Genomic DNA, 112,494 nt, shown 5'->3' with positions numbered 1-112,494 from the left:
CACGCCGTGTGGCAAGGGCGCCGAGCATAGGCGCGCGTCCCTGACCGAAGCTGAATGGCCCTGTGGCGCGGGTCCGGTGGATGCGGTTGCGCAAGCGCGCACCGGCGCACCGGCGCGTCGGGGCGTCGGGGCGTCGGGGCGTCGGGGCGTCGGGGCGTCGGGGGGTCGACGTCGCCCATGGCGCCGGTGGCGCTCACACCGGCAGCCGCGCGCCGGCCTCGCGCCGGTTGACCTCATGGAACAGCCCGCGCAGCCAGCGGTTGGCCGGGTCGTTCTGCATGCGCCGGTGCCAGAACTGCTGCACCTGCAGCGGCGGCGGCTTGAAGGGCAGGGCCAGGGTGCGCAGCGGGATGTGCCGGCCCACGGCGGTGGCGATGTCCTGCGGCACGGTGGCCACCAGCTCGGTGCCGGGCAGAAGGGCCAGCAGGCTCATGAAGTGCGACAGCTCCAGCGTCACCTGCCGCTGCCAGCCCTTGGCGTCGAGGAAGCGCTCCAGCAGGTGCTCGCGGCCGTCGGGCCGCACCACCACATGCCGGACTGCCAGGTACTGCTTGAGCGTGAGCCGTTCGCCCAGCGCCGTGTTGGCGGCGCTGGTGATGCATTCGTAGGTGGTGGTGAACAGCGACTGCTGGAAGTAGCCCGCCTTCTGCAGGTCCGGAAAGAAGCCGATCGCCAGGTCGGCCTCGCCTTTTTCCAGCGCATCGGCCGCCGCGGCCCGCGCACGCGAGACCGCATGCAGCCGCACGCCCGGCGCCTCGTGCTGCAGCCGCCGCAGCACGCCTGGCAGGAAGGCCACCTCGCCGATGTCGGGCGTGAGGACGGTGAAGCTGCGCTGCGCTTGCGCGGGCTCGAAGTGGGGCGACTGAAGGATCTCCTGCTGGATGGTCTGCACCACCCGCCGCACCACCGGGGCCAGCTGCTGGGCGCGCGGCGTGGGCTCCATCTGCGCCGCGGTGCGCACGAACAGCGCGTCGTCGAACACGCCGCGCAGCCGTGCCAGCGCACCACTGGTGGCGGACTGGCTCAGCCCCATGGCCTCGGCCGCGCGGTTGACGCTGCGCGTCTGCATGAGGGTGTCGAACAGCACGAGCAGGTTGAGGTCGACCGAACGGATATCCATGAAATCGATTTTAGGAATCGGCCAGATCGTCTGTACAGGATGGGGGCGGCTTCCTACGATCCGCCGCAACAGCAACGACGCCGACCGGCTCCCGCACCCGGGGCGGCCGCGCGAAGGAGACAAGACGATGAGTTCCCCCTGGATCGAGGGCCTGCGCAGCGTGGCCCTGTTCGTGCCCGACCTCGCCCGTGCCGAGGCCTTCTATACCCAGACCTGGCATCTGGCCGTGGCCCACCGCGGCGACGACGTGCTCTACCTGCGCGGCACCGGCGACGACGACTACCTGCTGGCCCTGCACCAGGGCGGCGACGCGCCCCAGGTGCGACAGGTGACGCTGCGCGCCCGCAGCCGCGAGGCGCTGGACGCCCTGTGCGAGAGCGCGGTGGCCGCCGGCGGCACGCTGCTGGCCGCGCCGCATGCGCTGACCCGCGATCCGGCCGGCGGCATCGGCATGAAGTTCAAGGACCCGCATGGCCGTGTCTTCCAGGTGGTGCATGGCGATGCGCGCCGTGAGGCCGATGCGCCCATGGCCGACATGCCCATCCGCCTCACGCACGCCGTGCTCAACAGCCATGCGGTGGACGACACCAAGGCCTTCTTCGAACGGGCCATGGGCTTCCGGCTGGCGGACCGCACCGGGATCATGGCCTTCATGAATTGCAACCGGGACCACCACACCCTGGCCATCGGCATCACCGACAACGATGCGCTCAACCACATCGCCTTCCTGATGCCGGACTTCGAGTCGGTCATGCGCGGCGGTGGCCGCATGAAGGACGCGGGCCATCCCATCCAGTGGGGCCCTGGCCGGCATGGCCCGGGCAACAACCTCTTCAACTACTTCATCGACCCCTTCGGCGTGGTCATCGAATACACGGCCGAAGTGGAGCAGGTGGACGACAGCTATGTCTCGCGCGGCCCCGAGCACTGGAAGTGGCCGCCGGGCCGCATCGACCAATGGGGCATCGCACCCATGCCCGGCCCCGAGCTCAAGGCGGCGCAGCGGCAGGTGCTGTTCGCGCCGGCCTGAGCGGCACCCGCGCCTTCTTCTCTTTCCCTATCCCTCTTCCTTCTGCACGGCGTTCCATGAAGTTCACCACCTACCTGCGCGATGGCGCACCCCGCCTGGCCCTTGTCGAGGGCGACATGCTCATCGACCTGAACGATGCCGACGGCCACATTCCGGCCGATCTGCGCGCCGCCCTGGCCGCCGGCATCGACCTGCGGGCCCTGGCCGCCGCCTGCGCCGAGGCCGACGCCGCCCGCGTCCCGATGGCCGGCGCTCGCCTCGCGCCGCTGGTGCCCGAGCCGGGAAAGACGGTCTGCCTGGGCCTCAACTACTTCGACCATGCCAAGGAAGGCGGGCGCGAGAAGCCCGACTACCCCTGGTTCTTCTTCCGCGGCGCCAGCTCGCTGATCGCCCATGGCGATGCCGGCGTGGTACCGCGCGTGTCGCCCCGCTTCGACTATGAAGCCGAGCTGGCCGTCGTCATCGGCCAGCGCGTGCCGCGGCATGTGAAGGAGGCGGATGCGCTGCAGTACGTCTTCGGCTACAGCTGCTTCAACGACATGAGCGTGCGCGACTACCAGAAGCGCACGCCGCAGTGGACCATCGGCAAGAACTTCGACGCCACCGGCGGCTTCGGCCCGGTGCTGGTCACGGCCGACGAACTGCCGCCCGGCGCCACCGGCCTGCGCATCCAGGGCCGCCTCAACGGCGAGGTCATGCAGGACGCCAACACGACCGACATGATCTTCGGCGTCGCCGAGACCATCGCGCTGCTGGCCGAGGTGCTCACGCTGGAGCCGGGCGACGTGATCGTGATGGGCACGCCCGCCGGCGTGGGCCAGGCGCGCACGCCGCCGGTGTGGATGAAGGCCGGCGACACCTACGAGGTGGAGATCGAGCGCGTCGGTCTGCTTTCCAACCCCATCGTCGCGGAAGCGCAGGCATGACGGCCGCGCCTGTCTACGACGTTGCCATCGTGGGCTACGGGCCGGTGGGCCAGGTGGCCGCCGGGCTGCTGGGCCAGCGGGGCTTCAAGGTCCATGTGTGCGACCGGCTGACGGAGGTCTACCAGATCCCCCGCGCCATCGCGCTGGACCACGAGATCATGCGCGTCTTCCAGCAGCTGGGCGTGGTGGATGCCATCGCACCCTTCACCGAGCCCTTCTCCAACTCGGAGTACTTCGGCGTGGATGGGCAGCTGATCCGGCGCATGACCATGCTGCCGCCGCCCTATCCACAGGGCTACACGCCCTCGCTGGTGTTCACCCAGCCGCCGGTGGAGCAGGCGCTGCGCGAGCGCGTGGCGCGCCTGCCCAACGTGACGGCGGAACTGGGCGTGGAGATGACCGGCCTCGCGCAGGACGCCGAGGGCGTGCAGCTCACCCTGCAGCGCCAGGGCGGCACCCACACCGTGCAGGCCCGCTATGCCATCGCCTGCGACGGCGGCAGCAGCGGCGTGCGCACGCAGCTGGGCCTGCCGCTGGAGGACCTGGACTTCGACGAGCCTTGGCTGGTGGTGGACGTGCTGCTCAACGCCGCCGGCATGGCCCGCCTGCCCGCCGTGAGCGTGCAGTACTGCGAGCCCGAGCGGCCATGCACGCTGGTGCTGGGCCCTGGCAACCACCGCCGATGGGAGATCTCGCTCAAGGCCGGTGAGGACCCGCGCGAGATGGCGACGCCCGAGGCCACCTGGCGGCTGCTGTCGCGCTGGATCGGCCCCGAGCACGGCGAGCTGTGGCGGCAGGCCAGCTACCGCTTCCATGCGCTGGTGGCGGCCGACTGGCGGCGCGGCCGCGTCTTCCTGGCGGGCGATGCGGCCCACATGCAGCCACCCTTCCTGGGCCAGGGCATGTGCCAGGGCATCCGCGACGCGGCCAACCTGGCCTGGAAGCTGGGCGCCGTGCTGGCCCGCGAGGTGCAGGGCGAGGCGGCCGACGCGCTGCTGGACAGCTACGGCCACGAGCGCCGCGCCCATGTGCGCGAACTCACCAGCCGCATCAAGCAGGTGGGCGCCGTGATCTGCGAGCGCGACACCGATCGTGCCCGCGAGCGCGACCGTCGCCTGCTGGCCGAGGCCGGCGGCGAGGTGCGCGATACGCCCAGGCAGGACATCCTGCCCGGGCTTGAGACCGGCCTGTTGGCCGGGCGATCCGCCGGCGGCCGGGGCAGCCTGTTTCCCCAACCCTGGCTGCGCACGGTACAGGGGCCGCGCCGCATGGACGCGCTGCTGGACCCTGGCTGGCGCCTGGTGATGGCCGCCGGGGTGCCTCTGCCCGAAGGGGGCTTCGACGGTCTGCGCATCCTCAGCCTGGGCGAGCAGCCCGAGACCGAGGGCGTGGTGCGCGACTGGTTCGCCCGGCATGCCGCGGTGGCCGCGCTGGTGCGGCCCGACCACTATGTGTTCGGCACCGCGGCGCGGGCCGGGGACATTGGCGCCCTGCTGGACGAGGCCGCGACGCGCCTCGGCCTGGCCACGGCCTGCGCCGCCTGAACGGCGCCCGCCGCCACCCCGGCGGCGAGGCAGACCACGCTTTCGACGACGACAACAACCACAGACGGAGACAACGCACCATGAACCGACGCCAATTCCAGCAGGCCCTGGCCGCCCTGGCCCTGCCCCTTGCCGCCCCCGCGGCGCGCGCCCAGTCCTGGCCCGACAAGCCCGTTCGCTTCGTGCTCTCGCAGCCCGCGGGCTCGGGGCCGGACATCCTGGCCCGCCAGATCGGCGACCAGCTTTCGCGCCTGTGGCAGCAGGCCGTGATCATCGACAACCGCCCCGGCGGCCAGAACGTGATCGGCGCCCAGGTGGCGGCCCGTGCCGCACCCGACGGCTACACGCTCTACTACGCCACCACCGCGGCCATGGTGACCAACGTGTTCACCTTCAAGTCGCTGCCCTACGACCCGGCGCGCGACTTCGTGCCGGTGCGGCTGGTCGGGCGCAGCCCCTTCGTGCTGGCTGCCGCGGCCAGCTTCCCGGCCAAGGACCTGCCCGACCTCATCGCGCGTGCCAAGGCCCAGCCCGGGATGCTGGCCGCCGGTACCGAGGGGCCCAAGACCTTCTCGGGCATGGTGCTCGACAGCATGGCCGCCACCGCCGGCATCAAGCTCAACCAGGTGCCCTACACCAAGGCGCCCGAGGCGCTGCAGGACCTGCTGGGCGGCCGGCTGCAGCTGGTGTGCCTGCCCGAGGCGGCCCTCACCGCCTACATCCAGGGGGGTCAGGTGCGTGCGCTGGCCGTGAGCACCGGCAAGCGGCTGCCGCAGTGGCCGCAGGTGGCCACCGTCGCCGAGACCCTGCCGGGCTTCGAGTTCACCGGCTGGAACGGCATCTTCGCGCCGGCCGGCACGCCCGCTGCGGTGGTGGCCCGCATCAATGCCGACCTGGACAAGGTCATGGCCCAGCCCGAGACCGCGCAGCGGCTGGCCGCGCTGGGCACGATGGCCGAAGGCCCCATGAGCCCGGCCGAATTCGGCAGCTTCATGAAGGCCGAGCGCGAGCGCTGGGCGGTGGCGGTCAAGACCATCGGCCTGCAGCCCGAATGAGCGCCGTGCACGGACAGGCTGTGTCGAGATGGAGACCTCTTTCACCATGACTGCCACCCTCACCCTCACCCTCGACCAGGCCCAGCGCCTGCTGGCCGCCGCCCTGGCGCGATCGCGTGAACGCGGCTTCAAACCCATGGCGGTGGCCGTGCTCGACGGCGCCGGCCACCTCAAGGCCTTTGCCAGCGAGGACGGCGCCAGCATGTTCCGCTTCGACGTCGCACGGGCCAAGGCCTGGGGCGCGGTGGGCATGGGCGTGGCCAGCCGCGCGCTGGCCGAGCGGGCCCGCGACAACCCCAACTTCTTCGTCTCGCTGTCGGCGACGGCGCAGGGCCGCTTCCTGCCGCAGACCGGGGCCGTGGTCATCAAGGACGCGTCTGGCACGGTGATCGGCGCCGTGGGCGCCAGCGGTGGCACCGGCGACGAGGACGAGCTGATCTGCATCGCGGGCGTGGAGGCCGTCGGGCTGCAGTGGGGCTGAGCGAGGCCCTGGGTGCCGGCCGCCCTCGGCCGCGACGCTGGCCCGATAGCGCCGTCGGATTCGGCGCGTGCGGCAAACCTCAGTTCTGCGCTTCGGCGCTTTCCAGCGCGGCCACCGTCTCGCGCAGCCAGCCGCCGATCTGCGCCAGCCGGCGCGCATCGGCCGCCTGGTCGCGCAGCACGCCGCAGTTCATCACGTAGCGCAGCCCCTCGACAGGTCGGCTGAAGGGCACGGCCACCGCAACGATCTCGGGGCGGAAGTCCGCCGAGCTGCACCACCCCTGGCGCCGGCAGTCCGCCATGGCCGAACTGGCCGCCGGCCATAGCCGCGCGAAGGCCTCGGGCTGGACCAGGCGCAGGCGGTGCAGCAGGGCCTCGCGCATCGCGTGGTCCACGCTCGCCAGCCAGGCCCGGCCCATGGCGGTCTGCAGCATCGGCATCGGGGCGCCAGTGTCGGGCGGCAGCAGGCGCGCGTCGGTCTGCCAGGCGGTTTCGACATAGATCATGCTGGTCTCGTGCGGCAGGCCCAGTGACACCGCGCCACCGGTGCGGGCCGCCAGGGCCAGCATGGCCGGCCGCGCACGCCGCCGCAGCGGCAGCCCCGACAGCATGGGATAGGCCGCGGCCAGCACCGCGGGCGCCAGGCGGTAGCCGGCCGTGGCGTCGTCGCGCCGCAGATAGCCGCGCGCCACCAGCGTGTGCACCAGCCGCTGCACGGTGTTGGGTGCCAGGGCCAGCCGGCGCGCCAGTGCGCGGATGCCCAGCACCGGCTCGCCCGGCGCGAAGCTGCGCAGCAGGTCGATGCCGTGCGCGAGCGTGCGTGCGAAGCCGCCGTCGCGCGGGTCCATATCCCTTGCTGTGGCCGGGCCATGGCCCACCAGCCAGGCGGGCGCGGGTGGCACGGCCGGTGGCTGGCCCGCGCCGTCGCGCAGCAGGGCGCGCCGCCAGTCGGCCTCGATGGTGCGTGCCAGCTGCACGAGACATGGGCCGATCTCCCGCTGCAACGCGCGCGGTGCCAGCCGCCGCGCGGGCAGGCCGGCGTTGAGCAGCAGGTGCCCGCCCTGCAGCGTGATGCGCAGCGGCACGGCCACCGCGTGCACGTCGGGCAGCCAGTCGCCTTCGGAATGGCAGAAGCCTTGCGCGGCCCACTGCCGCTGGGCTTCGCGCAGCACGCCGTCGAAACGGTGCGCCTGCGCGCCTTCCACGTCGCTCAGGGCTGCGCGTGCGGCCTCGCGCTCGGCCGGCGTGGCGGTGGCCAGCCACGCGCGACCCATGGCCGTGTCCAGCAGGGGCAGCGGCGCCCCGAGGTCGGGCTGGAAGGTGAGCGGGTCGTTGTTGCGCCAGGTCTCCACATAGACCATGCGGTGCCGGTCGCGCATGCCCAGCGACACCGAGGCGCCCAGCGCATCGGCCAGCTGCTTCATCGGCAGCCGGGCGATGCGTCGCAGGCCCAGCTGCGCGAGCAGCGGATAGCCCAGCGTCAGCGCGCCGCTGCCCAGCCGGTGGCCACGCCCTTCGCCGGCGGGGACGACGAGGCCGCGGCTGGCCAGCGTGGTGGTGAGGCGTGTGATGGTGGCGCGGGCGAGGCCGGTGCGCTGCGCGAGCGCCGCATTGGTCAGCACGGCGGGCGCGCCGGCAAAGGCTTCCAGCACGTCCAGGCCATGGGCCAGCGTGGCGGCGAAGCGTGGGTCGGCGGTCGGCATGAAGCAAAGGGGCAGGTGAGAGGTGCAATACGACAGGCGAGGCTTGTCCAATATAGCGAAACAGCGGTTGGCGGCAGGATTGCGTCTGCCTAGTCTTCGGGCCACATCGCGCCAACGAGCGCATGCTTCCTCGGAGACAACCATGTTCAAGCAACTGATGGCCGCCACGCTGGCGGCCGGCCTCGCACTGGCCGCGCCGCTCGCCTCGGCGCAGGCCGCCTATCCCACCAAGCCGATCCGCCTGGTCGTGCCCTTTGCGCCCGGCGGCTCCGCCGACGTGGTGGGCCGGCTCATCGCCGAGGAACTGCGCGCCGGGCTCGGCCAGCCCGTGGTGGTGGACAACCGACCCGGCGCCGGCGGCAACATCGCAGGCGACATGGTGGCCAAGTCGCCGGCCGACGGCTACACCCTGCTGCTGGCGGCGGCCGGCCCCATCGCCATCAACCCCAGCCTGTATGGCCGCATGCCCTACAACCCGGCCACCGACCTGGCGCCGGTGGCCCTGCTGGCGCGCGACCATCAGCTCATGGCCGTCACGCCCTCGGTGCCGGCGCGCGATGTGCGCGAGTTCATCGCCTATGCCAAGGTCAATCCGGGCAAGGTCTCCTTCGGCTCGCCGGGCAACGGCACGCCGGCGCACCTGGGCGGCGAGTTGTTCAACCAGATGGCGGGCACGCAGATGGTCCATGTGCCCTACAAGGGCAGCGCGCCGGCCATGAACGACCTGATCTCGGGCCAGATCACGGTGATGATCGACAACATGCCGGCGCTGCTGCCCCAGGTGCAGTCCGGCCGCCTGCGGGCCCTGGGCGTGGCCAGCCCGTCGCGTGCCAGCGGTGCACCGGACATTCCCACCGTGGCCGAGTCCGGCCTGCCCGGCTTCAACGTCACGGCCTGGAAGGGCCTGATGGCGCCGGCCGGCACGCCCAGACCCATCGTCGCGAAGCTGAACGAAGTGGCGGTGGCGGCCGTGGCCAAGCCGGAGATCCGCAAGCGCCTGGTGGACCTGGGCGCCGAGCCCGGCGGCGGCAGCCCCGAGGACTTCGGCGCCCTCATCGCCAAGGACAGCCGCAGCTGGGCGGCGCTGGTCAAGTCCACCGGCGCGCGGGTGGACTGAGGCATGGCCGACGCTTTCGATCCCGCGCAAGGGCCGCTGCACGGTCTGCGCATCCTGGACATGGCCACTGTCGTGGCCGCGCCCTTCGCGGCCACGCTGTGCGCCGACCTGGGCGCGCAGGTGACCAAGCTGGAGCTGCCCGATGGCAGCGACGCCCTGCGCTCGCTGGCGCCGGTCGAGCCTGGCCATGCGCTGTACTGGAAGGTGCTCAACCGCGGCAAGCGCGGCATCACGCTCGACGTGCGCACCGACGCCGGCCGCGCCCTGTTCCTGCGCCTGCTGGCCGGCATGGACGTGCTGGTGGAGAACTTCCGCCCCGGCACGCTCGACCGCTGGGGCCTGGACCTGGCGACGCTGCACCGGGCCAATCCGCGCCTCATCGTGCTGCGGCTCACCGGCTTCGGCCAGACCGGGCCCTACGCCGGCCGGCCCGGCTTTGCGCGCATCTTCGAGGCCATGGGTGGCCTGGCCCATCTGACCGGCGAGGCGGCCGGCCCGCCGCAGCATGTGAACTTTCCGCTGGGCGATTCGATGGCCGGTCTGTTCGGCGCCTTCGCCATCGCCGCAGCGGCCGCCGAGCGGGCGCGTTGCCCCGATGCGCCCGGCCGCGAGATCGACCTGTCGGCCACCGAGGCGCTGCTGCGCGTGCTGGAGCCGCTGGCCGTGGAGCGCGAGCGCACCGGCCATGCGCGCCAGCGCAGCGGCGCCCGCGCCACCTACACCGCGCCGTCCAACATCTACCGCACGAAGGACGGCGACTGGATCACGCTGGTGGGCTCGTCCGACGCCATCTTCCGGCGTCTCTGCGCCGCCATGCAGGCGCCCGACATGGCCGCCGATCCGCGCTTCGCCACCAACCCGCTACGGGTGCGCCATCTGGACGCGCTGGACGGCTGCGTGGCCGCCTGGTGCGCCGCGCACAGCCATGACGAGCTGCGGGCCGCGCTCGATGCGCACTCGGTGCCTTTCTGCAAGGTCTACGACATCGACGACGTGCTGGCCGATCCGCACTTCGCCGCGCGCGGCGCCATCGTGCGGCTGCCCGATGCCGAGCTGGGCTCGGTGCCCGCACCCGCCGCGGTGCCGCGCTTCGGCGGCCATGCGCCGCAGCCCCCGCGCACCGGCCCGGCGGTGGGCGAGCACAACGCCGAAGTGTTCGGCGCGCTGGGCCTCACGGCCGAAGACCTGCGCGGGCTGCGGGCGGCCGGTGCGCTGTGAGGTGCCCGCCACGCCGCGAAGCCGCTCTGCCCATCCTGCCTCACGGCCCAATGCGGGCCAGTCGGCCCAACGCCGTTCGGGCTGAGCCTGTCGAAGCCTGGGCACCCGCTCAGGGCATCACTGAGTGACCTTGGTCCACCGTCCGTCTTTCCTCACTTCATCCCTCATCCCCCATGATCCGCGACCCCGCCGCCTTCGACGAAACCCTGCAATCCCTGCGCCGCTATGTGCGCGAGCGCCTGATCCCGCGCGAGGCCGAGGTCGAGGCCCGCGACGAGGTGCCCAGCGACCTGGTGGAGGACATGGCGCGCCTTGGCTTCTTCGGCTGGTCCATCCCCGAGACCTGGGGCGGCATGGGCATGACGACCGAAGAGCTGGTGCTGGCGGCGATGGAACTGTCTCAGGCCTCGGTGGCCTTCCGTGCGCGTGTGGGCACCAACACCGGCATCGGCTCCGAGGCGCTGGTGGCCGATGGCACGCCCGCACAGAAGGACCGCTATCTGCCACTGCTCGCCAGCGGTCAGTTGACGGGCGCCTTCGCGCTGACCGAGCCCGAGGCCGGTTCCGACGCTACGGCGCTCAAGACGACGGCGGTGCGCGAAGGCGATCACTATGTGCTCAATGGCACCAAGTGCTTCATCACCAACGCGCCCATCGCCGGCCTGTTCACGGTGATGGCGCGCACCGATCCGCAGGACGCGAGCGCGCGGGGCATCAGCGCCTTTCTGGTGGAGCGGGACATGCCAGGGCTGTCCACGGCCGCGGCCTACCGCAAGATGGGCCAGGCCGGCTCGCCGGTGTCCGAGGTGCACCTGCAGGATTGCCGCGTGCCGGCCAGCCATCTCATCGGCGGGACGGAGGGCACGGGTTTCAAGACGGCGATGAAGGTGCTGAACAAGCAGCGCATCCATCTGGCGGCGCTGTGCACGGGCCCCGCGATCCGCATGCTGGAAGAGGCCATTGCCTGGACGGCGCAGCGCCGGCAGTTCGGGCAGCCGGTGGCTGCCTTCCAGCTGGTGCAGGCGTTGATCGCCGACTGCCAGACCGAGATCCAGGCGGCGCGCGCGCTGATCCTGCAGACGGCGCGCGAGCGCGATGCGGGGCAGGACGTGACGCTGCAGGCGTCGATCTGCAAGTACTTCGCCTCCGAGATGTGTGGCCGCGTAGCCGACCGGTGCGTGCAGATGCTGGGCGGCACGGGCTTCATCCAGGGTCACCCGATCGAGCGCTTCTACCGTGATGTGCGGCTGTTCCGGCTGTACGAGGGCACGAGTCAGATCCACCAGCTGAACATCGCCAAGCGGACGATTGCGGCGGCGGGGTATCGACTGGGGGACTGAGGGGGTCGGTCTGGTCGTCGATTGCTCGGTGCTCAGTGCTCGGCGGCGTCTGTGGGGCGCACGGAGGGTCGAGGTGCAAGTGCCGCGAGGCTAAGCCGGCAGAGGGCACCGGCATGCGCGCTCCCGGTGCACGCTCGCGCTGACCGGCTTGCCTCGCCGGACGGGTGCTCGCTTTCCACCGACGTGCTCGGGGCACTGCACGGCGCCGCGAATGGCACCTCCGCACGCACACCGGCACCCTCCGCCTGGACGCTGCGCGCGAACGGCTGGGTTCGGCCGCCCGGGTCCTCACTCCGTTCGCCCTGAGCTTGTCGAAGGGCAGATCGGCGCGCGGCGCAAATGCCCAGCGCTGCTTGAGCCGCTTGCTTGCTGCCCATAGGGACGGGGCTCCACAGGCTCAGCCCGAACGGTCTGGGGTTGACTGGGCGGCCTTGTCTCGAAACGCCAGGACCCTATGAACCAGGACCAGGACCAGGACCAGGACCAGGACCAGGACCAGGACCGGGGCCGGGGCCGGGGCCGGGGCCGGGGCCGGGGACCCCGGACTCAAGGACTCAAGGACTCAAGGACTCCACGACCCTGATGGTCTCAAGGCTCCGCGACCTGAAAAGCGGAGGGCTCGCGCGCAACGTCGAGGCGGAGGATGACGGTGTGCGTGCGGAGGTGCCATTCGCGGCGCCGTGCAGTGCGCAAGGCGCGTCGGTGGAGAGCGAGCACCCATCTGGTGAGGCAAGCCGGTCAGCGCGAGCGTGCACCGGGAGCGCGCATGCCGGCGTCCTCTGCCGGGTCAGTGGCCCCGCCGCCGGTGCGCCGAAGACCGGAACCGATGAGCGATCCCGCGCTACCGGATCACCTGCCGCGCCCGCAGACCTTCCAGGTCGCTGCCCTGCAACCCCAGCAGCTCGCCCAGCACCTCGACCGTGTGCTCGCCCAAATGCGGCGGCGACTGGTGGACGGGCGCGCGCTGGCCGTCGAACACATAGGGTGGCGCATGCACGCCTTGCGTGCCGGCTTCGCTGTCCTCGAAGCTGTGCCACAGGCCCACCTCGCGGGTGCGGGCCGAACCGAGCGCCTCGTACAGCCCCAATACCTCGCCGCAGGGGATGCCCGCGGCATCCATGCGCTCGATCAGCAGCGCCCGCGGATGCTTCGCGATCTCGGCCAGCAGGATGGGCAGCAGCACGGCGCGGTGCTTCGAGCGCTCGGTGTTCTGCGCGAAGCGTGCGTCCTGCGGCAGGTCGGGCCGTTCGATCACGGCCTCGCAGAACTTGCGGAACTGGCCGTTGTTGCCCACCGCGATCACCACCGGCCCGTCGGCCGCGTCGAACACACCGTACGGCACGATCGACGGATGCGAGTTGCCGAACTTGGGCGGATCGGCCTGCTGCATCCAGGCCGTGAGGCCGTAGTACGAGGTGATCATCATCCCGCCGTCGTACAGCGACATCTGGATGTGCCGCCCACGGCCCGTGCGGTGGCGCTCGTGCAGCACGGCCAGGATGGCCTGCCCCGCATACATGCCCGTGAACATGTCGACCGCCGCGATGCCGAACTTGAGCGGGCCCTGCCCCTCCTCGCCGTTCATCGCCATCAGGCCCGTCTCGCCCTGGATCACCAGGTCGTAGCCCGGACGCGCACGCTCGGGGCCCAGCGCCGAGTAGCCGGCGATGGAGCAGTAGATGAGCCCGGGGTTCAGCGCCTTCAGGTCCTCGTAGCCCAGGCCCATCTTCTCGGCGCCGCCGTGCTTGAAGTTCTGGATCAGCACGTCGCTCTTCGCCGCCAGCTGCCGCGCCATGTCGCGGCCCTCGGGCGTCTGCAGGTCGATGGCCACCGATCGCTTGTTGCGGTTGCAGCTGTTGAAGTAGGTGGTGTTGTGCCGGCCGATGCGCAGCCCCCAGTCGCGCGTGTCGTCGCCGCGGTCCGGATGCTCGACCTTGATCACCTCCGCGCCCAGGTCCGCCAGCGCCTGGGCGCACAGCGGGCCCGCCATCACGCGGGACAGGTCCAGCACGCGCAGGCCGGCGAGCGGGGCGGGAGAGAAGGACGTCATGACCGGTGGGGCCTCAAGTGCCTTGCTTGGGGATGTTCAGGCTCTGCAGAAGCGGCAGCCAGCGGTCCGACTCCGTCTTGACGAAACGGTCCAGCTCTTCCGGCGTACTGCCACGCGGCTCCATGCCGATGGCGCGGGCGCGGGTCACGAACTCGGGGTCGGCGATCACCTGGTTGACGGCCTTGTTGAGCTTGTCGATGGCCGCGCGCGGCGTGCCGGACGGCACCGAGAACGAATACCAGAGCGTGGCCACCATGTCGTAGCCCATCTCCTTGAAGGTGGGGGCGTCGGGCACCTGCGGCAGGCGCTGGTCGTCCATCACGCCCAGCACGCGCAGCTTGCCGGCCTTGATGTAGGGCAGCGAGCCGGTGATGGAGGTGCCGTGGATGTCGATCTGCCCACCCAGCAGCGCCTGCAGCGCCGGCGCGTCGCCGTTGAAGGGAATGTGCGTGGTGCTGAAGCCCTGGGCACGCTCGAAGGCGATGGGCGCCAGGTTGGTCAGGATGGAGGCGCCCGGTGAGCCGCGGTTGATCTTGCCGGGGTTGGCCTTGGCATAGGCCACCATCTCCTTGATGTTCTTGTAGGGCAGGTCGGTGCGGCCCACGATCACCGAGGGCTGGTAGGCGATCTGCGTGACCGAGGCGAAGTCCTTGGCCGGGTCGTAGGGCAGCTTGTCGTAGAGCGCGATGTTGTTGGCCAGCGTGCCCAGCGACGAGACCAGCACCGTCTGGCCGTCCGGCTTGGAGCGGGCCACGTAGTCGGCCGCCAGGATGCCGCTGGCGCCCGGCTTGTTCTCGATGATGACGTTCATGCCGTGCTTGTTCAGCTCCTGGGCCAGGATGCGGCAGTACTGGTCGGTGCCGCCTCCGGCGGCGAAGGGCACCACGATGCGGGTGACGTTCTGCTGGGCGAGGGCCGGGCTCAGCGCGCAGGCGCCGAGCAGCAGGCCAGCCAGGAATTGGCGGCGATGGCTCATGGTGTGTCTCCGGGTCTTGGGCCCTGTCTCGGGCGTGGCGGCCAGTCTAGGGGGGCGTCCACGGACCTTGATCTCGATCAATGAAAAGATGCTTTCCGACTCCTGCACATCGGGGCGCGGATCGGCTGCGGACACTGCGCGGCATGCCGCACCTCGACATCCACCGCCTGGGCATCACGCGCGACCAGCTGGGCGAAAGCCCCTGCTGGGACGCCGAGGCGCAGGCCCTGTGCTGGATCGACGCGCTGGCCGGCACGGTCCACCGCCTGCTGCCGGCCACCGGCGCACTGGCATCGCATGCACTGCCTGCGCCACTGGGCGCCATCGCGCCGGCGCAGGGCGATGCGGTGGTGGTGGCGCTGCGCCATGGCTTCGGCCGCTACGACTTCGGCACCCGCCAGCTGACGATGCTGGGCGACATCGGCCTCGCGGACGAAGACGTGCGGCTCAACGACGGCAAGTGCGACGCGGCCGGCAACTTCGTCGCCGGCACCATGCACATGAACCGGGCGGAGGGGGCGCCGGTGCGCGGCGGGCTCTACCGCCTGCGGCCGGATGGCAGCGTGGAGCGGCTGGCCGACGACATCGGCTTTGCCAACGGCCCCTGTTTCAGCCCCGACGGCCGCACGCTCTACCTGGCCGACAGCCTGGCGCGCGTGATCTGGGCCTACGACTATGACCCGCAGGGTCCGCTGGCCCACAAGCGCCGCTTCGTGGAGACGCACGCCTTCGAATCCGGCCCCGATGGCGCCACGGTCGATGCCGAGGGTTTCGTCTGGAGCGTGCTGGTGCGCGCGGCGCAACTGGCCCGCTTCTCGCCCGACGGCGATCTGGAGCGCTGCGTGCCGCTGCCGCTCACGTACCCGACCAGCCTGTGCTTCGGCGGGCCGGGCTTGACGCAGCTGTATGTGACCAGCATCTCGCGCAGCGCCCGACTGGAAGGCCGGCTGCCGCAGGACGGCGGCCTGTTCGTCGTCGACGGGCTGCCGGTGGTGGGCTTGCCCACGCAGCGCTTTGGCGGATAGCGGCGAGCACCGCCCTCGGCCGCAGCGGCTTAGCCGGCCGCGAGCTTCAGCAACTGCACCAGCTTGGCCGCCTGCGCCGGGCTCAGGCGCGACAACGTGGCGTCGCTGACGCCGGCAGCGGCATCGGCGAGCCGGTCGTAAAGCGCCAGGCCCTCCGGCGTCAGCGAGACCAGGACCCGCCGCCGGTGCGCCGGGTCGTCCTGGAACTGCACCAGGCCGCGTGCCGCCAAGCGGTCCGCCACGCCCTTGATCGTGGCTGCATCCATGGCGGTCATGCGCCCCAACAGGTTCTGCGAGCACTCCTGCACCTGGGCCAGCATCGAGATCACCGCCCATTGGGTGGGTGTCAGTCCGTCCAGGGCCTGGGTCAGCAGTTCCGCATTGCGCTGATAGAGAACCCGCAGCAGGAAGCCGACCTGTTCATCCAGTCGATAGCTCATGAAGCGATTGTGCTTTTCTGCGCCGAGCCGGTGCGTCGGCCCTGGCTCGGATTCTGCTAAGTGCCACCGTCCGATTGTTTGCATGCAAACAATCAAAGCGGCGTGGCGAGGCTGCGGACGGTGCTCGCGCCTGTGCAATCTGATTCCAACTCAATCATCGCGAGGGATTCCATGATGAAGTTACAAGGATGGTGTGTGACCGGCGTGGCTGCGGCCGCCGCGCTGCTGTTGACCGCATGCGGAGGAAGTGGTGGGAGCACCAGCTTTGCGCCCACGGCCGCAGCGCCTGCGCCCGCGCCAGGCGGCACCCCGACGAGCGCGCCGGCCCCGGCGCCTGCGGCCAGCTTCCAGGCCCAGTGCAGTGCGCTGGCCGGGCTGCCGCTGGCCAACGGCAAGCTGGTCAGCGCGGTCTACACGGCGGGCGTGACCAACACGGCGAGCCCCGCATCCTCCACGCCCGACCACTGTCTGGTGCGCGGTGAGCTCAACAAGCGCACCGGCGTCGACGGCCAACCCTACGCCATCCTTTTCGAACTGCGGCTGCCCAAGGACTGGAACCAGCGCTTCTTCTACCAGGGCGGCAGCGGCGTGGACGGCAGCGTGCCGGCCGCGCTCGGCGCCTATCCAGGGGGCGGCGCGACGCGCAACGCGCTGCTGGACGGCTATGCGGTCGTGACCACTGATTCGGGGCACGAGGCGCCCTTCGACATGAGCTCGAACGTCACCTTCCTGTTCGCGGTGGATCCGCAGGCGCGTGACGAATACGGCGACAAGCAGCTGCCGCTGGTGGCCGGTTCGTCGCAGGCGGTGATGAAGCAGCTCTATGGCGTGCAGCCCAGCCGCTCCTATTTCGTCGGCTGCTCCAACGGTGGGCGGCAGGCCATGGTCGCGGCCCAGCGCTACCCGCAGCTGTTCGACGGCATCGTGGCGGGTGCGCCCGGCTTTCGGCTGACGGCGGCAGCGCTCGAAGGCTCGATCTTCCGTGCCCAGGCCGCGGCCAGCGTCGCGCCGCTGGGCACCGATGGCAAGCCCGACATCTTCAATGCGCTCACGAGTGCAGAGAAGGACACGGTGCGCAGCCGCATCCTCGCCAGCTGCGACGCGGCCGACGGCGTCATCGACGGCATGGTCAGCAAGCCCAGCGCCTGCAACCCCGATCCGTCCCAGTGGGTCTGCACCGGCGGCGCCACCAGCAACTGCCTCAGCGCCGACAAGGCCGCCTATGTGAAGAAGTTCTTCGAGGGTGCGAAGACGTCCACCGGCCGCCAGATCTACGGACCCTGGCCCTATGACCCCGGCATGATCGACACGGTCGGCACGCCCGCCCAGCTGTACTACGCCATCTTCGCGGGCGAGGCCTCGCACGTGTACACCACGCCGCCTACGGTCACCACCGACCTGCTCGGCTACGCCCGCACGGCCGACCTGGATGCCGAGTACGCCAAGATCTTCGACGTGGCCGGCATCTACACGCGCTCCGGCCACGAGTTCACGGACGCGGACTCGGCCGACATGGACGCCTTCCGCGCGCGTGGGGGCAAGATCCTCTCGTTCAACGGCACGGCCGACTGGGCCTTCTCCTTCACCGATCTGTCCCGGTACCAGGACCGCGTGATCGCACGCTACGGCCGCACCGAGGCCGACAAGTTCGCCCGTGCCTTCGCGGTGCCCGGCATGGACCACTGCAGCGGCGGCAAGTACGGCACCGACCAGTTCGATGCCTTCGGTGCGGTGGTCAACTGGGTGGAGAAGGGCCAGGCGCCCGATGTGATGGTCGCCACCGCACGCGCCGCCGCCGGCGTGGCCTGGCCGGGCCGCACCCGCCCGCTGTGCCCCTACCCGAAGGAGGCGGTCTACAACGGCTCGGGCAGCATCGAGTCGGCCAGCAGCTTCAGCTGCCGCTGACGGGCCTGCCGGGACCGGTAGGGCCCCGGCGTGGTGGGTCCTGGCCCGCCCGCCCCGCTCACTTGCAGCTGAAGTTCTCTGCCTTCTCGCTGTCGCCGCTGCCGTTGTAGCGGGCCACCAGCGGATAAGGGCACAGCGGACGCGTACGGTCGGCAGCCCAGTCGCTGGGTAGCTCGCTGTTCACGCCACCGGCGTTGCCCGTGCCGCGCGCGGTGGCCACGATGCGGTCCGGCACCACGCCTTGCTCGACCCACTTGACGAGGGCGTCCAGCGCGTCGTATTGGTCGGTGGAGACGCCTCCGCTGCTGTGGTTCATGCCTGGCACGCGGAAGAAGCGGACGAAGCGCGCCGCCTTGCCCTTGTTCTCGGCGTTGAGCTCGTCATACCAGCGCTTGGTGTCGTCGATCGAGAACACGCCATCCGACACGCCCTGCACCACGATCATCTTGGCGCCCCGGTCGCGCAGCGTATCGAGCTTGGTCGGGTTGGGTGGCGTCATGAACGACCAGGCGTTCTCCGTGTACAGCGTGCTGGTGGCGAAGAGCTTGGGAAAGTCCAGGTCGAAGTTGTAGTTGAACGCGAAGGCCCGGGAGTTGTTGACGATGCTCGCGTCCGGTGGTACCTGGAAGATGATGCCCACGGCCACCGGGTCGCGCGCCGCACCCACCGAGCTGGTGAACTTCCAGCTGGCCCAGCTGCTGCCGACCAGGCCCGGGTCGTAGGGCTGGGTCGCGTAGAGCTGCTCGCCGCGGCTGTTGACCGGGCCGTAGTACATCGCGTCGATGGCGCTTTTCTGCGCGCCGGTCAGGCAGGTGCCGTCACGCGCGCCGACGCAGGTCGGCACATCGCGAAACAGATTGAAGGCGGCGCGGCACGCCTCCACGTCCTGCACGAGGCCGTCCTTGACGCCGTCCAGCGCATCGCAGCGGTCGTTGATCTTTTGCGCCACCAGCTTGCGTTCCGTCAGCGTGAAGCCTGTCGACAGGTCGGTCTCGTCGGTGGCCACCTTGCGGAACTGCTGGGCGCTGTAGAGCTGTGCGGCCGCGGCCTTGGGCAGGCTGAAGCCGGGCGAGTTGGCGAGCACGCCGTCGTACTCGGCCGGCAGGCGGGAGGCCGTGACCATGGCATGGCGCCCACCGTTGGACGAGCCGCCGACGTAGGAGCGGTCCGGGCCCTTGCCGTAGGCGGCCTTGATCAGCGCCTTGGCCATGGGCGTGAGCTTGCGCACCGCGCCGTAGCCGTAGTCGATGCGCGCCTCTGGGTCGAGGCCGAAGAGCGGGTTTTGCGCACTGCTGTGCCCGGCGTCCGAGGAGATCACGGCGAAGCCGTTGTAGAGCGCGTTGGTCAGCGGACCGCCGCTGCCGACGGCACCGGTGGCGTTGGAGACCACGCCGTCCGTACCACCGTTGCCCTGGTACAGGTAGCGGCCGTTCCAGGCCAGGGGCAAGCGCATCTGGAAGCCGACCGAATAGGTCTGTCCATCGACGGGGCTCACCCGCTCGAACATCTTGCCGGTGACGACGCAATGGGCAGGGATGTCCTTGCCAGCCACCTTGAGCGTGCCGGCGGCGGCGGTAGTCACGCTGGTGATGGTGGTGTTGGCGAAGCTGAAGCTCGACAGCGACGTGCAGTCGCCCTGCAACGCGGCGCCTACGGCAGCAGTCAGTTGCGGCAGGGCGGGATCGGATGGCGTCGCCGGTCCCGCCGCAGGGGGCGTGGCAGGTGCCGGCGCGGGGGCCGCGGTGCTGGGCACAAAGGCCAGCGAAGACGAACCGCCACCACCGCAAGCTGCTGCCAGTGCAGCGGCAGCGAGCGGCAAGGTCAGCCTTCCAAGGGTTGCCAGGGACATGTCTCTTTCTCCTCCAAATAGTTCAGTTGAATAACTAATATAGAGGCGATGCGGAGGTGCGGAATCGCGTGGAAACCCTTGCGGGAGTCACGTTTCGGAAAGGTGGCGTGTCTTTCCCGTCATGGGCATGTGCTGCCCTGGGGCAGCAATGCCGCGATCTGCTGCACGTCGCTCACGCCGATCACGCCATCGCCGTCGGCATCCAGTCGGGCCTTGTAGATGCTGTCGCCCACGCGCGATCCGCTCGCCTGCCGGGCCTGGGCCAGGTCGCGGCACAGCGAAGACTTGAGATCCTCGAAAGGTGCCGTGGCCTCGCTGCCAAGATCGACCGTCTGCTCGGTGCTCGTGCCTTCGAAGCGCGCGACCAGTTGCTCGGCGCCGACAGACAGCGCGGGTGTGGGCGTGGCGCAGCTTGCGACGCCTTTGGCATCGGTGGTGGCCTGGCACACGGCCTCCCCACTGGCCGTGGAGAAGCTCACCGTCTTGCCGGCCACCGGGCCCCAGCCGTTGACGAGGCGGGCCGCGATGCGGTTGGGACTCGGGCTGCCAGCGACGAAGTCGATCGCGCTCACGCGCCACACCGGCACTGCCGTGTCAGGGGACTTCTTGGCGAGCCAGGCGGCGGTGCACGAATAGCCGATGGCCATGGCTCGCAGCAGCTTCTCGTTGCCGATCACGAACTGGCTGGGGGACTTCAGGCCCTGCTCGCGGATCTTGTAGATCAGCGCGCGGGAGCCGTCCCAGTAGATGTGGGGGTTGGAGGCCGTGTCGACCTTCAGCGTCTTGATGAGCGCATAAGTGCGCTCCATCGAGTGCAGGTAGGCCTGGATCAGCGCCACGTTGTCCGTGACCAGGGAGGAACCACCCGAGACGAAGAGCTTCACGTCCTTGCCGCCATCCTTGGCGCGCACCACGTAGCCGGTCGTGCCCGCCGTGTGGCCCGGCGTGGAAAGCACGGTGATCGTGCGGCCGCCCACCACGATGTCGTAGGGGTCCTGCACCATCGAGTCCAGTTTGGCGGGGTCGTAGGCCTTGTTGATCGCATCGGCTGAGCCCAAGTAGATGGGTGCGCCGGTGGCGGCCTTCAGCTCCAGGGCGCCGCCGTCGTGGTCGAAGTGCCCGTGGGTGACCAGCACGCCGTTCAGCGGCAGCGTGGACGACAGGCCGAGCTGGCGCAGGGCGGGCAGGTCGTAGTCGCGCATCTCCTGGGCGTTGTTGCCGGCGTCGATCATGACGAAGCCGTTGGCATCGCGCAGGATGTACTGGCCGACGTACTCGGTGCCGATGTACCAGACGTCGTCGAAGAGCTGCGTCAGCGGCACCCGGATGCTGTTCTTGGCACGTTCGGCGAGCACGATGGCGTTGTTGTCGTCGGACAGGTTGCAGTAGAAGGCGCGCCAGGGATAGGCCATCTGCGGATCGCCGCCGGTGTTCAGGCGCGAGGCCTCCATCTGCCGTTCGAACTCGGTCTGCTGCACGGCGGGAAGGCCGGGGTCGGCGGGGGGCGCCGCCGGTGCGGGCGCGGGGACTGGCGCTGGTGCGGTTCCCACCGCTAGCAGTGCGGGGTTGAAGCCGCTGCCGCCACCGCCGCCGCCGCAGGCCGCGATGGCCAGTCCGCCGACGAGTGCGGCGACGGCCGCGCCGCGCACGGCTCTCTTCTTGCTGTTCTTGTCCATGATGTCTCCTCTTGGTGCTGGGGGCGCACGCAGGCCGTCCTCGCCGCGTGGGTCGGCGAACGGCGGGTGCAAGGTGAAGGGCGGCACGCAGGTGCCGCGGGTGGCCGGCGCTGCCGGCCTCTGGCACTCAGTCGACGGACACCTTGGCGTCCTTGACGAGCTGGGCGTACTTGGCGGTGTCGCCACGGATCTGCGCGGCCATCTGCTCGGGCGTGTTGCCCACGGGCTCGGCACCGATCTCTTCCATGCGCTTGCGGAAGTCGGGCGACTGGATGATCTTCACCATCTCGGCATTGAGCCTGACCACGATGTCGCGTGGCGTGCCCTTGGGTGCCAGCACGCCGAACCAGGTGCCCTGGTCGAAGTCCTTCAGGCCGGACTCCGCCAGCGTGGGCACATCGGGCAACGTGCTGGAGCGTTTGGCAGTGGTCACGGCCAGGGGCCGCAGCTTGCCGGCACGGATGTGCTGGATGACCGGGGTGATGGTGTCGAAGGACATGTCGACCTGGCCGCCCAGCAGGTCGGTGGTGAGCGGCGCGCTGCCCTTGTACGGCACATGGAGCAGCTCGACGCCGGTCTGGCTCGCGAACTGCGTGCCGATCAGATGCTGCACGGTGCCGTTGCCATTGGAGCCATAGGACAGGCGCCCCGGCGCGGCCTTGGCCTGGGCCACCAGGCTCTTGACGTCGGTGGCGCTGTTCTTGACGTTGACGACCAGCACGTTGGGCACCAGCGCGATGGTCGTCACGGGCTCGAAGCTCTTCTCGAAGTCGTAGGGCAGCTTCTTGTAGACGCTCGTTGCGATGGTGTGGTGGACCGCCCCCATCAGCAGCGTGTAGCCGTCGGGCTTGGCCTTGGCCACGAAGTCGGCGCCCACCGTGGCCCCTGCGCCGGGCCGACTTTCCACCAGCACCGGCTGTCCCAGGGTCTGGGACAGCTTGTCGGTGAGCGAACGTGCCAGCACGTCCGAACTGCCACCGGGCGGGAAGGGCACGATCAGGCTGATGGGCCGCGAGGGCCAGTTCTGTGCACCGGCCAGCGTTGTGGCCAGGGTCAGCGCCGTGGCGATTCCCGCCTGTCGAAAGATGCGGCTCTTGCTCATGTTGTCTCCGTTTCGGTTGTGGACTCAAGGGTAGGCAGGCCGTCCCATCACGGCATGCCTGTGCAGTGAAGGCTTTCTTAACCGCTGTTCAACAGTCGCGTGCTCACAGCGGTGCCACCCGTAGCAGGTTGGTGGTGCCCGGCGTGGCGAAGGGCATGCCGGCGGCGATCACGAGAAACTGTCCCGACGTGCCGAAGCCGCCGCGCAGGGCGGTGTCCACCGCCACCTCGGTCATCTCCGACACGCTCTGGACTTCGTGGCAAAGCACGGCATGGACGCCCCAGGCCAGGGCCAGCCGGCGCGCGGTGGCGGTGCGGGGCGTCATGCCGATGATGGGCGCGTCGGGCCGCTCCCGTGCCATGCGCAGTGCCGAGTGGCCGGAGCTGGTGTAGGCGACGGCCGCTGCCGCCCGCAGCAGCTCGGTCACATTGCGCAGGGCCGCGCCGATCGCATCGGCCACGCGGGCCTGGGGCGGGGCGCGCGAGGCGTCGATGCCTGGGCGGTACGCGGCATCGCGTTCGGTGTGGTGGACGATGCGATCCATCATCCGCACGGCCTCCACCGGATGGTTGCCGCTGGCCGATTCGGCCGACAGCATCACCGCATCGGCGCCTTCGTAGATGGCGGTGGCCACGTCCGACGCCTCGGCGCGCGTGGGCACGGGGGCGGCCACCATCGATTCGAGCATCTGCGTGGCCACGATCACCGGCTTGCCGGCGTCGCGGCAGGCCCGCACGATGCGCTTCTGCAGGGCCGGCACCTGTTCGGCCGGCAGTTCCACGCCGAGGTCGCCGCGCGCCACCATCACGGCATCGGCCTCGGCCACGATGGCCTCCAGGCTGGCGATGGCTGCGGGCTTCTCCAGCTTGGCCACGATGCCAGCGTGCTCGCCCACCAGGGCGCGCAGTTCCGCGATGTCCTCGGGCCGTTGCACGAAGGACAGGGCGATCCAGTCCACGCCAAGCTGCAGCCCGACCGCCAGGTCGGCGCGGTCCTTGGCCGTGAGCGCGGACAGCGGCAGCACCACGCCGGGCACGTTCACGCCCTTGCGGTCGGACAGGCGCCCGCCCGTCACGACCCGCGTGTGTGCGAAGCCAGGCCCGCAGGCTTCCACGCGCAGCTGGATGCGCCCGTCGTCGAGCAGCAGTTCGGTGCCGGCACTGAGCGCCTCGAAGATCTCCGGATGGGGCAGGGCGACCTGCGTGGCATCGCCGGCGGTGTCGGCGTCCAGCACCAGGCTGAAGCGCGCGCCATCGGCCAGCGTCACCGGGCCGGCGGCGAAGGTACCGATGCGCAGCTTGGGGCCCTGCAGGTCCATCAGCACGCCGATGGGGCGCCCGGTCTGGCGCTCGATCTCGCGGATGGCCGCCAGGCGCCACTGGTGGTCCTGCGCCGTGCCATGGCTGAAGTTCAGGCGGAACACGTCCGCACCCGCGTCGAAGAGCGCGCGGATGCGCTCGGGATGGTCGCTGGCGGGGCCCAGCGTGGCCACGATCTTGGCCTGTCGGTGTCGTCTCATGGGCGGGCGTGCGGACGGGCCGCGTCGTTGGACTCGCCGTGCGGCGGCAGCACCAGCACGGCCCGGAAGTCATTCACGTTGGTGCGGGTCGGGCCCGTGACCACGGCATCGCCCAGCGCCTCGAAGAAGGTGTGGGCGTCGTTGTCGTCGAGGCGCTCGCGCGGGCGCAGGCCGGCCGCATGGGCGCGGGCCAGCGTCTGCGGACCGATCACGGCGCCGGCGATCTCCTCGATGCCATCCACGCCGTCGGTGTCGGCCGCCAGCGCATGGACGCGCGGATGCCCCTGCAGCGCCAGGGCCAGCGCGAGCAGGAACTCCACGTTGCGCCCGCCCCGCCCGTGGCCGCGCAGGCTCACCGTGGTCTCGCCGCCCGAGAGCAGCACGCAGGGCGCCACGAAGGGCTGGTCGCGGCGTGCCACCTGCAGCGCCATGGCGGCCATGACCTGGGCCACGTCGCGCGACTCGCCCTCGATGGCATCGCCGAGGATGTGCACGGCGATGCCGGCCCGCTCGGCCACCTGCGCCGCGGCTTCGAGCGCCCGCTGCGGCGTGACCGCCATGCGGTTCTCGATGGAGGGCAGGCGGGGATCGTGCGGCTTCGGCGTCTCGGCCTCGCCGGTGCGCAGCAGCGCCAGGGCGGCCTCGGGCACGGCGATGCGGTGCCGGTGGAGGATCTCCAGGGCCTGCGCGCAGTCGCTCGGATCGGGCACCGTGGGGCCGGAGGCGATGTCCGCCGGGTCGTCGCCCGGCACGTCGGACAGCAGCAGGTTGACCACCCGCGCAGGCCGGCAGGCGAGCGCCAGACGGCCGCCCTTGATGCCGGACAGGTGCCGCCGCACGCAGTTCATCTCGGCGATGGAGGCACCGCTGGCCAGCAACTGCCGGGCGATGGCCTGTTCGTCGGCGAGGGTCAGCCCCGGCAGCGGCCAGGGCAGCAGCGCCGAGCCGCCGCCGGAGACCAGGCACAGCACCAGGTCCTCGGGCCCCAGGCCCTGCACGGCCGCCAGCAGGGCCGCGCTGGCGGCCAGGCCGGCGTCGTCGGGCACGGGATGGGCGGCCTCCATCACGCGGATGCGGCCGCTGGGTGCGCCATGGCCATAGCGTGTGACGACCACGCCCGAGAGTTCGCCGACCCAGTGGCCATCGACCACCTGTGCCATGGCTGCCGCGGCCTTGCCGAAGCCGATCACCACGGTCCTGCCCGCGGGCGGCGACGGCAGCAGCGCCGGCAGGCACAGGGCAGGCTGGGCGGCGGCGACGGCGGCGTCGAACATGCCGCGCAGCAGGCGCGGCGGATCCTGCAGCGCAGGCTGCATGGCATCTCCTTGGCGAAGGGAAGGGGAAGGGCCCGCCGCGCTGCCGTGTGGCGGCGGCAGTGGCGGGCCTCAGGCGCCGCGGCGCCGCGCGGTGCGCAGTGCCGCGGACGGCGGCGTGCTCAGGCCGCCTTGCGCGCGGGCGAGCCGGCCAGCTGGCGGCAGATGGCCTCGGTCACCTGTGCCGTGGTGGCGCTGCCGCCCAGGTCGCGGGTGTGCAGACGCACGTCCGCCGTGACCTGCTCGACAGCCTGCATGACGCGGGCGGCGGCCTCGTGCTCGCCCAGGTGCTCCAGCAGCATCACCACCGACCAGAAAGTGCCCACCGGGTTGGCCAGGCCTTTGCCCATGATGTCGAACGCCGAGCCGTGGATGGGCTCGAACATCGAGGGATAGCGGCGCTCCGGGTCGATGTTGCCGGTGGGCGCGATGCCCAGGCTGCCGGCCAGCGCGGCGGCCAGGTCGCTCAGGATGTCGGCGTGCAGGTTGGTGGCGACGATGGTGTCGAGCGTGGCCGGCTTGTTGACCATGCGCGCCGTCATGGCGTCCACCAGTTCCTTGTCCCAGGTGACGTCGGGAAACTCGGCGGCCACTTCCGCGGCGATCTGGTCCCACATCACCATGGCATGGCGCTGGGCGTTGCTCTTGGTGACCACCGTCAGCAGCTTGCGCGGCCGCGACTGGGCCAGGCGGAAGGCGAAGCGCAGGATCCGCTCCACGCCCACGCGGGTCATGATGGACACGTCGGTGGCCGCCTCGATGGGATGCCCCTGGTGCACCCGGCCGCCCACGCCCGAGTATTCGCCCTCGGAGTTTTCGCGCACGATCACCCAATTCAGATCTTGTGGTCCGCAGCGCTTGAGCGGCGCGTCGATGCCCGGGAGGATGCGCGTGGGACGCACGTTGGCGTACTGGTCGAAGCCCTGGCAGATCTTGAGGCGCAGGCCCCAGAGCGTCACATGGTCGGGGATGTGCGGATCGCCGGCCGAGCCGAAGAGGATGGCGTCCTTGTCCTTGAGGGCTGCGAGGCCATCCTCCGGCATCATCACGCCGTGCTCGCGGAAGTAGTCGCCGCCCCAGCCGAAGTCCTCGAACTCGAAACGGAAGGCCGTGCTGCCCTCGGCCAGCGCCTCCAGCACCTGCCGGCCCGCGGGCACGACCTCCTTGCCGATGCCGTCGCCGGGAATGGTTGCGATCTTGTAGACCTTCATGCTGTCTCCGCTGCAGTGATGGATTGCGATGCGGCCACTGTAGGCACTGCACGGCCCGGCGAACGCCGCTACAGTCAACCCGCTTTTAACCTGAGGTCAAGGATGGGGACATGAGCGGCAGGATTCTTCCGGGCGACATCGGCTTCTTCTCCGCGCTGGCGCGTGCGGGCAGCCTGAGCGCGGCGGCCCGGGAACTCGGCATCACCACGCCCGCGGTCAGCAAGCATCTGGCGCAGATGGAAGCGCGCCTGCAGGTCGCGCTGGTCAACCGCACCACCCGCCGCATGAGCCTCACGCCCGAAGGCGAGACGCTGCTGGCCGGCGCCCGCCGGGTGCTGGCCGAGATCGACTCGCTGGACGAGCTGCTGTCGGGCACGCAGGCCCAGCCACAGGGGCTGCTGCGGGTCAATGCGACGCTGGGCTTCGGCCGCAGCCATGTGGCGCCCGTCATCTCCCGCTTCGTCCGCCAGTACCCCGACGTGGAGGTGCAGCTGCAGCTGTCCGTCAATCCACCGCCGCTGACCGACGACGCCTACGACGTCTGCGTGCGCTTCGGCGCGCCGCCCGAGGCCCGGGTGATCGCCCGGCATGTGGCGGCCAACCGGCGGTTGTTGTGCGCGTCGCCGGCCTACCTGGCGCGTCACGGCCCGCCGCGCAACCCTGCCGACCTGGTGCGGCACAACTGCATCGGCATCCGGCAGGGCGAAGAAGCCTATGGTGTCTGGCGGCTCGCCAGCCATCGCACGCGGGGCAAGGCCGCCGAGTCCGTCAAGATCCGCGGCAACCTCACAACCAACGACGGCGAGATTGCCGTGGCCTGGGCACTGGCGGGCCATGGCATCCTGATGCGGGCCGAATGGGACATCCGCCGCTATCTGGACAGCGGCCGACTGGTGCAGGTGCTGCCGCAGTTCGACACGCCCGATGCCGACATCTATGCCGTCTATCCACAACGGCACCAGCACTCGGCACGGGTGCGCGCCTTCGTCGACAGCCTGGCGCTGCAGCTCAACGGCAGCGCCAGCGCGTAGGCACCCGCCTCAGACATCGGCCGGCGCGTCGTCCTGCAGCGCCTCGGCCACGAAGTCCACGAAGGCCCGCACCTTCAGCGGCAGGGCGCGGTTCTGGCGGAACACCGCGAAGATGCCGTTGGAGAAGGCGCGCACCGCGAAGCGGTACTCGGGCAGCAGGCGCACCAGCGTGCCGTCCTGCAGGTTGCTGCGCACCGTGGGCTCGGACAGCAGCGCCACGCCCATGCCGCCCAGTGCAGCCAGGCGCAGCATCTCGCCGTTGTTGGCGCTCAGCACGCCCTGGATCGCCAGCTCCTGCTGCACGCCCTGTTCGTCCACGTACTTCCAGGTCGTGGCCTCGTGCTCGCGCCGGTAGGTGAGGCACCGCGCCTGCGGCAGGTCGCTCGGGTGCTTGATGCGCGCGTTGGTCTTGAGATACGCGGGGCTGGCCACCAGCACCTCGTCGCTGGAGAGCAGCCGCTTGATGACGAAGCCCGAGTCGTTGGATTCGCCGGTGCGGATGTCCACGTCGAAATCGTGCTCGACCAGGTTGACCGGGTGCTCCGACAGCTCGATCTGCACCTGGATGTCGGGATAGCGCTGCGCGAAGCGCGGCAGCAGCGGCGCCACCACGCGCAGGCCGATGTGGGTGCGCGAATGCACGCGCAGCCGGCCCTCGGGCCGCTGGCGGGCGCTGCGTGCGGCCTGCTCGGCATCGGCCATGGCTTCCAGCACGCCCTCCGCGCGCGAGAGGAAGGCCTGGCCGGCCTCGGTCATCTTGAGGTTGCGGCTGGTGCGGTCCACCAGCTGCACGCCCAGCTCTTCCTCCAGCGCGCTGATGCGCCGCGAGATGGTGGCCGGCGACAGGCTCAGGCTGCGCGCCGCGGCCGACAGGCTGCCCTTGCGCTGGGTGGTGACGAAGATGCGCAGCGAGTCGAGGGCCTTCATTTCGAAAGACGCAAAGAAGGTGTGCGCATGACGATGCGCTGGCAGGCCGGGCCGTTCCTAGCATTGATCCACGTCACGAACCAACGATCAGGAGCAACGGCCATGGACTTCGGAATCTTCATTCTGATGCAGCAGCGGAACAAACATAAGACCTCGCACGAGATCCTGCGGGACGCGGTCGAACAGACGCGTCTGGCGGACGAACTGGGCTTCGGCGCGGCATGGTATGCCGAGCACCACTTCAGCAACTACGGCATGTGCTCGTCGCCGCTGACGATGATCGCGCATTGCGCGGCCGCCACGCACCGCATCCGTCTGGGCACGGGCATCGTGGTGGCGCCGCTGTACACGCCGGCCCGCCTGATCGCCGATGTGGCGATGGTGGATCAGCTCTCCAACGGGCGGCTCAACCTGGGCATCGGCTCGGGCTACCAGCACTTCGAGTTCGAACGCTTCGGCGTTGCGCTGGAGACGGCCAAGGCCCGCACCTTCGAGATGCTCGACATGCTGGAGCTGGGCCTCAAGCAGCCCAAGTTCAGCTACGACGGCCAGTATTACCAGCAGCCGATGAGCGCCATCAGCCAGCGCGCGGTGCAGCAGCCCGGCCCGCCGATGTGGATCACCAGCGTGGACCCGAGCTTCGTCGCCCGCGCGGTGCGCGGCAACCACCATGTGTTCGTCTCCGGCGGCGACGGCGGCCTGGAGAAGCTGGCCGGCACCCGCGCGCTGATCGACAAGGTGGCGCTCGCCGAAGGCAAGGACCCGGCGGCCGTGCCCGTGGGCCTGCTGCGCGCCGCCTATGCGAGCAACGACAAGAACGAGGTCGAGAAGTACCTGGACTGCGCCCGCTACCAGCGCCGTATCGCCGTCAGCCTCAAGCGCCGCACGGCGCAGATCGCCGACGACTACCAGGTGGAAGAGGGCATCGTCGAGGGCGAGCCCACGCTCGATGAGATGCGCGCCCTACTGCCCGTGGGCAGCATCGACACGGTGATCGAACGCGTGGTCAACGAGATCCGCACGCTCAAGCCGGTGCACTACTGCTTCCAGACCCAGATGGGCGACTTCGACCATCCGACCATGCTGCGCCAGCTGCGCACCTGGGCCGAGGTCATCATCCCCACCGTGCAGCAGGAGATCGCCAACGACCCGCCGCACCGCGCCGCCGCCGCCCAGCCCGAACTGGCCGCGGCCTGAGCCGCACGCCAAGGCCTGCCATGACTGCGCTTGCCACCGCCGAACGCACCCGGCCCGCCATCGAGCCCACGCTGCTGCGCCAGCACCTGGGCTGCTTTCCGACGGGCGTGGCCATCGTCACCACGCGCACGGCCGACGGCCAGCCCGCGGGACTGACCTGCAACAGCTTCAGCTCGGTCTCGCTGGAGCCGCCGCTGGTGCTGTTCAGCCTGCGCAAGGCCAGTCGCCTGCTGGGCACGTTCCAGCAGGCCGAGGGCTTCGCGATCCACATCCTGGGCGAGCACCAGGACGCGCTGTCCGGCCGCTTCGCCTCCAGCAAGGTCGAGCACAAGTTCGAGGGCGTGGCCTGGCGCGAGGGTGAGCTGGGCATGCCGCTGCTGGACGATTGCCTGGCCAGCTTCGAGTGCCGCCTGTTCGCCGCCCATGACGCGGGCGACCATGTCATCTTCATTGGCGAGGTGCACCACCTGGGCGCCGGCACGGGCGAGCAGGCGCTGGTGTTCTACAAGGGCGCGTACATGCGCCTGGCCGAGTCGCTGCGCCACCGCGTGGTGCAGGGCGGCATGGGCGACGCCGACGTGGACGAGGCCTACCGCACGCTCTACGGCCGGCTGCTGCGCCTGGCCTGCGAACGCGCCAGCGAGGCCGAGATCGACGCCATCGAGGCCGCCGCCGCGCTGATCGAGGACCACCCGGAGGACGCGCCGCTCAAGGCCCGCATCGAGTCGGCCAGCGCCTTCTTCGGCGCCATCGCCGCCGCCGGCCACAACGACGCGCTGATGCTCATGGCCCAGACCATGACCAACGTGCTGCGCGAGCGCATGACCCATGTGCTGTCGGTGCGCGCGCGGCCCGACCTGTACCCGCTGCGGCGCGCCGTGGTGCGTCACCTGCGCGAGCGCGACGCCGAAGGCGCCGCCGCCGCCCTCGATGCGCTGATCGACCAGCTGCGTCGCGGCTGAGCGACCACACCGACGCGCCGCGGCCCGAGTGCGCGGCGCCATTCCCGATTGAGTGAGAGACGAGGAGACACGATGTCCATCGACTACGCCGCGTTCCGGCGTGAACTGGAGGCCTTCGCTCGCCAGGCCTGCCCGCCGGAGATCCGGGCCGTGGTGGCCGCCGGCCAGAAGATCACCAAGCGCGAATACCAGGCCTGGCAGCAGATCCTGAACGACCGCGGCTGGGGCGCACCCAGCTGGCCGGTGGAAGTCGGTGGCACCGGCTGGGACATCCGCCAGCGCCTGATCTTCGAAGAGGTGATGGCCGAGAACGACTGCCCGCCGCTGTACCACCACGGCCTGGGCCACATCGGCCCGGTCATCATCCGCTTCGGCACGCCCGAGCAGAAGGCGCGCTTCCTGCCGCGCATCCTCGATGGCTCGGACTGGTGGTGCCAGGGCTATTCGGAGCCGGGTTCGGGCTCCGACCTGGCCTCGCTGCAGACCAGCGCCCGCCGCGACGGCGAGCACTGGGTGGTCAACGGCCAGAAGATCTGGACCTCCCACGCGCACGAGGCCAGCATGATCTACATGCTGGTGCGCACCTCGAAGGAGGCGAAGAAGCAGGAAGGCATCTCGCTGCTGCTGGTGCCCATGGACACGCCCGGCATCACCGTGCGGCCCATCCGCACCATCGACGGCTGGCACCACCTCAACGAGGTCTTCTTCGACGAGGTGCGCGTGCGCGCCGACAACCTCATCGGCGAGGAAGGCAAGGGCTGGACCTGCGCCAAGTTCCTGCTGGAGCGCGAGCGCCTGCCCCCGGCCAACGTGGCCCGGCTGGCGCTGATGCACCGCCAGGTCTCGGCATTGCTGCAAAAGGCCGCGCAGGCTGCTGGCGCCAGGCGCGACTTCGGCGTGCTGCAGCACAAGCTGCTTCTTTGCGAGGCCGAACTGCAGGGCGCCCGCGTGATGATGGCCCAGGCCACCGACGACCTGATCCACCAGCGGCCGCTGGGCGTGCAGCCCTCCGCCATCAAGATGACCTGCGCCGACGTGGCGCAGCGCCTGACCACCATCGCCCTCGATGCCGTCGGGCCCGAGGCCGCGCATCGCTTCCTGGCCGAGGAGGGCGGCGAGGAGCTGCCTGCCGCCACCTGGATCCAGAACTACATGTTCACGCGTGCCCGCACCATCGCCGGTGGCACCTCCGAAGTGCAGCGCAACGTGATCGCCAACGCGCTGCTGGGAGCCTGAGCCCATGTCGAACCACTTCCCCCCGCTCTTCCCCGGCATGCTCTTCGACGCGGCCGACCGCTTTGCGCAGGACCATGTGCACAGCGCCATCCTGCCCGGCGACCCGGTGCGCGAACTGGGCTGGACTGCCACGCTGGTGCCCGAAGCCGACGGCGGCGTCGGCGGCACGCTGGCCGACCTGGCCAGCGTGGTCGAGGGCCTGGCCGCCCAGGGGCTGCAGCTGCCCGTGATCGAGACCTGCGCGGTGGTGCCGCTGCTGCTGCGCGCCGCGCCGGCCGAGGTCGCCGGGCCCTGGCTGCAGGCCGTGGCCGAGTCCGAGGTGCAGATCGCGCCGCTGGCCGCGCTTTCGGCCCTGCCCGGAGACGGCACCCTGCGTGCGGTGCGCAGCGACAGCGGCTTCGTGCTCGATGGCCGCGTGGACGGCGTGGATGCCACGCTGCCCGCCAGCCACTGGCTGGCCGTCGCCGAGTTGGACGGCGCGCCCGCGCTCTTCCTCGTCGATGCTGAGCGCATCGGCGCACCCGCCGCCCGCTACCGCACCATGGAAGGCCGGCAGGGCGCGGACTTCCGGCTGGACGGTGTGTCGGTCCCCGCGACGGCCCTGCTGGCGCAAGGCGAGCGCCTGTGCGCCGCGCTGGCCGCCGCGGGCAATGCGGCCCTGCTGCTCACGCTGGTCGACACCGTGGCCGCACAGGCCGCGCTGATCCGCCACACCCTCACGCACCTGCAGGAGCGCCGGCAGTTCGGCGTGGCGCTGGCCACCTTCCAGGTGCTGCGCCATCGCGTGGCGGACATGTACGTCAAGGCGCAATGCGCCCAGGGCCTGGTGGTGCATGCCTTCCAGACGCTGGATTCGGCCGCGCCCGATCTGCGCCGCACGCTGCAGCTGGCCAAGCTGTCCATCGCCGAGACGGCCCGGGCGGCGGCCGAGGCGGCCATCCAGATGCATGGCGGCATGGGACTGAGCGAAGAGGTGCTGGCCACCCGCCTGGCCCAGCGGCTGATCGCGTCGGAGTTCCGCTATGGCGATCGCCTGACCCAGCTCTCGCAACTGCTGCATGCGGGCGGCGCATCCGCCGCCAACCCCTCTTCCTCTTCTTCTTCCAACACCCCTTCCGGGAGCGCGCGATGAGCATCCACCTCGAAGTCTCCGAATACATCGCCGTCGTGCGGCTGGACAAGCCGCCCGTCAATGCCCTCGACCGCGCATCGCGCCGCGACCTCATCGCCGTCTTCGACGAGATCTCCGAACGCAGCGACGTGCGCGTGGCCATCCTCACCGGCACCGGCAAGGCCTTCTGCGCCGGTGCCGACCTCAAGGACCGGCCGAACGCCGACAAGGCCGGCGACTTCCTCGACCACAACCGCTGGACGCGCGAGACGGGCAATGCGATCCGCGAATGCGCCAAGCCGGTGATCGCGGCCATCAACGGTCCGGCGCTGGGCGCGGGCTTCGGCCTGATGGCGGCCTGCGACATCTTCCTGGCCAGCGAGGACGCCACCTTCGCCATGCCCGAGATCAACGTCGGCCTGGCCGGCGGCGTCTCGATGCTGCGCACGCTGGTGGGCCGCTCCTTCACGCGGCGCATGTTCTTCACCGGCATGAAGGTCTCGGCGGCCGAGCTGTACCGCCGCGGTGTGCTCGACGAGGTGGTGCCGGCCGAGCAGCTGATGCCCCTGGCCATGGAGATCGCGCAGGACATCGCCTCCAAGGCACCGCTGGCCGTGGCCTATGCCAAGCAGGCGGCCAACATGATGGACCTGATGCCCCAGCGCGACGGCTACCGCGTGGAGCAGAACTTCACCATGGCGCTGTCGCGCACCGAGGACGCCAAGGAGGCGCGCCAGGCCTTCCTCGAAAAGCGCCCGCCCGTCTACAAAGGCCGCTGAACATGCGCGACGACATCGACGTCGGTCACGGACTGGAGGCGCTGTTTGCGCCGCGCTCCATCGCCATCGTCGGCGCGTCCGACGACGTGACCAAGATCGGCGGCCGGCCGCTGCAGTTTCTGCGCAAGTACGGCTTCGCCGGCGCGATCTATCCGGTCAACCGCAAGGCGGCCGAGGTGCAGTCGCTGCGCGCGTTTCCCGACGTGGCCGCGCTGCCCGAGGCGCCCGAGCTGGCCGTCATCGCCGTGCCGCCCGAGGGCGTGCCGCAGGCGGTGCGCGACTGCGCGGCGCGCGGCGTGAAGGCGGCCGTGGTGCTCTCCGCAGGCTTCTCCGAGATGGGCGAGGCCGGGGCCCGGCTGCAGGCGGAGATCGGCCGCATCGCCCGCGACACCGGCCTGCGCGTGGTGGGCCCCAACTGCCTGGGCGCCATCGGCGTGCCCGCGAAGAGCATCGCCACCTTCTCGGTCGCGCTGGAATCCGCCTTTCCGGCGCCGGGGCCCGTGGGCATCGTCTCGCAAAGCGGCAACCTGGGCAGCTACACGCTGCGCCTGGCCTCCGAACGCGGCCTGGGCATCAGCCGCATGCTGACCACCGGCAACGAATGCGACGTGGACATCGCCGATGCCATCGCCTCGGCCGCGACCGATCCGGGCACGCGCGTCATCCTCTGCTGCATGGAGACCTGCCGCGACGGCGCCAAGCTGCGCCGCGCCATGGCCCTGGCCCGCGCCGCGGGCAAGCCCCTGGTGGTCCTGAAGGTGGGCGTCTCCGAAGCGGGCAGTGCCGCCGCGGCCTCGCACACCGGCGCGCTGGCCGGCTCCGACGCGGTGTTCGACGCCGTGCTGCGCGAGGGCGGCGCCCTGCGCGTGCCCAGCATCGAGCAACTGCTGGACGTGGGCCACGCGCTGGCCGTGCTGGGCGAAGGCCGCCTGCCCGCGGGCCGGCGCATCGCGGTGCTCACGGCCTCGGGCGGCTTCGGCGTGCTGCTGGCCGATGCGGCCAGTGCCCATGGCCTGACGCTGCCGCGCCTCGCCGAGGCCACCCAGCAGCGCATTCTGCAGGCCGTGGCCTTCGCGGCGCCGGCCAATCCGGTGGACATGACGGCCCAGGTCTCCAGCCGGCCCGAGCTGCTGGCCCAGGTGCTGGACGCCGTGGCCGCCGATCCGGCCTGCGACACGCTGTTGCTGCAATCGGCCAATGCCTTCCATGTGCCGCGGCTGCGCGACGTCTTCCTGGCCGCGCTCACGCAGATGCGCGAGCGGCATCCGCAGCGGCTCATCGTGCTGTGCGCGCGGGCGCCGGCCGACGTACGGCGGCAACTGGATGCGCTGGGCATTCCGGCCATCGAGGGCATCGACGCGGCCTGTGCCACCGTGGCGGCCCTGGCCACGCTGGGCATGCAGTCCGCACAACCATCCACCGTCGAAGCAACACCCCGCACGCCGCTGGCGGCCGAGGCCTTCGCCACTGAGGCCAGCGCCAAGGCGGCCCTGGCTGCGGCCGGCCTGCCGGTGCTGCGCGAGGTGGTCGCCACCACGCGTGACGAGGCGGTGGCCGCCGCAAGCGCCATCGGCTTTCCGGTGGTGCTCAAGATCGTGTCGCCCGACATCGCCCACAAGACCGAGGTGGGCGGCGTGGCGGTGGGTGTGCGCAGCGAGGGCCAGCTCATCGATGCGCATGACACGATGCTCGCCCGCGTGGCCGAGAAGGCGCCGGGGGCCCGCATCGACGGCGTGCTGGTGGCGCAGATGGCGCCAGCCGGCTGCGAGCTGATCCTGGGCACCAAGACCGACCCGGTCTTCGGGCCCATGGTCATGGTGGGCCTGGGTGGCATCCATGCCGAGATCTGGAAGGACGTGGCCCTGCGGCCCGCGCCGGTGGATGCTGCGGCGGCCGACGCCATGCTGCGCTCCCTGAAGTCTTTCGCGCTGCTCGACGGCGCGCGCGGCCGGCCCAAGGCCGACGTGGCGGCCGCGGCCCAGGCCATCGCCGCGCTGTCGCGCTTTGCCGCGCGGCATGCCGACGACGTGGCCGAGATCGACATCAACCCGCTGGTGGTGCTGGACGCCGGCCAGGGTGCCTTTGCGCTCGATGCGCTGCTGGTGCCCACCTCGACGAACAAGAAGGACGTTCATCCATGACCGCGACCCTTTCCTCTCTCGCCGGCCGCACGGCCTTCATCAGCGGCGCCGGCCACGGCATCGGCCGCGCCACGGCGCTGGCCCTGGCGGCGCGTGGCGCCGTCGTCGGCATCAACGACCTCAAGCCCGAGTTCGTCGAAGACGCCGTGGCTGCGGTGCGCGCCGCGGGCGGCCAGGCCATCGGCCTGCCCTGCAACGTCGCCACCCGCGACGGCATGCGCGAGGCGGTGCAGCGCTTCGCGGCCGATGCCGGTCGCCTCGACGTGATGGTCAACAACGCCGCCTGGGTCCGCTATCAGTCGCTGCCCGAGATCACGCCCGAGGTCATGGACCGCATGGTGGAGATCGGCTTCAAGTCGGTGATCTGGGGCATCCAGGCCGCGGCCGAGGCCATGGATGCCGAGCGGGGCGGGGCCATCGTCAACGTGGCGTCCATCGCGGCCTTCAAGTCGCCGATGCGCTCGGTGGTCTACAGCGGCATCAAGGCCGGCGTGCTGGGCATCACCCGTGCCGCCGCGGCCGACCTGGGCGCACGCCGCATCCGCGTCAATGCGGTGGCGCCGGGCGCCGTGCCCACCGAGGGCACGGTGCGCAACCGCAATGCCGAGCTGGACGCCAAGCGCATCGCGCGCACGCCCCTGGGCCGGCTGGGCACGGTGCAGGACATCGCGGACGCCATCGTCTTTCTGGCCAGCGACGAGGCGCGCTTCCTCAATGCGGAGGTGCTGCGGCTGGACGGCGGCGCTTCGGAGACCTCGCTGTGAGTGCCCCGGCCAAGGCCTTCGCGCCCACGCGGCTGCAGAACGTCTACCTGGTGGCCGAGCAGCCTGCCGCGCTGCATGCCTTCTACAGCGAGGCCCTGGGCCTGTCGCTCAAGTTCGCCGATGGCGAGCGCTGGTACCAGTACGGCGTGGGCGGCGGCAATGTCTCGCTCGCCTGCCGCGAGGAGGCAGCGCCGGCCACCGCGGGCGCGGTGATGGTGTTCGAGGTGGCGGACTTCGATGGCGCTTCGGAACGCATCGACGCGGCCGGCGGTGAGGTGCTGGGTCTGCGCGACATGGGCGCCCATGGCGCCGTGCTGTCGCTGCGCGACCCGGAGGGTCATGTGGTGCAGCTCTTCCGGCGGGCGCTGCCTGCGAATGCGGAAGATGCGCCCCGGCTTCGACAAGCTCAGCCCGAACGGCTGAATACAGAGTAGCCACCGGTGAACGCCCCTTTCGACGACGCCACCGCGGCGCTGCAGGCCCTGCTGGACCGCGAGGCCATCCGCGACTGCCTGTACCGCTACTGCCGTGGCATCGACCGCTGCGACGAGGCGGCCTTGCGCTCAGCCTACTGGCCCGATGCCACGGACTGCCACGGCGCCTGGAAGGGCAGCGCCACCGGCTTCATCGACCAGGCGCTGGCCAGGCTGCGCCAGGGCGGCCGGCGGGTGCACCAGATCAGCAACATCCTGATCGAACTCGCCGGCGACACGGCGGCGGTCGAGAGCAGCTTTCTCGCGCTGCAGTCGACGGCGGCCCAACCCGGGCGCGAGACCTTTCTCTGTGGCCGCTACGTCGACCGCTTCGAGCGCCGCCAGGGCGAATGGCGCGTGGCCGACCGCACCGTGGTGTACGACTGGATCGAGGAGCGCATGCGGCCCGAGCTGGCGCAGGACGATGCGCAGCTCTTCGGCGTGCGGCAGCCGACGGCGGCGATGGCGCCGGCCGATCCGGTCTATGCGCTCCTCGCGGCCCTGCACGAGCCGGCCCGGCGATGACGAGGGGTAGGCACCCGGCAGCGCCGGACCGCGTGCCCGGCCCAGGCGAGGTCGCAAGCGGCTTCGCCCCTGCGGCCACCGGGCCCTTGGGCGGCGCGGCGTCGCGCCACGTGCTCATCACCGGCGCGGCCGCGGGCATCGGCCGCGCCACCGCGCTGCGGCTCGCGCGCGATGGCTGGCACTGCGTGCTTGTCGATGCCGACGCCGCGCGCCTCGCGCAACTGGCCGCCGATTGGCCGGCTGAAGCGCCCGCGCCGCAGGTCCGCGCCGTCGATCTGTGCGACGCCGCGCAGATCGCCGCGCTGGGGGCCGACCTGCCGCCGCTCGATGCACTGATCAACAACGCCGGCATGTCGGCCGGCGGACGCGATGCGCTCGACGCCGAAGGCCAACGCCTGCTGGCCCTCAACCTCGAAGCGCCCGCGCGGCTGGTGCAGGCCTACACCCCAAGGCTGCGTCCCGGCGCGCGCATCGTCAACGTGGCCTCCGGTGCGGGCCTGCGCGCCATTCCCTGGCGCGGCCTCTACAGCCCCAGCAAGGCTGCTCTGATCGCCCAGACCCGCGCCCTGGCACAGGCGCGCCCGGACTGGACGGTCACCGCGCTGGCGCCGGGCTTCGTGCGGACCGAGCTGGTGCAGCAGCTGATCGACAGCGGCCGTCTGGTGCCCGCGCAGGCCACGGCCAAGATCCCGCTGGGCCATATGGCCGAGCCGGAGGACATGGCCGAGGCGCTGTACTTTCTGGCGGGCGAGGGCGCCAGGCCGCTGTCCGGCCAGTTGCTGGTGCTGGACGGCGGATCGTCGGTGTGCGGGGGCAGCCAGCCGCTGCCACCGGCCCAGGCGCCGCTGCCGCCGCTGGACATGGCCTGCACCCCGCACGACGCCGGCACGACCACGGGCACGGCCACGGCCACGGCCACGGGCGACTATCCGGCCATGCTCGATGCGAGCCTGATGACGGCCGCTCCGGGGCAGTGGCTGGCCACCTTGCAGGCCGCCGCACGGCGCTTCCGGCACGCGCACACGGCCCAGGCCAGCCTGACATTGCTGGTGCCGGCCGCGGTGCCCGCGCTGCCCTGGGCCCAGGCCGGCGACCCCGCCGCCGCCCGCATGCTGCTGCACACGCTGGCCGCCGAATGGGGCAGCCAGGGCCTGCGCATCAATGCCGTGGCCATCGACGGGCCCGGCGTGGATGCCGCCACGCAGGCATTGCTGGCCTTCGTGGCCGGCCCGCGTTCGCGCTTCCTCACCGGCCAATGGCTGCGGGCCGCCGCGGCGACGACAACGATCCCAAACCCGGAGACATGACCATGAACGAGCCGATCTGCAATCGCCGGCACCTGCTCACCGCCGCCGCGCTGCTGGGCCTGCATCCCGCGATGGCCCATGCCCAGTCCGACGCCTGGCCGCAACGGCCGCTCAAGCTGGTGGTGCCCGGCCCGCCCGGTGCCGGCTCCGACATCTTCGCCCGCCTGCTGGCCGTGAACCTGCAGGAAGCCCTGGGCCAGCCGGTGGTGGTCGACAACCGGGCCGGCGCCAACGGGCTGATCGGCAATGAGGCCGTGGCGCGCGCCGCGGCGGACGGCTATACGCTGCTGCTGTCGCCCTCGTCGGCCATCGCCATCAATCCGGTGATCCAGCCACGCATGCCCTACGACGCCCGCAAGGACCTGCAACCGGTGGCGCAGGTGGGATCGGCCGGCGTGCTGCTGGTGGCGAATCCGGCCACCGGTCTGCGCTCGTTGGCCGACCTGGTGCGCGCCGCGCGGGCGCAGCCGGACCGCATCGCCTATGGCTCCTGGGGCAGCGGCTCCACCGGTCACCTGGTGATGGAAGGCATCAAGTCGGAATACGGGCTGGTCATGCCCCATGTGCCGTACAAGGGCGTCTCGCCGCTGGTGGCCGATTTGCTGGCCAACACCATCGGCGTGGGCTTCGTCGACATCGCCTCGCCGGTGCCGCACATCCGCGCCGGCAAGCTGCTGGCCCTGGGCTGCACCGGCTCCGCCCGTGGTCCGGCCCTGCCGGAGGTGCCCACGCTCACCGAGCAGGGCTACCGCTTCGACGTCGATGGCTGGTATGGCGTCTTCGTGCCGGCCGGCACGCCACCGGCGGTGGTGCAGCGGCTCAACCGCGAGATCAACCGCATCCTGGCGACGCCGGAGGTGGTGCAGAAGTTCGCGGCGCAGAACATGCCGCGCCCCCCGCTGAAGTCGGCCGAGGAATTCAGCGCGACGGTCTGGCGCGACATGGACAGCTGGCAGGCGCTGGCGAGGACGGCGCGGCTGCGGGTGGAGTGAGGGGCGGCGTCGCTGCTGCGCTGGATGTCGAGGAGCTGTTCGAGGCAGGCGCCCTCAAAGCCGGCGCAGCTTGGCCACCCATGCAGCGAAGTGCAGGCATTCGGCCTCCATCCGAGCCAGCCCGATGCGCTCGGCGGCAATGGGTCCGTGACGGAGCTTTCGATAGGACGGGCTGCGCAGCAAGGCCTCCAGTCGAGCGGACGGTTTGGTCTTGTGGCCATCGTTGAGTTCTTCGGGCGTCGTCACCGCCGACCGGGCCTTGACGAGATCCGGCAGCGCCGCCGACCAGCCTTCCTCGACGGAAGCCAGGCTGGCGACATCGCTGAATAGGAGCGCTTCGAATTCGTGTGGCTGGATGTGGGCGATGAATCGATTCGGGTGGCATCCACAGTGAGCCACCACGTCGGCATGCAGTTCGCTCTCCAAGGTCTGAAGGCGAGCGGCCAAGCTGGAGTGAGGCTGTACCGTGGCATAGCCCGGAAACTGGGAATCCAGCTTGTAAAGATCGATCAACGTCGTGACGGCCACGACGCGATTGCTCGCCAACGCATTGCGCAATGCCGGGCGCAAGCGGGCATAGCTCATCGCCCCACCCTTGTGACCTGGCGACGTCTCGACAGTGATGCCTTGAAGGTGAATGCCATCCGCTGCGAACGCCGGGAACAGCACCCGAGAGATGAAGGCTTCTTCGGTCTGGCCTTCACACACCACTACCACGCGACGCATCACAGACTGGGCCTCCCACCAATCACATTGCGCTTCCATAGCTCGCCCAGGCTCTGGTAGTCATCGAGCCAACCTCGGAGTTCCTCGGCATCCAGGCGCTCGAGGGTCGTGGCCCCGTCCACGCGCTGCGCCACCACCACATCCTTCGGCTCCATGGCATTCAGCAGTTCGACCGACTGAGTGGAGACGATCAACTGCTTGGTTTGGGCCAACTCTTTCATCATGTCCGCCAGCAGATTGATGGCGAATGGGTGCAACCCCAGCTCCGGCTCGTCGATCAGGATGGTGTCTGGCAACAAATGCGATGGTTGCAACAGCAGCGTCGTCAGACAGATGAAGCGCAGCGTGCCGTCCGAAAGCGTGTGGGCCCGGTACGGCGTCTCGGGATCGCTCTGCTCGAACCATTCCAGTTCAACCGTATTGGGCATCGGCGCCCGATCCACGAAACCACCGAAAAACGGTGCTGCGAGCTTGACCGTGTCGACGATGCGCTGATAGGCGGCCTGATGCGACCGCAGCGCGCGAAGGCGGTAAAGGTAGGCCGCGAGATTGTCCGCTTGGGGCTTCAGCCGAAGGTTGTCATTGCTCGGGTGGGGCAGCTTGACGGCAGCGCCTTCGCTCGTGTCGTGGAAATGGAACTGCTGCCAGCTCTTCATCCATCGCGCCACGTATTGGCTTACCTGGCGTGTATCTGCCAACAGCCGCGCCTCTTCATGGGCGCTGCCTAGTTGATAGCGTGTGATTCCGAAGTCACCGTCGATCCAAGGCACTTCGCGGACGAATTGGAAGCGGTTGTCTGCTGTTGGCGCGAGCGTGATGTCGTATCCATTGACGACCGAGCCATTAGGCCGGAACCTCAAGGCGATGCTGAGTTGGGGCGTCCTTTTGCGTCCGCCATGCAGCAGCACGTCGGGGCCGCCCTGCGATTTGACGTAGGTTTGCAAGTTGCCTTGCGAGGCAGCCGTCAGCAGACGGAAGAGCGACAGGAAGTTGCTCTTGCCCGCCCCGTTCGCGCCAATCAGCACGTTCAGGTTGCCCAGAGCGAACTGATCGACTTTGGCAAAGGACTTGTAGCCCTCGACGCTGATGGTGTCGATCTTCATGGGGTGCCTTTCGAATGCATTGTGATCAAAGCCTCATACAAGCTCAGCGCCGCTCCTGCGCGTTGGCGCCCGGCCACAGGCGGGCGAAGTCGAATGAAAGCTGGCGGTGGTGCCGGATGGACAGCAGATAGACCGTCGCACTGGCGTCCAAGACGGTGTAGAGCATCAGGTAGTCGCCATGCAGGTACTCGCGCAGAGCACTGGCTGTGCCGGCTGGCAGTGCTGCGAGTTGGGCCAGTGCTTCGGCCGACTGCGGCGGGTTGTCCAGGTAGCGCCGGCCGATGCGGGGGAACCGGGCCAGATTGGGGATGACCGTGGCACGCAGGCCGGCCAGCAGATCATCGAAGGCGAATGCCGCGTCGGCTTCTGTCAGAAAGGTCTCGATGGCGTCCAGCCGCTCCAGGAAGCTCGCGGTCAGTTCGACCCGATGCAGAGCCTCAGCCACGCTTCTTGGCGGCTTTGCCAGTGGGGACGGCCGCGCGGCGCTGTTGAAGCTGGGCAAGGGCCGCATCGGCACCGTAGGTGCGGCCGGCCTCGATGTCGGCAATGCCGCGCCGGGCATCGTCGATCAGCAGCAGATGGATGCGCTCGCGCTCCAGGCGGTGGTAGTAGTCCAGCCGGTCGGCATCGATGAGGGCGACGTAGCTTTCACCGTTCTTGGTGATGATCTTCTCGGCGCCGGCCTTGGCCTGATCGGCCAGTTCCGAGAGGTTGGCGCGGGCCTGGGTGAAAGGCACGACGTCGCTGGCTGAAAAGCCCATGAGCGGCTCCTTGAGATTGCAGAATTCTGCGCAGTCTAAAGGAGGCTCGCGCGGGTCTCACGCGAGCGCCGACGGCTCAGCCGCCGCCCCGAAGCGCCGCCAGCAGCGCATGCGTGTCCAGCGGTTTCGACACATGGGCGTCGAAGCCCGCCTCCAGCGCCCGGTCGCGGTCCTGCGGACGCGAGAAGGCCGTGAGCGCCACGCAGCGCACGCGCGGGCGGCCGCCCTCGGCCTCCAGCCGACGCAGCGCGCGCACCAGCTCGTAGCCGTCGCGGCCGGGCAGGCCGATGTCGCTGGCCAGCAGGCTGGGCCAGCGCTCGCGCAGCGCCTCCAGGGCGCTGTCGTGGTCGTGCACCACGCGCACCTGTGCGCCCGCCTCGTGCAGCACCACCTGCAGCATCTCGGCGGCGTCGGGGTTGTCCTCCACCGCCAGGACGTCGTGGCCCGCAAGGGGCCGGTCGCGGTGGGGCGCCTGAGCGCCATCGACTGTTGGCTCGGCGCTGGCGGGCTCGGGCTGGTTCTCGGGCGCCACGTCCAGCTCGACCACCAGGCGGGCCCCACGGCCTTCACCCTCGCTGAAGGCCTGCACGGCGCCGCCATGCAGCTCGGCCAGCCGCCTGACGATCGACAGGCCCAGTCCCAGGCCGCCGTGCAGCCGGTTGTCGGGGCCGTCGCTCTGCGCAAAGCGGTCGAAAAGATGGGGCAGGAAGTCCGGAGCAATGCCCTTGCCGTGGTCCTGCACCTGCAGCGTCAGCTGCCGGCCTTCGCGCCGCAGCACCACGTCGATGCGGCCGCCGTGCGCCGAGAACTTGATCGCGTTGTTCAGCAGGTTCCACACGATCTGCTGGAAGCGCGTCGGGTCCAGCCAGGCGCTCTGGCGCGCCGGCTCGTCGGCCTGCAGCGCGACCGTCAGGCCGCGCGCGGCGATGTCGTCCTTGAGCGCATCCACGGCGGCCTGGGTCAGTTCCAGCGGGTCGGTCCATTCGCGGTGCAGCCGCAGCTTGCCGGCGTTGACGCGGGAGACGTCGAGGATGTCCGAGATGATGCGGCTCTGCGCCTTCACGCTGCGGGCGATGGCGTCCAGCGCCTTCGCCATCAGGTCGGGCCGCCCGCCATGCTTCTGCAGGATGTGGACCCAGCCGCTGATGGCGTTGAGCGGGGTGCGCAGCTCGTGCGAGAGCACGGCCACGAAGTCGTCCTTGGTGCGGCTGTGGCGCTCGGCCAACGCCCGGGCCGCCTGCTCGCGTTCCAGCACCTCCTGGCGGGCCTGCTCCAGGGCGAGGCGCTCGGAGATGTCGACGGCCACCGCCACCAGCAGGCCGGTGGGGCCGTGGGGCGACAGGCTCCAGGCCAGCGGGATCTCGTGCCCGTCGGCATGCAGCAGCGGAAACTCCGCCCGCCACACGCTGCTGGTACTGCCCGGCGCCGCCTCCGCGGCCTGCGCCACGAACGCCTGCACCTGCGCCGCGGCGGCCACCTGGGCCAGGGTGGACAGGCGCACGCCCACCAGTGCGTCGGGCGTGCGGCCCAGAAGATGGGCCAGGGCCGGATTCACGTCATCCAGCCGCCCCTGCGCATCCAGCAGCGCCATGCCGTCGGGCACCTGGTTATAGATGGCGCGGAAGCGGCTCTCGCTCTGGCGCAGCCGGTCCTCGGCGCTGCGCGCGCGGATCAGCGCCTGCAGCGTGGCCACCAGCACCGCGGGCTCGGCCGGGTGCACCAGGTAGGCGTCGGCGCCGGCGTTGAGGCCGGCCACCTTGTCGCGGTCCTGGACGAAGGTGGCCGACAGGTGGATCACCGGCAGGCTGGCGGTGCGCGGGTCCTCGCGCAAAAGCCGGCAGACCTCGAAGCCGTCCACGTCGGGCAGGTGCACGTCCAGCACCAGCGCCGACATGCCCTGGGCGGCCAGCGCCAGTGCCTGGCCGCCGGAGGCCGCCTCCTCGGTGGCGAAGCCGGCCGCGCGCAGCGTGCGAGCGGTCGAGTAGCGCGTGGTCGGATGGTCGTCCACCACCAGGATGCGGTGGGCACCCCGGTCGATGGTGGTGTGGATCACACGGGTGGTTTCCACGCGACCTCCGGCTGATCGGCAGGCGCGCCCGTGCGCGCGGGCGCGGGCGCCGGCGCATCCGGCAGCTGCATCGGCAGGGTGAGCCAGAAGGTGGAGCCGCGGCCCAGTTCGCTCTCCACGCCCACTTCGCCGCCCAGCAGGCCGGCCAGCTGGCGGCACAGCGCCAGGCCCAGGCCGGTGCCGCGCAGGCGCTTCTGCATCGGCGAATCCACCTGCGAGAAGTCGTCGAAGACCGAGGCCTGGTGCTCCGGGGCGATGCCGATGCCGGTGTCGCTCACCGAGAAGCGCACCCGGTCCTCGCCGAGGCGGCAGGCCGCCACGCGCACCTCGCCCTGCGGCGTGAACTTGAGGGCGTTGGAGACGTAGTTGCGCAGGATCTGCGAGAGCTTGCGGTCGTCGGTGTACAGCCGCGGCAGGTCGCTCGGCTCCTCGAAGGCGAGGCTGACCTGCTGGTTCTCCAGCATGGGCCGGAACATGCCGCGCAGCGCCGAGAACAGGTCGACCATCTCGAACCAGGCCGGCGAGATCTCCACGCGGCCGGCCTCGATCTTGGCCAGGTCGAGCAGGTCGTCCACCATCTCGGCGAACTCGCGCGCCGAGGTCTGGATGAACTGCACCTGCCGGCGCTGCTCGTCGGAGAGCGGGCCGTCCACCTCGTCGCTCAGCAACCGCGCGATGCTGCGGATGGCATTGACCGGCGTGCGGAACTCGTGGCTCATGTGCGACAGAAAGCGGCTCTTGAGTTCGGTGGCGCGCTTGAGGGCGATCGCCTGTTCGTCCAGCTCGGCATAGAGGGCGACCACGCCGCGGTTGGTCTCTTCCAGCTCCTCCCGCAGCAGGGCAGCCTCCGCTTCGGCGGCCTGCAGGCGCTGCTGCAGCTGCAGCACCCGCGCGTCGGTTTGCGGAGATTCGGTCATGGGCCCTCCTTGGGGCGCAGCGCGACGACGCAGGCATCGTCGCGGCCGCGGGCATGGTCGGCAAAGATGCGCGCCGCCAGCAGCGTGGGCTCGCGCGCGAGCAGCGGCGCCAGCGCGGCGCCGGGCCAGCGGGTCTGCACGCCGTCGCTGTGCAGCAGGGCCAGCGCATGCGGCGGCCGCGTCGCGGGGGTCATGTCGAAGCGGCGCACCTGCAGCCCCAGCGTGCCGTGGGCCGTCGCCAGGGCCTTGTCGGCGGTGCCCGAGACCAACCGGCCCGCCACATTGCCGGCCCCGGTGTAGCGCAGTGCCTCGCCCTCCATCCACAGGCCGAACACGGCCGCGCCCCGGGTGGTGCGCAGGCGCTCGTGCATGGATTGCATCGTGGCCGCGCCGTCGTCGAAGGGGCGGCTGGCAAAACCGTCCAGCGCCGCCTGGGCGGCGACCTGCGCCTCGGGCCCGTGGCCCAGCCCGTCGGCCAGCAGGGCCGCGGCGCGGCGGCCGTCGAAGGCCAGCATCCAGGCATCGCCGCAGGCGGTCTCGCCGCGCACCGGCACGCACACGGCGCCCCAGTCGAAGGCGTCCGCCCGGGCCGGGGCGGCCACGGCCGTGCCCGTGCGCGGCCGCACGCGGGCCAGGCAGACGGTGCCCATGCCGGGCAGCGAATGGAGGTCGAACCCCTCGCTCTGCCGCGCGATGGCGCCCAGCCCGGTGCCGGCCGTGGCGGTGGTGGAGAAGCCGTCGCGCATCGAGCGCGCCAGGTCGGGCATGCCCGGGCCGCGGTCCACGGCGATCAGCTCGATGTCGCCCAGCGCATCGCGCGCGGCCACCAGCAGCTGGCCGGCCTGCGCATGCTTGGCGAGGTTGGTGCCCAGCTCGGTGGCCACCAACGCGGCGCGGGCGGCGTCGTGCTCGGGCCAGGCGCGCTCGGCGGCCAGGCGCGCCACATGGCGCCGGGCTTCGCCGACGAAGCTCAGGTCCTCGATGGGGAACGCGCGGTGCGTCCAGCCGCGGATCACTTCCACTTCACGATGCTCACGCAAGTGCCCTGGCCAGGCGTGGAGCGGATGTCGAAGTCGTTCACCAGCCGCTTGCTGCCCGGCAGGCCCAGGCCCATGCCGCCGCCGGAGGTGTAGCCGTCGGACATGGCGAGGTCGATGTTGGCGATGCCGGGGCCTTCGTCCTCGAAGCGCAGTTGCAGGCCGCGGCGCGCGCCTTCCTGCAGCACGGCCCAGTGCATGCGGCCGCCGCCGCCATGGATCAGCGTGTTGCGCGACAGCTCGCTGGCGGCGGTGACCATCTTGGTCTGCTCCACCAGCGAGAAGCGCAGCTCCTGGCACAGGGCGCGCACCGTCTGCCGGCTGGCGACGATGTGCTGTTCGCTGGCCAGCGGCAGGGTGCCGGTGGGTTCAGGCGCCAAGGCGGGCTCCCGGCTGGGCGCGCAGGCGATCGAGCAGCGCCATGCCGCGCTCGACGTCCAGCGCGGTGCGCACGCCGTCGAGCGACAGGCCCAGCTCGACGAGGGTGATGGCCACGGCCGGTTGCATGCCCACCACCACCGCGGTGGCCGAGAGGATGGCGGCCGTGCCCGAGATGGTGCTGAGCATGCGGCCGATGAAGGAATCGACCACCTCCAGCGCCGAGATGTCGATCAGCACGCCGGAGGCGCCGGTGGCCGCGATGCGGTTGGCCAGGTCTTCCTGCAGCGCCATGGCGGTCTGGTCCTGCAGGTCGATCTGGATGGTGACCAGCAGGGTCTGGCCCATGCGCAGGATCGGGATGCGGTCCATGGGGTTCAGGCCTCGCGGCTGATGCGCCAGCCGTTGGTCTTGAGGGCCTGCGCCAGCGCGTCGGCCAGCGTGGCCTTGGTGACGATGCCCTGCAGGTCGATGCCCAGGTGCACGATGGTCTGCGCGATCTGCGGGCGGATGCCGCTGATGATGCAGTCGGCGCCCATCAGGCGGATGGCCGTGACGGTCTTGAGCAGGTGGCGGGCCACCAGCGTGTCCACCGTCGGCACGCCGGTGATGTCGATGATGGCCAGCGCCGAGCCGGTGTCCACCACCGTCTGCAGCAGCGTCTCCATGACGACCTGGGTGCGGTTGCTGTCCAGCGTGCCGATCATCGGCACGGCCAGCACCCCGTCCCAGAGCTTGACCACCGGGGTGGAGAGTTCGAGCAGGTCCTCCTGCTGGCGGCGGATGACGTCCTCGCGCGACTGCTGGAAGGTGTCGGCCGTGTGCTGCGCCAGGCGGTCGACCAGGGCGGAGAGCGTCCACAGGGCGCTGCCCATGGCGGCCGGGTCCTGCGCGAAGGCCTGCTGCAGGCGGCCGAAGAGGGGCTTCTTGAGCCCCAGAACGAAGACGCTGGTGGCGCCGGCCGAATCGCCCTTGGCGGCGCGGCTGGCCGACAGCTGCTCCAGCGTGCGCCGCAGCGCCTGCCAGGCCGGGCCCTGGAGCGACTGCGCATCGCCCCCGGCTTCGAGGGCGCTGCGCAGGCCATCGGCGACGGCCGTGGCCTCGGCCTTGGCGCTGGCATGCAGGCCGCCCTGCGTGGTGGCCTGGAGCTCGCGCATCCATTCCTCGACCACGGCGGTGGCATCGTCGTTCAGAGCACGGACAAGGGCCGCGGTTTCCGGGTTCATGGGGAGGCCCTCGTTGAATGCTCCCTTGTAGGGATGGGGATGCGGGAGCGTCCAAAAGTGTAGGAAAAGGTGACAGCCGTCGTTGTCAGCCGATACCTCTTTTGCGCTGTTGGCCCACACGGATTGCGCCTGCCATCCGCCATGGCGCGCGCTGCGCCCGTGCAACGCGATCGGCCGGGGCGGGCCGGTCGCTCGGGAGCGCGGCCGCCCGGCGCCTCAAGCGCCGACTGGCAGCGCCGCGAAGTCCAGCGAATGCGGGTCGCTCAGCGCGCCGAAGCCCAGGCCGCGCTCCATCACCTGCTCGCACACCCGTGCCATGCGCTCGCCGTGGCGGATGAAGATCGACACCAGCTTGGGGTCGAAGGCCGCGCCGCTCTGCGCATGCAGCAGGCGCAGCACCTCGTCGGGCTTCATGCGCGCGCGGTAGCGGCGCTCGCTCACCATCGCATCGAAGAAGTCGACCAGGGCCGTGATGCGCCCCGGCAGCGGAATGGCGTCGCCCCGCAGGCCGCGCGGGTAGCCGCCGCCGTCCCAGCGCTCGTGGTGGGTCAGGGCGATCTCGGCGGCCAGGCGCAGCAGCGGCAGGTCGGAGCCGCCGAGGATCTCGGCGCCCATGACGGTGTGGGCCTCCATCTGCCGGTGCTGGTCCGACGAGAAGCGCCCCGGGTGCTTGAGCAGCGCATCGGCCACGCCGATCTTGCCGACGTCGTGCATGGGCGCGGCCTGCCGCAGCAGCAGTGCGGCTTCGGGGCTGCAGCCGGCCGCCAGGGCCAGGGCCCAGGCCAGGAAGCCCACCCGCACCATGTGCGAGGCCGTCTCGCCATCGCGGAAGCGCGCGGCGCGCGCCAGGTGGTCCAGCACTTCGCGGGGCTCGGCGGGGCCACCCTGGGCGAGCACGCCCGGGCAGCAGTCGATGCCCGCGGCGGCGGTGGTGTCCCACCCGGCGGCTTCGTCGGCGCCGGGGGCCGGGCCGGCGTCTGTACAGGCGGCCGGCTGCCCGGCCGCCGGTTCGGCGACGCATGCGGGCGTGTGCAGGGCCGTTCCAGCTTGCGGGTCCGCGCCGGTGTCCACCTCGGCGCCGGCCGGCTCGACCGCGTCCAGCCGGTAGCCCTGGCCGTACACCGGCGTGAGGCGCAGCGGGCCCTGGCCGTCCAGCCGCAGCTTGCGGCGCAGGCGGCTGATGTGGGTGTCCACCGTGCGGGTGGTCACGTCCGCCGTCCTGCCCCAGACGCGGTTGAGCAGGTGTTCGCGCGACAGCAGCACGCCCGGGTTCTGGAAGAGGTAGACGGCCAGGTCGAATTCCTTCTGCGTCAGGTCGACCGCCGTGCCGTCGACGGCGATGCGGTGCTGCACCAGGTCCACGCGGTAGCCGTTCAGCTCCAGCACCTGGGGGCCGCGCGTGCGGGCGCGGCGGCTCAGGGCGCTGATGCGGGCCAGCAGCTCCGCCGGGCGCGCGGGCTTGACGAGGTAGTCGTCGGCGCCGCTGTTCAGGCCTTCGACCACGTGCGCCTCCTCGTCGCGCGAGGTCAGCACGATGGCCGGCGGCTGCACGCCCGGGCGGTTGCGCAGCCAGGTCAGCACGTCGCCGCCGGTGCCGTCGGGCAGCGTCCAGTCCAGCACCAGCAGGTCATAGCGGCGCGAGCCCAGCTCGCGGATCAGCTCGCCGGTGCTGCCGAAGCTGGTCACCTGATGGCCGCCGTGGCTGAGCCACAGGGTGGCCAGGTCCCGCTGATCGGGGTCGTCTTCCAGGAGGGCGATGTTCATGCGGGCTGGGAGTGGGGTTGGGGGCGGTCCTGGGATTGGACGGCCGAGGGGGCGGCCAGATCGTGACGGGACTGCAAACTCCCGCCAGGAGCGGCCTCGTCCAGCCAGCGGGTGAGCCGCACGGTGCTCACGCCGTCGTGGTGCAGGTAGTCGACCTGGTCGCAGGCCTTGCGGATGATGGTCAGGCCGAAGCCGCCTTCGGGGTACTCGTCGAAGTTGGTCGGCAGCTCGTCCTCGGGCGGCACGTAGGGCTCGCCGATGTGGATCAGCGACACCTCCAGCGCGTCGGGCGGCCGCCGCAGCAGCGCCTCCACCGGCGCCTGCGGCAGCCGCCCGCGCGTGTGGCGCACGATGTTGGTGAAGGCCTCCACCACCGCCACGGTGAACAGGCCACTGGCCGGCGAGGTCTGGCCGGCATCGGCCAGGCCGCGGTCCACCAGGTCCCGCAGGGCGCCGATGGCCCCCGGCTCGGCGGGCAGTTCGAGGCGCTGCACAGGCTGCTGCGGGTCGAACACCCGCACCGTGGCCAGCGTCACGTCGTCGGTCAGCATGGTGCCGGCCAGCAACTGCTGGCGCATGCGGTGCAGCATGGCGGCCGGCGTGGCATGGTGCTGGGCCAGCCGGCGGAAGGCGGCATGCACCTGCTGCACGCCCACGCGCTCGCCGTCAGCCAGGCGGGCGTCGCACAGACCGTCGGAATGCAGCAGCAGGGCGTCGCCCGGGCCCACGGGCCGGCTTTCCTGCGTGAAGCGGGTGTCGGCCAGCACGCCCAGTGGCGGATGCTGGTTGCGCAGCAGCGCTACGGCGCCGCCCGGGCCGATGTGCATCACCTCCTCATGGCCGCAGCCGCACCAGGTGAGCAGGCCGCGCGCCAGGTCGATGCGCACGTAGGCCAGGGTGACGAAGGTCTCCAGCGCTTGCAGGTGCGGTGTCATGGCCGCGTGCACGGCGTTGAGGATGTCGGCCGGCTCGGGCGTGGCGTCGCGGGCGGCGGGCTGCATCATCAGTTCCACGAGCGAGCGGCTGAACTGCATCTTCACGGCCGCGCCCAGCAGCGCGGCATTGACGCCCTTGCCCATCACGTCGCCGGCGATCAGGTCCACGCAGCGCGGGCCCGGGCGCATCACCTCGAAGAAGTCGCCGTCGATGTCCTGCGAGGCATGGTTGAAGCTGCTCAGCCACAGGCCCGGCAGGTCCACGGCAGGCGCGGCCACCAGCAGCGAGGCCTGGATGCGGGCGCTGATCATCACCTCCAGCTGGCGCGCGGCGCGCAGGTCCTCACGGTGCTGGCGCTGCTCCTCGATGTCCTCGACGATGCCGATCAGGTAGAGCACGCGGCCGCGGTCGTCGTGCGCCAGCGAAGCCGTGAGCCGCACCCACAGCGGCCGACCCGTGGCGCGCACCAGCCGCGCCTCCAGCCGCAGGCTGGAACCGGCGCCGTCGAACAGCCGTTCGGTGCCTTCCATCACGGCGGGTGCGTCCAGCGGATGCAGCAGGTGCTGCAGCGGCAGGCCCAGCAGCGCGGCGGCGTCGCGGCCGAGCAGGCGGCACAGCGTCTGGTTGACGCGCACCAGCTGCTGCTGCCGCTCGTCCAGCAGGAAGATGCCCACGGCCGCCTGCTCGAAGGTGGCGCGGGCGCGCACCTCGCTGTCGCGCAGGGCGCGCTCCACGCGGCGCTGCTCCGAGATGTCGCGCATGGTGGCGGTGAACAGCGTCTGCGCGCCGGCGCGCACCGCCACCACCGTGGCCTCCACCGGGAAGTGCTCGCCGTTGGCCCGCAGCGCCATCACGTCGATGCGGCCGCCCCCATGCATGCCCACGCCGGCGCCGCGCAGGGCGTGCATCGCCCGCTGGCGCATGGCGCGCCGGGCCTCGCCGGGTGCCAGCAGGCGGTGGATGGGGCGGTGCAGCGCCTGCTCGCGCGGCAGGCCGAACATGCGTTCGGCCGCGGGGTTGAAGTCGACCACCTTGCCGCGGGCGTCGGCGGTGACGACGGCGTCGAGTGCGCTGTCGAGCACGGCCTGATGCCGGGCCTGGGCGGTGCTCAGGGCCGCCTCGTTGGCGCGCTGGTCGGCGATGTCGGTGACGAAGCCCAGCACATGCATGGCCTCCTGGCCGCCGCGCGTCACGGGCAGGGCCACGCCGCGCAGCAGCATCCACTTCCAGCGGCCGTCGGCGCAGCGCACGCGGGCCTCGCAGTGCAGGCTGGCGAGCTCCCGGCGCAGATGGCGGGCGAGCCGGTCCGCCAGTGTGTGCCGGTCCTCGGGATGCAGCAGGGCCAGCCAGGCGGCGCTGTCGTAGCGGCATTCGGCCGGCGGCTCGCCGCGCATGGCGGCCCAGCGCTCGCTCAGGTCGACCCGGCCGTCGGGCAGCCGCCATTCCCACAGCGCGTCGCCCGACGCCGCCAGCGCGCGGCGCCAGCGCTGGGCGCGCTGCTCGCCCTGCGCATGCAGTCGGGCCAGGGTGGCGCGTGCCCTGTGCTGGCTGGCGATGCTGTGGCGCAGCGCACGCAGCGCCACCAGCACGATGGCCAGCGTGAACAGGGTCAGGCCGACGCCCGGGCGGATCTGGCGCAGCAGGTGCTGCAGCAGCGGCTGGCGCGGCTGGACGACCTGCACCTTCAGCGCCCGCTGCGGCAGCCACTGCTCGGCGGCCAGGTCGTCCGGGTCCACGACGCCGGCCCGGGTGCCGGCCGGCCAGGGCGCGTTGGCGCTGGCCGACAGCACTTCGCCGGCGGGGCCGGCCAGCAGGGCCCAGCCGCCGCGCTCCTGGGCCAGCGCATCGGTCAGCCGGTCCAGGCTGTCGGCCTGCAGCAGGGCCACGGCCCAGCCGCGCTGGCCCGGCAGCACGCGCAGCACCGGCACGACGCCGGCCGGTGCCCGCTGCGCGAGGACGGGCGGCAGGGCCGCCGCGGGCAGCCTTCGGCCGACGCACGGGTCGCAGGCCGACGCCGTGGCCGGCAGGCGCAGGCTGGCCGGTGGCGGCAGCAGCGGCGGCGCGCCGTCCTGCGCCAGGGGGCCGCCGCGCTCGTCCAGCGCCAGCACGGCCAGCAGCTCGTGGTCCCACGGCGGCCGCAGGCCTTCGCCGGCGGCCTCCGGCAAGGCGGGTGCGTCGGCCGTGCCGGCCGGCCAGGCGGCCGCCAGGGCCTGCGTGGCGGCTTCCGCCCGGTCCAGCCGGGCTTCCACCAGGCTTGCGAGCGCCGTGGCATGCAGCCGGGCGTGTTCCTGCGCTTCGTCGCGCAGGTTGTTCCAGCCCTGTGCCACCCGGGCGGCCATCGTCAGCAGCACCGCGACGGCCACCAGCAGGCCCACCCATCGCAACTGCTGCTCGCGCCGGCGCAGGGCGCGTTCCAGGGCGGCGTCGGCGCGCGGGTCCGGAGCTGCGTCCGGACCCGCTTCAGCCGAAGGAGGCGATGGCATCCTGCCGGTCCGGGAAGATCTGGAACACGCGGTTCATGCGCATCAGCGCCAGCAGCGCCTGCACCGTGGGCGTGAGGTTGCACAGCCGCAAGTCGCCGCGCCGGGCATTGAGCTGCCGGAGGCAGGAGATCAGCGCGCCCAGGCCCGAGCTGTCGATGAACTTCACGCCCTGCAGGTCGAACACCACGCGCGTCGCCGTGGGGCCGACCAGGGCCTGCACAGTCTCCTTGAACTCGCGCACGTTGCTGGCGTCGAGGTTGGCCTCGCGCAGGGCGATCACGACGACGTCGTGTCCGGCGGGGTGGCTGCTGATTTCCATGGTGGCGTGTCTCCGTCGCGGGCGGGGGCGATCAGGCCGTCGAGGGCGGCCTCCAGTGCGTCCAGGGCCTGGCGGATGCCGGCCGGGTCGGTCTGCCCTTCGGCATGGCGCGCCAGCTCGCCCAGCGCGGCGAAGCCGTAACTGCCGGCGGCACCGGCCAGGCGGTGCAGCGCCTGCTGGCGGCCCTGGGCATCGGCGGCCTCCAGGATGGCCGCCCGGCGCTGGGGCAGGCCGTCGAGGAAGCGGCGGCGCAGCGCCGCGTAGGCGGGCCCGCCGCGGTCAGCCCCGGGGCCCACGGCCGTGCTCCCAGTACATGCGGATGTCCTGCGGCAGGCGCACGGGGTCGAAGGGCTTGACGATCACCCCGGTGGCGCCGTGGCGCAGCAGCTCCTCCAGCTGTTCGGGCATCGCCTTGGCCGTGAGGAAGACCACCGGCACGCCTTCCATGCCGGGCAGCTGCCGCAGCTGCTGCAAGGTCTGCGGGCCGGACAGCTGCGGCATCATGACGTCCAGCAGCACCAGGTCGGGCCGGAAGCCGGGCGCCGCCTGCAGCGCCTCGGCGCCGCTGCCCACCGCGCAGACCTCGTAGCCGCCGATCTGACTGAGGCTGAAGTCGAGGATGTAGCGGATGTCGTCGTCGTCCTCCACGCACATCACGCGCCGCAGCGCGTCATCGCCGTCGAGGGGGGCGTCGATCCGAACGCCGTCGGCTTCGCCTGCGGTGCAGGCACTCTTCCGAACAGCCGGGCGAATGCTCATGGCATCGCCCTCGCGCGGACCGGCTGCGGGACCGGTTCGGCCGGGAACCAGACGTCGAAGGTGGAGCCGACCTCGCCGGCGCCGGGCGCGTAGCCGATGCGCCCGCCCATGCGCTGCACCAGCAGCCGCGCCAGGTGCAGGCCCAGGCCGGTGCCGCCGGGCCCGCGCTGGTCGCCGCCCTCGGCCTGGGCGAACTTCTCGAACAGGTGCGAGCGGAACGCCGCCGGCACGCCGCGGCCCTGGTCGGTGACGGCGATGCGCTGGCCGTCGCCGGTGTCGCTGAGTTCGATGAGCACCGTCTGGCCGGGCGCCGAATGCTTGATGGCGTTGGAGATCAGGTTGGCCAGCACCTGCAGCAGGCGGTCGGCATCCACGCTGGCGCCACGGCCGGTGACCGGCGTGGTGGCCGGGCAGCGCAGCCGCAACTGCACGCCGGCACGCGCCGCATAGGCCTGCGCGGCGCTCACGGCCTCGCCGGCCAGCGGGGCCAGCGCCTGCGACTGGCAATGCAGGGTCATGCGGTCGCCTTCGAGCTTGGCCAGGTCCAGCACGTCGTCGATCAGCTTGCCCAGGCGCTCGCCGTTGCGCTGCGCGGCGGCCACCAGGGGCTGTGCGGTCGGCGGCAGGCGGCCGGCCACGCCCGAGGCCAGCAGGCCGACGGCGCCGAGGATCGAGGTCAGCGGCGTGCGCAGCTCGTGGCTGACGCTGGCCAGGAATTCATCGCGCATGCGTTCGTTGCGCAGCGCCTCGGTCAGGTCGCGCAGGACCCAGGTGGTGCGCACGGCGCCACCCTCGCACCAGCGGCTGGCGCTGGCCTGGGCCCAGAAGCCGTTGCCGTCGGCCGTGCGCAGCCACAGGCGCTCGCCGGTGGCGAGCTGGCCGGGCGCCGCGCCGATGACGGCCTCCAGTGGCTGGCCGGCCAGGCTGCGCGCGCCGGCCGCGCCGAAATAGCGCAGCGCGGCGCGGTTGGCGTCGACCACCATCGCCTGCGCGTCCACAGTGACGACGGCGTCGGCGATGTTGTCCTGGATGCCGCGCTGGCGCTGCAGCTGGCGCCGCCAGTCGGCCTGGAGGGCCGAGCGTTGGGCGTGCCGCGCCAGCCGGGCTTCCAGCAGCGCGTCGCTCAGGCCGCGGTGCAGGCAATCGTCCATGCCGGCCGTGAGTGCGGCGATGGCGCGCGCCTCGTCCGGCGCCTCCAGCAGGGCCACGATCGGCAGCCACCGGTCACCGGCCCGCAGTCGGCCACAGACCCGTTCGGGCTCCCACTGGCCCGGGGCCGGCAGCCACAGCAGCACGTCCGTGGGAATGCCCGAGCCCAGCCAGGCGACGGCGTCGCCCACGCTGGCTACAGGCCGCACGCGGTGGCCGGTCCGCCCGAGCCGCTCGCACAGCTCGGCGCGCGCGGCCCCGTCGGTGCCGACGACAAGGACATGGAAGGTCGCGGAGGGGTTGGAAGGCATGGAAAAACGTGTCCAGCTTGTCTCGTGGTTGTGCCGCGATCCGTGACGGAAGGATGACACAGCGTCAGGCAAAAGGTAACAAGCCGTTCTTTCTTGAATCTGAACATCCGAGCGCGATGCAGGGGCTCCGGCGGCCCATCCCGACTGTCCAGATGGGCCTTCAAGCCATGCTGCAGTCCCATTCAGGGCGTTAATTTGACCAATATCAAGAGATGTCTATGCGGCCCGCGCACCTCGCAAAAGACACAGAGAAGAAACGATTTGTCACGTCTTGTTGGCTCCAATCTGTTTCACGGCCTGCACGGATCTGCCCGGGCAGCGCCGCCAGCCAAGGAACAGCGATGCGGATCAACCTGCCCATCACCACCCAGGAGCGCCAGCTGCCGGACAACGGCTTCATGGTCTCGCGCACCGACCTCAAGGGCCGCATCACCTACGTGAACGGCACCTTCGTGGACATCAGCGGCTTCGCCGAATCGGAGCTGCTGGGCCGGGCGCACAACATCATTCGCCACCCCGACATGCCGCCGGAGGTCTTCGCCGACATGTGGGCCACGCTGGCGCAGGGCCTGCCGTGGACCGGCATCGTCAAGAACCGCTGCAAGAACGGCGACTTCTACTGGGTGCGCGCCAACGCCAGTCCCATCTGCGCCGATGGCCGCATCGAGGGCTACATGTCGGTGCGCAACAGGCCCTCGCCCGAGGACGTGCGTGCCGCCGAGCAGCTCTACGAGCGCCTGCGCAGGGGCGGCAGCCGCCTGCGCGTGCGCCAGGGCGAACCTGTCGGCCCGGTCTGGGCCGATCCGATGGCCGCACTGCGCCGCCTGCCGCTGCGCCGGCGCATGGCCTGGGCCACCGGCACGCTGGCCGTGGCCAGCGCCGCGGTGGGTGCGTGGCTGGCCTGGAGCGGCGTGGCCGGGTCGGCGACCGGCCTGCTCGCCGGGCTGTCCGCCGCCTCGGCCCTGGCCTGGACGGTGCTGGGCCTGATGCTGGAGCGCACCGTGCTCGGCCCGCTGGATGCCGCGGTGCGCACCGCCCGGGCCATCGCCAGCGCCGACCCGCGCCGTTTCGTGCTGCGCCGCGGCGACGAGACGCAGGCGCTGGTCAGTGCCCTCAACCAGATGAGCGCCAACTTCGTCGCCGTGATCGCCGACGTGGGCAGCGGCGTGGCCGGCGTGAGCACCGCCTCGACCGAGATCGCACAGGGCAACCTGAACCTGTCCTCGCGCACCGAGGAGCAGGCCAGTGCGCTGGAGGAGGCGGCCGCGTCGATGGAGGAGCTCACCAGCACCGTGGGCCAGAACGCCGAGAACGCGCGCCAGGCCAACGAGCTGGCGGTCTCCGCCTCGCAGGTGGCGGCCCGGGGCGGCGGCGTGGTGGCGCAGGTGGTGCAGACCATGGCCTCGATCCACGGCTCGTCCAAGCGGGTGGTGGAGATCATCGACGTGATCGACGGCATCGCCTTCCAGACCAACATCCTGGCCCTCAACGCCGCGGTGGAGGCGGCCCGGGCCGGCGAGCAGGGCCGCGGCTTCGCGGTGGTGGCGGCCGAGGTGCGCCAGCTGGCGCAGCGCTCGGCCCAGGCGGCGCGCGAGATCAAGACGCTGATCGACGACGCCGTGGCCAAGGTGGACGCCGGCACCCGCCTGGTGGGCGAGGCCGGCAGCACCATGGGCGAGGTGGTCGACAGCGTCAAGCGCGTCACCGACTTCATCGGCGAGATCGCCGCGGCCAGCGCCGAGCAGACGGCCGGCATCCAGCAGATCAACCAGACCGTCATCCAGCTCGACCAGGTGACGCAGCAGAACGCGGCGCTGGTGGAGGAGGTGGCCGCCGCCTCTGCCGCGCTGGAGGAGAAGGCCCAGCACCTGGGCCAGGCGGTGAGCGTGTTCCGCGGCACCGGTGCGCGCGGCCGGACCGCCCCCGCGGCCCACGCCAGCGCCTTCGACGACGCCGGCGAGGAGGGCGCCGCCGCCTTCGCCGACGACCTGCCCCCGGCCTCCCGCCTGGCCCATGCCTGAGCGCCTGGGCCCTCATCCAAGGAGTCGCCATGAAGATCCTGATCGCCGACGACAGCCGCGCCATGCGGCAGGTCATCGCCCACATGCTGCGCGAGGCCGGCTTCCGCGGCCACCACATCGTCGAGGCCGCCGATGGCCAGCAGGCGCTGGCGGCCGCCCATGCCGAGTCGCCCGAGCTGATCATCTCGGACTGGAACATGCCGGCCATGACGGGCATCGAGCTGCTCCAGGCCCTGCGCGCCGAGGCGTCGACGACGCCCTTCGGCTTCGTCACCACCGAGGTCAGCGCCGAGATGCAGCAGCAGGCCTTCGATGCCGGGGCGGCCTTCCTCATCGGCAAGCCCTTCAGCGCCGAGGACTTCCGCGTGGCGCTGGTGGACCTGCTCGAATGACGGCGGCCGCCATGATGCTGTCCCTGCCCACGGCGGCCCAGGTGGAGCGCTCGCTCGGCCTGCTGCTGCGGCGCGCCGTGGAGGCGTCGATGCAGCCGGCCGCCACCCACTGCCGTTTCGCGGCCGCCGGCAGCTACCACGGCGGCGACCGCACGCCGCTGGCCTGGCTGGCGGCCGACCTGCCGCTGGCCGCGCACCTGGCAGCCGCGCTGTCGCTGGTGCCGGCCGACGCCGCCGACGACCGGGTGCGCGCCGGCGCCCTGGACGACACGCTGCGCGAGAACTTCGCCGAGGTGCTCAACGTGGGAGCACGGCTGATCGTGCGCGACGACGCCGGCCGCCTGACCCTGCTGCAGACCGCCTTCGGCGAGCCGGCTGTCGCCGCCCTGCTGCCGCCCGCCACCGCGCGTCTGCGCCGGGCCGTGTTCAAGGTCGAGGTGGACGGCTACGCCGAGGGGCTGCTGGGCCTGTGGGGCGCCGCATGAATGCGCCCCTGCCCGTCGACAGCTGCAGCCTGGCCGCGCAACTCGAGGCGGGCGCCCAGGAACTGGCGCTGGCCGGCGCCATGCTGGCACAGGCCATGGGTGACCTGCGCGCCGGCTTCGTGCAGGTGGCCGGCGCGCACGCCGATTCGGACGTCGCGGTCCGCACGGCCCTGCGGCAGGTGATGGTCGCCCTGCAGGCCGAAGACACGCTGGGCCAGCTGCTGCAGGCCGCCCAGCGGCGGCAGTCGCAGCTGGCCGGAGCCCTGCGCCATGTCGCCGCCGACACCGGCTCGGCCGACGCGGTCCGGCGATCGCCGGCCTGGCCGCCCGTGGCCGCCTGGGGCGATGCGCACGGCACCGTCTGCCCGAAGCCTGGCGCCCCCGGCGCGGGCACCCATGAATTCTTCTGACCCGAAAGCGTCCTCATGCGCCTGAACAACTTCAAGACCGGCAGCCGGCTCGCGGCCGCCTTCCTCCTCGTGCTGATCGTCACCGGCCTGGTGGCGGCCCTGGGCGTCTCTCGGCTGCGGATGCTGCGCGAGGCGCTGGACTACCAGGCGAACGTGATCCACGAGCGCGAGGTGCTGGCCCAGCAGTGGGCGGCCGACATCCGGCTGAACATGGTGCGGTCGCTGGCCCTGCTGCACAGCCGTGATGGCGCCTACGTACAGGCCCTCTCGCGCGAGACCCAGACCACCTCGCAGCGCATCGGCGAGATGGCCAAGAGCGTCGCCGACTCGGCCGTCGACGACGAAGGCCGCCAGCACATCGCCCGCGTGGTGGCCGACCGCGCGGCCTACACCCGGCTGCGCGAGGAGCTCTTCGCCGCCCAGTCGGCCGGCCGCGCCATGACGGCCGAGCAGGAACAGGCGCTGGTGGCGTATGCCGACACCTACCTGGCCGCCCTGGAGCGCGTGAGCGAGGACATCCGGGCCGACGGCAGCCGCCATCGCCAGCACACGATCGACACGCTGCGCAGCAGCGAATGGATGATCCTGGTCGGCGGCCTGGCGGCGGTGCTGCTGGGCGGGTTGTGCTCGGTGCTGGTCACGCGTTCGATCACCCGGCCCATCGCCGGCGCCTCCGGCGTGGCCGAATCGGTGGCGGCGGGCGACCTGACGGTGCGCGTCCATGCCGAGGGCCGCGACGAGACCGCCCGCCTGCTGCACAGCCTGGAGGCCATGCGCGGCAAGCTGGCCGCGGTGGTCAGCGAAGTGCGCCGCAATGCCGACGGCCTGGCCTCGGCCAGCCGCGAGATCGCGGCGGGCAGCAGCGACCTGTCGGCCCGCACCGAGCAGCAGGCCTCGGCGCTGGAGGAGACGGCCGCCTCGATGGAGCAGCTCAACACCACCGTGCGCCACAACTCCGAGCATGCGCAGAAGGCCAGCGAGCTGGCCACGCGCGCCTCGCAGGTGGCGGCCGAGGGCGGCGCCGTGGTGGCGCAGGTGGTGCAGACCATGCGCGGCATCGCCGACAGCGCGGGCCGCATCTCCGAGATCATCGGCGTGATCGACGGCATCGCGTTCCAGACCAACATCCTGGCGCTCAATGCCGCCGTGGAGGCCGCACGCGCCGGCGAGCAGGGCCGCGGCTTCGCGGTGGTGGCCAGCGAGGTGCGGGCGCTGGCCCAGCGCAGCGCCGAGGCGGCCAAGGAGATCAAGTCGCTCATCACCGCCAGCGTGGAGACCGTGGCCCACGGCTCGGACCTGGCCGACCAGGCCGGCAGCACCATGGAGCAGGTGGTGGGCGCGATCCGCGGCGTGGCCCAGGTGGCGGGCGAGATCAGCGCCGCCAGCCGCGAGCAGAGCCTGGGCGTGGCCCAGGTGGGCCAGGCGGTGGTGCAGATGGACCAGGCCACACAGCAGAACGCGGCCGTGGTGGAGGAGCTGTCGGCCGCCGCCGCCGTGCTCAAGGAGCAGGCCGAGCACCTGGTGCGCAGTGTGGCGGTCTTCCGCCTGGGTGCCGATGCCACGGTGGCCGCGGCGCCGCCCGTGCGCAAGCCCCGCGGCGCGACGGCCGCCGTGGCTGCGACCGGCACGGCAGGGCGCGCCAGGCCGGCCCCGCGGCGGCTGTCTGCACCCGCCCCCGTGCTGGCCGGTGCCGGGGCCGAAGCGGGCTGGGAATCCTTCTGACGCGCGGGGAGGAGCAAGCCATGAACAAGACCGTCATGACCGTGGACGATTCCCCCTCGATCCGCCAGATGGTGGCGATGACGCTGCGCATGGGCGGCTACGCCGTGGTCGAGGCCGCCGACGGTGCCGAGGCGCTGGACAAGCTGGCCGGCGGCGTGCACGTGGACGCCATCGTCACCGACCAGAACATGCCGCATGTGGACGGCCTGACCTTCACCCGTCGCCTGCGTGGCCAGGCGCAGCATGCGCGCACGCCCATCCTGATGCTGACCACCGAGTCCAGCGCCGAGATGAAGGCGGCCGGCCGCGCGGCGGGCCTGACGGGCTGGATGGTCAAGCCCTTCGATCCCCAAACATTGATTGCAGTCATCGGCAAGGTGCTGGCGTGAGCGGCATTGCAGGAGCGCGGTCATGAAAGTGGACCTCGGCGAATTCGTCGGCATCTTCGTGGAGGAGGCCCGCGAGCACCTGGACGCGATGGAGTCGCTGCTGCTCGCCCTCAGCCCCAACCGGGTGGACGGCGAGATGCTGAACGCGCTGTTCCGGGCGGCGCATTCCATCAAGGGCGGGGCCGCCACCTTCGGCCTCGACGAGGTCGCCGGGCTCGCACATGTGGCGGAGTCGCTGCTGGACCGGCTGCGCGACCAGCGGCTGGCGCTCAGCGCCGACATCGTCGATGCGCTGCTGGTGGCGACCGATGTGATGCGGGCGCAGATCGCCGCCTTCGAGGGCCATGCGGCGGTGCCCGCGCCCCAGGTGGAGGCGGCGCGGGCCCAACTGTCGGCGCTCGCCGGTCCGGTGGCGGTGCCCGCGCCGGCGGCCTGGCCGGCCCTCCCGGCCGAGGCGCCACTGGCGATGCCGCCTTCCGCCGCGCTGCCCGCGCCCGTGGTTGCCGCTGCCGAAGCGAACGAAGCGACTGAAGCCGCCGGGCCCCTGGCCGGCGAGGGCGTGGCCTTCGGCTTCTTCGAGGACATGCCCGAGCCATTGGCCGGTGCCGTGCCTGCGTCGTCTGCCATGGCCGAGCCGCCCGCTGCGTCCGCGTCCGCCGGCCTGCCTGCGCCCTCGGCCGGGCCAGGCGCGGCGCATGCCGGCCACGAATCCAGCTCCATCCGCGTGAGCGTCGACAAGGTCGACCAGATCATCAACCTGGTGGGCGAGCTGGTGATCATCCAGTCCATGCTGGCCCAGCATGCGCAGAGCGAGACGCCGCAGCAGATCGAGCGGCTGCGCAGCGGCCTGGACCTGCTGGACCGCAACACCCGCAGCCTGCAGGAGGCCGCCATGGCCGTCCGCATGATGCCGATCTCGGCCGTGTTCAGCCGCTTTCCGCGCCTGGCGCGCGACCTGGCGCAGCGCCTGGGCAAGGAGGTGGAGATCCGCCTCGAAGGCGAGGGCACCGAGCTGGACAAGGGTCTGATCGAGCGCATCGTCGACCCGCTCACGCACCTGGTGCGCAACAGCCTGGACCATGGTCTGGAACTGCCCGCCGAGCGCGTGGCGGCCGGCAAGCCGGTCGCGGGCGCGATCGCGCTGAGCGCCCGCCACGAAGGCGGCAGCATCGTGATCGAGGTGGCCGACGACGGCCGCGGGCTGGACCGCGAGCGCATCCTGGCCAAGGCGCGCGAGCGCGGCATGGCCGTGCCCGAGCAGCCCACCGACGCGCAGGTGTGGGCGCTGATCTTCGAGGCCGGCTTCTCCACTGCGGCGGCGGTCACCGACGTCTCGGGCCGCGGCGTGGGCATGGACGTGGTCCGCCGCAACATCCAGGCCCTGGGCGGGCGGGTGGACATCCACAGCGAGAAGGGCCGCGGCACGCGCATCGCGGTACGGCTGCCGCTCACGCTGGCCATCCTCGACGGCCTGTCGGTGGCCTGCGGCGGCGAGGTCTTCATCGTGCCGCTGGCCTTCATCGTCGAATCGCTGCGGGCCGAGGGCGACGCCGTGCGCAGCGTGGCCGGCGCGGGCCGCGTGCTGCGCATCCGCGGGCGCTACCTGCCGGTGGTGGCGCTGCACGAGGTGCTGGGCCTGTCCGGCGGCACGCCGCCCGGCGCGGACGGCATCTTCATCGTGCTGGAGACCGAGGGCCAGCGCATCGCACTCTTCGTGGACGCGCTGCTGGGCCAGCACCAGGTCGTCATCAAGAGCCTGGAGGCCAACTACCGCAAGGTGGCGGGCATCTCGGGCGCCACCATCATGGGCGACGGCCGTGTCGCGCTGATCCTCGATGCGGCGGGACTGGGCCGGCAGGCGGCCTCGTCCGTCCGCCTGCCGTCGCCGCTGGAGAGCGCGGGCGCCTTCCTTTCCACCGAACCCCTTCCTGCCTGAGGCTCCTCATGCGCGCTGCCGAACCCGCCATTCCCGCCGCCGAACTCGCCGCCCAGATGGCGCAGACCGGCATCCTCACCTTCCGGCTCGACACCGAGCACTACGGCATCGACATCCTCAAGGTGCAGGAGATCCGCAGCTACGAGCCGGTCACCCGCATCCCGCAGGCCGATCCGGCGGTGCGCGGCGTGATCAACCTGCGCGGCGCCATCGTGCCCATCGTGGACCTGCGGCTGCGCTTCGGCCTGCCGCAGGCCGACTGCGACCGCTTCACCGCCGTCATCATCGTCAACGTCGGGGCCAAGGTCATCGGCATGGTGGTGGACGGCGTCTCGGAGGTGGTCACGCTCGCGGCCGAGCAGGTGCAGCCCCGGCCCGACATGGCCGCGGTCGACCTGTCGTGCATCACCGGCCTGGCCACGCTGCAGGACCGCATGGTCATGCTGCTGGACCTGGAGGCGCTGCTGGCCCACGTGGCGCAGTGAGCAATTCCGCCGCCGCCATGCATGCGCCGACCGTGTCCGCACGCGAGTTCGACTACGGCCCGGCCGACTTCGATCGCGTGCGCCGCCTGATCCACGCGCGTGCCGGCATCGCCCTGGCCGAGAGCAAGGAGGCGATGGTCTACAGCCGGCTGTCGCGGCGGCTGCGCAGCTGCGGCATCGGGCGCTTTCGCGACTACCTGGACGCGCTGGAAGGCGATGCCGCCCAGCCCGAGTGGGAGCAGTTCGTCAACGCGCTGACCACCAACCTCACGGCCTTCTTCCGCGAGCCGCACCACTTTCCGGTGCTGATGCGCCACCTGCGCGGCCTGCGGCGGCAGCGGGCGCTGCGCGTGTGGAGCTGCGCCGCCTCCACCGGCGAGGAGCCGTATTCCATTGCCATGGCCGCCGCGCAGGAGTGGGCCAGCCCCAGTCCGCCGCTGGAGATCCTGGCGACCGACCTGGACACCCGCGTGCTGGCGACGGCCGAGGCCGGCGTCTACGACCAGGAGCGGGTGGAGCGCCTGCCGCCCGAGCAGCTGCAGCGTCACTTCCTGCGCGGCACCGGCGCCAACGCGGGCCGGGTGCGCGTGCGGCCCGAGCTGCGGGCCCTGCTGGCCTTCCGACCGCTGAACCTGCTGGCACCCGACTGGCCCGCGCTGGCGCCCTTCGACGCCATCTTCTGCCGCAACGTCATGATCTATTTCGACAAGCCCACGCAATACCAGGTGCTGCGCAAGCTCGCCCGCCTGCTGGAGCCCGACGGGCTGCTCTTCGTCGGCCATTCGGAAAGCCTGCTGTTCGCCTCGGACCTGTTCCGGCTGCGGGCGCAGACCGTGTACGAGCGCGTGAAGGCGGGGCCGTGAGACGCGCAGCCGTCCGGCCCGCCGCCCGCGCCGGAGCCCCCCGATGAGCCTGGACCTGCATCCGGCCGGCAGCGGTACGCTGCACTACGAGACCGTCTTCGGCCGCCGCGGCGTGCGCGTGCTGCCCGGCGAGTTCCATGCCACCGCCGAGGACCTGGTGCTCGTCACCGTGCTGGGCTCGTGCGTGGCCGCCTGCATCCGCGACGCCGAACGCGGGGTGGGCGGCATGAACCACTTCATGCTGCCCGATGCCGGGCCCGCCACCGGGCCGGCCGATTCCGCCCCGGCGCGCTACGGCAGCTATGCCATGGAGGTGCTGATCAACCAGCTGGTGAAGCTGGGCGCCCGCCGCAACCGGCTGGAGGCCAAGGTGTTCGGCGGCGCCAACGTGATCCCCGGCATGAACCAGGTCAACATCGGCCACCGCAACGCCCGCTTCGTGCTCGACTTCCTGGCGACCGAACGCATCCCGGTGCGGGCGCAGGACCTGGCCGACACCTGCCCGCGCAAGGTGGCGTACTTTCCCCGCACCGGCGAAGCCCGCGTCAAGCGGCTGAACGAGGCGCTGCCGGCCAGCGTCGCCTGCCGCGAGCAGTCCTACCAGGCCAGCCTGGCCCGCACGCCGGTGGCCGGTGCCATCGAGCTCTTCGACTGATGCCGGACGAGCGCCTGCGCATCCTGGTGGTGGACGATTCGGCGCTGGTGCGCCAGGTGCTGTGCGCCATCATCGATGCGCAGCCCGACATGCAGGCCGTGGGCACCGCCGGCGACGCCGCCGCGGCCCGGTCGCGCATCGTGGCGCTGGCGCCCGACGCGCTGACGCTGGACATCCAGCTGCCGGGCATGAACGGGCTGGACTTCCTGCGCGAGCTGGCCGGCGGGCCGCCGCTGCCGGTGCTGATCGTGGCTACGCCCACCGAGGCCGAGGTGCAGGTCGCGCGGCAGGCCCGCGCGCTGGGCGCCTGCGGCGTGCTGCCCAAGCCGCGCCTGGGCGTGGCGCAGGGCCTGCGCGACGACGGCGATGCCATCTGCCAGGCCTTGCGCCAGGCGGTGCAGGAAGCGCGGGCCGCGCGCGCGGCCGAGACGGCGCGTGCGCGGTCGGCAGCGGCCACCGTCCGTGCCGACGACGGCGCGGCGGCGGGCGCCGATCGTGGGCCCGGCCCGGCGGCACCGCCCGGGCGCCGGGCGTGGCGGGGCGAGCGGGTCATCGTCGCCGGCGCCTCGACCGGCGGCACCGAGGCCTTGCTGCAGTTCCTGGCCCAGCTGCCGCCGCACTGTCCGCCCGTCCTGGTGGTGCAGCACATGCCGGCCGGCTTCACCCGCAGCTTTGCCGACCGGCTGGACCGCCACCTGCCGCTGCGCGTCGCCGAGGCCTGCGACGGCGAGCCGCTGCGGGCCGGGCAGGCGCTCATCGCGCCGGGCAGCCACCATCTGGCCGTCCGGCGCGGCGAGCAGGGCCGGTTGGAGGCGGCGCTGCTCGCGACGTCGCCGGTCAACCGGCACCGGCCGTCGGTCGACGTGCTCTTCGACAGCGCCGCCCGGCTGCTGGGCCGGCGCGCCTGCGGCGTGCTGATGACCGGCATGGGCCGCGACGGCGCCGCCGGCCTGCTGGCGCTGCGCCGCGCCGGCGCCCTGACCTATGCGCAGGACGAGGCCAGCTGCGTCGTCTTCGGCATGCCCCGCGAGGCCATCGCGCTGGGTGCGGCAGGCCGGGTGCTGCCGCTGGCGCAACTGGGCGAGGCGCTGATGCAGGACCTCGGCGATGCCGATGCGGCGGCGTAGGGATGCGCCCGGGCCCGCGCCACGTCCGGCGGGTCCCTGGGGCGGTGCTACATTAGCGCCCGCGCCGCGCGACCCCCGCGAGGCGATGCGGGAGGTACCGACCGGCCGGGCGAAGCCGGTTCCGGCGGTGCCTTCGAGGCCCCTCGACGGGGCTTTTTTCTTTCTGGGCCAACAGCAGCGCATGGATGCTCCGGTGACGTCGTTCGGCGGATGGCGTCATTCCTCGCTCGTGGGAATGACGCCGTCACCCGTTTCCGGCGATGAGGCGGACCGCTGGGTCCGCGGCGAACTGGTGCGCTCGCTCATGCGGGCCGCCCGGGGCAACTACATCCTGGCGGCGGTGCTCACGCCCGTCATCGTGGCCCTGAGCTGGCGCGACCTGCCCTGGTGGGTCGCCTCGCTCTGGGTGTTCCTGGTGGTCTGCGTCTCGCTCGCGCGGGTGCGCTTCGAGCACCTCTACCGGCTGCGCTACGAAGGCCGCGACGCCGATGCGCAGGAGCATTTCGTCCACCGGTACCGGCATCTCTGGGGCGCCAGCGGCGTGGTCTGGGGCATGTCGGCGTACCTTTTCTTCGAGCGCACACCGCTGGTCAACCAGTTCATCTGCTGGTTCATCGTGGCGGGGGCGGCCACCTTCCCCGTGGTCAGCATCGCGCTGCATCCGCCGGTGCTGCGGCGCTACATGGCGTCGCTGTTCATCACCATGCTGCTGTGCATGGGCATCCGGGTGGCGGAGGTGGGCATCGAGGGCCTGCAGTTCGGGCTGCCCTTCGTGCTGCTGCCGGCGCTGCACTGGTGGCTGCTGCTGCACGCGGGCCGGCGCATCTACGAGACGGCACGCAACAGCTTCGAGCTGCTCTTCCACAACAAGATCCTGATCGCCTCGCTCACCCAGCAGCGGCAGGCGGCCGTCTCGGCGGTGGCGATGAAGAACCGCTTCCTGGCCAGCGCGGCGCACGACATGCGCCAGCCGGTGCTGGCGCTGTCGCTGTACGCCGACTGGCTGCGCAACGAGCCGGAGCTGGTGCACGAGATCGCGCCCAAGATCTCGGGCGCCACGCAGGCGGTGAACGTGCTGTTCGACTCGCTGTTCGACCTGGCGCGCATCGATTCGGGCCAGGTGCGGCTGCACATCGAGCGGGTGGACGTGGTGCAGCTGCTGCGCGACCTGGAGCTGCAGTACCGCCCGGTGGCCGAGGCCAAGGGCCTGCGCTTCCGGGTGCACATGGTGCCCGGCACGGTGCTGACCGACCCGGTGCGGGTGCGGCGCATGCTGGGCAACCTGCTGTCCAACGCCATCAAGTACACGCACGAGGGCGGCATCCTGCTGGCGGCGCGTCAGACCCGCGAGGGACTGCGGGTGGAGGTGTGGGACACCGGTATCGGCATCCCGCGCGAGCACCTGCGCGACGTCTTCCTGGAGTTCTACAAGGTGGCCGACCACGACGCCGGCACCTCCGACGGCTTCGGCCTGGGCCTGGCCATCGTCGCGCGCCTGTCGCATGCCCTGGGCCATGCGGTGAGCGTGCGCTCCCGCGTCGGCCGCGGCAGCGTCTTCCGCGTGATGCTCACCGACGCCGACGAGGCCCAGGCCCAGGCCCGCATGTCGGACGCGGTGGGCTGAGCCTGCGGCCCTCGTTCACCAGCGGTAGGTGGCGGTGGCGACCACGCGGCGCTGGTCGCCGTAGTAGCACGTCTGCGCAGTGCTGTCGCAATTGCTCAGGTACGTCCGGTTGGTCAGGTTGCGCACGTTGAGCGCCAGGCTCCAGCGGTCGATGTCGTAGGCCAGCAGCAGGTCGACCAGGGTATAGGCCGGCACCTTGACGGGCGTGCGCCCGCCGTTGCCGTAGGTCGAGCCGGTGTGGCGCGCCCCGATGCCCACCTTCAGGCCGTTGGCGAAACGGTAGTCGATCCAGCCCGACAGCTGGTTGCGCGGTACGGCCAGCGCCTGCCTGCCGATCTGCTCGGGGTTGGCGCTGGCCGTGACGATGGCGCGCGGCGTGTAGCTGTAGGCCGCGGTGAGGTTCATGTGCGGCATCGGCTGCGTGGTGGCCTCCAGTTCCAGGCCACGCGTGGAGATCTCCCCGGTCTGGTAGGGCACGAAGTCCGGATCGAAGGTGATGTAGTTGCGCCGCCGCAGGTCGAACACGGCCGCGCTGTAGAGGCTGCGCGAGCCGGGTGGCTGGTAGCGCAGGCCCGCTTCGTATTGCCGGCCGGTCTCGGGCTCGAAGGGCTGGCGGGTCAGCGGGTTGAGCGCCGGGTTCGGGTTGAACGACTCGGTGTAACTCGCGTAGGGTGCGAGCCCGTTGGGCGCCAGGTACACCAGCCCCGCGCGCTTGGTGAACCGGTGGTCGGCCACGCGCGAGGATGCGCCACCCAGACGGTCGAAGTTTTCTGTGCGCGCCTGGTCGTAGCGGCCGCCCAGCGTGAGCTGCCAGCGCTCGCCCCACTTGATCTGGTCCTGCAGGTACAGGCCTGTCTGCTGCAGGCGCGTGCTGTCGACGGCATAGGGGTCGGGAATCTCGAACGGTCCGTTGGGGTAGACGGGCGCCGCGATGTCCAGCAGCGGCGCACTGCCGCCGCTGAAGGTGCGTGCCTCGAAGCGGCTGCGCTGATGGTCCAGTCCCACCAGCAGCGTGTGCTGCCAATCGCCGGCGCGCAGGTCGGCCTGCAACTGGTTGTCAAGGCTCAGGCTGCGGGCCGACTCGCGGCTGCCGAAGAGCGTGCGGCTGAGCAGGCGGTAATTGGCCGGGTCCAGCGGCTGCTCGGGGTCGGTCGTGACGAAGCGTGGTGCCTGCAGCCCCGCATAGTCGAGCTTCATGTGGCCTGCGCGCAGGTTCTGGCGGAAGGTGAAGGTGTCGTTCAGCCGGTGTTCGAACTGGTAGCCGACCAGCGTCTGGTCCTGGTCGAAGCGGTCGAAGTGGCGATTGCCGGTGTCGAGCGCGCTCGGAATGCGGCTGCCCACCGGCGTGGGTATCAGCGAGCCCTCGATGGGCCGGATGCGGGTGTACACGCCGGCGCGGTTGCGCATGAGTTGCGCATACAGGGTGAGCGAGGTGTCGCCCGACAGCCGCCATGTGAGCGACGGCGCGAGGTACGTGCGGTCGTCGTCCTTGTCGCCGGTCGGCATCCGCGCGTCGCGCAGCAGGCCGACGACGCGATAGCGCACCTGGCCCTCGGCGTCGAGCTGGCCCGAGAAGTCCCCGGCGATCTGCTTGTGACCGTGGCTGCCCACCTGCATCTGCAGCTCGCGCACCGGCAAGGCCGTGGGCAGCTTGCTCACCACGTCGACCACACCGCCCGGACTGGCCTGGCCGTAGAGCACCGACGCCGGTCCACGCAGCACGTCGATGCGTTCCGTGCCGTAGGGCTCGACCTTCCAGACGGCGAAGGTGTTGGCGTTGCGCAGTGGCAGGCCGTCCTGGTAGAAGCCCGGGCTGTAGGCATCGAAGCCGCGGATGCTGATCCAGTCGTAGCGCGAGTCGGCGCCGTAGGGCGAGATGTTGATGCCGGGCGTGTAGCCCAGCGCGTCGCGCACGCTGGCGGCGCCGATGGCCTCGATGCGCTCGGCGGTGACGACCGACAGCGATTGCGGTGTCTCGACGATGGCCGTGTCGGTCTTGCTGCCGGCTGCGCTTCGGCGGGCGAGATAGCCGCGCACCGGTCCGGTCGCGGCGTCGCCATCTCCCACCACGGTCACGGCCGGGAGGGCTGCCGCTGGCTGCGGTGCGATCTGGCCAGCGGCGCCGGGGTCGGCGGGCGTGGCCTGCGGACGCAGGACGTAGGCACCGTTGTCCAGCCGTGCCGCGCGCAGGCCGGTGCCGGCCAGCAGGGCCTGCAGCGCGGCGTCCACGGTGTGGCGTCCGCGCAGGCCCGGGGTCTGCCGGCCCTGGGTCTGTTCCGGCGTGAAGCTGAGCAGGATGTCGGCCGTGCTGGCGAGCTGGTGCAAGGCCGGGGCCAGCGGACCTGCCGGGATGTCGAAGGCATATGGGCTGGCCGAGACGGCCTGTGCGGACGGAGCCTGGGCCCGCACATGCACCGACAGCGAGGCCAGGATCAGGCAGTCCAGCGTGAGCCAGGCGGCCGCGACGGCTGGGCGGGGAATGGATCGGCGGTCCGGCGTACGCTTGGGACGCTGGTGTTGGAGGCTTTTTGCGCGCATGGGTGTTCCCTCGGGAAGTGGACGGAAGTGCTTTCCCTGGTGGGTGCCGCGAAACGGCGGATCGGGCAGAGGTGCCGCAAAAAAAGTGCTGAGGACGGGGTGGACCGCTGCTCTGCCGGGCAGCGGAGGGCCGGCAGGTGCCGAGCCGGGGTCGGGCGCGCCGGGATCGCTGGCGTCTACGGCGCGGCTTCCACCGTCACCCAGAAGCGGGTGCGCTGCGCCACCTCAACCGGCAGCACGCTGGGCAGCGTGGCGAGGACGCGGTCGGTGTCTTGCACTGGGAACACGCCCGACAGGCGCAGGCCGGCCACCTCGGGCGCGCAGCGGAGCAGGCCGGGCCGGTAGCGGCCGAGTTCTTCGAGGAAGTCGTCCAGGCGCATGTTGTCCGCCACCAGTTGCCCGCGCGACCAGGCCGGGAGGGCGTCGCTGGCCGGCTGCGGGGGGCCGATCGCGGCGCGGGTGAAGCGCAGACGCTGGCCCGCCTCCAGCACGCGGGTGCCGGGCGGCAGGTCGAAGGGTGCGATCTCGACGGCGCTCTCGAGCACGGTGACCTCCGTCCCTTGCGCATGTTGGCGCACCGTGAAGCGGGTACCGAGGGCGCGGATGCGGCCGTCGGCGGAGGCGACGACGAAGGGGGGCAGCTCGCTGCCAATCGCGCTGGCGGCGTGGCCGGTGGCAATCAGCACCTCACCGGCGCGAAGAAGAAGCAGGCGCTGCCTGCCGTCGAAACGCAGGTCGACGGCGCTGGCCGTGTTGAGCGTGAGCGCCGTGCCGTCGGCCAGCATGACGGTGCGGCGTTCACCAATGCCCGTGCGGTAGTCGGCGGCCAGCCGCTCGGCGAGCGGTGTGCGGGCCGCCAGCAGGCCCGCCGCGCCCGCGACACCACCCCACAGCAGGGCGCGCAACGCAGCGCGGCGCCGCGGCGGTGGGCGCGAGGCGTCCGCATAGGGTGACAGGACCGGATAGGCCGTGCGGCTGTCCATGTCCCGCAGGCGGCCCGTGACTTCCTCGATGTGCCGCCAGGCCCGATCATGGTCGGGGTGCGCGCTGCGCCAACGGGACCAGCGCTGGCGGTCATGGTCGCTGGCTTCGCCGGACATGAACAGGGTCAGCCAATCGGCGGCTTGGTCGGCGATGGCCGGGTCGAGGGCGCGCCCGCCGGCCTGCGGAGCCGGCCGGCCTGCAGGCGGGCGGGTCGTCGGCGAGATCATGGGACGGTGGTCGGCTCAGGCCCCCAGCGCGAACAGGCAGTGCCGATTGGCACGCGACAGGTACTGCTTGACGGAACTGGTGGATACGCGCAGCCGTGCAGCGATGTCGGCATAGCTCAGGCCTTCCAGATGGGCCAGCAGGAAGGCCTCACGCACCGGCACGGGCAGGCCATCGAGCGCCTGATCGACCTGCCGCAGGGCTTCGAGCGCCAAGTAGCGGGCTTCAGCCGAGGGTGCGAGTTCGTCGGGCAGCGCTGCGAGCAGGGCGAGGTAGGCCTCTTCGAGTCGCTGCCGGCGGTGGCGGTGGGCGATCAGCCGCCTCGCGACTGTGGCGAGAAAGGGCCGTGGCGCCTCGATGCGCGCAGGTGCGCCCGCGGCGAGCATGCTGACGAAGGTGTCCTGCGCCAGATCGGCCGCGATGCAGGAGTCACCCAGTCGGCGGCGGAGCCAGCCCTTCAGCCAGCCATGGTGGGCGACATACAGGCCCTCGATGCTTTGCGGAGGAAGCGAGAACTCGGTACTTGCCACGACATGCCCTCGGATGCGCCAGGGACGGCAAAGCCGTCGATTATGAGAATTGTTCTCATTCTATGGCGTACATCCGGGCGCCGAGGCTGCCCTGGCAGGCAGAAGGTCAGCGCAGGTTGGAAAGCAGGCCGTGGCTGCGCGCATGGTGCAGCGCCTGCGTGCGGCTCTTGACGCCCAGTCTGCGGAACAGCCGCCACAGGTGCACCTTGACGGTGTGCTCGCTGATCTCCAGCTGGGTCGCGATGTCGCGGTTGGACAGGCCTTGGTCGAGCATGGCGATCAGCTGCGTCTGCCGACGCGAGAGCTTGCCCGTGGGCGCCGGCGGCTCCAGGTCGCCGTCGTCGGCCAGCAGCAGGCCGCGCAGGGCCGCCGTCAGCTCGGCCGAGCCGCTGGACTTCTCGATGTAGATGTCCGCACCGGCCTCGATGCAGGCCTCTTCCATGTCGGCGGCGGGCGAGGCGGAGTACACGGCCACCGGGATGTCGGGGTACGACTCCTTGACCGTCAGCACGCCCGAGACGCCGGTGACGTCGGGCAGCTTGAGGTCGAGGCAGAACAGCTTGGGCCGGCCGTGGTGCTCCACGGCGTTGGCCAGCTTGTCCAGGCGGTCGAGTTCGACCACGTTCTCGGAGGGCCGCAGGCGGCGAAGGACCATCACGATGGCCTCGCGCATGAGGGGGTGGTCGTCGATGACGTAGATGCTCATGGTGTGCGTGTCTGGAGAGAGGGCCGGGAGATGGCGTCCGTCGGGGGCGACGTGCCGGGTCAGGACGCTGGGGCGGATTCGGCCGCCGCTTCCGCCAGCACGGCCAGCGCTGCCACGACGGCAGCGCGCGCAGCATTGTCCAGCGGCGCGAGCCGGGAAGCCAGCGCCGCGAGGGCCGGTTCGCCCTCCGCCTGCAACTGGGCGATGGCGCGGCCGGCTTCCTGGGGCGATGCGAAGCCCTGGCTTTGCAGCAGCACCGTGCCGCGGGCGTCCTGCAGCTTGAAGTAGAACTGCCCGTCGTCGCGCTCGCGGTACTGCTTGAAGCTGGGCCGGGCGGCCTTGGCGGCCTTCGTCGTGCCGCCGGCGGCAGCGCCGAGCTGGCCCAGGTTGCGCAGGCCCACGGCCTCGCGCAGCCGCGAGGTCAGCGCGCGCGAGAGCACGCGGGCCTTCTCGCCGCCCGCGCGCAGAGTGTCCTCGATGCGCTGGGGCTCGGCCATCAGCGCCTCATAGCGTTCGCGCAGGGGGGCGACCTCCTGGTCGATGCGGTCCACCAGCACCTGCTTGGCGTCGCCCCAGGCGATGCCCTCGGCATAGGCCTTGCGCAGCGCGTCGGTCTCGTCGGCGGTGGCGAAGGCCTGGTAGATCTGGAACAGCGCCGAGCCATCGGTCTCCTTGGGCTCGCCGGGCGCGCGCGAGTCGGTCACGATGCTGGCGATCAGCTTCTGCAACTGCGCACGCGAGGAGAAGAGGGGAATGGTGTTGCCGTAGCTCTTGCTCATCTTGCGGCCATCCAGGCCGGGCAGCAGGGCGACGGCGTCGTCGATCTCGGCCTCGGGCAGCGTGAAGTGCTCGCCGTAGAGGTGGTTGAAGCGCTGCGCCATGTCGCGCGCCATCTCGATGTGCTGCACCTGGTCGCGGCCCACCGGCACCTTGTGGGCGTTGAACATCAGGATGTCGGCCGCCATCAGCGCCGGGTACATGAACAGGCCGATGCTCACGTCGGCATCCGGGTCGGTGCCGGCGGCGGTGTTGCGGTCCACCGCGGCCTTGTAGGCATGGGCGCGGTTGAGCACGCCCTTGCCGGTCACGCAGCTGAGGAACCAGGTCAGCTCCGGAATCTCGGGAATGTCGGACTGGCGGTAGAAGGTGACGCGCTCCGGGTCGAGCCCGCAGGCCAGCCACGAGGCCGCGATCTCCAGCGTGGAGCGCTGAATGCGCGCCGGCTCGTCGCACTTGATGAGCGCGTGGTAGTCGGCCAGGAAGTAGTAGCTCTGCACGTCCGGGCGCTGGCTGAAGCGCACCGAATGGCGGATCGAGCCCACGTAGTTGCCCAGGTGCGGCGTGCCGGTGGTGGTGATGCCGGTCAGGAAGCGGGTCGGAGCGGAGGCGGAGGACATGGCGGGGCGGACGGCAGCGAAAAGGGGGTCAGCGCAGCAGCGCGGCAATGGGAGAGATCAGCAGGTTCAGGAAGGCATAGCCCAGGCCCATCAGCGGCCGCAGCCACAGCGAGCCGACCACGCCCAGCACCACCAGGCCCATGACGATGAAGAAACCGAAGGGCTCGATGCGTGCTAGCCAGTACTGTGCCCGGCCACGTGGCAGCAGGCCGGCCAGGATGCGGCCGCCGTCGAGCGGCGGCAGCGGGAACAGGTTGAAGGCCCACATGACCAGGTTGGTCAGGATGCCGGCGTTGGCCATGCCGACGAAGAAGCGCTCCTGCACGCCCGCCACGGTGAGCCCGACCAGGAACAGCGTCCAGAGGATGGCCTGGATGAAGTTGGAGGCCGGCCCGGCCAGCGCCACCCAGATCATGTCGCGCTTGGGGTTGCGCAGGTGGCCGAAGTTGACCGGCACCGGCTTGGCATAGCCGAACAGGAAGGCGCCCGAGGTGGCGAAATACAGCAGGATCGGCATGGCGATGGTGCCGATCGGATCGATGTGCTTGAGCGGGTTGAGCGTGAGCCGCCCCATCATCTGCGCGGTGTTGTCGCCGAAGTGCCGGGCGACGTAGCCATGGGCCGCCTCGTGCACCGTGATCGCGAAGATCACCGGCAGGGCGTAGATGAGGACGGTCTGGATGAGGTTGGAGGCTTCCACCGCGGGATTGTCTCAGACGGATTCACAGGCCCAGCGGCCCCAGCGGGCCGCGGCCCTGCCGGATCAGCGCCGGCTCGCCGCCCGCGTCCATGGGCGTCAGGTCGACCACCGTGGTCGGCTCGGACGTGCAGGCGCCGGCATCGATCACGGCGCCGACCAGCTTCTCGAAGCGGTCGCGGATCTCCTGCGGGTCGTTCATCGGCTCGGTCTCGCCCGGCGGGATCAGCGTACTGGCCAGCAGCGGCGCGCCGTGCAGCGCCAGCAGCTCGGCCAGCACCGGATGCTCGGGCACCCGCAGGCCGATGGTCTTGCGCTGCGGATGGCTCACGCGGCGGGGGACTTCCTTGGTCGCCTCCAGCACGAAGGTGTAGGGGCCGGGCGTGCAGGTCTTGAGCAGGCGGTACTGGCGGTTGTCCACGCGGGCGTAATTGGCCAGCTCGCTCAGGTCGCGGCACAGCAGGGTCAGCAGCCGCTTCTCGTCGATCTGGCGGATGCGGCGCAGCTTGTCGACGGCATTCCGGTCGTCCAGCTGGCAGGCGAGCGCATAGCTCGAGTCGGTGGGCACCGCGATCACCTCGCCCTTGGCGAGCAGGGCCGCCGCCTGCTTGAGCAGCCGCGGTTGCGGGTTGTCGGGGTGGACCTCGAAATACTGGGCCATGGTCTTGTCCTCCTGTCGAAGTTCAGCCCTCGACCGGCTCGATGGGCTGGCGCCGCTCGCGCACCGTCAGCCAGGCGCCACCGGCGCCGCACACGGCGATCAGGCCGATGCCCGCGAACGACATGCGGTCGGGCAACTGGTCGAACACCAGCCAGCCCCCCAGCATGGCGAAGCCGATCTGGGCGTAGAGAAAGGGGGTGAGGGTGGACGCATGGGCGCGCTGGTAGGCCAGGATCAGCAGGAAGTGGCCCACCGTGCCCATCAGCCCCATGAGGGCCAGCAGCGCCCAGTCCTGCCAGGCGGGCAGCGCCTGCCAGGCGAAGGGCAGGAACAGCGCCGCGATCAGCGTGCCCACCCAGCCGGTGTAGAAGTGCAGCGTCAGCGGCTTCTCGGTGCGGGCCAGACGACTGGTCAGCACCTGGAACCAGGCGTTGCACACCACCAGCCCCACGGGCATCACGACCGCCCAGCCGAAGCCCTCGCCGCCCGGGCGCAGGATCAGCAGCGTGCCCACGAAGCCGCCGGCCACGAGGGCCCAGCGCAGGGCCGACACCCGCTCGCCCAGGAGGGTGGCGGCCATCAGCGTGACGGCCAGCGGCACGACGAGCACGATGGCGGTGAATTCGGCCATGGGCATGTGGCCCAGGCTCAGATAGGCCAGCAGGCTGCTGCCCAGCAGCAGCGCCCCGCGCAGCACCTGGAAGCGCGGATGCTGCGTGCGCAGCAGCGCCGTGCCGTGCAGGGGCAGCAGGATGGCGGTGGTGGCCACGGCCTGGAAGGCATAGCGGAACCACACGGCCATGAACACGGGCACGGTGGCCGAAGCGACCTTGGTGGTGGTGTCGAGCACCGCGAAGCAGCCCACGGCCAGCAGCAGCAGGGCCATGCCGGCCAGCGTCCGCAGCGTGTCGCTCGCGGGGACGGCACCCCGCGGGGCGCAGGCCGCGCCGGTCACTGCACGCGGTCCGCCAGCAGGGACCAGACGGGCTGCAGGCTGGGCGAGAGAAGGGGCAGACGCCCCAGGTCGCAATGGCTTTCGTCGGGGCTGTGGAAGTCGCTGCCGCGGGAGGCGGCCAGGCCGAACTCCTTCGCCTTGTCGGCGTATTCCACGTACTCGGCGGGCGTGTGGCTGCCGGTGACCACCTCCACCGCTTGGCCGCCGTGGCCCTTGAATTCGGTGAAGAGGGCGTATTCCTCGTTGGCGGTGAACTTGTAGCGGCCCGGGTGCGCGATGACCGCGACGCCGCCGGCATCGCGGATCCAGCGGATCGCGTCGCCCAGGCTGGCCCAGCGGTGGGGCACGTAGCCGGGCTTGCCTTCGGTCAGGTACTTGCGGAACACCTCGGAGGTGTCGCGGCAGTGGCCCTGCTCGACCAGGAAGCGCGCGAAGTGCGTGCGGGAGATGAGTTCGGGATTGCCGACGAAGCGCAGCGCGCCTTCATAGGCCCCCTTGATGCCGACCCGGGCAAGCTGATCGGCGATCTCGCGGGCGCGCGGGCCGCGGCCGTTGCGGGTGTCGTACAGGCCCTGGCGCACCGCGGCGTCCGCGGCATCGAAGCCCAGGCCCACGATGTGCACCGTCTCGCTGCAGAAGGTGACGGAGATCTCGACACCGGTGAGGAAGCGCAGGCCGTTGGCGCGGGCGGCTTCGGCCGCGCGTTCCAGGCCGCCGACCTCGTCATGGTCCGTCAGGGCCCAGAGCTGCACGCCATTGGCGGCGGCGCGGGCGGCCAGCGCTTCGGGCGTCAACGTGCCGTCCGAGACCACGGAGTGGCAATGCAGGTCGGCGTTGATGTCGTGGTCGGGCACTCGCTCGATTCTAAGGAGTCGGTCTTTGCCCTGCCGGCGCAGGGGCCGGGGGGCGCGAAGGGGCCGGCGGTCCCCTGGGAACAACCCCGGGACTGACTCGGAGTTGTCATATTTCCAGGCAGGACGCAAGGGCAGAATCCACGACCGTCTGTCATCCTCTACCTACGCATGAACGCCATCAAGGAAGCCCGCCGCTACATCGAACGCCGCCCGCCGGAAGATCCAGCGGCCCGTACGCTGGCGGCCCTGGTCCTGGCGCTGGAGACCGACCGCGGTTTCGACCTGTCCTCGCTCTACGACCTGGACTACAAGAGCTTCGACCTGGCCATCGAGGTGCTGCGCGACTGGCGCCTGGACCGCTACTACGCGGGCAAGGCCAAGCTGTTCGATCTCTCCATGCAGGTGCATCAGTCGCCGGAGACACCGGCCACGTCCGTCGACGCTACTTCTTCTTCCTGAAGGCCAGCCAGGCCGCCACGGCCGTGAAGGTGGCCACGATGGCCACCAGGTGCCAGAACCCATGCGGGTTCTCGGCCAGCGGGATGCCGCCCACGTTCATGCCGAACAGGCCGGCCAGGATGTTGATGGGCAGCGCCAGCACCGTCACCACCGTCAGCACGAACAGGCTGCGGTTGTTGTCCTCCTGAACGCTGGCGGCGATCTCTTCCTGCAGCAGCTTCACGCGCTCCTGCAACCCGTGCATGTCGCGCAGGACGACCGAGAACTCCTCCGACGCATCGCGCAGCCCCTGCGCATCGGCCTCGGCCATCCAGGCCGGCGGGCGCTGCAGCAGGCGGAACAGCGCCGCCGGCTCGGGCGCCAGCAGGCGCTGAAGTCGCACCAGCACGCGCCGCAGCTCGCCCAGCTTCGCGCGCTGCGCGTCGGGGCGGCGGGCGAGCAGCGCGTCCTCGATGGCGTCGATGCGGCCGGTGACGGTGCGCACCACGCCCACCAGCACATCCGCCTGCGTGCGCATCAGCCGCTCCAGCAGTTCGGTGGTGGAGCGGGGCGCCTCGCCGGTGCGCACGGCCAGGCGCAGGTCGTCCACCGAGCGCAGCGGCCGCGTGCGGGCCGTCACCACCAGACGCGGGCCGACGCCGATCCACAGCGTGGCGATGTCCGAAGGCTCGAAGCCGAAGTCGAAATGCAGGTCGTTGATGACGGCCACCAGGGCGTCGTCGTCGCGCTCGATGCGGGTCGAATGGGTGCCCTCGCGCAGCGCCTCGTAGAAGCTGTCGGGCAGGCCGGCATGGCGCTCCAGCCAGCGCTGGGCCTGCGCATGGCTGAGGTTGAAGTGCAGCCAGGCATAGGGCGGGGCGCCGTCCGGCTCGGCCCGGGCCACGGCGCCGGCATGGGTGCCGGTGTCGCTGCGCGTGTCGGCGACGCCCTGCAGCCACAGCGCGGCCTCGTCCAGGTCCAGCGGGCGCGGCGGCGAGGACGCCTCGCCGTCGAAGAGGTAGCCGCAGATCAATCCGGCGGCGTCGGCGCCATGGGCGGCTGCGGCGAGCGGAGCGGGGGGCGGCAGGGGCGAGGGCACGGCGCGGGGAGCGAAAGTAGGTCTGGGATGATGTGACGTCGGCATGTCAATCCGATGACGGCACGGGCCCCGGGTGTCATGGTTGCGTCATGGGGCCGCACGAGCATGTGCGGCGTTCTTGTGTCCCACTTTCCGGTGCATCGCCATGCCTTCTTCCGACTTCACGCCCACCGACCATGACGTGCTGATGCGCCGCATCGCCGAGGATCTGATCGACGGCTACGACGAGGAGATCGAGCTGGAGCTGGAGGACCGCGTGGTCGGCCCCGACAGCAAGCTGCAGCACGAGGAAGGCGGCCTGCCGCGCCGCACCTACTTCGAGGCGCTCTTCCGCCTGCAGGGCGAACTGGTCAAGCTGCAGGACTGGGTGCAGCACACCGGCCAGAAGGTGGTGATCCTCTTCGAGGGCCGCGACGCGGCGGGCAAAGGGGGCGTGATCAAGCGCATCACCCAGCGCCTGAACCCGCGGGTGGCCCGCGTGGCGGCACTGCCAGCGCCCAATGACCGTGAGCGCACGCAGTGGTACTTCCAGCGCTATGTGTCGCACCTGCCGGCGGCCGGCGAGATGGTGCTGTTCGACCGCAGCTGGTACAACCGCGCCGGCGTCGAGAAGGTGATGGGTTTCTGCACCGACGACGAGCTGGAGGAGTTCTTCCGCACCGTCCCCGAGTTCGAGAAGATGCTGGTGCGCTCGGGCATCCGGCTGATCAAGTACTGGTTCTCCATCACCGACGAGGAGCAGCACCTGCGCTTCCTGGGCCGCATCCACGATCCGCTCAAGCAGTGGAAGCTCAGCCCCATGGACCTGGAAAGCCGCCGCCGCTGGGAGGACTACACCAAGGCCAAGGAGGCGATGCTGGAGCGCACCCACATTCCCGAGGCGCCGTGGTGGGTGGTTCAGGCGGTGGACAAGAAGAAGGCGCGCCTGAACTGCATCACGCACCTGCTGGGCCAGATGCCCTACCGCGAGGTGGAGCATCCGCCCATCGCGCTGCCGGACCGGGAGCGGCATCCCGACTACTTCCGCCAGCCCGTGCCGCAGAGCATGATCGTTCCGGAGATCTATTGACTCACCCCCAGGCTGCGCGCTTCGCGCTCCGCCTCCCCCCTTGCAGGGGGCGCATCCTGCGGCCCGGCAAAGCCGGTTCCGCGGATGCTTCGGCTTGGCCTGCTCCGCGGCCTCTCGAGCATTCGTTCGTCGGACCGCGCTGGCGGTAGGCAACGCCGCGGTGCGCTGGCCACGTACGCAGCCGGCATCGCATTGGGCCTTCTGCTGCTTGACGCCGCGCGGCGCGGTCCCAAGCATGGAGCGCTTTGCTTCTTTCCAAGGCCGTGCCATGCCCCGTCGTCCTCCTTCCCTCGGCCGTACTTTCGCCAAGGCCTATCAGCGGCAGTTGAAGGCCGTCACCGGCGCGATGGCGCGCGCCGGGCAGGGGGCGGCCAAGCGGGTGCGCGATGCGGCGGCGGAGAGCACGCGGCCGCCACCCGGGCCGGGCGACTGGCTGGCAGGGATCGCCTTCGCGGCCGGTGGGGCCTGCCGTTATCACCTGTTCGTGCCGCCGCCGGTGCCGGGGCGGCCGGCGCGCGGACTGCCACTGGTCGTGATGCTGCACGGCTGCCGGCAGACGGCGCGCGACTTCGCCATCGGCTCGCGCATGAATGCGCTGGCGCGGCGCGAGGGCTTTCTGGTGCTCTATCCGCAGCAGTCGGCGCTGGCCAATCCGGAAGGCTGCTGGAACTGGTTCTCTGAACAGCGGGCCGATGCCGAGGTGGGATTGGTGCTGGCGGCCATCGACCAGGCCTGTCTGCTCTACGGCGCCGATGCTTCGCGCATCGCGGTGGCGGGACTGTCGGCCGGCGCGGGACTGGCGGCGCGGCTGGCAATGCGCGCGCCCGAGCGGGTGCAGGCGGTGATGATGCATTCGGGCGTGGCGCCTGGCGCCGCGACGTCGGCGCGCCAGGCGCTGGGGGCCATGTCGGGCCGGCGCGCGCCCGTGCTGGAACTGGCGGCCGATGGCGCCGCCATGCTGCCGCCGCTGCTGGTGGTGCAGGGCGGACGCGACACGGTGGTGCGGCCCGCGGCCGGCCGGCTCGCCGCCGAGGTCTGGGCCCGGGCCGTCGGCGCCGAGGTCACCGACGCCGTGACTCAGCAACGCGGCAAGCGCCATCCCATGCGGGTCACCGACTTCCGCCGGGGACGCGTGGTGGAGGTGCGCCTGGTGGAGATCGAGGCGCTGGGCCATGCCTGGAGCGGGGGCAGCACCCGCGGCAGCTACACCGACCCCGCGGGCCCTGACGCGAGCCGGCTGTTCTGGGATTTCGCACGCCGCGCCTTCGCGGCGGCATGTACGCCACCCGGCGTATAGCCCGCCCGGGGCCCGGCAAGGAGACTCCATCCCGTTCCTTCCATCCCTTGCCAACCGAAACCCCAGGAGAAGAGCAGCCATGCAACGTCGCTTCACCCTCAAGGCGCTGACCGCCAGCGTCGCCCTCGCCAGCCTCGGCGCCGCGCCCGCCTTTGCCCAGCAGGACACCATCAAGGTCGGCGTGCTGCACTCGCTGTCCGGCACCATGGCCATTTCCGAGACCGTGCTCAAGGACACGGTGCTGATGGCCATCGACGAGATCAACGCCAAGGGCGGCGTGCTGGGCAAGAAGCTCGAGCCCGTGGTGGTCGACCCGGCCTCCAACTGGCCCCTGTTTGCCGAGAAGACCAAGCAGCTGCTGGGCCAGGACAAGGTCGCCGTGATCTTCGGCTGCTGGACCTCGGTGTCGCGCAAGTCGGTGCTGCCGGTCGTCGAAGAGATGAACGGCCTGCTGTTCTACCCCGTGCAGTACGAAGGTGAAGAGCTGTCGAAGAACGTGTTCTACACCGGCGCCGCGCCCAACCAGCAGGCCATCCCCGCCGTCGACTACCTGATGAGCAAGGAAGGCGGCGCCGCCAAGCGCTGGGTGCTGCTGGGCACCGACTACGTGTACCCCCGCACCACCAACAAGATCCTGCGCGCCTACCTGAAGAGCAAGGGCGTGGCCGACAAGGACATCGACGAGAAGTACACCCCCTTCGGCCACAGCGACTACCAGACCATCGTCGCCGACATCAAGAAGTTCAGCCAGGGCGGCAAGACGGCCGTGGTGTCCACCATCAACGGCGACTCCAACGTGCCCTTCTACAAGGAACTGGGCAACGCCGGCCTGAAGGCCAAGGACGTGCCGGTCGTCGCCTTCTCGGTGGGCGAAGAGGAGCTGCGCGGCGTGGACACCAAGCCGCTGGTGGGCCACCTGGCCGCCTGGAACTACTTCATGAGCATCAAGAGCCCGGCCAACACCGAGTTCATCAAGAAGTGGTCCGCCTACGCCAAGGCCAAGAACATCCCCGGCCACAAGGACAAGCCGCTGACCAACGACCCGATGGAAGCCACCTACATCGGCATCAACATGTGGAAGCAGGCCGTCGAGAAGGCCAAGTCCACCGACGTCGACAAGGTCATCGCCGCCATGGCCGGCCAGACCTTCAACGCACCCTCGGGCATCGTGAGCAAGATGGACGAGAAGAACCATCACCTGCACAAGTCGGTGTTCATCGGCGAGATCCAGGCCGACGGCCAGTTCAAGGTGGTGTGGAAGACCAAGGAGCCGGTCAAGGCCAAGCCCTGGAGCCCGTACATCGAGGGCAACGACAAGAAGAAGGACGAGCCGGACGGCAAGTCGAAAGTGTGACCACCCCAGAACGGTGACCACCCCGTTTCTTGCTCACTTCGTGTAGCCGAATCCCCCTCAAGGGGCGCACCCGGCGGCCCGGCAAAGCCGGTTCCGCGGGTGCGTGCGAACGGGCTTCGCTTCGCTTGCCCTGAGCTCATGGGCGCACAGGCTCGATCTTGCTTGTCGGGATCGGGCCTTTTCTTTGGATGTCGAGGACGACGTGAAAACACCTCTTCGCTTGTTCATGCAGCTGGCGTTCCTCGCCCTGCTGATGCTGGCCGGGCCGGCCAGGGCGCTGACGGCCGACGAGGCCCTGGCGATGGCCTCGGGCGATGCCGAGAGCCGCATCGCGGCCATCAATAAGGCCGTGGCCGTGGCCGACGAAAAGACCAAGGCCTTCCTGCAGGCCCTGGTGGACGAGGCGGTGAAGTTCACCGACAAGCAGGCCTACGTCATGAAGGACGACAAAGGCTTCGACCCGGTCACCGGTGCCGAGGTGAAGGTGCCGGCCGAGGCCGAGGACGTGGTCAACAACAACCTGATGCGCGGCGCGCTCGATGCCGCGCAGGCCGCGCTGCAGCTCATCAGCCCCGACGAGGCCGTGCGGCTGGAAGCGGCCGAGGCGCTGTTCAAGGAGCCCGACGAGTCGCGCGTGCCGTTGATCGAGAAAGCCCTCGCGGCCGAGCAGAGCGCCAAGGTCAAGGCCAAGCTGATGCTGGTGCGCGACGCTTCCATGCTCTCCAGCGCGGACGCCGCCAAGCGCCTGGCCGCTGCCAAGGCCCTGGGCGACAACAAGAACCCGGACACCAAGCTGCTGCTTAATCAGCGGCTGGCCGATGAGACCGATCCGCAGGTCAAGGCCGCCATCCAGGCCAGCATCGCGTCCATCGACGGCGCGCTGGTGTGGGGCGACCGGCTGGGCGTGATCTTCAGCGGCATCAGCTTGGGGTCGGTGCTGCTGCTGGCGGCGCTGGGCTTGGCCATCACCTACGGCCTGATGGGCGTGATCAACATGGCCCACGGCGAGCTGATGATGATCGGCGCCTATGCCACCTATGTGATGCAGGGCGTGTTCCAGCGCTTTCTGCCCGAGTCGATGTTCGGCTGGTACCTGGTGGCGGCGATTCCCGTGTCCTTCATGGCCTCGGCCCTGGTGGGCGCGGTGCTGGAGCGCGGCGTGATCCGCTTCCTGTACGGCCGGCCGCTGGAGACGCTGCTGGCCACCTGGGGCATCAGCCTGATGCTGCAGCAGCTGGTGCGCACGATCTTCGGCGCGCAGAACGTGGGCGTGGAGAACCCCGGCTGGATGAGCGGCGGGCTGGAGGTGCTCTCCAACCTCGTGCTGCCCTGGAACCGCATCGGCATCATCATCTTCGCGGGCCTCGTGCTGGCGGCCATGGCCTGGTTGATCAGCCGCACGCGCCTGGGCCTCTTCGTGCGCGGCGTGACGCAGAACCGGCCCATCGCCTCCTGCATGGGCGTGAACACTGCACGCGTGGACACCTACGCCTTCGCGCTCGGCTCCGGCATTGCGGGCCTGGCCGGCTGCGCGCTCAGCCAGATCGGCAACGTGGGCCCCGACCTCGGCCAGAGCTACATCGTCGACAGCTTCATGGTGGTGGTGATGGGTGGCGTGGGCCAGCTGGCCGGCACGGTGTACGCGGCGCTGGGCCTGGGCGTGCTCAACAAGTTCATCGAAGGCTGGGCGGGCGCCGTGTTGGCCAAGATCGCCATCCTGGTCTTCATCATCGTGTTCATCCAGAAGCGGCCGCAGGGCATCTTCGCCATCAAGGGCCGGAGTGCAGAAGCATGAGGACAGTCACTCTTCCTTCCAAGGCGCCGCTGCTGAGCGGCAAGGGCTGGACCGCCTTCTTCATCGCGCTGATCGTGGCCTGCGGCCTGGCGCCAGTGCTCAACCTGTGGGTGCCCGAAAGCAGCGCCTTCCACCTCAGCGACTATGCGGTGGCGCTGCTCGGCAAGATCATGTGCTACGCCATCTGCGCGCTGGCCATGGACCTGATCTGGGGTTACACCGGCATCCTGTCGCTGGGCCACGGCCTGTTCTTCGCGCTGGGCGGCTACATGATGGGCATGTACCTCATGCGCCAGATCGGCCGCGACGGCAACTACAAGAGCGATCTGCCGGACTTCATGGTCTTCCTCGACTGGAAGACCTTGCCCTGGCACTGGACCTTCAGCGACAGCTTCATCTTCCAGATGCTGATGGTGGTGGTGGTGCCGGGCCTGCTGGCGCTGGTCTTCGGCTACTTCGCCTTCCGCTCGCGCATCAAGGGCGTGTACTTTTCGATCATCACGCAGGCCATGACCTTCGCGGCCATGCTGCTGTTCTTCCGCAACGAGACCGGCTTCGGCGGCAACAACGGCTTCACCGACTTCAAGCGCATCCTGGGCATTCCGATCGCCACGCAGGAGATGCGCATGACGATCTTCGCCCTCACCGGTGCGGTGCTGCTGGGCTTCTTCCTGTTCGCCAAATGGCTGATCGGCAGCAAGTATGGCCGCGTGCTGCAGGCCATCCGCGATGCCGAGTCGCGCACCATGTTCTGCGGCTACAACCCGCTGCCGTACAAGCTCAGCATCTGGGTCATCTCGGCCATGATGTGCGGCGTGGCCGGCGCGCTGTACGTGCCGCAGGTGGGCATCATCAACCCCGGCGAGATGAGTGCCGCCAACTCCATCGAGATCGCCATCTGGACGGCCGTGGGCGGCCGGGCCACGCTGGTCGGGCCCATCGTGGGCGCCTTCCTGGTCAACGGTGCCAAGAGCTGGCTCACGGTGGTGGCGCCGGAATACTGGCTGTACTTCCTGGGCGCGCTGTTCATCGCCGTCACGCTGTTCCTGCCCGATGGCATCGTCGGCCTGGTGCGCCGGTTGATGAACCGCGGCAAGGCCGAGGCCGCTGCCGAACCCGTGGCGCCCAACGGCCGCGCGGAAGTCCAGCGCGCTCTGGCCAGGGAGGAGGGCGTGGAGCCCGACGCCCTGCCCACCGTGCATGTCGAACCCAAGGGAGCCCAGGCATGACGCCCGACCTGATGGAAGCCGGCGCCGAGCGCCATGCCCGCGCCCAGGGCCTGCCTGCAGGCGCCTCGACCGAGTCCGGTGGCCGCACCGCCGGCTACGGCCGGCCCGCCGTGGCCGGCGAGGTGGACGTGACCCACGGCCGCATCCTGTACCTGGAAGACGTGAGCGTGAGCTTCGACGGCTTCAAGGCCATCAACAAGCTGAGCCTGGACATCGCCCCCGGCGAGCTGCGCTGCATCATCGGCCCCAACGGCGCGGGCAAGACCACGATGATGGACATCATCACCGGCAAGACGCGGCCCGACGAAGGCACCGTGTACTTCGGCAGCACCATCGACCTGCTGCGCCACCGCGAGGCCGAGATCGCGCAGCTGGGCATCGGCCGCAAGTTCCAGAAGCCCACCGTCTTCGAGCACCTGACCGTGTTCGAGAACCTGGAGCTGGCGCTCAAGACCGACAAGCGCGTGAAGCCATCGATGTTCTTCAAGCTCGACTCGGCCCAGGCCGACCGGCTGGCCGACATCCTGCAGACCATTCACCTGGCCGACAGCGTCAACCGCATGGCCGGTACGCTGAGCCATGGCCAGAAGCAGTGGCTGGAGATCGGCATGCTGCTCATGCAGGACCCGAAGCTGCTGCTGCTCGACGAGCCCGTGGCCGGCATGACCGACGAGGAGACGGCGCGCACCGCCGAACTCTTCCTCACGCTCAAGGGCAAACACTCGCTGATGGTGGTGGAGCACGACATGAGCTTCATCCGCACCATCTCCGAGATCGTCACCGTGCTGTGCGACGGCTCGGTGCTGGCGCAGGGCACGTTGGACGAAGTCCAGGCCGACGAGCGCGTCATCGAGGTCTATCTGGGACGTTGAACCATGCTGAAGGTCAAGAACATTCACCAGTACTACGGCGGCTCGCACATCCTGCGCGACGTCAGCTTCGAGGCGCCGCTGGGCCAGGTCACCGTGCTGCTGGGCCGCAACGGCGTGGGCAAGACCACGCTGCTGAAGTCGCTCATGGGCCTGGTGCCGATCAAGAGCGGCAGCATCGAGTTCGACGGCCAGCCGGTGCACAAGAAGACGCCCTACGAACGCGCCCGCGCCGGCATGGGCTTCGTGCCGCAGGGCCGCGAGATCTTCGCGCGGCTGACGGTGGAAGAGAACCTGCGCATGGGCCTGGCCTACCGCAGCGCTTCCACGCCCATCGCGCCCGAGCTCTACGAGCTGTTCCCGGTGCTCAAGCAGATGCTGCACCGGCGCGGCGGCGACCTGTCGGGCGGCCAGCAGCAGCAGCTGGCCATCGCCCGCGCGCTGGCCCCGGGACCGAAGATGCTGATCCTGGACGAGCCCACCGAAGGCATCCAGCCCAGCATCATCAAGGATATCGGCCGCGCCATCCGCCGCCTCGCCGACGAGGGCTGGAAGGGCCAGAAGATGGCCATCGTGCTGTGCGAGCAGTACTACGACTTCGCCGAGGAGCTGGCCGACCACTACCTGGTGATGGAGCGCGGCGAGGTCATCGCGCGCGGGCTGGGTAAGGACATGGCGGCGGACGGCGTCCGCCAGCTCGTGGCCATTTGAGGCCGACCGTCAGCCCGCGAACTCTTCCGTGTCCACTTCCTGGGTGGCCTGGGCCGGGTAGCGCGGACCGCTCACGGTGCGCTGGTTGATCAGCTCGCCGGCGCGTGCGATCACGTCGGCGGGCAGCGTCAGGTCGGCGGCGGCCAGGTCTTCGTGCAGATGGTCCACGCTGGTGGTGCCGGGAATGGGGATGATGTCCTCGCCTTGCGCCAGCAGCCAAGCCAGCGCCAGTTGGGCGGGCGTGCAGGCGGCTTCCTTCGCCAGTTTGTCGAAGCCGGACAGCAGCGACAGGTTGCGCGGATAGTGTTCGGCCGAGAAACGCGGCATGGGCCGGCGGATGTCCTTGGCGTCCAGCGCGGCCACGTCGGTGAGGCGGCCGGTGAGGTAGGCGCGGGCCAGCGGGCTGAAGGCCACGAAGGCGGTGCCCAGCTCGCGGCAGGCGGCCAGCACGGCGATCTCGGGGTTGCGCGTCCAGAGCGAATATTCGGTCTGCACGGCAGCGACGGGATGCACGGCCGCCGCCTTGCGCAGCGTGCCGGCCGAGACTTCCGACAGGCCCAGCGCGCGCACCTTGCCTTCCTCGATCAGGCGCGACATCTCGCCCACCGAATCCTCGATGGGCACCTTCTTGTCCCAGCGGTGCAGGTAGTAGAGGTCGATGACGTCGGTGCCCAGGCGGCGCAGGCTGTCCTCGCAATTGCGGCGCAGCGTGGCGGGGCGGCCGTCGATCACCCGGCGCAGGACGCCGTCCTCGCCCTTGACGCCGGCCATGCCGCCCTTGCTGCACAGCGTGAACTGCTGGCGGTGCTTCTTGAGCACACGGCCCACCAGCTCCTCGTTGGCGCCGAAGCCGTAGAGCGCCGCCGTGTCGAACAGCGTCACGCCGGCATCCAGCGCGGCCAGCAGCACGCGCTCGCCCTGCTCGGGCGAGGGCGGCACGCCATAGGCGTGGCTCAGGTTCATGCAGCCCAGGCCGATGGCCGAGACCTCAAAGTTCGCGATACGTCGTGTTTGCATGGGCAGAGCTTAGTCGGGGTTGGAAGGTTGAAAGCGGCGCGCGGACTCTTCGCCAGGCCAGGTGCTGCCAGGCCGGCGTGCCGTAGCCTGCCACCAGATCATGGCCGATGGCCTGCCAGGCGGGGTCGGTCGCGTCGAGGCCCAGGGCTTCGATGAAGGGTGCCTGCACGATGAAGCATTGGCGGCGGTAGGGGAGCAGGAAGCCGCCGGACTGCGTCGCGAGCACCGGCGCTGCCTCGTCATGGCGGGCGAACCAGAGGTGCAGCAGCAGGCCCGTGCGCGGCGCGTGCCAGAAGTCACCCATGTCATCGCCCGGCGCGGCGAGGCCGCCCAGCACGCGGCGGGCATGGTCCCAGTGCAGGAAGCCGAGTTCGCGCGCTGCAGCCTGCAGATGGTCGCCCAGGGTGCGGTCATCGCTGCGACCCTCGCGACGGGCGCGGTTCAGGCGCACGCGGGCGCGTACCTTGAGTTCCTCTGCCGGGACCTTGGCGCTCCCCATCGGGACGTCGTCGCGGGCGGGCTTCTGCCCGAGGGGCTGCTGGCTCATGGCGCTGGCGTTGCAGACGGTGTCGGGATGACGGCGCTGCCCGCCACGGCATCGAGCTGCGCCTGCAGAGCGTCCGGGCCGCACAGGTCCAGACCGACGCCGGCCCACGCTTTGGCGCACACGGCACCCACGGTCTGCGCGGCTTCGGCATGCAGTTGCCGGCCGGCGGGCCGCAGCAGCACGGCGCCGATCTCGCGTGCAACGAGGCCGGTCTTTTCCAGGGGCATCAGTTGCCGGACGAGCGCCGAGGGCGCGATGTGCAGGGACTGCGCGAGCTGCAGCGTCGTCAGGCGTCCATGCGACGCCTGCGTCAGTGCATCGAGCAGCAGGAAGTCCTTCGCGTCGAGGCCGTGCCACATGCCCAGGCGCTCATCCAGGCGCTGCTGCTGGCGTGCATGGGCCCGCGCCAGCGCGAGGCCGAGACGCATGGCCTGGGCGTCGGTCAGCCGGCTCATGCGCTGCCTCCTTGACGTACGCCGGCCTCGGCCGCGGGTGAAAGCAACTCCGCCTCCCACAGCGCCAGCAGCGTCGCCAGTTCGGCGTCGTAGTCGAAAGCGGGATCGTCGCGTTCCTTCACCCGGTCGATGACCTCGAAGCGGAAGGCTTCGGCGCCGTGCGTGTTCCAGGCCAACTGCAGGGCCCGGTCGCGGTGGGCGCCGCGCATGAGTTCGAAGCGCAGACGGTTGAAGATGCCGTCCAGATGGCGGCTGCTGCCCACGCGCAGCAGTCCAGCAGCGTTGCAACGCAGGGCATAGATGCCCATGGCGGGGAAGGCCTGCTTGTACTGGCGCGTCAGCTCGCGACGGGCCTGCAGGGAAAGGGAAGGGGTCATGGCAGGGCTCCAGGTCCTCGACGCCGAGCCGGTCCCGCATGGGGCTCGAACGAAGACCGCGGTCTGTCCACGGAAGAAGAGAAACGGATTGGGAGGGTGAGAGCCTCTTGTGCGGGCAGGCGCCCCTCAGCACCTGCCCGAAATTTTACCCGGGTTATTTTGGCCGAATCAAGCGATCCGGTTTCCGGGCCGTGCCTCAACCGGCGAGCTGCTGCTCCAGCTGATGCAGCACCTGGTAGCAGGGCAGCACCTGCGCCACACTGCTGTTGGGTTCGCGGCCTTCGCGGATGGCGGCGAAGAACTCGCGGTCCTGCAGCTCGATGCCGTTCATCGACACATCGACCTTGCTCACGTCCACCGGTTCTTCGGCGCCCTTGCTGTGCGACTGCACCAGGTCGTCGTAGCGCGCGATGTAGGTGGCGGTGTCGCCGATGTAGCGGAAGAAGGTGCCCAGCGGGCCGTCGTTGTTGAACGAGAGCGACAGCGTGCAGATGGCGCCGTTGGCGGCCTGCAGCTGGATGCTCATGTCCATGGCGATGCCGAGTTGATTGTGGATCGGGCCCTGCACGGCATTGGCCTTCACGATCGGGCTGCCGGCCTGGTAGGCGAACAGGTCCACCGTGTGGGCGGCGTGGTGCCACAGCAGGTGGTCGGTCCAGCTGCGCGGCTGGCCCAGCGCGTTCATGTTGGTGCGGCGGAAGAAGTAGGTCTGCACATCCATCTGCTGGATGTTGAATTCGCCGGCCTGGATCTTCTTGTGCACGTACTGGTGGCTGGGGTTGAAGCGGCGGGTGTGGCCCACCATCGCCACCTTGCCGACCTGCTTCTGCAGCGCCAGCACTTCCTCGCCCTCCTTGAGCACGTCGCACAGCGGAATCTCCACCTGCACATGCTTGCCGGCCTGCAGGCAGGCCTTGGTCTGGGCGGCGTGCATCTGCGTGGGCGTGCACAGGATGACCGCGTCCAGCTCCTGGATGGCCAGGCTGTCGGCCAGGTCGGTGGTGACGTGTTGGATGCCGTACTTGTCGGCCACTTCCTGGGTCTTGGCCAGGTCGCGGCTGATGAGCGAGATCACCTCGACGTCGGGAATGTTCTTGATGCCGTCCAGGTGCTTGATGCCGAAGGCGCCGGCGCCGGCGAGTGCGACTTTGATGGTCATGTCGGTGTTGGCTTTGTGTGGATGGTTGGTCAGGCCTGGTCTTCCAGGATGAGGTGGCCCACGGCGGTGTTGGACGCCGGCACGTGGAAGAAGCGGTGCGCGAGTTTGGGCGGCGGGCCGCCGGCCACGTCGCCCATGGCGCCGCGGGCGATCAGCCACATCACCAGCTCGATGCCCTCGCTGCCGGCTTCGCGCACGTACTCGATGTGCGGCACCTTGGCCAGTTCGGCGGGTTCGGCGATCAGGCGATCAAGGAACTTGTTGTCCCATTCCGAGTTGATGAGGCCGGCGCGTGCGCCCTGCAGCTGGTGGCTCATGCCGCCCGTGCCCCAGATGTGCACGTTGAGGTCCTCGTCGAAGCTCTCGACCGCCTTGCGGATGGCGCGGCCCAGGTTGAAGCAGCGCTGGCCGCTCGGCACCGGGTACTGCACCACGTTGACCGCGAAGGGGATCACCGGGCAGGGCCAGGCGCCGTTCTTCGGGTCCTGCTCGCCGCACATCAACGACAGGGGCACCGTCAGGCCATGGTCCACGTCCATCTTGTTGACGATGGTGAGGTCGAAGTCCTGCTGGATCACGCTCTGCGCGATGTGGCTGGCCAGCTCCGGGTGGCCCACCACCTTGGGCACCGGGCGCGGGCCCCAGCCCTCGTCGGCCGGCTGGTACTCGGCCGCCGTGCCGATGGCGAAGGTGGGGATCATGTCCAGGCTGAAGGCCGTGGCATGGTCGTTGAAGACCAGGATGACGACGTCGGGCTTGTTGTCCTTCATCCATTGCTTGGAGAAGTCGTAGCCCGCGAACAGCGGCTTCCAGTAATCTTCCTTCGTCTTGCCCAGGTCCAGCGCGGCGCCGATGGCGGGCACGTGCGAGGTGTAGACGGATGCGGTGATGCGGGCCATGTCAGTTTGCTTTCGTGGGGTGGTGGGCGCCCTGCGGCTGGCGATGGGCTTGCGCATCACCGTCCTCGCCCACGTAGCGGTTGCCGTCCACGCGGCGGCCGCCGTTGATCATCATGTTGCGGTATTCCTCTTCGGTCATGCCGGTCATCGAGCCCGCCATCTGCTGGAAGCTCTTGCCGTCGGTGGCACCGATCTTGGCGAGGAAGTAGATGTTGCCGCCGGTGCGCATGCACCAGTTGAGGTCGCGCGCCAGCACGGCCTGCTTCTGCTCCTCGGTCATCGGCCATTCGTCGAGGTAGGCCCGCTCGTCGGCCTTGAAGCGCTCGCGGTTCTCGGCCTTCATCAGGCTCATGCAGAACTGGTTGAGCCAGTAGCCTTTGCGGCTCTGCTCGGCGTCGAAGATGATCGTGCCGGGCACGTCCAGGTAGGGTTTGTCGAGTGCCATCGAAGGGTCTCCTTACTTGGCTTCTTCGGGCCAATACAAACGCATCGGGTTGTCGACCAGGAGCTTCTGCTGAAGTTCGGCGGTCGGCGCGATGTGCGGAATGAAGTCCACCAGCAGCCCGTCGTCGGGCATGTGGTCCTTCAGGTTGGGGTGCGGCCAGTCGGTGCCCCACAGCACACGGTCGGGGAACTGCTCGACGATGCGGCGTGCGAAGGGCACCACGTCCGTGTAGGCGTTCTGCTCGCCGTCCAGTGCCTTGGGGCCGGCCACCGACAGGCGCTCGGGGCAGCTCACCTTGCTCCACACATTGCTGTGCTCGCGCATGAACTTCTCGAACAGCGCGAACTCCGGGCCGTCGACCGGCTTGGTCACGTCGGGGCGGCCCATGTGGTCCACCACCACCGTGGTCGGCAGCGCGGTGAAGAAGTCCCACAGCTCGGGCAGGTCCACCGCCTCGAAGTAGATGACCACATGCCAGCCCAGCTTGGCGATGCGGCCGGCGATCTCCATCAGCTCGTCCTTGGGCGTGAAGTCGACCAGGCGCTTGACGAAGTTGAAGCGCACGCCGCGCACGCCGGCGGCGTGCAGGGCCTGCAGCTCGTCGTCGGTCACGCTGCGCTTGACGGTGGCCACGCCGCGCGCCTTGCCGTTCGACGACTGCAGCGCGTCGACCAGCGCGCGGTTGTCCGCGCCGTGGCACGTGGCCTGCACGATCACGTTGCGGGCGAAGCCCAGGTGGTCGCGCAGGGCGAAGAGCTGCGCCTTGCTGGCGTCGCAGGGCGTGTACTTGCGCTCGGGCGCGTAGGGAAACTCGGCGCCGGGGCCGAAGACGTGGCAGTGCGCATCGACGCTGCCGGCCGGCACCTGGAATTTCGGCTTGCTGGGGCCGGTGTACCAGTCCAGCCAGCCGGCGGTTTTCTCGAAGGGGCCTGTGGTGGGTTTGCTCATGAGGACTGCTCCTGGGAGTAAGGGGGAAGGCCGACGGGCATGCGCCTCAGTCGGGCTTGATGCCGGCTTCGCGCACCAGCTTCTCGTAGCGCAGGCGCTCCGAGTGGATCAACTGGGCGAACTGCTCGATGCTGCCGGGCAGCACCTCGCCGCCGACCTGCGCCATGCGTTCGCGCACGGCCGGCGTCTGCAGTGCTTTCTGCACCTCGGCATGCAGCTGGGTGACGATGGATTTGGGCGTGGCCGCGGGCGCCACGATGCCGTACCAGACCGAGGCCTCGAAGCCCGGAAAGCCGGACTCGGCAATGGTGGGCACGTCGGGAAAGACGGCGCTGCGGTTGGGGCTCAAGGCGGCCAGCACCTTGAGCTTGCCGCTCTTCACGTGCGGCTGCGCCTCCAGCGCGTTGATGGCCACCAGCGGCAGCTGGCCGCCGATCACGTCGGTCAGTGCCTGGGCGCCGCCGCGGTAGGGCACGTGCTGCAGCTTGATGCCGGCGGCGCGCTCGAAGAACTCCACCGCCATGTGCGGCGTCGAGCCGTTGCCCGGCGAGGCGAAGGAGATGCCGTCCGGCTTGGTCTTGGCCGCCGCGATCAGCTGCTGGACGGTATTGAAGGGCGCGCCGGCATTGGCGGCGATCACCACCGGCACGCGGCCGATCAGCGACACCGGCACCAGGTCGCGCTCGGCGTCGAAGGGCATGGGCTGGTACAGCGCCATGTTGGCCGCCAGCGCGTTCGCGGCCACCATCAGCGTGTAGCCGTCGGCGGGCGCGTCGATGGTGGCCTTGACCGCGATGTTGGTGCCGGCGCCGGGCCGGTTGTCGATCACGAAAGGCTGGCCCATGCTGGCCGCCAGCGCCTGGCCCACGCTGCGCGCCACGGCATCGACCGCGCCGCCGGCCGAGTAGCCGACCAGCACGCGCACCGGCTTGGTCGGATAGCTCTGCGCACCCGCCAGCGTCGGCGCCAGCAGCGCCGCCCCTGCGGCCAGCGCCACGCGGCGGGAGACGAACGGGCCTTGCGCGTCGGTCTGGCGCATGTCAGTCCAGGGAGACATTGGCCTTGCGGATCACGTCGCCGAAGCGCTGCGATTCGCTCTTCACGAACTGCTCGAACTGCGGGCGCGTCACCGGGAAGGGCTCGTAGCCGAAGCTCTTGAAGCGGGCCTGCACATCCGGGCCGGTCAGTGCCTGCTCGATGTCGCGCTTGATCTTCTCCGTCACCGCATCGGGCAGGCCGCGGGGCACGGCAATGGCGTTCCAGCCGGTTACCTCGAAGCCCTTGGGGCCGCCGGACTCGGCCACGGTGGGCACATCGGGATAGGCCGCCATGCGCTGCGGGCCGGTCACGGCCAGGAAGCGCAGCTTGCCGGACTGGTAGAGCGGCCCGGCCGTGGCAGCGCTGCCCAGGGCGAAATCGATCTCGCCGGTGGAGACCGAGGTGTAGAGCTGCGTGGTCTCCTTGAAGATCACATGCTCCATCTGCGTGCCCGTCGCCGACTTGAACAGCTCGGTGCCCAGGTGCACGGGGTTGCCCACCGACCAGGAGCCGTAGTTCAGCTTACCGGGCCGCGCCTTGGCGTCGGCCACGATGTCGCCCACGGTCTTGTACTTGCTGTTGGCGCCGACGGTGAAGAAGAAGTAGGTCTTGAACAGCGGCAGCAGGACGTCGAAGTCCTTGGCCGGGTCGTAGGGCAGCTTCTTGAACAGCGAGGGGTAGGCGGCCAGGTGGACGTTGTCCAGCAGCAGCAGGTCGGTGCCGTCCTTGGCGCCGCGCTTCCAGGCGTCGATGGCGATGAAGCCGTTGCCGCCCGGACGGTTGTCCACGGTGACCGGCACGCCCCAGGTGCGCGACAGCTTGTCGGCCACCAGGCGCGAGACGCCGTCCGGGCCACCGCCCACGGGGAAGGGATTGACGATGCGCACCGGCTTGCCATACGGGAAGGCGCCCTGCTGCTGGGCATGGGCGGCGAAGGGCAGGGTGGTGGCGAGGGCGCAGGCCGTCAGCACGGCGCGGCGGGAAAGGCTCATGGATGTCTCCGACGTGGAAAGGGGCCGCGCCCGCTCCGGGGCGCTGGCCGGGGAACACAAAAGGATCAGTCGATGTACTTGAGGCCCGCGGCCGCCAGCGGTTCGCGCATCTTGTACATGTCCAGGCCCAGCACGCCGCTGGCCAGCTTGGCGCGTTTCTCGCCCTCGAAGGACTCGCGCTTGCGGGCGGCTTCGAGCGTCTTGGCGGCGATGGCGCGCGGCACGCAGACCACGCCGTCGTCGTCGGCCACGATCACGTCGCCGGGCGTCACCAGCATGCCGGCGCACACCACGGGGATGTTGACCGAGCCGATGGTCGCCTTGATGCAGCCCTTGCTGCTGATGCACTTGCTCCACACGGGGAAGTTCATCTCCTGCAGCGTCTTGACGTCGCGCACGCCGGCGTCGATCACCAGGGCGCGGGCGCCACGGGCCTGGAAGCTGGTGGCCAGCAGGTCGCCGAAGTAGCCGTCGGTGCATTCGGCGGTGATGGCCGCCACCACGATGTCGCCGGGCTGGATCTGCTCGGCCGCGACGTGCAGCATCCAGTTGTCGCCGGGGTGCAGCAGCACGGTCACGGCCGTGCCGGACACCTGCTGACCCGGATAGATCGGGCGCATGTAGGGCTTGAGCAGGCCCACGCGGCCCATGGCCTCGTGCACCGTGGCCGAGCCCAGGGCGGCCAGGCCGTCCGCGGTCTCGCGGTCGGTGCGCTGGATGTTGCGATAAACCACGCCGAGTTCGTACATGTGTGTCTCTCCGAAAGGGGTTACAGGCTCTTGGCCTTCAGGGCGGCATCCAGGCGCGGGAAGACCCGGCGCGCGTTGCCTTCGAAGACCTGGAAGCGCTCGTCGTCCGTCAGGTTGGCGGTCGCGCTCACGTAGCGCTTGGTGTCGTCGTAGTAGTGGCCGGTCTGCGGGTCGATGCCGCGCACGGCGCCGATCATTTCGGAGGCGAACAGGATGTTCTTGACCGGTATCACCTTGGTCAGCAGGTCGATGCCCGGCTGGTGGTACACGCAGGTGTCGAAGAAGATGTTGTTGAGCAGGTGCTCTTCCAGCAGCGGCTTCTTCATCTCCTGCGCCAGGCCGCGGAAGCGGCCCCAGTGGTAGGGCACTGCGCCGCCGCCGTGGGGAATCACGAACTTCAGCGTCGGGAAGTCCTTGAACAGGTCGCCCTGGATGCACTGCATCACGGCCGTGGTGTCGGCGTTGAGGTAGTGTGCGCCGGTGGTATGGAAGCAGGCGTTGCAACTGGTGCTCACGTGCACCATGGCCGGGATGTCGTACTCCACCATCTTTTCGTAGATGGGGTACCAGTGGCGGTCGGTCAGCGGCGGGCTGGTCCAGTGGCCGCCCGAGGGGTCGGGGTTCAGGTTGATGCCGACAAAGCCGTATTCCTTGACGCACTTCTCCAGCTCGGGGATGCAGGTCTTGGGGTCCACGCCCGGCGACTGGGGCAGCATGGCCGCACCGATGAAGTTGTCCGGAAAGAGCTCGCTCACGCGGTAGCACAGCTCGTTGCAGATGGCGGCCCAGGTGCTGGAGACCTCGAAGTCGCCGATGTGGTGGGCCATGAAGCTGGCGCGCGGGCTGAAGACGGTCAGGTCGCTGCCGCGTTCCTTCATCAGGCGCAGCTGGTTCTGCTCGATGGATTCGCGCAGTTCGTCGTCGCTGATCTTGAGGCTGGCCGGGTCGGGCTTGGCCGACGGATCCTTGATGCCGGCGATCTGGGCATTGCGCCAGTTCTCGAGGGCCTTGGGGGCGGTGGTGTAGTGGCCGTGGCAGTCGATGATCAGCGGCTGACCGTTGGATTTCGGCATGTCGTCTCCTGGGAAGGGCGGGGCGGGCCGGTGACAACCGGCCGCGGGTCTGGAAGGCAGGGCCCATTCTGTGCCGTGCCCCCGTCCGCCTCCAGGGGGCAGATCGACTAGCAGCTAGAACAAACTGCTATAGCATGCGTGTCGATATGCGTCTGACGTCATGGATCTGAAACAGCTGGAGTACTTCGTCCGGGTGGTGGAGCTGGGCAGCTTCACCCGCGCCGCGCTGGCGCTCGACATCGCCCAGCCGGCCCTCAGCCGGCAGGTGCGCACGCTGGAAGTGGAACTGCGCCAGAACCTGCTGGTGCGCAACGGCCGCGGCGTCACGCCCACCGAAGCCGGCACCCTGCTGCTGGAGCATGGCCGCGGCATCCTGCACCAGGTGCAGCGGGCGCAGGAGGAACTGGCCCGGGTGCGCGGCGGCCTGGCGGGCCGGGTGGCGCTGGGCCTGCCGCCCACGGTGGCGCGGGCGCTGGCCGTGCCGCTGACCCGGCGCTTCCGCCGCGAACTGCCCGAGGCGCGACTTTCCATCAGCGAGGGCCTGTCGATCTCGATGCACGAAGCGCTGGCCGCCGGCCGCCTGGACATCGCCGTGCTCTACGAGGCCAAGCCCATCGCCGGGCTGGACATCGCGCCGCTGATGACCGAGGAACTGATGCTGGTGCAGGCCCGCCCGCCCGGCCTGGCCGAAGACCCGCCGCCTCCGCCCATCCCGCTGGCCGAGGTGGCGAAGCTGCCACTCATCATCCCCAGCCGTCCCAACGCGGTGCGCATGCATGTGGAGTCGGAGATGGCGGCCCTGGGATGCGAGCCGCAGATCGCGCTGGAGATCGACGGCGTGCCCGCCATCCTGGACCTGGTGGCCGACGGCGCCGGCTGCGCCATCCTGGCGCGGCGGGCGGTGCAGACCTCGATCCGGCCCTCCGCTTTCAGCGTGCGGCCCATCGGCCCGCCGCGGCTGAAGGTCCAGGCGCATGTGGCCGTGAGCGCGCAGCGGCCGGTGACGCGCACGCAGGCCGCGGCGCTGGAACTGCTCAAGGCGGTGGCGGCGGAAACGGGGGGGTGACCTGCGAGGCGCCGGCGTCAACGAAAAGGGCGCCGTGACGGCCCATGCCAGTCAAGTCATCCGTTCGCCCTGAGCTTGTCGGAGGGCTTGCACCCGGCTTCGACAAGCTCAGCCCGAACGGGCTTTGGTGAACTGATTCAGCCTAAATCAGCCTGAACGGATTTGGGTGAACTGGTCCGCAGCGCCTGCAACGGTGCCTTCCGCGTGCGTGAATGGCCTGCTCAGTCCCCCAGCCGCGCCCGGTGCCGGGCGATCTGCGCCGTCACCTGCACCGGCGCCGTGCCGCCGAGTGTGTTGCGGGCCTCCAGCGAGCCGCGCAGGCTCAGCACGCCGAACACGTCCTCCTGGATCGCCGGGTTGAACTGCTGCAGCGTCGCCAGCGGCAGCTGCGACAGATCCACGCCCTGGGCGATGGCCGTCTTGACGGCATGGGCCACCGTCTCGTGCGCGTCGCGGAAAGGCAGGCCCTTCTTCACCAGGTAGTCGGCCAGGTCGGTGGCGGTGGCGTAGCCACGCAGGGCGGCGGCCTCCATGGCCTCGCGGCGCACCGTGATGCCGCCCACCATCTCGGCAAAGATGCGCAGGGTGTCCTTGAGCGTGTCGACGGTGTCGAACAGCGGCTCCTTGTCTTCCTGGTTGTCCTTGTTGTAGGCCAGGGGCTGGCCCTTCATCAGGGTGATCAGGCCCATCAGGTGGCCGACCACGCGGCCGGTCTTGCCGCGTGCCAGCTCGGGCACGTCGGGGTTCTTCTTCTGCGGCATGATCGACGAGCCGGTCGTGAACCGGTCGGCGATCTGGATGAAGCCGAAGTTCTGGCTCATCCACAGGATCAGCTCCTCGCTGAAACGGCTCACGTGCACCATCGCCAGGCTGGCGAAGGCGGTGAACTCGATGGCGAAGTCGCGGTCGCTCACGGCGTCCAGGCTGTTCTGGCAGACGCCTTCCATGCCCAGGGTGCGGGCCACGCGCTCGCGGTCCAGCGGGTAGCTGGTGCCGGCCAGGGCGGCGGCGCCCAGCGGCAGGCGGTTGACGCGGCGGCGCAGGTCGGCCAGGCGCTCGGCGTCGCGGGCGAACATCTCCACGTAGGCCAGCATGTGGTGGCCGAAGCTCACCGGCTGCGCCACCTGCAGGTGGGTGAAGCCGGGCAGGATGGCGTCCACGTTGTCGGCGGCGATCTTCACGAGCGCCTTCTGCAGGTCGGTCAGCAGGCCGTCGATCAGGTCGATCTCGCCGCGCAACCACAGGCGCACGTCGGTGGCCACCTGGTCGTTGCGGCTGCGGCCGGTGTGCAGGCGCTTGCCGGCATCGCCCACCAGCTGGGTCAGGCGGGCCTCGATGTTGAGGTGCACGTCTTCGAGGGCGAGCTTCCATTCGAAGCTGCCGGCCTCGATCTCGCCGCGAATCTGAGCCATCCCACGCTGGATGTCGGCAAGGTCCTGCGAACCGATGATCCCCTGCGCAGCCAGCATCTCCGCATGAGCCAGCGAGCCTTCGATGTCTGCCTGCGCAAGCCGCTTGTCGAAGAACACGCTGGAGGTGTAGCGCTGCACGAGTTCGCTCATGGGCTCGGAGAACAGCGCGGACCACGCTTCGGATTTCTTGTCGAATTGGTTCTGGGTCATGGGTCGGGGCCGCAAGGGGCCTTGGAAGAGCGGCAGGGCAGGAAGGCCGTGGAACAGAGGGGCGGCAGCGGGGTGGCGACGCGCCGTCGTGCGCGAGGCCAGGGCCATAATCGGCGGCCCCTCAGCGTCGCCAGCCATGCGAAACCCCCGGATTTTATCGGCGCGCCCTCCTGCGAGCCCTGCCCGCGCGGCCATGGCGCCGCAATCCGACTTCTGCCGGCCGGAGATGGTGATCCGGACGGTATTGGCCACCGAGGTGCTGACCGCCCTGGCGGTGGCCTTCGTGGCGCAGTCGCCCACCGACGGACTGATGCATTTCGCGACGGCGACGGGCGGCGTGCTGCCGGCCACCTTGCTCTGGCTCATCGCCGCGTGCGCGCTGCGTCGGCGCCTGGCGCGGTGGTCGCTGTCGTCCCAGTATCTGGCCGGCGCCGTGGCTGGCGTCCTGGCCGGGCTCTATGGCTGTGCGGTGCTGCAGGGCATCGGCGCGGTCACGCAGGCTCCGTGGTTCGCGGGCGCGTGGGCGGGCGGTCTGTTCGGGGTGACGGCCTTGGGCGTCATGAACCTGCGCACGGCGGCGCAGATGCCCGCCGCCACCACGGCGCGGCTCACCGAGCTGCAGCAGCGCATCCGGCCGCACTTCCTCTTCAACACGCTCAACAGTGCGATCGCCCTGGTCCGGGACGATCCAGCCCGGGCCGAGGCCATGCTGGAAGACCTGGCCGAACTCTTCCGCCAAGCGCTGGCAGAGCCCGGCGAGTCCGCCTCGGTGGCCGAGGAGATCGACCTGGCGCAGCGCTACCTGGCCATCGAACAGGTGCGCTTCGGTCCGCGGCTGCGCATCGCCTGGCAACTGGACGCCGCCGCGGCCGACGCCCGCCTGCCGCCCCTGCTGCTGCAGCCGCTGGTGGAGAACGCGGTGCGCCATGGCGTGGAGCCGAGCCCCGAGGGCGGCGAGCTGCGCATCCGCACCGAGCGCCGCGGGGCCCATGTGGTCATCGAGGTCGTCAACACGCTGCCGCCACTGCGCTGGGCCGAGGCGCCCCTGCCGCGTGGTCACGGCATCGCCCTGGACAACGTGCGCAGCCGTCTTCGCCTGCTGCACGACATGCAGGCCAGCCTGAGCGCCGGCCTGGATCGCGATTGCTGGCGGGTGCGCATCGACATTCCCGCCCACGCCACGGACACGACGAAAAGAACGCAGCCATGAGCCTGTCGCCCACTGACAACGCGCCGCTGCGCATCCTGCTGGTGGACGATGAACCACTGGCACGCGCCCGCCTGCGCACCTTGCTGGCGGAATGCCGTGCGCCGGCGGCCCAGATCGTGGGCGAGGCCGGCGACGGCCGGGCCGTGCTGCCGATGCTGCGCGAGGCGCCGGTGGATCTGCTGCTGCTGGACATCGCCATGCCCGGCCTCGATGGCATGGCGTTGGCCGACCAGCTGCGCAGCCATCCGCAGGCGCCGGCCATCGTGTTTGTCACGGCCCACGCCGAGCATGCGCTGAGCGCGTTCGAGCTCGACGTCGCCGACTACCTGACCAAGCCGGTGCGCGCCGCCCGCCTGCAGGAGGCGCTGGCCCGTGCCCAGCGCCATCTGCGCCAGCGCCGCGCCGAGCCGCCCGACACCGGGCATCTGCTCATCCAGGACCGTGCGCGTCTCGAACGCGTGCCCCTGTCCGAGGTTCTCTACCTGAAGGCCGAATTGAAATACATCACCGTGCGCACGGCGCAGCGCCAGCTGATCCTGGACGGCTCGCTCAACGACCTGGAAGCGCGGCATGGCGAGCGCTTCCTGCGGGTGCATCGCAGCGCGCTTGTGGCGCGCGGTGCCATCCGCGCCCTGGAACGCCACGATGGCGGGGATGAGCCAGACGGCTGGGCCGTCCGGCTGGCGGGCCTGCCTGAACTGGTGCCCGTGTCGCGCCGCCAGTTGCAGGCGGTGCGCGACGCGCTGCGGGAGCGTGCGGAATGAGCGCCCCGGTGCCGCCTCCTGGCGCGGGCGCCGACGGGCCGCAGGTCGTCGCCCTGGATCCCTCTGAGCCGCCGCCGGCGGCCGCCGAGTCCGCCACCGACCGGGCCATCCGCGAGGCGGAGGCCGAGCGCGCCCGGGGCGCGGTGCCGGAGCCGGGCAGCAGCGATCCACCGCGTCTTCTGTTGCACATGCCGGTGGATGTGCGCAGCGCCTCGCTCGTGATCCTCGGCGTTCTGGCCTGTATCTACACGCTGCGCTGGGCCGCGGCGGTGCTGATCCCGCTGGCGCTGAGCCTGATGCTCGTCTATGCCCTCTCCCCCGTCGTCGACCGGCTGGAGCGCTGGCGTCTGCCACGCTGGGCCGGCGCCGCGGTGCTGCTGCTGGCTTTAACCGGCGGCACGGCATGGACGGGCTACTCGCTGGCAGGCAGTGCCGGCCAACTGGTCGATGCCCTGCCGGCGGCGGCACAGAAGCTGCGCAATGCCATCCGCACCAAGTCGGTCAAGGCCAGCCCGCTGGACACCGTGCAGCAGGCGGCCGATCACCTGGAGCGCGCCGCCAACGAAGGCTCGCCCACCACCTTCCGGCGCGGTGTGCAGCGCGTGATCATCGAGCGGCCGCCCTTCAACGTGCGCGACTATCTCTGGAGCGGCACCGTCGGACTGATGGAAGGCGCGGGTCAGGCCACGCTTGTGCTGTTCCTCACCTTCTTCGCGCTGTGTTCGGGCGACACCTTCCGGCGAAAGCTGGTCAAGATGGCCGGGCCCAGCCTGCACAAGAAGAAGGTCACCGTGCATGTGCTGGACGACATCACGGGCCACATCCAGCGCTACCTGCTGGTGCAGATCCTGAGCAGCGCGCTGGTGGGCGTGACGACCGGCCTGGCCTTCTGGGCGCTGGGACTGGAGAACGCCGCGGTGTGGGGCATCATCGCGGGCGTCACCAACCTCATTCCCTACATCGGCTCGGTGCTGGTGCTGGGCGCCGCGGGGCTGGTGGCCTTCCTGCAGTTCGGCACCATCGGCATGGCGCTGCTGGTGGCGGGCACCTCGCTGCTGATCCACACGCTGGTGGGCAACCTGCTGGTGCCCTGGCTCACCAGCCGCAGCTCGCGCATGAACCCGGTGGCGGTGTTCGTGGGCGTGATCTTCTGGGCCTGGATCTGGGGCGTGTGGGGGCTGCTGCTGGGCATGCCGATCATGATGGTCATCAAGTCGGTCTGCGACCGGGTGGATGACCTGCGGCCGGTGGGTGAGCTGCTGGGCGATTGAGGCGGCAGTGGCCCCGGGTGGGCCATGCACCCGGACGGCGCCGCGCTGCGCCGTACCCAGCCGGTGGCTCAGCGTGCGCCTGAGCCCAGCGCGAAGGGCTGCATCAGCCCGGTCATGGGCTTGGGCAGCGGATGCGCCAGCTCGCCGCGCTTGCTGGTCTTGAGGCCCAGCGACACCAGCGACTCCAGCAGCGTCACGCCAGCGGACACGCCGTCGATCACCGGCACGCCCAGTTCTTCCGACAGCGAGCGGCACAGGTCGGCCATGCCGGCGCAGCCCAGCACCAGCACGTCGCAGCCGTCCTCGTCCAGCGCGCGGCGGCATTCGTCGACGATGCGGGCGCGGGCGTTGGAGCGCGGGTCTTCCAGCTCCAGGACCGGCAGTTCGCAGGCCCGCACGCGGGCGCAGAAGCGCGCCATGCCGTAGGCCTCCGCCAGGTGGTGCGCCTGGCCCATGGTGCGTGCCAGCGTGGTGACCACGGTGAAGCGGCTGCCGATGAAGCTGGCCGCATGCATCGCCGCCTCGGCGATGCCCAGCACCGGGCCTCGGGCCAGTTCGCGGGCGGCCTTCAGGCCCGGGTCGCCGAAGCACGCGATCAGGTAGGCGTCCACGCCTGCCGCCTCACCGGCCGCGATCTCGGCCAGCAGGCCGGGTGTGGCCAGCGCCTCGTCGTAGTGGCTTTCGATGGAGACCGGCCCCATCGCCGGGCTCACGGCGATGACCTCGGTGCCCGGCCGCGCCGCGGCGCGGGCGCAGGCACCGATCTTGTCGGTCATGCTCTGGGTGGTGTTGGGGTTGATGACCTTGATGCGCATGGGCAGGGCGTTTTCTTGGGAATCAGGAACGGCGGGACAGCACAGCGTAGATGACGAAGCCCAGTCCCATGCCGATGAACCAGGCGTAGTTGGCGGCGCCGCGCCAGGCCGGCACCAGCACGCACAGGATCGGGATCAGGGCCGAGGGCACCATCGTGGCGACGGCCTTCAGGTTGTAGCCATTGCTGTACCAGTAGCTGCCGGTGGGCTTCATGGTGTAGAGGTCGTCCACCACCACCTGCTGGCGGCGCACCAGGTAGAAGTCGGCGATCAGGATGCCGAACAGCGGGCCGATGAAGGAGCCCAGGATGTCCAGCGTGTAGTGGATCACCTCGGGGTTGTTGTAGAGGTTCCAGGGCGTGAGGAAGATCGAACCCACGGCGGCGATCATGCCGCCGGTGCGCCAGCTGATGTGCTGCGGCGCCACGTTGGAGAAGTCGAAGGCCGGCGAGACGAAGTTGGCCACGATGTTGATGCCGATGGTGGCGATCATGAAGGTCAGCGCGCCCAGCACCACGGCGGTGGTGGAGTCGATCTTGCCCACGGTGTGCACCGGATCGGTGATCAGCTCCCCGAACACGGGCAACGTGGCCGCGGTGGTGATCACCGTCAGCAGCGAGAAGAAGACGAAGTTGACCGGCAGGCCCCAGAAGTTGCCCTTCTTCACCGCGTCGAAGCTCTTGCCGTAGCGCGAGAAGTCGCCGAAGTTGAGCATCGGGCCGCTGAAGTAGCTCACCACCAGCGCGATGGCCGACAGCATGACCGGCAGCGCGTCCCAGCCTTCGAACTTGACCCCGCCCAGGTTCAGGTCGATGTTCTTCCAGCCGGCCTTCCAGACCAGCCAGATGCACAGGATGGCCATGACCACGTACACGCCCGGGCCGGCCCAGTCGATGAATTTGCGGATGGCTTCCATGCCGTGCCAGAACACGAAGGCTTGCAGCACCCACATCACCATGAAGGCGACCCAGCCCAGTGTCGACAGCCCGACGAAGCCATGCTGCGCCACGTCGGCGTAAGGCGCCAGGTTGGGGAAGAGATGCAGCGCCAGCACCATGAAGGCCGCCGAAGCCAGGTAGGTCTGGATGCCGTACCAGGCCACTGCGATCAGCCCGCGGATGATGGCCGGGATGTTGGCGCCCTTGACGCCGAAGGAGGCGCGGCAGATCACCGGATACGGCGTGCCCGTCACCTGACTGGGCTTGGCCACCAGGTTGCAGAAGAACTGCACGATCACGATGCCCACGAGCAGGGCTACCAGAACCTGCCAGCTGGACAGGCCCAGGGCGAACAGGCTGCCCGCCGTGATGTAGCCGCCCACGCTGTGCACGTCGGACATCCAGAAGGCAAAGATGTTGTATTGCCCCCAGGTCTGCTGTCTGAGCGGGGCCAGGTCCTCGTTGGTGAGGGCCGGGTCGTAGCCGGGCTTGATGAGGGCGTGCGATGCCGCGTTGCCGTGGCCGTGGGGCTCGGCCGCGGCAGCGGCGGCGAGCGGGGTGGTGGTGGCCGTGTTCATGGGGGCTCCTGATCGGGTCGTTGGAGGGGTGCAGCGCCGCAAGAGACGCGCGGTATCGCACAGATTGGGTGCATTATTTGTATACAAAAATTGGATCGCAAGCGCTGTGCCAGTTGCGCAACTCAGGAGATTCCCGAGGTCGGATCCGAAATGGGCACGGAGGATGCGCGGTGACAACGCGGTGCAATGCGCTCAAAAGCTAGCGCACGCTTACGCCAGATTGATGCTCAATGCTGGATAGAGGTGGGAGCGGCTTCCCGACGGGGCTGACCAGGGCGCCCAGGCCGGCGTCCGATGGCAATGAGCGAGTCGACCACCGGGTTCTCATGCCTCGGTCGCGCCGGCACCAGCGGCGCGAGCGCCATTCAGGCGGCGCCGCGTCGCGGTGCGACGGGCACCAAGGCGGCGCGCAGTCGCTGCACGTCCGCGTCCGGCGCCGCCTCCGGCTCCAGTGCCCGCTCCACATTGCCGATGTGCGCCAGCAGCAGCGTCCGGGCGCGGGCGGTGTCGCCGTCTTCCAGCGCCGCCACGATGGCGGCGTGCTCGGCACAGGATTCGCTGGCCTCGTGCCGCGACTGGTAGAGCGTGGCGGCCAGGGTGGTGCGCGCTGTCAGGTCCCGCAGCACGTCGGTCAGCAGGCGGTGGCCCATCTGCTCGGCCAGGCAGACGTGGAAGTCGGCCAGCAGGAAGGCACGAGTGGCGGCGTCGGCAGCTTCGATGGCCTGTTGCTCGTCGCGCACATGAGCGCGCAGGGTGCGGATCACCTGCGCCAGCGGCCGTCCCGCGTCGGCCAGGATGCCGGATTCGACGATGCGCCGCGCCGCGAAGGCATCGCGCGCCTCCTCGGCCGAGGGCTGCACCACGAACCAGCCGCGCTTGCTCTGCACCTCCACGAAGCCGCGCGCCTGCAGTTGCATCAGCGCCTCGCGCACCATCGTGCGGCTGACGCCGAAGAGGTCGGCCAGGGCCTGTTCGCCCAGGCGCTGGCCGGGCGCCAGCTTCTGCGCCAGGATCGCTTCCACCACTCGGCGGGCGATGGCAGTGGGGCTCACGGCGCTGTCGGGATCGGCCATGGGCCGCATTCTCACCGGCCGTCGGCGTGGCCGAGGGCGGCGGCGTCGGGCATGGCGGGAAGGTCGCCGTCGAGCACCCGGCGGGCACGTTCGCGGTCGATGTCGCCTTCCCAGGCGGCAATGGCCACCGTGGCCACGCAGTTGCCGATCAGGTTGCCCAGCGCGCGTGCGATGCCCATGAACCAGTCCACCGACAGCACCAGCACCAGCCCGATGGCCGGAATGGCCGGAATCGCATGCAGCGTGGCCGCCAGCACGACGATGGCCGAGCCTGGCACGCCGTGCGCGCCCTTCGACGTCACCAGCGCGATGGCCAGGATGGTCAGCAGGTCGGCGGTGGAGACCGGCGTGTTGGTGGCTTGCGCGATGAACACTGCCGCCAGCGTGATGTAGATGGAGAAGGCATCCAGGTTGAAGGAGTAGCCGGTGGGAATGACCAGTCCCACGGTCGAATCGCGCACGCCCATGTGGCGCAGCTTGGCCATGACCTGCGGCAGCACGCTGTCCGACGAGGTGGTGGCGAACACCACGGCCAGCTCCTCGCGCAGGTAGCGCAGCAGCTTCCACAGGGACAAGCCTGACAAGCGCATCACCAGCCCCAGCACCACGAACACGAAGAACAGCACCGCCCCGTAGAACAGCGCCACCAGCATGCCCAGCTGCTTGAGAGAGCCCACGCCGTAGCGGCCCACGGTGAAGGCGATGGCGCCCAGCACGCCCAGCGGCGCCAGCTTGATCAGGATGCCCATGATCTTGAACAGCACCAGCGACAGCGTGTCCACCAGCTGCGCAACCGGCTGGCCCGTATCGCCCAGCAGCGTGAGCGCGCAGCCGAAGAGCACCGCGAACAGCAGCACCTGCAGCACATCGCCAGTGGCGAAGGCGCTGACCACGGTGGTGGGAATCAGCTTCAGGAGGAAGTCCACCGTGCCGCCGCTGGTGAGCTTGTCGGCATTGGAGGCATAGGCGCTCATGGCCGACGCGTCCAGCGCCTTCGGGTCCACGTTCATGCCTACGCCGGGCTGGAACCACCACGCCAGCAGCAAACCCAGCGCGAGAGCGACCGTCGTCAGCACCTCGAAGTACACCAGCGCCTTCACACCCACGCGGCCCACGCGCTTGAGGTCGCCCGCGCCGGCGATGCCGTGCACCACCACGCAGAACACCAGCACCGGGATGATCATCTTGATCAGCTTGATGAATCCGTCGCCCAGCGGCTTGAGCTTGATGGCGAACTCGGGCGCGAGCAGGCCGGCGGCCACGCCGAGCACCAGCGCGATGACGACCTGGCCGAAGAGGGAGCGGGCGAAGCGGAACATGGATGAGCCTTCCGTGGGTGTGCGGGCAAGCCCGGGCTTCGACACCCGGCCATGTCCGTTAATCTTGCATGCAAGAAATGTAGGCAAGCGACGCATGCCAGCATCAGCGGGTAATCCCGGGTGCGCGCCGGGCTGCAACAGAGGACGGTCGGCACGGGTGGCGCCGCGTTGCCGAGGAAGGAGACAACCCCGATGGACCGACTTCAGGCCATGGAAGTGTTCGTGCGTGTGGCCGAGAGCGGCAGCTTCTCGCAGGCCGCGCGCGAGTTCCACACGACGCAGCCCACCGTGACCAAGCAGGTGGCCGCCACCGAGCGGCGCCTGGGCGTGCGACTGCTCAACCGCAACACCCGCGGCGTGAGCCTGACCGAGGCCGGCGCGCTCTATTACGAGAAGTGCAAAGCCATCGTGCGCGAGGTGCAGGCCGCCGACGACATCGCGCGCCAGGCCCGTAGCGAGGCGCAGGGCCTGCTGCGCATCGGCACGTCGGTCGCCTTCGGTCGGCGCGTGGTGGTGCCGCTGGCGCTGGAATTCATGCGGACCCATCCGCAGGTGCAGGTCGACCTGAGCTTCGACGACCGCTATGTGGACTTGGTCGCCCAGGGCATCGACGTGGCCATCCGCATGGGCAAGCTCGCCGACTCCACGCTGGGTGCGCGTTACCTGGGCAGCAATCCGTGGGTGATGGCGGCGTCGCCTGCCTATCTGCAGAGACATGGCACGCCGGCCGCCGCGGTTGAACTGTCGGCGCACCAGGCGCTGATCTACAGCAGCGTGGTGGGCGACGACGTGTGGCGCCTGTACGGGCCCGGCGGGGAGCCGCTGACGGTGCCGGTGGCCGGGCGACTGCGTTCCAACAACCTGTCGGCGGTGCTGGCGGCGGCACGGGAGGGGCTGGGCATCGCCCTCCTGCCGCGCTACGTGGCGGAGGAGTCACTGGCACAGGGGCGGCTGGTGCCGGTGCTGGCCGATCATCGGCTGCAGGAGCAGGAGATCCATGCCGTCTTTCCGTCGCCGCGGCTGGTGCCAGCCAAGGTGGCGGCCTTCACGGCCTTCCTGCAGGGCCGCTTCGGCGAGGGCTGGTGGCGCTCGGGTTGACGGCGTTGGGATGCGCTCAGGTGCGTGGCGCGTTGCCGTCCTCTTCGTTCGAGGCCATGAACAGCCCCCACACCGCCATGAACAGCGCCGCCACCACCGGCCCGATCACGAAGCCGCTGATGCCGAACAGTGCCATGCCGCCGATGGTGGAAATCAGCACGATGTAGTCGGGCATCTGCGTGTCCTTGCCCACCAGGATGGGGCGCAGCAGGTTGTCGACCAGGCCGATGACGAACACACCCACGAAGATGAGCACCAGTCCCTTGACGAGCACGCCGGTCGCCAGGAAGTAGATGGCCACCGGCCCCCAGATCAGCGCCGCGCCCACGGCCGGCAGCAGCGACAGGAAGGCCATCACCACGCCCCACAGCAGCGCGCCCTGCACGCCCAGCGCCCAAAAAGCCAGCCCGCCGATGGTGCCCTGCACCGCCGCCACCACCACGTTGCCCTTCACGACGGCGCGGATGACGGTGGTGAACTTGTTGAGCAGGTAGTGCGTGTGGGGCCGCGCCAGAGGCACGGCTTCGCGAATCATCTTGGACAGGTCGGCGCCGTCGCGCAGCAGGAAGAACAGCAGGTAAAGCATCACGAAGAAGCTCACCAGGAAGTCGAAGGTGTTCTGTCCGATGCTCAACGCCTGCGACGCCAGCATCTGGCTGCCCTGGGCGGCGCCAGCGCTGAGCTTTTCGAGGATGGCCTCCAGGTTGCCCAGCCCGAAACGGTCCAGCAGATTGGTGACCCACGCCGGCAGTGCGCCCACGATCTGCTGGAAGTAGTTGACGAAATTGAGATCGCCGGAGCGGATGCGCTGGGTCACGAGCACCACGTCCTGCACCAGCGTCACCGCGATCATCGACAGCGGAATGATCACGATCACCAGCACGATGGTCAGGGTGGCGAGCGCCGCCGGCGTGCGCCGCCTGTTGCCGAACTTGTTCAGCAGCCGCTTGTAGAGCGGCGTGAACAGGATGGCCAGCGCCACCCCCCACAGCACGGCCCCGAAGAAGGGCATCAGGATCCAGACGAAGGCGACGGTGACCGCCGCCAGCAGGAACAGGAAGAAGCCGCGCTGCAGCTGAGGGGAATTCATGGTGGCAGCGAATGTAGCTGCCCCCCATGACCTGGGGTTGTCGGAGGGCATGCCGCCGGCTTCAGACCCGCGTGCGCTTCTTCACGAAGCGCTCAGAGTTTTTTACTCCATGGGGATGTTGGCACGGTGGGCCAGTGCTCGGTAGCGCGAGATCTCACCTTCCATCTGGCTTCGGAATGCGGCCGCGTCCAGCCATACCGGCTCCATGCCCTGGGTCTTGAGGGTGGCCTGGAGTGCGGGCTCGGCGATCAGCGCCCGGGTCTCGCGCGCGAGCCGATCGAGCGCCGCCACAGGGCTGCGGGCCGGCGCTGCCAAGCCGTACCAGGCGTCGAATGTGGCCTCGGGCAGGCCAAGCTCGGCCAGGGTCTTTACCTCCGGCAGCAGACTGGAGCGTGTAGCCCCCACGATGCCCAGGGCGCGCAATTTGCCCGCGCGAACATGTGGCGCCACCGCGGCCACGGTGTCGATGCCCATTTCGATCTCGCGGCCGATCACGGCGATGGTGGCCTGGGCACTGCCCTTGTACGGCACGTCCTGCAGCTTGGCGCCACAGGCCAATGCGAACAACTCGCCGGCCAAGTGCGGGCCGGAGCCGCTGCCGAAGGTGGCGTAGCGGATGGACTGCGGCTTGGCCCTGGCGGCGCGCACGAGATCGTCGACCGTGCGCCACGGTGCGCCCGCGGCCACCACGAGCACCAGCGGCGTGCGCGCCACGATGCCGATGGGGGCCAAGTCACGCAGCGGATCGTAGGGCAGCTTGGCCCGCAGTGCGGCATTGACGCTGTAGCTGGTCGAGCCCGAAAGCAGCAGCGTGTAGCCGTCGGCGGGTGCCTTGGCCACTGCGTCAATACCGATGACGGTGGAAGCGCCGGGCTTGTTGTCGATCACGACTGCCTGGCCCAGCCGTTCGGCCAGCCGCTGACCCAGGGCGCGCGCCACGATGTCCGTACCGCCGCCGGGCGGGAAAGGCACCACGAGGCGAAGGCTGCGCGCCGGCCATGCGTCTTGGGCAAAGGAGAAACGGGGCAATGTGCCAAAGGCGAAGGCGGCGCCCGTACCGAGAAGTTGACGTTTGTTCATATACATATCCCTGTAGAAGAAGACGGAAGTATGAAGTGTCGGCCGGCAGTTGCGGCCTATTTATTGCGGATCACTGCGCTGCGGATGCAACCCGAGGGGGCCAGGGCGCCCCATCGTGTTCACCCAGATCCCAGTAGAGGCCGGCCATCACAGCCAGGCCTTGGCGCGCCAGCGGCACAAGAAGGTGCTCGTTGGGCGCGTGCTGGGCGCAGCCGGCATGGCCGTGCGGCACCCACAGCGTCGGCAGGCCGAGCTGGGTGGCGAAGATGTCGTTGGGCAGCGAGCCGGCCAGGTTGGGCAGCAGATGCGGTGCGTGGCCGGCGCTGCGGGTGATCGAGCCGACCGCCCAGTCCACCCAGGGGTTGCGCAAGTCGAGCCGGGTTGCGGCGCCGGCGAGCGTGACCTGCACCTCCACGTCGTCGAAGCCGTGCGCCGCCAGATGCGCCTGCACATGCTCGGCCGTGCGCTCCCAGTCGGTGCCCACCACGAAGCGCAGCTGGCAGTGCGCCGCCGCCTGGTGCGGGATCGCGTTGATGGGCCGCTGCGGGTTGCCGGCTTCCAGCGCCAGCACCTCGAAGGTGTTCCAGGCCACCAGCCGCTCGGCGGGCGTCAACCCGGGCTCGCCCCAGCCGGCGTCCAGCGCCGGGTCGTCCGGCTCGGCGCCGATGGGAATGTCGGCCAGCGCGCGGCGCACCGCCTCGTCCACCGGCGGCGGGCGCAATGCTTCGACCAGCAGCCGGCCGTGCGCGTCGGCCAGCGTGCCGACGGCATGGGCGATGCGCGTCGCCGGATTGGCCAGCACGCCGCCCCAGTTGCCCGAGTGGTATCCGCGCGTGCGTCCGCTGCGGATACGCAGCGTGAAGTTGACCGCGCCGCGCGAGCCCAGGAAGAGCGTGGGCTGGCGTGTGCCCACCCGCGGTCCATCGCTGGCGATGAACAGGTCGGCGGCCAGCGCGGCGCGCTCGGCCTCGCACACGGCGGCCAGGCCGGGCGAGGCGGCTTCCTCGCCCGTCTCGAACAGCCAGGTCATGTTGAAGCCGAGCCTGCCGCCGCGGGCTTGCAGCACGGCCTCCAGCGCGGCCAGGGCGATGCTGTGCTGCCCCTTGTTGTCGGAGGTGCCGCGGCCGTACCAGCGCTCGCCCTCGGCCACCAGCGTCCAGGGCGCGAGGCCCTCGCGCCATTGCGCGTCCTGGCCGCTCACCACGTCGCCGTGGCCATAGCTCAGCAGCGTGGGCAGGGTCGGGTCCTCGATGCGGCGGGCGATGAGGAAGGGGCCGCCCTTCGGGTCGGGGTTGGGGCAGAGCCGGCAGTCGAAGCCCAGGGCTTCGAGGCTGGGGCGCAGCTCGTCCGTCAGGTAGGCGGCGAGGGCGGGC

The 112,494-nt window shown here is 70.4% G+C and carries 105 protein-coding genes (1 of these 105 only partly in view); 47 read left to right on the top strand and 58 right to left on the bottom strand.

The window, feature by feature from the left end; translation table 11 throughout:
- Positions 1–193: 193 nt before the first annotated feature.
- Positions 194–1,120, bottom strand: a complete 927-nt coding sequence (locus DFR41_RS11245) for a LysR family transcriptional regulator (protein WP_017758999.1) — start codon at positions 1,118–1,120, stop codon at positions 194–196.
- A gap of 127 nt (positions 1,121–1,247) precedes the next feature.
- Between DFR41_RS11245 and DFR41_RS11240 the strand changes: the two genes are divergently transcribed.
- The 5 genes from DFR41_RS11240 (at position 1,248) to DFR41_RS11220 (ending at position 6,156) form a co-directional block, all read left to right on the top strand.
- Positions 1,248–2,150 carry a VOC family protein gene (locus tag DFR41_RS11240; protein WP_114802756.1) on the top strand — a complete coding sequence of 301 codons (903 nt, stop codon included), beginning with the start codon at positions 1,248–1,250 and terminating at the stop codon, positions 2,148–2,150.
- A 56-nt stretch (positions 2,151–2,206) separates the two neighbouring features.
- A complete protein-coding gene (locus DFR41_RS11235; RefSeq protein ID WP_017758997.1) occupies positions 2,207–3,076 on the top strand; it encodes a fumarylacetoacetate hydrolase family protein in 870 nt (289 codons plus the stop codon).
- Positions 3,073–4,620 carry a bifunctional 3-(3-hydroxy-phenyl)propionate/3-hydroxycinnamic acid hydroxylase gene (locus DFR41_RS11230; protein WP_114802755.1) on the top strand — a complete coding sequence of 516 codons (1,548 nt, stop codon included), beginning with the start codon at positions 3,073–3,075 and terminating at the stop codon, positions 4,618–4,620. The genes DFR41_RS11235 and DFR41_RS11230 overlap by 4 nt, the downstream gene beginning before the upstream one ends.
- A gap of 80 nt (positions 4,621–4,700) precedes the next feature.
- On the top strand, positions 4,701–5,675 hold the full coding sequence (locus DFR41_RS11225; protein WP_114802754.1) for a Bug family tripartite tricarboxylate transporter substrate binding protein: 975 nt from the start codon (positions 4,701–4,703) through the stop codon (positions 5,673–5,675).
- A gap of 46 nt (positions 5,676–5,721) precedes the next feature.
- Positions 5,722–6,156 (top strand): GlcG/HbpS family heme-binding protein, encoded by a 435-nt coding sequence (locus DFR41_RS11220; RefSeq protein WP_114802866.1) that lies wholly within the window; start codon positions 5,722–5,724, stop codon positions 6,154–6,156.
- A 79-nt stretch (positions 6,157–6,235) separates the two neighbouring features.
- Here the strand turns inward: DFR41_RS11220 and DFR41_RS11215 are convergent, their stop codons facing one another.
- On the bottom strand, positions 6,236–7,858 hold the full coding sequence (locus DFR41_RS11215; protein WP_114802753.1) for an IclR family transcriptional regulator: 1,623 nt from the start codon (positions 7,856–7,858) through the stop codon (positions 6,236–6,238).
- 142 nt (positions 7,859–8,000) lie between these two features.
- Here DFR41_RS11215 and DFR41_RS11210 point away from each other — a divergent pair, with 142 nt between their 5' ends.
- The 3 genes from DFR41_RS11210 to DFR41_RS11200 all read left to right on the top strand — a co-directional run bounded on the left by DFR41_RS11210 (position 8,001) and on the right by DFR41_RS11200 (position 11,533).
- A complete protein-coding gene (locus DFR41_RS11210; protein ID WP_114802752.1) occupies positions 8,001–8,975 on the top strand; it encodes a Bug family tripartite tricarboxylate transporter substrate binding protein in 975 nt (324 codons plus the stop codon).
- Between the two features lie 3 nt (positions 8,976–8,978).
- The gene (locus DFR41_RS11205) at positions 8,979–10,193 is read left to right on the top strand and encodes a CaiB/BaiF CoA transferase family protein (protein ID WP_114802751.1); all 1,215 of its coding nucleotides are present in this window, start codon (positions 8,979–8,981) and stop codon (positions 10,191–10,193) included.
- Positions 10,194–10,366: 173 nt separating this feature from the next.
- Entirely contained in the window at positions 10,367–11,533 is a 1,167-nt protein-coding gene (locus DFR41_RS11200) for an acyl-CoA dehydrogenase family protein (protein ID WP_114802750.1), read from the top strand.
- Positions 11,534–12,374: 841 nt separating this feature from the next.
- Here the strand turns inward: DFR41_RS11200 and DFR41_RS11190 are convergent.
- Complete coding sequence (locus DFR41_RS11190; RefSeq protein ID WP_114802749.1) at positions 12,375–13,583, bottom strand: CaiB/BaiF CoA transferase family protein; 1,209 nt, start codon at positions 13,581–13,583, stop codon at positions 12,375–12,377.
- 13 nt (positions 13,584–13,596) lie between these two features.
- Positions 13,597–14,559: a Bug family tripartite tricarboxylate transporter substrate binding protein gene (locus DFR41_RS11185; protein ID WP_114802748.1), complete on the bottom strand. Its 963-nt coding sequence runs from the start codon at positions 14,557–14,559 to the stop codon at positions 13,597–13,599.
- A gap of 143 nt (positions 14,560–14,702) precedes the next feature.
- On the opposite strand from DFR41_RS11185, the gene DFR41_RS11180 reads away from it, so the two are divergent.
- Positions 14,703–15,584: an SMP-30/gluconolactonase/LRE family protein gene (locus tag DFR41_RS11180; protein ID WP_114802747.1), complete on the top strand. Its 882-nt coding sequence runs from the start codon at positions 14,703–14,705 to the stop codon at positions 15,582–15,584.
- Positions 15,585–15,613: 29 nt separating this feature from the next.
- Here DFR41_RS11180 and DFR41_RS11175 read toward each other — a convergent pair whose 3' ends face one another.
- Positions 15,614–16,024, bottom strand: coding sequence for a MarR family winged helix-turn-helix transcriptional regulator (locus tag DFR41_RS11175; RefSeq protein ID WP_114802746.1), 411 nt, complete (start codon positions 16,022–16,024; stop codon positions 15,614–15,616).
- A 171-nt stretch (positions 16,025–16,195) separates the two neighbouring features.
- On the opposite strand from DFR41_RS11175, the gene DFR41_RS11170 reads away from it, so the two are divergent.
- Complete coding sequence (locus DFR41_RS11170) at positions 16,196–17,929, top strand: tannase/feruloyl esterase family alpha/beta hydrolase (RefSeq protein ID WP_114802745.1); 1,734 nt, start codon at positions 16,196–16,198, stop codon at positions 17,927–17,929.
- 58 nt (positions 17,930–17,987) lie between these two features.
- Here DFR41_RS11170 and DFR41_RS11165 read toward each other — a convergent pair whose 3' ends face one another.
- From DFR41_RS11165 to DFR41_RS11140, 6 genes are all read right to left on the bottom strand, one after another.
- Positions 17,988–19,778: a tannase/feruloyl esterase family alpha/beta hydrolase gene (locus DFR41_RS11165; protein ID WP_114802744.1), complete on the bottom strand. Its 1,791-nt coding sequence runs from the start codon at positions 19,776–19,778 to the stop codon at positions 17,988–17,990.
- Between the two features lie 119 nt (positions 19,779–19,897).
- A complete protein-coding gene (locus tag DFR41_RS11160; protein WP_114802743.1) occupies positions 19,898–21,454 on the bottom strand; it encodes an MBL fold metallo-hydrolase in 1,557 nt (518 codons plus the stop codon).
- A 127-nt stretch (positions 21,455–21,581) separates the two neighbouring features.
- On the bottom strand, positions 21,582–22,556 hold the full coding sequence (locus tag DFR41_RS11155) for a Bug family tripartite tricarboxylate transporter substrate binding protein (RefSeq protein ID WP_114802742.1): 975 nt from the start codon (positions 22,554–22,556) through the stop codon (positions 21,582–21,584).
- A 103-nt stretch (positions 22,557–22,659) separates the two neighbouring features.
- A complete protein-coding gene (pyk, locus tag DFR41_RS11150; RefSeq protein WP_114802741.1) occupies positions 22,660–24,075 on the bottom strand; it encodes a pyruvate kinase in 1,416 nt (471 codons plus the stop codon).
- Entirely contained in the window at positions 24,072–25,391 is a 1,320-nt protein-coding gene (locus DFR41_RS11145) for a glycerate kinase type-2 family protein (RefSeq protein ID WP_114802740.1), read from the bottom strand. The genes pyk and DFR41_RS11145 overlap by 4 nt, the downstream gene beginning before the upstream one ends.
- Before the next feature lie 119 nt (positions 25,392–25,510).
- Positions 25,511–26,599: a tartrate dehydrogenase gene (locus DFR41_RS11140; protein WP_114802739.1), complete on the bottom strand. Its 1,089-nt coding sequence runs from the start codon at positions 26,597–26,599 to the stop codon at positions 25,511–25,513.
- A gap of 110 nt (positions 26,600–26,709) precedes the next feature.
- Between DFR41_RS11140 and DFR41_RS11135 the strand changes: the two genes are divergently transcribed.
- Positions 26,710–27,630 (top strand): LysR family transcriptional regulator, encoded by a 921-nt coding sequence (locus tag DFR41_RS11135; RefSeq protein WP_114802738.1) that lies wholly within the window; start codon positions 26,710–26,712, stop codon positions 27,628–27,630.
- Between the two features lie 9 nt (positions 27,631–27,639).
- Here the strand turns inward: DFR41_RS11135 and DFR41_RS11130 are convergent, their stop codons facing one another.
- Complete coding sequence (locus tag DFR41_RS11130; RefSeq protein ID WP_114802737.1) at positions 27,640–28,557, bottom strand: LysR family transcriptional regulator; 918 nt, start codon at positions 28,555–28,557, stop codon at positions 27,640–27,642.
- Between the two features lie 102 nt (positions 28,558–28,659).
- Between DFR41_RS11130 and DFR41_RS11125 the strand changes: the two genes are divergently transcribed.
- From DFR41_RS11125 to DFR41_RS11075, 11 genes are all read left to right on the top strand, one after another.
- Positions 28,660–29,754, top strand: coding sequence for an LLM class flavin-dependent oxidoreductase (locus DFR41_RS11125; protein ID WP_114802736.1), 1,095 nt, complete (start codon positions 28,660–28,662; stop codon positions 29,752–29,754).
- A 20-nt stretch (positions 29,755–29,774) separates the two neighbouring features.
- Entirely contained in the window at positions 29,775–30,716 is a 942-nt protein-coding gene (locus tag DFR41_RS11120; RefSeq protein WP_114802735.1) for a flavin reductase family protein, read from the top strand.
- A 72-nt stretch (positions 30,717–30,788) separates the two neighbouring features.
- The gene (locus DFR41_RS11115) at positions 30,789–31,952 is read left to right on the top strand and encodes an acyl-CoA dehydrogenase family protein (RefSeq protein ID WP_114802734.1); all 1,164 of its coding nucleotides are present in this window, start codon (positions 30,789–30,791) and stop codon (positions 31,950–31,952) included.
- Positions 31,953–31,956: 4 nt separating this feature from the next.
- The gene (locus tag DFR41_RS11110) at positions 31,957–33,084 is read left to right on the top strand and encodes an acyl-CoA dehydrogenase family protein (RefSeq protein ID WP_114802733.1); all 1,128 of its coding nucleotides are present in this window, start codon (positions 31,957–31,959) and stop codon (positions 33,082–33,084) included.
- Positions 33,081–33,842 (top strand): enoyl-CoA hydratase/isomerase family protein, encoded by a 762-nt coding sequence (locus DFR41_RS11105; protein ID WP_114802732.1) that lies wholly within the window; start codon positions 33,081–33,083, stop codon positions 33,840–33,842. Before DFR41_RS11110 ends, DFR41_RS11105 begins: the two co-directional genes overlap by 4 nt.
- A gap of 2 nt (positions 33,843–33,844) precedes the next feature.
- The gene (locus DFR41_RS11100) at positions 33,845–35,983 is read left to right on the top strand and encodes an acetate--CoA ligase family protein (RefSeq protein WP_114802731.1); all 2,139 of its coding nucleotides are present in this window, start codon (positions 33,845–33,847) and stop codon (positions 35,981–35,983) included.
- Positions 35,980–36,747, top strand: coding sequence for an SDR family NAD(P)-dependent oxidoreductase (locus tag DFR41_RS11095; RefSeq protein ID WP_114802730.1), 768 nt, complete (start codon positions 35,980–35,982; stop codon positions 36,745–36,747). The genes DFR41_RS11100 and DFR41_RS11095 overlap by 4 nt, the downstream gene beginning before the upstream one ends.
- Positions 36,744–37,181, top strand: a complete 438-nt coding sequence (locus DFR41_RS11090) for a VOC family protein (protein ID WP_114802729.1) — start codon at positions 36,744–36,746, stop codon at positions 37,179–37,181. The genes DFR41_RS11095 and DFR41_RS11090 overlap by 4 nt, the downstream gene beginning before the upstream one ends.
- A gap of 6 nt (positions 37,182–37,187) precedes the next feature.
- On the top strand, positions 37,188–37,745 hold the full coding sequence (locus DFR41_RS11085) for a nuclear transport factor 2 family protein (protein WP_114802728.1): 558 nt from the start codon (positions 37,188–37,190) through the stop codon (positions 37,743–37,745).
- A 110-nt stretch (positions 37,746–37,855) separates the two neighbouring features.
- Positions 37,856–39,052, top strand: a complete 1,197-nt coding sequence (locus DFR41_RS11080; RefSeq protein ID WP_244917719.1) for an SDR family NAD(P)-dependent oxidoreductase — start codon at positions 37,856–37,858, stop codon at positions 39,050–39,052.
- A gap of 2 nt (positions 39,053–39,054) precedes the next feature.
- Positions 39,055–40,044 carry a Bug family tripartite tricarboxylate transporter substrate binding protein gene (locus tag DFR41_RS11075; protein WP_114802726.1) on the top strand — a complete coding sequence of 330 codons (990 nt, stop codon included), beginning with the start codon at positions 39,055–39,057 and terminating at the stop codon, positions 40,042–40,044.
- 54 nt (positions 40,045–40,098) lie between these two features.
- On the opposite strand, the gene DFR41_RS11070 is transcribed toward DFR41_RS11075, so the two are convergent.
- The 16 genes from DFR41_RS11070 to DFR41_RS10995 form a co-directional block, all read right to left on the bottom strand.
- A complete protein-coding gene (locus DFR41_RS11070) occupies positions 40,099–40,809 on the bottom strand; it encodes a DUF4276 family protein (RefSeq protein ID WP_114802865.1) in 711 nt (236 codons plus the stop codon).
- A complete protein-coding gene (locus tag DFR41_RS11065; RefSeq protein WP_114802725.1) occupies positions 40,770–41,873 on the bottom strand; it encodes an AAA family ATPase in 1,104 nt (367 codons plus the stop codon). Before DFR41_RS11065 ends, DFR41_RS11070 begins: the two co-directional genes overlap by 40 nt.
- A gap of 43 nt (positions 41,874–41,916) precedes the next feature.
- The gene (locus DFR41_RS11060) at positions 41,917–42,318 is read right to left on the bottom strand and encodes a type II toxin-antitoxin system RelE/ParE family toxin (protein ID WP_114802724.1); all 402 of its coding nucleotides are present in this window, start codon (positions 42,316–42,318) and stop codon (positions 41,917–41,919) included.
- Positions 42,311–42,634: a type II toxin-antitoxin system Phd/YefM family antitoxin gene (locus DFR41_RS11055; protein ID WP_017760264.1), complete on the bottom strand. Its 324-nt coding sequence runs from the start codon at positions 42,632–42,634 to the stop codon at positions 42,311–42,313. The genes DFR41_RS11060 and DFR41_RS11055 overlap by 8 nt, the downstream gene beginning before the upstream one ends.
- Positions 42,635–42,710: 76 nt before the next feature.
- Positions 42,711–44,702, bottom strand: coding sequence for a hybrid sensor histidine kinase/response regulator (locus tag DFR41_RS11050; RefSeq protein ID WP_114802723.1), 1,992 nt, complete (start codon positions 44,700–44,702; stop codon positions 42,711–42,713).
- Positions 44,684–45,619: a sensor histidine kinase gene (locus tag DFR41_RS11045; RefSeq protein WP_114802722.1), complete on the bottom strand. Its 936-nt coding sequence runs from the start codon at positions 45,617–45,619 to the stop codon at positions 44,684–44,686. Before DFR41_RS11045 ends, DFR41_RS11050 begins: the two co-directional genes overlap by 19 nt.
- A complete protein-coding gene (locus DFR41_RS11040) occupies positions 45,616–46,641 on the bottom strand; it encodes an ATP-binding SpoIIE family protein phosphatase (protein ID WP_114802721.1) in 1,026 nt (341 codons plus the stop codon). The genes DFR41_RS11045 and DFR41_RS11040 overlap by 4 nt, the downstream gene beginning before the upstream one ends.
- A complete protein-coding gene (locus DFR41_RS11035; RefSeq protein ID WP_017757019.1) occupies positions 46,632–47,036 on the bottom strand; it encodes an anti-sigma regulatory factor in 405 nt (134 codons plus the stop codon). The genes DFR41_RS11040 and DFR41_RS11035 overlap by 10 nt, the downstream gene beginning before the upstream one ends.
- Positions 47,026–47,406, bottom strand: a complete 381-nt coding sequence (locus DFR41_RS11030) for an STAS domain-containing protein (protein ID WP_114802720.1) — start codon at positions 47,404–47,406, stop codon at positions 47,026–47,028. The genes DFR41_RS11035 and DFR41_RS11030 overlap by 11 nt, the downstream gene beginning before the upstream one ends.
- Positions 47,407–47,411: 5 nt before the next feature.
- Positions 47,412–48,260: an STAS domain-containing protein gene (locus DFR41_RS11025; RefSeq protein ID WP_114802719.1), complete on the bottom strand. Its 849-nt coding sequence runs from the start codon at positions 48,258–48,260 to the stop codon at positions 47,412–47,414.
- A 216-nt stretch (positions 48,261–48,476) separates the two neighbouring features.
- Positions 48,477–50,024 (bottom strand): HD domain-containing phosphohydrolase, encoded by a 1,548-nt coding sequence (locus tag DFR41_RS11020; protein ID WP_114802718.1) that lies wholly within the window; start codon positions 50,022–50,024, stop codon positions 48,477–48,479.
- Complete coding sequence (locus DFR41_RS11015) at positions 50,021–53,443, bottom strand: PAS domain S-box protein (RefSeq protein ID WP_114802717.1); 3,423 nt, start codon at positions 53,441–53,443, stop codon at positions 50,021–50,023. Before DFR41_RS11015 ends, DFR41_RS11020 begins: the two co-directional genes overlap by 4 nt.
- A complete protein-coding gene (locus DFR41_RS11010) occupies positions 53,421–53,762 on the bottom strand; it encodes an STAS domain-containing protein (protein WP_114802716.1) in 342 nt (113 codons plus the stop codon). Before DFR41_RS11010 ends, DFR41_RS11015 begins: the two co-directional genes overlap by 23 nt.
- Complete coding sequence (locus DFR41_RS11005) at positions 53,720–54,058, bottom strand: Hpt domain-containing protein (protein WP_114802715.1); 339 nt, start codon at positions 54,056–54,058, stop codon at positions 53,720–53,722. The genes DFR41_RS11010 and DFR41_RS11005 overlap by 43 nt, the downstream gene beginning before the upstream one ends.
- A complete protein-coding gene (locus DFR41_RS11000; protein WP_114802714.1) occupies positions 54,042–54,521 on the bottom strand; it encodes a response regulator in 480 nt (159 codons plus the stop codon). Before DFR41_RS11000 ends, DFR41_RS11005 begins: the two co-directional genes overlap by 17 nt.
- On the bottom strand, positions 54,518–55,981 hold the full coding sequence (locus tag DFR41_RS10995; RefSeq protein ID WP_114802713.1) for an ATP-binding response regulator: 1,464 nt from the start codon (positions 55,979–55,981) through the stop codon (positions 54,518–54,520). The genes DFR41_RS11000 and DFR41_RS10995 overlap by 4 nt, the downstream gene beginning before the upstream one ends.
- Before the next feature lie 341 nt (positions 55,982–56,322).
- On the opposite strand from DFR41_RS10995, the gene DFR41_RS28165 reads away from it, so the two are divergent.
- From DFR41_RS28165 to DFR41_RS10935, 12 genes are all read left to right on the top strand, one after another.
- A complete protein-coding gene (locus tag DFR41_RS28165; RefSeq protein ID WP_114802712.1) occupies positions 56,323–58,002 on the top strand; it encodes a methyl-accepting chemotaxis protein in 1,680 nt (559 codons plus the stop codon).
- Between the two features lie 29 nt (positions 58,003–58,031).
- Positions 58,032–58,394 (top strand): response regulator, encoded by a 363-nt coding sequence (locus tag DFR41_RS10985; protein ID WP_114802711.1) that lies wholly within the window; start codon positions 58,032–58,034, stop codon positions 58,392–58,394.
- Positions 58,391–58,879, top strand: a complete 489-nt coding sequence (locus tag DFR41_RS10980) for a hypothetical protein (protein WP_114802710.1) — start codon at positions 58,391–58,393, stop codon at positions 58,877–58,879. The genes DFR41_RS10985 and DFR41_RS10980 overlap by 4 nt, the downstream gene beginning before the upstream one ends.
- Positions 58,876–59,289 carry a hypothetical protein gene (locus DFR41_RS10975; protein ID WP_114802709.1) on the top strand — a complete coding sequence of 138 codons (414 nt, stop codon included), beginning with the start codon at positions 58,876–58,878 and terminating at the stop codon, positions 59,287–59,289. The genes DFR41_RS10980 and DFR41_RS10975 overlap by 4 nt, the downstream gene beginning before the upstream one ends.
- A 15-nt stretch (positions 59,290–59,304) precedes the next feature.
- Positions 59,305–61,011, top strand: a complete 1,707-nt coding sequence (locus DFR41_RS10970; protein ID WP_114802708.1) for a methyl-accepting chemotaxis protein — start codon at positions 59,305–59,307, stop codon at positions 61,009–61,011.
- Positions 61,012–61,031: 20 nt separating this feature from the next.
- Entirely contained in the window at positions 61,032–61,400 is a 369-nt protein-coding gene (locus DFR41_RS10965; protein WP_017760995.1) for a response regulator, read from the top strand.
- A gap of 22 nt (positions 61,401–61,422) precedes the next feature.
- Complete coding sequence (locus DFR41_RS10960) at positions 61,423–63,336, top strand: chemotaxis protein CheA (RefSeq protein WP_114802707.1); 1,914 nt, start codon at positions 61,423–61,425, stop codon at positions 63,334–63,336.
- 8 nt (positions 63,337–63,344) lie between these two features.
- Positions 63,345–63,821, top strand: a complete 477-nt coding sequence (locus DFR41_RS10955) for a chemotaxis protein CheW (RefSeq protein ID WP_017758060.1) — start codon at positions 63,345–63,347, stop codon at positions 63,819–63,821.
- A gap of 17 nt (positions 63,822–63,838) precedes the next feature.
- Positions 63,839–64,684 (top strand): CheR family methyltransferase, encoded by an 846-nt coding sequence (locus DFR41_RS10950; protein WP_043112467.1) that lies wholly within the window; start codon positions 63,839–63,841, stop codon positions 64,682–64,684.
- Positions 64,685–64,727: 43 nt separating this feature from the next.
- The gene (gene cheD, locus DFR41_RS10945) at positions 64,728–65,339 is read left to right on the top strand and encodes a chemoreceptor glutamine deamidase CheD (RefSeq protein ID WP_017758062.1); all 612 of its coding nucleotides are present in this window, start codon (positions 64,728–64,730) and stop codon (positions 65,337–65,339) included.
- Positions 65,339–66,466, top strand: coding sequence for a chemotaxis-specific protein-glutamate methyltransferase CheB (cheB, locus tag DFR41_RS10940; RefSeq protein ID WP_114802706.1), 1,128 nt, complete (start codon positions 65,339–65,341; stop codon positions 66,464–66,466). The genes cheD and cheB overlap by 1 nt, the downstream gene beginning before the upstream one ends.
- A 235-nt stretch (positions 66,467–66,701) precedes the next feature.
- Entirely contained in the window at positions 66,702–68,090 is a 1,389-nt protein-coding gene (locus DFR41_RS10935) for a sensor histidine kinase (RefSeq protein ID WP_234192833.1), read from the top strand.
- A 15-nt stretch (positions 68,091–68,105) separates the two neighbouring features.
- On the opposite strand, the gene DFR41_RS10930 is transcribed toward DFR41_RS10935, so the two are convergent.
- The 9 genes from DFR41_RS10930 to DFR41_RS10890 form a co-directional block, all read right to left on the bottom strand.
- Positions 68,106–70,628: a TonB-dependent siderophore receptor gene (locus DFR41_RS10930; protein ID WP_114802704.1), complete on the bottom strand. Its 2,523-nt coding sequence runs from the start codon at positions 70,626–70,628 to the stop codon at positions 68,106–68,108.
- Positions 70,629–70,804: 176 nt separating this feature from the next.
- Complete coding sequence (locus tag DFR41_RS10925; protein ID WP_114802703.1) at positions 70,805–71,839, bottom strand: FecR domain-containing protein; 1,035 nt, start codon at positions 71,837–71,839, stop codon at positions 70,805–70,807.
- Between the two features lie 15 nt (positions 71,840–71,854).
- Positions 71,855–72,367, bottom strand: a complete 513-nt coding sequence (locus tag DFR41_RS10920; RefSeq protein ID WP_017761791.1) for a sigma-70 family RNA polymerase sigma factor — start codon at positions 72,365–72,367, stop codon at positions 71,855–71,857.
- 106 nt (positions 72,368–72,473) lie between these two features.
- The gene (locus DFR41_RS10915; RefSeq protein ID WP_017761790.1) at positions 72,474–73,073 is read right to left on the bottom strand and encodes a response regulator transcription factor; all 600 of its coding nucleotides are present in this window, start codon (positions 73,071–73,073) and stop codon (positions 72,474–72,476) included.
- A 59-nt stretch (positions 73,074–73,132) separates the two neighbouring features.
- Positions 73,133–74,470: a tryptophan--tRNA ligase gene (locus tag DFR41_RS10910; RefSeq protein WP_114802702.1), complete on the bottom strand. Its 1,338-nt coding sequence runs from the start codon at positions 74,468–74,470 to the stop codon at positions 73,133–73,135.
- 28 nt (positions 74,471–74,498) lie between these two features.
- Positions 74,499–75,170: a site-2 protease family protein gene (locus DFR41_RS10905; RefSeq protein WP_017761434.1), complete on the bottom strand. Its 672-nt coding sequence runs from the start codon at positions 75,168–75,170 to the stop codon at positions 74,499–74,501.
- Positions 75,171–75,192: 22 nt separating this feature from the next.
- Positions 75,193–75,828: an L-threonylcarbamoyladenylate synthase gene (locus DFR41_RS10900; protein WP_114802701.1), complete on the bottom strand. Its 636-nt coding sequence runs from the start codon at positions 75,826–75,828 to the stop codon at positions 75,193–75,195.
- Between the two features lie 22 nt (positions 75,829–75,850).
- A complete protein-coding gene (locus DFR41_RS10895) occupies positions 75,851–76,783 on the bottom strand; it encodes a DMT family transporter (protein ID WP_017761103.1) in 933 nt (310 codons plus the stop codon).
- Positions 76,780–77,637 (bottom strand): 3',5'-nucleoside bisphosphate phosphatase, encoded by an 858-nt coding sequence (locus DFR41_RS10890; RefSeq protein WP_017761104.1) that lies wholly within the window; start codon positions 77,635–77,637, stop codon positions 76,780–76,782. The genes DFR41_RS10895 and DFR41_RS10890 overlap by 4 nt, the downstream gene beginning before the upstream one ends.
- A 168-nt stretch (positions 77,638–77,805) precedes the next feature.
- On the opposite strand from DFR41_RS10890, the gene DFR41_RS10885 reads away from it, so the two are divergent.
- Positions 77,806–78,096, top strand: coding sequence for a hypothetical protein (locus tag DFR41_RS10885; protein ID WP_114802700.1), 291 nt, complete (start codon positions 77,806–77,808; stop codon positions 78,094–78,096).
- Here the strand turns inward: DFR41_RS10885 and DFR41_RS10880 are convergent.
- On the bottom strand, positions 78,080–79,174 hold the full coding sequence (locus tag DFR41_RS10880) for a transporter (protein WP_244917718.1): 1,095 nt from the start codon (positions 79,172–79,174) through the stop codon (positions 78,080–78,082). The two genes, DFR41_RS10885 and DFR41_RS10880, sit on opposite strands and share 17 nt — an antisense overlap.
- Before the next feature lie 145 nt (positions 79,175–79,319).
- On the opposite strand from DFR41_RS10880, the gene ppk2 reads away from it, so the two are divergent.
- The 7 genes from ppk2 to urtE all read left to right on the top strand — a co-directional run bounded on the left by ppk2 (position 79,320) and on the right by urtE (position 87,498).
- Positions 79,320–80,243 (top strand): polyphosphate kinase 2, encoded by a 924-nt coding sequence (gene ppk2 / locus DFR41_RS10875; RefSeq protein ID WP_114802698.1) that lies wholly within the window; start codon positions 79,320–79,322, stop codon positions 80,241–80,243.
- Positions 80,244–80,511: 268 nt separating this feature from the next.
- Complete coding sequence (locus tag DFR41_RS10870) at positions 80,512–81,540, top strand: extracellular catalytic domain type 1 short-chain-length polyhydroxyalkanoate depolymerase (protein ID WP_114802697.1); 1,029 nt, start codon at positions 80,512–80,514, stop codon at positions 81,538–81,540.
- A gap of 79 nt (positions 81,541–81,619) precedes the next feature.
- The gene (urtA, locus tag DFR41_RS10865) at positions 81,620–82,894 is read left to right on the top strand and encodes an urea ABC transporter substrate-binding protein (RefSeq protein WP_114802696.1); all 1,275 of its coding nucleotides are present in this window, start codon (positions 81,620–81,622) and stop codon (positions 82,892–82,894) included.
- Positions 82,895–83,120: 226 nt separating this feature from the next.
- Positions 83,121–84,689 (top strand): urea ABC transporter permease subunit UrtB, encoded by a 1,569-nt coding sequence (gene urtB / locus DFR41_RS10860; RefSeq protein ID WP_170159348.1) that lies wholly within the window; start codon positions 83,121–83,123, stop codon positions 84,687–84,689.
- Positions 84,686–85,918 carry an urea ABC transporter permease subunit UrtC gene (gene urtC, locus DFR41_RS10855; RefSeq protein ID WP_114802695.1) on the top strand — a complete coding sequence of 411 codons (1,233 nt, stop codon included), beginning with the start codon at positions 84,686–84,688 and terminating at the stop codon, positions 85,916–85,918. The genes urtB and urtC overlap by 4 nt, the downstream gene beginning before the upstream one ends.
- Positions 85,915–86,790, top strand: a complete 876-nt coding sequence (urtD, locus tag DFR41_RS10850; RefSeq protein ID WP_017761594.1) for an urea ABC transporter ATP-binding protein UrtD — start codon at positions 85,915–85,917, stop codon at positions 86,788–86,790. The genes urtC and urtD overlap by 4 nt, the downstream gene beginning before the upstream one ends.
- 3 nt (positions 86,791–86,793) lie before the next feature.
- Positions 86,794–87,498 (top strand): urea ABC transporter ATP-binding subunit UrtE, encoded by a 705-nt coding sequence (gene urtE, locus DFR41_RS10845; protein WP_114802694.1) that lies wholly within the window; start codon positions 86,794–86,796, stop codon positions 87,496–87,498.
- Positions 87,499–87,507: 9 nt separating this feature from the next.
- On the opposite strand, the gene DFR41_RS10840 is transcribed toward urtE, so the two are convergent.
- From DFR41_RS10840 to DFR41_RS10785, 12 genes are all read right to left on the bottom strand, one after another.
- Entirely contained in the window at positions 87,508–88,515 is a 1,008-nt protein-coding gene (locus tag DFR41_RS10840) for an aldo/keto reductase (protein ID WP_114802693.1), read from the bottom strand.
- Positions 88,487–89,062 carry a hypothetical protein gene (locus DFR41_RS10835; protein WP_211322575.1) on the bottom strand — a complete coding sequence of 192 codons (576 nt, stop codon included), beginning with the start codon at positions 89,060–89,062 and terminating at the stop codon, positions 88,487–88,489. Before DFR41_RS10835 ends, DFR41_RS10840 begins: the two co-directional genes overlap by 29 nt.
- The gene (locus tag DFR41_RS10830; RefSeq protein ID WP_114802692.1) at positions 89,059–89,517 is read right to left on the bottom strand and encodes a MarR family winged helix-turn-helix transcriptional regulator; all 459 of its coding nucleotides are present in this window, start codon (positions 89,515–89,517) and stop codon (positions 89,059–89,061) included. The genes DFR41_RS10835 and DFR41_RS10830 overlap by 4 nt, the downstream gene beginning before the upstream one ends.
- Positions 89,514–89,894, bottom strand: coding sequence for a GIY-YIG nuclease family protein (locus DFR41_RS10825; protein ID WP_114802691.1), 381 nt, complete (start codon positions 89,892–89,894; stop codon positions 89,514–89,516). The genes DFR41_RS10830 and DFR41_RS10825 overlap by 4 nt, the downstream gene beginning before the upstream one ends.
- Positions 89,895–90,090: 196 nt before the next feature.
- Positions 90,091–91,053, bottom strand: coding sequence for a Gfo/Idh/MocA family oxidoreductase (locus DFR41_RS10820; RefSeq protein ID WP_114802690.1), 963 nt, complete (start codon positions 91,051–91,053; stop codon positions 90,091–90,093).
- Positions 91,054–91,082: 29 nt separating this feature from the next.
- Positions 91,083–91,952, bottom strand: coding sequence for a class III extradiol dioxygenase subunit beta (locus DFR41_RS10815; protein WP_017761587.1), 870 nt, complete (start codon positions 91,950–91,952; stop codon positions 91,083–91,085).
- 1 nt (position 91,953) lies between these two features.
- Positions 91,954–92,397: a protocatechuate 4,5-dioxygenase subunit alpha gene (gene ligA, locus DFR41_RS10810; RefSeq protein WP_017761586.1), complete on the bottom strand. Its 444-nt coding sequence runs from the start codon at positions 92,395–92,397 to the stop codon at positions 91,954–91,956.
- Positions 92,398–92,409: 12 nt separating this feature from the next.
- Positions 92,410–93,345, bottom strand: a complete 936-nt coding sequence (locus tag DFR41_RS10805; protein WP_017761585.1) for an amidohydrolase family protein — start codon at positions 93,343–93,345, stop codon at positions 92,410–92,412.
- 46 nt (positions 93,346–93,391) lie between these two features.
- On the bottom strand, positions 93,392–94,384 hold the full coding sequence (locus DFR41_RS10800) for a tripartite tricarboxylate transporter substrate binding protein (protein WP_017761584.1): 993 nt from the start codon (positions 94,382–94,384) through the stop codon (positions 93,392–93,394).
- A 1-nt stretch (position 94,385) separates the two neighbouring features.
- Entirely contained in the window at positions 94,386–95,375 is a 990-nt protein-coding gene (locus tag DFR41_RS10795; protein ID WP_017761583.1) for a Bug family tripartite tricarboxylate transporter substrate binding protein, read from the bottom strand.
- Between the two features lie 65 nt (positions 95,376–95,440).
- On the bottom strand, positions 95,441–96,124 hold the full coding sequence (gene ligK, locus DFR41_RS10790) for a 4-carboxy-4-hydroxy-2-oxoadipate aldolase/oxaloacetate decarboxylase (RefSeq protein WP_114802689.1): 684 nt from the start codon (positions 96,122–96,124) through the stop codon (positions 95,441–95,443).
- A 20-nt stretch (positions 96,125–96,144) separates the two neighbouring features.
- Positions 96,145–97,173, bottom strand: a complete 1,029-nt coding sequence (locus DFR41_RS10785; protein ID WP_114802863.1) for an amidohydrolase family protein — start codon at positions 97,171–97,173, stop codon at positions 96,145–96,147.
- Positions 97,174–97,357: 184 nt separating this feature from the next.
- Between DFR41_RS10785 and DFR41_RS10780 the strand changes: the two genes are divergently transcribed.
- Complete coding sequence (locus DFR41_RS10780) at positions 97,358–98,263, top strand: LysR substrate-binding domain-containing protein (RefSeq protein ID WP_114802688.1); 906 nt, start codon at positions 97,358–97,360, stop codon at positions 98,261–98,263.
- Positions 98,264–98,484: 221 nt separating this feature from the next.
- On the opposite strand, the gene argH is transcribed toward DFR41_RS10780, so the two are convergent.
- Positions 98,485–99,885 (bottom strand): argininosuccinate lyase, encoded by a 1,401-nt coding sequence (gene argH, locus DFR41_RS10775; RefSeq protein ID WP_114802687.1) that lies wholly within the window; start codon positions 99,883–99,885, stop codon positions 98,485–98,487.
- A 193-nt stretch (positions 99,886–100,078) separates the two neighbouring features.
- Between argH and DFR41_RS10770 the strand changes: the two genes are divergently transcribed.
- The 3 genes from DFR41_RS10770 to DFR41_RS10760 are packed head-to-tail and all read left to right on the top strand — an operon-like array spanning position 100,079 to position 103,130.
- Positions 100,079–101,095: a sensor histidine kinase gene (locus DFR41_RS10770; RefSeq protein WP_244917717.1), complete on the top strand. Its 1,017-nt coding sequence runs from the start codon at positions 100,079–100,081 to the stop codon at positions 101,093–101,095.
- Positions 101,092–101,859, top strand: a complete 768-nt coding sequence (locus tag DFR41_RS10765) for a LytR/AlgR family response regulator transcription factor (protein WP_017758103.1) — start codon at positions 101,092–101,094, stop codon at positions 101,857–101,859. The genes DFR41_RS10770 and DFR41_RS10765 overlap by 4 nt, the downstream gene beginning before the upstream one ends.
- Positions 101,856–103,130 (top strand): AI-2E family transporter, encoded by a 1,275-nt coding sequence (locus DFR41_RS10760; protein WP_114802685.1) that lies wholly within the window; start codon positions 101,856–101,858, stop codon positions 103,128–103,130. The genes DFR41_RS10765 and DFR41_RS10760 overlap by 4 nt, the downstream gene beginning before the upstream one ends.
- Positions 103,131–103,198: 68 nt before the next feature.
- Here DFR41_RS10760 and DFR41_RS10755 read toward each other — a convergent pair whose 3' ends face one another.
- The 4 genes from DFR41_RS10755 to DFR41_RS10740 form a co-directional block, all read right to left on the bottom strand.
- On the bottom strand, positions 103,199–103,945 hold the full coding sequence (locus tag DFR41_RS10755) for an aspartate/glutamate racemase family protein (RefSeq protein ID WP_017761382.1): 747 nt from the start codon (positions 103,943–103,945) through the stop codon (positions 103,199–103,201).
- A 22-nt stretch (positions 103,946–103,967) separates the two neighbouring features.
- Positions 103,968–105,461 carry an NCS1 family nucleobase:cation symporter-1 gene (locus DFR41_RS10750; RefSeq protein WP_114802684.1) on the bottom strand — a complete coding sequence of 498 codons (1,494 nt, stop codon included), beginning with the start codon at positions 105,459–105,461 and terminating at the stop codon, positions 103,968–103,970.
- 365 nt (positions 105,462–105,826) lie between these two features.
- Positions 105,827–106,534, bottom strand: coding sequence for a GntR family transcriptional regulator (locus DFR41_RS10745; RefSeq protein WP_114802862.1), 708 nt, complete (start codon positions 106,532–106,534; stop codon positions 105,827–105,829).
- Positions 106,535–106,545: 11 nt separating this feature from the next.
- Positions 106,546–107,853: a C4-dicarboxylate transporter DctA gene (locus tag DFR41_RS10740; RefSeq protein ID WP_114802683.1), complete on the bottom strand. Its 1,308-nt coding sequence runs from the start codon at positions 107,851–107,853 to the stop codon at positions 106,546–106,548.
- Between the two features lie 192 nt (positions 107,854–108,045).
- On the opposite strand from DFR41_RS10740, the gene DFR41_RS10735 reads away from it, so the two are divergent.
- Positions 108,046–108,951 (top strand): LysR family transcriptional regulator, encoded by a 906-nt coding sequence (locus DFR41_RS10735; RefSeq protein WP_114802682.1) that lies wholly within the window; start codon positions 108,046–108,048, stop codon positions 108,949–108,951.
- 16 nt (positions 108,952–108,967) lie between these two features.
- On the opposite strand, the gene DFR41_RS10730 is transcribed toward DFR41_RS10735, so the two are convergent.
- The 3 genes from DFR41_RS10730 to DFR41_RS10720 form a co-directional block, all read right to left on the bottom strand.
- Positions 108,968–110,041 carry an AI-2E family transporter gene (locus DFR41_RS10730; protein WP_114802681.1) on the bottom strand — a complete coding sequence of 358 codons (1,074 nt, stop codon included), beginning with the start codon at positions 110,039–110,041 and terminating at the stop codon, positions 108,968–108,970.
- A 102-nt stretch (positions 110,042–110,143) separates the two neighbouring features.
- Complete coding sequence (locus DFR41_RS10725) at positions 110,144–111,121, bottom strand: Bug family tripartite tricarboxylate transporter substrate binding protein (protein ID WP_244917716.1); 978 nt, start codon at positions 111,119–111,121, stop codon at positions 110,144–110,146.
- A gap of 70 nt (positions 111,122–111,191) precedes the next feature.
- Positions 111,192–112,494: the 3' portion of a M20 family metallopeptidase gene (locus DFR41_RS10720; RefSeq protein WP_114802679.1), read on the bottom strand. It continues 116 nt past the right edge of the window; 1,303 of the gene's 1,419 nt are visible here — the last part of the coding sequence; its start codon lies off the right edge, out of view — the gene reads right to left on this strand; its stop codon occupies positions 111,192–111,194.

Origin of the sequence: Pseudacidovorax intermedius, assembly GCF_003350475.1 — a bacterium.
In the GTDB taxonomy this organism is placed as follows: Bacteria; Pseudomonadota; Gammaproteobacteria; order Burkholderiales; family Burkholderiaceae_C; genus Xenophilus; species Xenophilus intermedius.
The sequence above is the reverse complement of the archived record's forward strand: the minus strand, read 5'-3'. Positions and strand labels throughout refer to the sequence as shown.

Coding starts and splice junctions, on each gene's coding strand:
- DFR41_RS11245 (WP_017758999.1), bottom strand. CDS start 1,120: ATGGATATCCGTTCGGTCGACCTCAACCTGCTCGTGCTGTTCGACACC.
- DFR41_RS11240 (WP_114802756.1), top strand. CDS start 1,248: ATGAGTTCCCCCTGGATCGAGGGCCTGCGCAGCGTGGCCCTGTTCGTG.
- DFR41_RS11235 (WP_017758997.1), top strand. CDS start 2,207: ATGAAGTTCACCACCTACCTGCGCGATGGCGCACCCCGCCTGGCCCTT.
- DFR41_RS11230 (WP_114802755.1), top strand. CDS start 3,073: ATGACGGCCGCGCCTGTCTACGACGTTGCCATCGTGGGCTACGGGCCG.
- DFR41_RS11225 (WP_114802754.1), top strand. CDS start 4,701: ATGAACCGACGCCAATTCCAGCAGGCCCTGGCCGCCCTGGCCCTGCCC.
- DFR41_RS11220 (WP_114802866.1), top strand. CDS start 5,722: ATGACTGCCACCCTCACCCTCACCCTCGACCAGGCCCAGCGCCTGCTG.
- DFR41_RS11215 (WP_114802753.1), bottom strand. CDS start 7,858: ATGCCGACCGCCGACCCACGCTTCGCCGCCACGCTGGCCCATGGCCTG.
- DFR41_RS11210 (WP_114802752.1), top strand. CDS start 8,001: ATGTTCAAGCAACTGATGGCCGCCACGCTGGCGGCCGGCCTCGCACTG.
- DFR41_RS11205 (WP_114802751.1), top strand. CDS start 8,979: ATGGCCGACGCTTTCGATCCCGCGCAAGGGCCGCTGCACGGTCTGCGC.
- DFR41_RS11200 (WP_114802750.1), top strand. CDS start 10,367: ATGATCCGCGACCCCGCCGCCTTCGACGAAACCCTGCAATCCCTGCGC.
- DFR41_RS11190 (WP_114802749.1), bottom strand. CDS start 13,583: ATGACGTCCTTCTCTCCCGCCCCGCTCGCCGGCCTGCGCGTGCTGGAC.
- DFR41_RS11185 (WP_114802748.1), bottom strand. CDS start 14,559: ATGAGCCATCGCCGCCAATTCCTGGCTGGCCTGCTGCTCGGCGCCTGC.
- DFR41_RS11180 (WP_114802747.1), top strand. CDS start 14,703: ATGCCGCACCTCGACATCCACCGCCTGGGCATCACGCGCGACCAGCTG.
- DFR41_RS11175 (WP_114802746.1), bottom strand. CDS start 16,024: ATGAGCTATCGACTGGATGAACAGGTCGGCTTCCTGCTGCGGGTTCTC.
- DFR41_RS11170 (WP_114802745.1), top strand. CDS start 16,196: ATGATGAAGTTACAAGGATGGTGTGTGACCGGCGTGGCTGCGGCCGCC.
- DFR41_RS11165 (WP_114802744.1), bottom strand. CDS start 19,778: ATGTCCCTGGCAACCCTTGGAAGGCTGACCTTGCCGCTCGCTGCCGCT.
- DFR41_RS11160 (WP_114802743.1), bottom strand. CDS start 21,454: ATGGACAAGAACAGCAAGAAGAGAGCCGTGCGCGGCGCGGCCGTCGCC.
- DFR41_RS11155 (WP_114802742.1), bottom strand. CDS start 22,556: ATGAGCAAGAGCCGCATCTTTCGACAGGCGGGAATCGCCACGGCGCTG.
- pyk (WP_114802741.1), bottom strand. CDS start 24,075: ATGAGACGACACCGACAGGCCAAGATCGTGGCCACGCTGGGCCCCGCC.
- DFR41_RS11145 (WP_114802740.1), bottom strand. CDS start 25,391: ATGCAGCCTGCGCTGCAGGATCCGCCGCGCCTGCTGCGCGGCATGTTC.
- DFR41_RS11140 (WP_114802739.1), bottom strand. CDS start 26,599: ATGAAGGTCTACAAGATCGCAACCATTCCCGGCGACGGCATCGGCAAG.
- DFR41_RS11135 (WP_114802738.1), top strand. CDS start 26,710: ATGAGCGGCAGGATTCTTCCGGGCGACATCGGCTTCTTCTCCGCGCTG.
- DFR41_RS11130 (WP_114802737.1), bottom strand. CDS start 28,557: ATGAAGGCCCTCGACTCGCTGCGCATCTTCGTCACCACCCAGCGCAAG.
- DFR41_RS11125 (WP_114802736.1), top strand. CDS start 28,660: ATGGACTTCGGAATCTTCATTCTGATGCAGCAGCGGAACAAACATAAG.
- DFR41_RS11120 (WP_114802735.1), top strand. CDS start 29,775: ATGACTGCGCTTGCCACCGCCGAACGCACCCGGCCCGCCATCGAGCCC.
- DFR41_RS11115 (WP_114802734.1), top strand. CDS start 30,789: ATGTCCATCGACTACGCCGCGTTCCGGCGTGAACTGGAGGCCTTCGCT.
- DFR41_RS11110 (WP_114802733.1), top strand. CDS start 31,957: ATGTCGAACCACTTCCCCCCGCTCTTCCCCGGCATGCTCTTCGACGCG.
- DFR41_RS11105 (WP_114802732.1), top strand. CDS start 33,081: ATGAGCATCCACCTCGAAGTCTCCGAATACATCGCCGTCGTGCGGCTG.
- DFR41_RS11100 (WP_114802731.1), top strand. CDS start 33,845: ATGCGCGACGACATCGACGTCGGTCACGGACTGGAGGCGCTGTTTGCG.
- DFR41_RS11095 (WP_114802730.1), top strand. CDS start 35,980: ATGACCGCGACCCTTTCCTCTCTCGCCGGCCGCACGGCCTTCATCAGC.
- DFR41_RS11075 (WP_114802726.1), top strand. CDS start 39,055: ATGAACGAGCCGATCTGCAATCGCCGGCACCTGCTCACCGCCGCCGCG.
- DFR41_RS11070 (WP_114802865.1), bottom strand. CDS start 40,809: ATGGAAGCGCAATGTGATTGGTGGGAGGCCCAGTCTGTGATGCGTCGC.
- DFR41_RS11065 (WP_114802725.1), bottom strand. CDS start 41,873: ATGAAGATCGACACCATCAGCGTCGAGGGCTACAAGTCCTTTGCCAAA.
- DFR41_RS11055 (WP_017760264.1), bottom strand. CDS start 42,634: ATGGGCTTTTCAGCCAGCGACGTCGTGCCTTTCACCCAGGCCCGCGCC.
- DFR41_RS11045 (WP_114802722.1), bottom strand. CDS start 45,619: ATGACCGAATCTCCGCAAACCGACGCGCGGGTGCTGCAGCTGCAGCAG.
- DFR41_RS11030 (WP_114802720.1), bottom strand. CDS start 47,406: ATGGACCGCATCCCGATCCTGCGCATGGGCCAGACCCTGCTGGTCACC.
- DFR41_RS11025 (WP_114802719.1), bottom strand. CDS start 48,260: ATGAACCCGGAAACCGCGGCCCTTGTCCGTGCTCTGAACGACGATGCC.
- DFR41_RS11020 (WP_114802718.1), bottom strand. CDS start 50,024: ATGAACATCGCCCTCCTGGAAGACGACCCCGATCAGCGGGACCTGGCC.
- DFR41_RS11015 (WP_114802717.1), bottom strand. CDS start 53,443: ATGCCATCGCCTCCTTCGGCTGAAGCGGGTCCGGACGCAGCTCCGGAC.
- DFR41_RS11010 (WP_114802716.1), bottom strand. CDS start 53,762: ATGGAAATCAGCAGCCACCCCGCCGGACACGACGTCGTCGTGATCGCC.
- DFR41_RS11000 (WP_114802714.1), bottom strand. CDS start 54,521: ATGAGCATTCGCCCGGCTGTTCGGAAGAGTGCCTGCACCGCAGGCGAA.
- DFR41_RS10995 (WP_114802713.1), bottom strand. CDS start 55,981: ATGCCTTCCAACCCCTCCGCGACCTTCCATGTCCTTGTCGTCGGCACC.
- DFR41_RS28165 (WP_114802712.1), top strand. CDS start 56,323: ATGCGGATCAACCTGCCCATCACCACCCAGGAGCGCCAGCTGCCGGAC.
- DFR41_RS10985 (WP_114802711.1), top strand. CDS start 58,032: ATGAAGATCCTGATCGCCGACGACAGCCGCGCCATGCGGCAGGTCATC.
- DFR41_RS10980 (WP_114802710.1), top strand. CDS start 58,391: ATGACGGCGGCCGCCATGATGCTGTCCCTGCCCACGGCGGCCCAGGTG.
- DFR41_RS10975 (WP_114802709.1), top strand. CDS start 58,876: ATGAATGCGCCCCTGCCCGTCGACAGCTGCAGCCTGGCCGCGCAACTC.
- DFR41_RS10970 (WP_114802708.1), top strand. CDS start 59,305: ATGCGCCTGAACAACTTCAAGACCGGCAGCCGGCTCGCGGCCGCCTTC.
- DFR41_RS10965 (WP_017760995.1), top strand. CDS start 61,032: ATGAACAAGACCGTCATGACCGTGGACGATTCCCCCTCGATCCGCCAG.
- DFR41_RS10960 (WP_114802707.1), top strand. CDS start 61,423: ATGAAAGTGGACCTCGGCGAATTCGTCGGCATCTTCGTGGAGGAGGCC.
- DFR41_RS10955 (WP_017758060.1), top strand. CDS start 63,345: ATGCGCGCTGCCGAACCCGCCATTCCCGCCGCCGAACTCGCCGCCCAG.
- DFR41_RS10950 (WP_043112467.1), top strand. CDS start 63,839: ATGCATGCGCCGACCGTGTCCGCACGCGAGTTCGACTACGGCCCGGCC.
- cheD (WP_017758062.1), top strand. CDS start 64,728: ATGAGCCTGGACCTGCATCCGGCCGGCAGCGGTACGCTGCACTACGAG.
- cheB (WP_114802706.1), top strand. CDS start 65,339: ATGCCGGACGAGCGCCTGCGCATCCTGGTGGTGGACGATTCGGCGCTG.
- DFR41_RS10935 (WP_234192833.1), top strand. CDS start 66,702: ATGACGCCGTCACCCGTTTCCGGCGATGAGGCGGACCGCTGGGTCCGC.
- DFR41_RS10930 (WP_114802704.1), bottom strand. CDS start 70,628: ATGCGCGCAAAAAGCCTCCAACACCAGCGTCCCAAGCGTACGCCGGAC.
- DFR41_RS10925 (WP_114802703.1), bottom strand. CDS start 71,839: ATGATCTCGCCGACGACCCGCCCGCCTGCAGGCCGGCCGGCTCCGCAG.
- DFR41_RS10915 (WP_017761790.1), bottom strand. CDS start 73,073: ATGAGCATCTACGTCATCGACGACCACCCCCTCATGCGCGAGGCCATC.
- DFR41_RS10910 (WP_114802702.1), bottom strand. CDS start 74,470: ATGTCCTCCGCCTCCGCTCCGACCCGCTTCCTGACCGGCATCACCACC.
- DFR41_RS10900 (WP_114802701.1), bottom strand. CDS start 75,828: ATGGCCCAGTATTTCGAGGTCCACCCCGACAACCCGCAACCGCGGCTG.
- DFR41_RS10885 (WP_114802700.1), top strand. CDS start 77,806: ATGAACGCCATCAAGGAAGCCCGCCGCTACATCGAACGCCGCCCGCCG.
- ppk2 (WP_114802698.1), top strand. CDS start 79,320: ATGCCTTCTTCCGACTTCACGCCCACCGACCATGACGTGCTGATGCGC.
- DFR41_RS10870 (WP_114802697.1), top strand. CDS start 80,512: ATGCCCCGTCGTCCTCCTTCCCTCGGCCGTACTTTCGCCAAGGCCTAT.
- urtA (WP_114802696.1), top strand. CDS start 81,620: ATGCAACGTCGCTTCACCCTCAAGGCGCTGACCGCCAGCGTCGCCCTC.
- urtB (WP_170159348.1), top strand. CDS start 83,121: ATGCAGCTGGCGTTCCTCGCCCTGCTGATGCTGGCCGGGCCGGCCAGG.
- urtC (WP_114802695.1), top strand. CDS start 84,686: ATGAGGACAGTCACTCTTCCTTCCAAGGCGCCGCTGCTGAGCGGCAAG.
- urtD (WP_017761594.1), top strand. CDS start 85,915: ATGACGCCCGACCTGATGGAAGCCGGCGCCGAGCGCCATGCCCGCGCC.
- urtE (WP_114802694.1), top strand. CDS start 86,794: ATGCTGAAGGTCAAGAACATTCACCAGTACTACGGCGGCTCGCACATC.
- DFR41_RS10840 (WP_114802693.1), bottom strand. CDS start 88,515: ATGCAAACACGACGTATCGCGAACTTTGAGGTCTCGGCCATCGGCCTG.
- DFR41_RS10835 (WP_211322575.1), bottom strand. CDS start 89,062: ATGAGCCAGCAGCCCCTCGGGCAGAAGCCCGCCCGCGACGACGTCCCG.
- DFR41_RS10830 (WP_114802692.1), bottom strand. CDS start 89,517: ATGAGCCGGCTGACCGACGCCCAGGCCATGCGTCTCGGCCTCGCGCTG.
- DFR41_RS10825 (WP_114802691.1), bottom strand. CDS start 89,894: ATGACCCCTTCCCTTTCCCTGCAGGCCCGTCGCGAGCTGACGCGCCAG.
- DFR41_RS10820 (WP_114802690.1), bottom strand. CDS start 91,053: ATGACCATCAAAGTCGCACTCGCCGGCGCCGGCGCCTTCGGCATCAAG.
- DFR41_RS10815 (WP_017761587.1), bottom strand. CDS start 91,952: ATGGCCCGCATCACCGCATCCGTCTACACCTCGCACGTGCCCGCCATC.
- ligA (WP_017761586.1), bottom strand. CDS start 92,397: ATGGCACTCGACAAACCCTACCTGGACGTGCCCGGCACGATCATCTTC.
- DFR41_RS10805 (WP_017761585.1), bottom strand. CDS start 93,345: ATGAGCAAACCCACCACAGGCCCCTTCGAGAAAACCGCCGGCTGGCTG.
- DFR41_RS10800 (WP_017761584.1), bottom strand. CDS start 94,384: ATGCGCCAGACCGACGCGCAAGGCCCGTTCGTCTCCCGCCGCGTGGCG.
- DFR41_RS10795 (WP_017761583.1), bottom strand. CDS start 95,375: ATGAGCCTTTCCCGCCGCGCCGTGCTGACGGCCTGCGCCCTCGCCACC.
- ligK (WP_114802689.1), bottom strand. CDS start 96,124: ATGTACGAACTCGGCGTGGTTTATCGCAACATCCAGCGCACCGACCGC.
- DFR41_RS10780 (WP_114802688.1), top strand. CDS start 97,358: ATGGATCTGAAACAGCTGGAGTACTTCGTCCGGGTGGTGGAGCTGGGC.
- argH (WP_114802687.1), bottom strand. CDS start 99,885: ATGACCCAGAACCAATTCGACAAGAAATCCGAAGCGTGGTCCGCGCTG.
- DFR41_RS10770 (WP_244917717.1), top strand. CDS start 100,079: ATGGCGCCGCAATCCGACTTCTGCCGGCCGGAGATGGTGATCCGGACG.
- DFR41_RS10765 (WP_017758103.1), top strand. CDS start 101,092: ATGAGCCTGTCGCCCACTGACAACGCGCCGCTGCGCATCCTGCTGGTG.
- DFR41_RS10760 (WP_114802685.1), top strand. CDS start 101,856: ATGAGCGCCCCGGTGCCGCCTCCTGGCGCGGGCGCCGACGGGCCGCAG.
- DFR41_RS10755 (WP_017761382.1), bottom strand. CDS start 103,945: ATGCGCATCAAGGTCATCAACCCCAACACCACCCAGAGCATGACCGAC.
- DFR41_RS10750 (WP_114802684.1), bottom strand. CDS start 105,461: ATGAACACGGCCACCACCACCCCGCTCGCCGCCGCTGCCGCGGCCGAG.
- DFR41_RS10745 (WP_114802862.1), bottom strand. CDS start 106,534: ATGGCCGATCCCGACAGCGCCGTGAGCCCCACTGCCATCGCCCGCCGA.
- DFR41_RS10740 (WP_114802683.1), bottom strand. CDS start 107,853: ATGTTCCGCTTCGCCCGCTCCCTCTTCGGCCAGGTCGTCATCGCGCTG.
- DFR41_RS10735 (WP_114802682.1), top strand. CDS start 108,046: ATGGACCGACTTCAGGCCATGGAAGTGTTCGTGCGTGTGGCCGAGAGC.
- DFR41_RS10730 (WP_114802681.1), bottom strand. CDS start 110,041: ATGAATTCCCCTCAGCTGCAGCGCGGCTTCTTCCTGTTCCTGCTGGCG.
- DFR41_RS10725 (WP_244917716.1), bottom strand. CDS start 111,121: ATGAACAAACGTCAACTTCTCGGTACGGGCGCCGCCTTCGCCTTTGGC.